The 115,343-nt window shown below is 39.1% G+C and carries 98 protein-coding genes, 2 tRNA genes and 3 rRNA genes (1 of these 103 running past the window's edge); 51 read left to right on the top strand and 52 right to left on the bottom strand.

All coding sequences use genetic code 11. From position 1 onward, the window contains the following. A protein-coding gene (locus QUE09_RS00510) for an ATP-binding hybrid sensor histidine kinase/response regulator (protein ID WP_286234270.1) crosses the window boundary here: on the bottom strand, positions 1–3,646 show its 5' portion. 3,023 nt of this gene lie to the left of the window's left edge; only the first 3,646 of its 6,669 coding nucleotides appear in the window; its start codon is at positions 3,644–3,646; its stop codon lies off the left edge, out of view. A gap of 349 nt (positions 3,647–3,995) precedes the next feature. Here QUE09_RS00510 and QUE09_RS00505 point away from each other — a divergent pair, with 349 nt between their 5' ends. The 4 genes from QUE09_RS00505 (at position 3,996) to QUE09_RS00490 (ending at position 9,500) form a co-directional block, all read left to right on the top strand. Beyond that, complete coding sequence (locus tag QUE09_RS00505) at positions 3,996–6,227, top strand: TonB-dependent receptor (RefSeq protein WP_286234269.1); 2,232 nt, start codon at positions 3,996–3,998, stop codon at positions 6,225–6,227. Positions 6,228–6,350: 123 nt separating this feature from the next. Further along, on the top strand, positions 6,351–7,517 hold the full coding sequence (locus tag QUE09_RS00500; RefSeq protein WP_286234268.1) for a hypothetical protein: 1,167 nt from the start codon (positions 6,351–6,353) through the stop codon (positions 7,515–7,517). 8 nt (positions 7,518–7,525) lie between these two features. Then, positions 7,526–8,452 carry an HAD family hydrolase gene (locus QUE09_RS00495; RefSeq protein WP_286234267.1) on the top strand — a complete coding sequence of 309 codons (927 nt, stop codon included), beginning with the start codon at positions 7,526–7,528 and terminating at the stop codon, positions 8,450–8,452. Between the two features lie 154 nt (positions 8,453–8,606). Next, positions 8,607–9,500 carry a choice-of-anchor A family protein gene (locus QUE09_RS00490; protein ID WP_286234266.1) on the top strand — a complete coding sequence of 298 codons (894 nt, stop codon included), beginning with the start codon at positions 8,607–8,609 and terminating at the stop codon, positions 9,498–9,500. 248 nt (positions 9,501–9,748) lie between these two features. On the opposite strand, the gene QUE09_RS00485 is transcribed toward QUE09_RS00490, so the two are convergent. Then, on the bottom strand, positions 9,749–10,936 hold the full coding sequence (locus tag QUE09_RS00485; protein WP_286234265.1) for an amino acid aminotransferase: 1,188 nt from the start codon (positions 10,934–10,936) through the stop codon (positions 9,749–9,751). 258 nt (positions 10,937–11,194) lie between these two features. Continuing rightward, complete coding sequence (locus tag QUE09_RS00480) at positions 11,195–11,905, bottom strand: DUF445 domain-containing protein (RefSeq protein ID WP_286234264.1); 711 nt, start codon at positions 11,903–11,905, stop codon at positions 11,195–11,197. Positions 11,906–12,023: 118 nt separating this feature from the next. Between QUE09_RS00480 and QUE09_RS00475 the strand changes: the two genes are divergently transcribed. Then, positions 12,024–12,869, top strand: coding sequence for a peptidylprolyl isomerase (locus tag QUE09_RS00475; protein WP_286234263.1), 846 nt, complete (start codon positions 12,024–12,026; stop codon positions 12,867–12,869). A gap of 38 nt (positions 12,870–12,907) precedes the next feature. Here QUE09_RS00475 and greB read toward each other — a convergent pair whose 3' ends face one another. Continuing rightward, positions 12,908–13,384, bottom strand: a complete 477-nt coding sequence (greB, locus tag QUE09_RS00470) for a transcription elongation factor GreB (protein WP_286234262.1) — start codon at positions 13,382–13,384, stop codon at positions 12,908–12,910. 170 nt (positions 13,385–13,554) lie between these two features. On the opposite strand from greB, the gene QUE09_RS00465 reads away from it, so the two are divergent. Together QUE09_RS00465 and QUE09_RS00460 are read left to right on the top strand one after the other, a co-directional pair. Then, positions 13,555–14,121, top strand: coding sequence for a hypothetical protein (locus QUE09_RS00465; RefSeq protein ID WP_286234261.1), 567 nt, complete (start codon positions 13,555–13,557; stop codon positions 14,119–14,121). Between the two features lie 165 nt (positions 14,122–14,286). Further along, positions 14,287–16,620, top strand: coding sequence for a Tex family protein (locus QUE09_RS00460; RefSeq protein ID WP_286234260.1), 2,334 nt, complete (start codon positions 14,287–14,289; stop codon positions 16,618–16,620). 63 nt (positions 16,621–16,683) lie between these two features. On the opposite strand, the gene QUE09_RS00455 is transcribed toward QUE09_RS00460, so the two are convergent. Continuing rightward, positions 16,684–18,216, bottom strand: coding sequence for a methyl-accepting chemotaxis protein (locus QUE09_RS00455; protein WP_286234259.1), 1,533 nt, complete (start codon positions 18,214–18,216; stop codon positions 16,684–16,686). Positions 18,217–18,516: 300 nt separating this feature from the next. Then, positions 18,517–19,575 carry a DcaP family trimeric outer membrane transporter gene (locus QUE09_RS00450; protein WP_286234258.1) on the bottom strand — a complete coding sequence of 353 codons (1,059 nt, stop codon included), beginning with the start codon at positions 19,573–19,575 and terminating at the stop codon, positions 18,517–18,519. A 353-nt stretch (positions 19,576–19,928) separates the two neighbouring features. Between QUE09_RS00450 and QUE09_RS00445 the strand changes: the two genes are divergently transcribed. The 3 genes from QUE09_RS00445 to QUE09_RS00435 all read left to right on the top strand — a co-directional run bounded on the left by QUE09_RS00445 (position 19,929) and on the right by QUE09_RS00435 (position 22,911). Continuing rightward, the gene (locus QUE09_RS00445; protein ID WP_286234257.1) at positions 19,929–22,208 is read left to right on the top strand and encodes a S9 family peptidase; all 2,280 of its coding nucleotides are present in this window, start codon (positions 19,929–19,931) and stop codon (positions 22,206–22,208) included. A gap of 128 nt (positions 22,209–22,336) precedes the next feature. Then, positions 22,337–22,648, top strand: a complete 312-nt coding sequence (locus tag QUE09_RS00440; protein ID WP_350226384.1) for a TraR/DksA family transcriptional regulator — start codon at positions 22,337–22,339, stop codon at positions 22,646–22,648. Between the two features lie 11 nt (positions 22,649–22,659). Then, the gene (locus QUE09_RS00435; RefSeq protein WP_286234256.1) at positions 22,660–22,911 is read left to right on the top strand and encodes an HP1242/YdcH family protein; all 252 of its coding nucleotides are present in this window, start codon (positions 22,660–22,662) and stop codon (positions 22,909–22,911) included. Positions 22,912–22,958: 47 nt separating this feature from the next. Here QUE09_RS00435 and QUE09_RS00430 read toward each other — a convergent pair whose 3' ends face one another. From QUE09_RS00430 to QUE09_RS00415, 4 genes are read right to left on the bottom strand one after another with little or no spacing between them, the layout of a single operon-like run. Continuing rightward, positions 22,959–23,369, bottom strand: a complete 411-nt coding sequence (locus tag QUE09_RS00430; RefSeq protein ID WP_286234255.1) for a GFA family protein — start codon at positions 23,367–23,369, stop codon at positions 22,959–22,961. A gap of 11 nt (positions 23,370–23,380) precedes the next feature. Next, positions 23,381–23,800, bottom strand: coding sequence for an SMU1112c/YaeR family gloxylase I-like metalloprotein (gloA2, locus tag QUE09_RS00425; RefSeq protein WP_286234254.1), 420 nt, complete (start codon positions 23,798–23,800; stop codon positions 23,381–23,383). Beyond that, the gene (locus tag QUE09_RS00420) at positions 23,790–24,092 is read right to left on the bottom strand and encodes an isochorismate lyase (RefSeq protein ID WP_286234253.1); all 303 of its coding nucleotides are present in this window, start codon (positions 24,090–24,092) and stop codon (positions 23,790–23,792) included. The genes gloA2 and QUE09_RS00420 overlap by 11 nt, the downstream gene beginning before the upstream one ends. Continuing rightward, on the bottom strand, positions 24,092–24,382 hold the full coding sequence (locus tag QUE09_RS00415; protein WP_286234252.1) for a putative quinol monooxygenase: 291 nt from the start codon (positions 24,380–24,382) through the stop codon (positions 24,092–24,094). Before QUE09_RS00415 ends, QUE09_RS00420 begins: the two co-directional genes overlap by 1 nt. 544 nt (positions 24,383–24,926) lie before the next feature. Here QUE09_RS00415 and QUE09_RS00410 point away from each other — a divergent pair. The 9 genes from QUE09_RS00410 (at position 24,927) to QUE09_RS00370 (ending at position 32,039) form a co-directional block, all read left to right on the top strand. After that, positions 24,927–25,400, top strand: a complete 474-nt coding sequence (locus tag QUE09_RS00410) for a peroxiredoxin (RefSeq protein WP_286234251.1) — start codon at positions 24,927–24,929, stop codon at positions 25,398–25,400. 114 nt (positions 25,401–25,514) lie between these two features. Then, positions 25,515–26,045, top strand: coding sequence for a non-heme ferritin (ftnA, locus tag QUE09_RS00405; RefSeq protein ID WP_286234250.1), 531 nt, complete (start codon positions 25,515–25,517; stop codon positions 26,043–26,045). Positions 26,046–26,203: 158 nt separating this feature from the next. Further along, the gene (locus QUE09_RS00400; RefSeq protein WP_286234249.1) at positions 26,204–27,388 is read left to right on the top strand and encodes a BaiN/RdsA family NAD(P)/FAD-dependent oxidoreductase; all 1,185 of its coding nucleotides are present in this window, start codon (positions 26,204–26,206) and stop codon (positions 27,386–27,388) included. A 227-nt stretch (positions 27,389–27,615) separates the two neighbouring features. Beyond that, complete coding sequence (locus QUE09_RS00395) at positions 27,616–28,386, top strand: ankyrin repeat domain-containing protein (RefSeq protein WP_286234248.1); 771 nt, start codon at positions 27,616–27,618, stop codon at positions 28,384–28,386. A gap of 24 nt (positions 28,387–28,410) precedes the next feature. Then, on the top strand, positions 28,411–29,580 hold the full coding sequence (locus QUE09_RS00390) for a serine hydrolase domain-containing protein (protein ID WP_286234247.1): 1,170 nt from the start codon (positions 28,411–28,413) through the stop codon (positions 29,578–29,580). A gap of 3 nt (positions 29,581–29,583) precedes the next feature. Then, the gene (locus QUE09_RS00385; RefSeq protein WP_286234246.1) at positions 29,584–30,084 is read left to right on the top strand and encodes an RNA polymerase sigma factor; all 501 of its coding nucleotides are present in this window, start codon (positions 29,584–29,586) and stop codon (positions 30,082–30,084) included. Between the two features lies 1 nt (position 30,085). Next, positions 30,086–30,526: a hypothetical protein gene (locus QUE09_RS00380; protein WP_286234245.1), complete on the top strand. Its 441-nt coding sequence runs from the start codon at positions 30,086–30,088 to the stop codon at positions 30,524–30,526. 72 nt (positions 30,527–30,598) lie between these two features. Next, positions 30,599–31,189 (top strand): hypothetical protein, encoded by a 591-nt coding sequence (locus QUE09_RS00375; protein WP_286234244.1) that lies wholly within the window; start codon positions 30,599–30,601, stop codon positions 31,187–31,189. Between the two features lie 40 nt (positions 31,190–31,229). Then, the gene (locus QUE09_RS00370; RefSeq protein ID WP_286234243.1) at positions 31,230–32,039 is read left to right on the top strand and encodes a substrate-binding periplasmic protein; all 810 of its coding nucleotides are present in this window, start codon (positions 31,230–31,232) and stop codon (positions 32,037–32,039) included. Between the two features lie 136 nt (positions 32,040–32,175). Here QUE09_RS00370 and QUE09_RS00365 read toward each other — a convergent pair whose 3' ends face one another. Beyond that, positions 32,176–32,316, bottom strand: a complete 141-nt coding sequence (locus QUE09_RS00365) for a DUF2986 domain-containing protein (protein WP_286234242.1) — start codon at positions 32,314–32,316, stop codon at positions 32,176–32,178. A gap of 150 nt (positions 32,317–32,466) precedes the next feature. Here QUE09_RS00365 and QUE09_RS00360 point away from each other — a divergent pair, with 150 nt between their 5' ends. From QUE09_RS00360 to QUE09_RS00340, 5 genes are all read left to right on the top strand, one after another. Then, complete coding sequence (locus tag QUE09_RS00360; RefSeq protein ID WP_286234241.1) at positions 32,467–32,697, top strand: glutaredoxin family protein; 231 nt, start codon at positions 32,467–32,469, stop codon at positions 32,695–32,697. Positions 32,698–32,968: 271 nt separating this feature from the next. Then, positions 32,969–33,895, top strand: a complete 927-nt coding sequence (locus QUE09_RS00355) for a LysR substrate-binding domain-containing protein (RefSeq protein WP_286234240.1) — start codon at positions 32,969–32,971, stop codon at positions 33,893–33,895. 50 nt (positions 33,896–33,945) lie between these two features. Further along, complete coding sequence (locus QUE09_RS00350) at positions 33,946–35,286, top strand: sigma-54-dependent transcriptional regulator (protein ID WP_286234239.1); 1,341 nt, start codon at positions 33,946–33,948, stop codon at positions 35,284–35,286. A 1-nt stretch (position 35,287) separates the two neighbouring features. Beyond that, complete coding sequence (locus tag QUE09_RS00345; protein ID WP_286234238.1) at positions 35,288–36,544, top strand: sensor histidine kinase; 1,257 nt, start codon at positions 35,288–35,290, stop codon at positions 36,542–36,544. 345 nt (positions 36,545–36,889) lie between these two features. Continuing rightward, complete coding sequence (locus QUE09_RS00340) at positions 36,890–37,360, top strand: c-type cytochrome (protein WP_286234237.1); 471 nt, start codon at positions 36,890–36,892, stop codon at positions 37,358–37,360. 49 nt (positions 37,361–37,409) lie between these two features. On the opposite strand, the gene QUE09_RS00335 is transcribed toward QUE09_RS00340, so the two are convergent. Continuing rightward, on the bottom strand, positions 37,410–38,084 hold the full coding sequence (locus tag QUE09_RS00335) for a cytochrome b/b6 domain-containing protein (protein WP_286234236.1): 675 nt from the start codon (positions 38,082–38,084) through the stop codon (positions 37,410–37,412). 215 nt (positions 38,085–38,299) lie between these two features. Between QUE09_RS00335 and QUE09_RS00330 the strand changes: the two genes are divergently transcribed. The 4 genes from QUE09_RS00330 to QUE09_RS00315 are packed head-to-tail and all read left to right on the top strand — an operon-like array spanning position 38,300 to position 45,129. Continuing rightward, positions 38,300–39,544 (top strand): efflux RND transporter periplasmic adaptor subunit, encoded by a 1,245-nt coding sequence (locus QUE09_RS00330; RefSeq protein ID WP_286234235.1) that lies wholly within the window; start codon positions 38,300–38,302, stop codon positions 39,542–39,544. Between the two features lie 10 nt (positions 39,545–39,554). Next, entirely contained in the window at positions 39,555–40,256 is a 702-nt protein-coding gene (locus QUE09_RS00325) for an ABC transporter ATP-binding protein (RefSeq protein ID WP_286234234.1), read from the top strand. Positions 40,257–40,285: 29 nt separating this feature from the next. After that, on the top strand, positions 40,286–42,691 hold the full coding sequence (locus QUE09_RS00320; protein WP_286234233.1) for an ABC transporter permease: 2,406 nt from the start codon (positions 40,286–40,288) through the stop codon (positions 42,689–42,691). Continuing rightward, the gene (locus QUE09_RS00315; protein ID WP_286234232.1) at positions 42,691–45,129 is read left to right on the top strand and encodes an ABC transporter permease; all 2,439 of its coding nucleotides are present in this window, start codon (positions 42,691–42,693) and stop codon (positions 45,127–45,129) included. Before QUE09_RS00320 ends, QUE09_RS00315 begins: the two co-directional genes overlap by 1 nt. Before the next feature lie 115 nt (positions 45,130–45,244). Here QUE09_RS00315 and QUE09_RS00310 read toward each other — a convergent pair whose 3' ends face one another. Beyond that, positions 45,245–45,721 (bottom strand): hypothetical protein, encoded by a 477-nt coding sequence (locus tag QUE09_RS00310; RefSeq protein WP_286234231.1) that lies wholly within the window; start codon positions 45,719–45,721, stop codon positions 45,245–45,247. 24 nt (positions 45,722–45,745) lie between these two features. Further along, the gene (locus QUE09_RS00305) at positions 45,746–47,593 is read right to left on the bottom strand and encodes a M61 family metallopeptidase (protein WP_286234230.1); all 1,848 of its coding nucleotides are present in this window, start codon (positions 47,591–47,593) and stop codon (positions 45,746–45,748) included. A 218-nt stretch (positions 47,594–47,811) separates the two neighbouring features. Between QUE09_RS00305 and QUE09_RS00300 the strand changes: the two genes are divergently transcribed. Together QUE09_RS00300 and QUE09_RS00295 are read left to right on the top strand one after the other, a co-directional pair. Then, complete coding sequence (locus QUE09_RS00300) at positions 47,812–48,576, top strand: AraC family transcriptional regulator (protein ID WP_286234229.1); 765 nt, start codon at positions 47,812–47,814, stop codon at positions 48,574–48,576. A 25-nt stretch (positions 48,577–48,601) separates the two neighbouring features. Then, on the top strand, positions 48,602–49,024 hold the full coding sequence (locus QUE09_RS00295; protein WP_286234228.1) for a nuclear transport factor 2 family protein: 423 nt from the start codon (positions 48,602–48,604) through the stop codon (positions 49,022–49,024). A gap of 6 nt (positions 49,025–49,030) precedes the next feature. Here QUE09_RS00295 and QUE09_RS17575 read toward each other — a convergent pair whose 3' ends face one another. Beyond that, positions 49,031–49,237: a cysteine-rich CWC family protein gene (locus QUE09_RS17575; protein ID WP_350226383.1), complete on the bottom strand. Its 207-nt coding sequence runs from the start codon at positions 49,235–49,237 to the stop codon at positions 49,031–49,033. Positions 49,238–49,335: 98 nt separating this feature from the next. Between QUE09_RS17575 and QUE09_RS00290 the strand changes: the two genes are divergently transcribed. Beyond that, a complete protein-coding gene (locus QUE09_RS00290; RefSeq protein WP_286234227.1) occupies positions 49,336–50,973 on the top strand; it encodes a methyl-accepting chemotaxis protein in 1,638 nt (545 codons plus the stop codon). Here the strand turns inward: QUE09_RS00290 and QUE09_RS00285 are convergent. The 5 genes from QUE09_RS00285 to QUE09_RS00265 all read right to left on the bottom strand — a co-directional run bounded on the left by QUE09_RS00285 (position 50,965) and on the right by QUE09_RS00265 (position 60,540). Beyond that, positions 50,965–51,966 carry a LacI family DNA-binding transcriptional regulator gene (locus tag QUE09_RS00285; protein ID WP_286234226.1) on the bottom strand — a complete coding sequence of 334 codons (1,002 nt, stop codon included), beginning with the start codon at positions 51,964–51,966 and terminating at the stop codon, positions 50,965–50,967. The genes QUE09_RS00290 and QUE09_RS00285 overlap by 9 nt on opposite strands. 102 nt (positions 51,967–52,068) lie before the next feature. Then, a complete protein-coding gene (locus QUE09_RS00280; RefSeq protein ID WP_286234225.1) occupies positions 52,069–53,598 on the bottom strand; it encodes an MFS transporter in 1,530 nt (509 codons plus the stop codon). A 13-nt stretch (positions 53,599–53,611) separates the two neighbouring features. Next, positions 53,612–54,946 carry a GH1 family beta-glucosidase gene (locus QUE09_RS00275; RefSeq protein ID WP_286234224.1) on the bottom strand — a complete coding sequence of 445 codons (1,335 nt, stop codon included), beginning with the start codon at positions 54,944–54,946 and terminating at the stop codon, positions 53,612–53,614. 198 nt (positions 54,947–55,144) lie between these two features. Beyond that, entirely contained in the window at positions 55,145–57,388 is a 2,244-nt protein-coding gene (locus QUE09_RS00270; RefSeq protein WP_286234223.1) for a putative bifunctional diguanylate cyclase/phosphodiesterase, read from the bottom strand. A 128-nt stretch (positions 57,389–57,516) separates the two neighbouring features. After that, a complete protein-coding gene (locus QUE09_RS00265) occupies positions 57,517–60,540 on the bottom strand; it encodes a TonB-dependent receptor (protein ID WP_286234222.1) in 3,024 nt (1,007 codons plus the stop codon). Between the two features lie 349 nt (positions 60,541–60,889). Between QUE09_RS00265 and QUE09_RS00260 the strand changes: the two genes are divergently transcribed. From QUE09_RS00260 to QUE09_RS00245, 4 genes are read left to right on the top strand one after another with little or no spacing between them, the layout of a single operon-like run. Further along, positions 60,890–62,224, top strand: coding sequence for an MFS transporter (locus QUE09_RS00260; RefSeq protein WP_286234221.1), 1,335 nt, complete (start codon positions 60,890–60,892; stop codon positions 62,222–62,224). A gap of 18 nt (positions 62,225–62,242) precedes the next feature. Then, positions 62,243–64,618 (top strand): GH36-type glycosyl hydrolase domain-containing protein, encoded by a 2,376-nt coding sequence (locus tag QUE09_RS00255; RefSeq protein WP_286234220.1) that lies wholly within the window; start codon positions 62,243–62,245, stop codon positions 64,616–64,618. Beyond that, positions 64,615–65,136 (top strand): gluconokinase, encoded by a 522-nt coding sequence (locus tag QUE09_RS00250; RefSeq protein ID WP_286234219.1) that lies wholly within the window; start codon positions 64,615–64,617, stop codon positions 65,134–65,136. The genes QUE09_RS00255 and QUE09_RS00250 overlap by 4 nt, the downstream gene beginning before the upstream one ends. Further along, the gene (locus QUE09_RS00245; protein WP_286234218.1) at positions 65,126–65,893 is read left to right on the top strand and encodes a sugar-binding protein; all 768 of its coding nucleotides are present in this window, start codon (positions 65,126–65,128) and stop codon (positions 65,891–65,893) included. Before QUE09_RS00250 ends, QUE09_RS00245 begins: the two co-directional genes overlap by 11 nt. Before the next feature lie 21 nt (positions 65,894–65,914). Here QUE09_RS00245 and QUE09_RS00240 read toward each other — a convergent pair whose 3' ends face one another. Next, a complete protein-coding gene (locus QUE09_RS00240; protein WP_286234217.1) occupies positions 65,915–66,664 on the bottom strand; it encodes a TIGR00266 family protein in 750 nt (249 codons plus the stop codon). Between the two features lie 184 nt (positions 66,665–66,848). Between QUE09_RS00240 and QUE09_RS00235 the strand changes: the two genes are divergently transcribed. Both QUE09_RS00235 and QUE09_RS00230 read left to right on the top strand, forming a co-directional pair. Further along, a complete protein-coding gene (locus QUE09_RS00235) occupies positions 66,849–67,481 on the top strand; it encodes a thiol:disulfide interchange protein DsbA/DsbL (RefSeq protein WP_286234216.1) in 633 nt (210 codons plus the stop codon). A gap of 119 nt (positions 67,482–67,600) precedes the next feature. After that, positions 67,601–68,407 (top strand): substrate-binding periplasmic protein, encoded by an 807-nt coding sequence (locus QUE09_RS00230; protein WP_286234215.1) that lies wholly within the window; start codon positions 67,601–67,603, stop codon positions 68,405–68,407. Positions 68,408–68,420: 13 nt separating this feature from the next. Here the strand turns inward: QUE09_RS00230 and QUE09_RS00225 are convergent, their stop codons facing one another. Next, the gene (locus QUE09_RS00225; RefSeq protein WP_286234214.1) at positions 68,421–68,897 is read right to left on the bottom strand and encodes an acyl-CoA thioesterase; all 477 of its coding nucleotides are present in this window, start codon (positions 68,895–68,897) and stop codon (positions 68,421–68,423) included. A gap of 96 nt (positions 68,898–68,993) precedes the next feature. Here QUE09_RS00225 and QUE09_RS00220 point away from each other — a divergent pair, with 96 nt between their 5' ends. Then, a complete protein-coding gene (locus QUE09_RS00220) occupies positions 68,994–69,443 on the top strand; it encodes a YaiI/YqxD family protein (protein WP_286234213.1) in 450 nt (149 codons plus the stop codon). Here QUE09_RS00220 and QUE09_RS00215 read toward each other — a convergent pair. Beyond that, the gene (locus QUE09_RS00215; RefSeq protein ID WP_286234212.1) at positions 69,440–70,795 is read right to left on the bottom strand and encodes a DEAD/DEAH box helicase; all 1,356 of its coding nucleotides are present in this window, start codon (positions 70,793–70,795) and stop codon (positions 69,440–69,442) included. The two genes, QUE09_RS00220 and QUE09_RS00215, sit on opposite strands and share 4 nt — an antisense overlap. A 77-nt stretch (positions 70,796–70,872) precedes the next feature. Then, positions 70,873–71,625 (bottom strand): response regulator transcription factor, encoded by a 753-nt coding sequence (locus QUE09_RS00210; RefSeq protein WP_286234211.1) that lies wholly within the window; start codon positions 71,623–71,625, stop codon positions 70,873–70,875. Between the two features lie 159 nt (positions 71,626–71,784). Here QUE09_RS00210 and QUE09_RS00205 point away from each other — a divergent pair, with 159 nt between their 5' ends. Continuing rightward, positions 71,785–73,419: a tetratricopeptide repeat-containing response regulator gene (locus tag QUE09_RS00205; RefSeq protein ID WP_286234210.1), complete on the top strand. Its 1,635-nt coding sequence runs from the start codon at positions 71,785–71,787 to the stop codon at positions 73,417–73,419. 215 nt (positions 73,420–73,634) lie between these two features. Here QUE09_RS00205 and QUE09_RS00200 read toward each other — a convergent pair. The 5 genes from QUE09_RS00200 to QUE09_RS00180 form a co-directional block, all read right to left on the bottom strand. Continuing rightward, positions 73,635–73,719: transfer RNA gene (locus QUE09_RS00200), tRNA-Tyr, on the bottom strand. Between the two features lie 43 nt (positions 73,720–73,762). Then, positions 73,763–73,877: ribosomal RNA gene (gene rrf / locus QUE09_RS00195) — 5S ribosomal RNA — on the bottom strand. 127 nt (positions 73,878–74,004) lie between these two features. Then, a 23S ribosomal RNA gene (locus QUE09_RS00190) occupies positions 74,005–76,885 on the bottom strand. A gap of 298 nt (positions 76,886–77,183) precedes the next feature. Continuing rightward, a tRNA-Ala gene (locus QUE09_RS00185) sits at positions 77,184–77,259 on the bottom strand. An 89-nt stretch (positions 77,260–77,348) separates the two neighbouring features. Further along, positions 77,349–78,891, bottom strand: a 16S ribosomal RNA gene (locus tag QUE09_RS00180). Together the 16S, 23S and 5S rRNA genes with 2 tRNA genes alongside form the textbook arrangement of a ribosomal RNA operon. A 671-nt stretch (positions 78,892–79,562) precedes the next feature. On the opposite strand from QUE09_RS00180, the gene QUE09_RS00175 reads away from it, so the two are divergent. Next, positions 79,563–80,111 carry a gamma carbonic anhydrase family protein gene (locus QUE09_RS00175; protein WP_286234209.1) on the top strand — a complete coding sequence of 183 codons (549 nt, stop codon included), beginning with the start codon at positions 79,563–79,565 and terminating at the stop codon, positions 80,109–80,111. Here the strand turns inward: QUE09_RS00175 and QUE09_RS00170 are convergent. Both QUE09_RS00170 and aroE read right to left on the bottom strand, forming a co-directional pair. Beyond that, complete coding sequence (locus QUE09_RS00170) at positions 80,108–80,341, bottom strand: hypothetical protein (RefSeq protein WP_286234208.1); 234 nt, start codon at positions 80,339–80,341, stop codon at positions 80,108–80,110. The genes QUE09_RS00175 and QUE09_RS00170 overlap by 4 nt on opposite strands. Beyond that, positions 80,341–81,162, bottom strand: a complete 822-nt coding sequence (gene aroE, locus QUE09_RS00165) for a shikimate dehydrogenase (RefSeq protein ID WP_286234207.1) — start codon at positions 81,160–81,162, stop codon at positions 80,341–80,343. The genes QUE09_RS00170 and aroE overlap by 1 nt, the downstream gene beginning before the upstream one ends. A 70-nt stretch (positions 81,163–81,232) precedes the next feature. Between aroE and QUE09_RS00160 the strand changes: the two genes are divergently transcribed. Continuing rightward, entirely contained in the window at positions 81,233–81,619 is a 387-nt protein-coding gene (locus QUE09_RS00160; RefSeq protein WP_286234206.1) for a group II truncated hemoglobin, read from the top strand. 51 nt (positions 81,620–81,670) lie between these two features. On the opposite strand, the gene QUE09_RS00155 is transcribed toward QUE09_RS00160, so the two are convergent. From QUE09_RS00155 to QUE09_RS00135, 5 genes are all read right to left on the bottom strand, one after another. After that, on the bottom strand, positions 81,671–82,372 hold the full coding sequence (locus tag QUE09_RS00155) for an OmpW/AlkL family protein (RefSeq protein ID WP_286234205.1): 702 nt from the start codon (positions 82,370–82,372) through the stop codon (positions 81,671–81,673). Between the two features lie 310 nt (positions 82,373–82,682). Then, on the bottom strand, positions 82,683–83,054 hold the full coding sequence (locus QUE09_RS00150) for a diacylglycerol kinase (protein ID WP_286234204.1): 372 nt from the start codon (positions 83,052–83,054) through the stop codon (positions 82,683–82,685). A 5-nt stretch (positions 83,055–83,059) separates the two neighbouring features. Further along, positions 83,060–83,971 carry an oxygen-dependent coproporphyrinogen oxidase gene (gene hemF / locus QUE09_RS00145; protein WP_286234203.1) on the bottom strand — a complete coding sequence of 304 codons (912 nt, stop codon included), beginning with the start codon at positions 83,969–83,971 and terminating at the stop codon, positions 83,060–83,062. Next, entirely contained in the window at positions 83,968–84,513 is a 546-nt protein-coding gene (gene tsaC / locus QUE09_RS00140) for an L-threonylcarbamoyladenylate synthase type 1 TsaC (RefSeq protein WP_286234202.1), read from the bottom strand. Before tsaC ends, hemF begins: the two co-directional genes overlap by 4 nt. A gap of 74 nt (positions 84,514–84,587) precedes the next feature. Continuing rightward, on the bottom strand, positions 84,588–86,222 hold the full coding sequence (locus QUE09_RS00135; protein WP_286234201.1) for an acyl-CoA synthetase: 1,635 nt from the start codon (positions 86,220–86,222) through the stop codon (positions 84,588–84,590). A gap of 276 nt (positions 86,223–86,498) precedes the next feature. On the opposite strand from QUE09_RS00135, the gene purE reads away from it, so the two are divergent. Both purE and QUE09_RS00125 read left to right on the top strand, forming a co-directional pair. Further along, positions 86,499–86,981: a 5-(carboxyamino)imidazole ribonucleotide mutase gene (purE, locus tag QUE09_RS00130; RefSeq protein ID WP_286234200.1), complete on the top strand. Its 483-nt coding sequence runs from the start codon at positions 86,499–86,501 to the stop codon at positions 86,979–86,981. Positions 86,982–86,989: 8 nt separating this feature from the next. After that, a complete protein-coding gene (locus tag QUE09_RS00125) occupies positions 86,990–88,150 on the top strand; it encodes a 5-(carboxyamino)imidazole ribonucleotide synthase (RefSeq protein ID WP_286234199.1) in 1,161 nt (386 codons plus the stop codon). 42 nt (positions 88,151–88,192) lie between these two features. Here QUE09_RS00125 and QUE09_RS00120 read toward each other — a convergent pair whose 3' ends face one another. Both QUE09_RS00120 and QUE09_RS00115 read right to left on the bottom strand, forming a co-directional pair. Beyond that, the gene (locus QUE09_RS00120; RefSeq protein ID WP_286234198.1) at positions 88,193–88,747 is read right to left on the bottom strand and encodes a DNA topoisomerase family protein; all 555 of its coding nucleotides are present in this window, start codon (positions 88,745–88,747) and stop codon (positions 88,193–88,195) included. A gap of 304 nt (positions 88,748–89,051) precedes the next feature. Continuing rightward, positions 89,052–89,315: a hypothetical protein gene (locus tag QUE09_RS00115; RefSeq protein WP_286234197.1), complete on the bottom strand. Its 264-nt coding sequence runs from the start codon at positions 89,313–89,315 to the stop codon at positions 89,052–89,054. A 138-nt stretch (positions 89,316–89,453) separates the two neighbouring features. On the opposite strand from QUE09_RS00115, the gene QUE09_RS00110 reads away from it, so the two are divergent. Continuing rightward, the gene (locus QUE09_RS00110; protein ID WP_286234196.1) at positions 89,454–90,536 is read left to right on the top strand and encodes a helix-turn-helix domain-containing protein; all 1,083 of its coding nucleotides are present in this window, start codon (positions 89,454–89,456) and stop codon (positions 90,534–90,536) included. A gap of 82 nt (positions 90,537–90,618) precedes the next feature. Further along, a complete protein-coding gene (locus QUE09_RS00105; protein ID WP_286234195.1) occupies positions 90,619–91,362 on the top strand; it encodes a DUF1330 domain-containing protein in 744 nt (247 codons plus the stop codon). Between the two features lie 38 nt (positions 91,363–91,400). Here QUE09_RS00105 and arfB read toward each other — a convergent pair whose 3' ends face one another. From arfB to QUE09_RS00085, 4 genes are all read right to left on the bottom strand, one after another. Beyond that, positions 91,401–91,814 carry an alternative ribosome rescue aminoacyl-tRNA hydrolase ArfB gene (arfB, locus tag QUE09_RS00100; RefSeq protein WP_286234194.1) on the bottom strand — a complete coding sequence of 138 codons (414 nt, stop codon included), beginning with the start codon at positions 91,812–91,814 and terminating at the stop codon, positions 91,401–91,403. A gap of 165 nt (positions 91,815–91,979) precedes the next feature. After that, on the bottom strand, positions 91,980–92,453 hold the full coding sequence (locus QUE09_RS00095; RefSeq protein ID WP_286234193.1) for a DUF494 family protein: 474 nt from the start codon (positions 92,451–92,453) through the stop codon (positions 91,980–91,982). Between the two features lie 9 nt (positions 92,454–92,462). Beyond that, positions 92,463–93,596 carry a DNA-processing protein DprA gene (gene dprA, locus QUE09_RS00090; protein WP_286234192.1) on the bottom strand — a complete coding sequence of 378 codons (1,134 nt, stop codon included), beginning with the start codon at positions 93,594–93,596 and terminating at the stop codon, positions 92,463–92,465. Positions 93,597–93,632: 36 nt separating this feature from the next. Then, positions 93,633–94,715, bottom strand: coding sequence for a LysM peptidoglycan-binding domain-containing protein (locus QUE09_RS00085; protein ID WP_286234191.1), 1,083 nt, complete (start codon positions 94,713–94,715; stop codon positions 93,633–93,635). A gap of 116 nt (positions 94,716–94,831) precedes the next feature. On the opposite strand from QUE09_RS00085, the gene def reads away from it, so the two are divergent. Genes def through trkA form a run of 4 tightly spaced genes read left to right on the top strand, consistent with a single transcriptional unit; the run spans position 94,832 to position 99,033 of the window. Continuing rightward, positions 94,832–95,344 (top strand): peptide deformylase, encoded by a 513-nt coding sequence (def, locus tag QUE09_RS00080; protein WP_286234190.1) that lies wholly within the window; start codon positions 94,832–94,834, stop codon positions 95,342–95,344. Positions 95,345–95,364: 20 nt separating this feature from the next. Beyond that, the gene (gene fmt / locus QUE09_RS00075) at positions 95,365–96,342 is read left to right on the top strand and encodes a methionyl-tRNA formyltransferase (protein ID WP_286234189.1); all 978 of its coding nucleotides are present in this window, start codon (positions 95,365–95,367) and stop codon (positions 96,340–96,342) included. Beyond that, the gene (gene rsmB, locus QUE09_RS00070; RefSeq protein ID WP_286234188.1) at positions 96,342–97,634 is read left to right on the top strand and encodes a 16S rRNA (cytosine(967)-C(5))-methyltransferase RsmB; all 1,293 of its coding nucleotides are present in this window, start codon (positions 96,342–96,344) and stop codon (positions 97,632–97,634) included. Before fmt ends, rsmB begins: the two co-directional genes overlap by 1 nt. A 19-nt stretch (positions 97,635–97,653) precedes the next feature. Beyond that, positions 97,654–99,033 (top strand): Trk system potassium transporter TrkA, encoded by a 1,380-nt coding sequence (trkA, locus tag QUE09_RS00065; protein ID WP_286234187.1) that lies wholly within the window; start codon positions 97,654–97,656, stop codon positions 99,031–99,033. A 38-nt stretch (positions 99,034–99,071) separates the two neighbouring features. Here trkA and QUE09_RS00060 read toward each other — a convergent pair whose 3' ends face one another. The 4 genes from QUE09_RS00060 to QUE09_RS00045 are packed head-to-tail and all read right to left on the bottom strand — an operon-like array spanning position 99,072 to position 104,437. Continuing rightward, positions 99,072–100,523 carry a TrkH family potassium uptake protein gene (locus QUE09_RS00060; RefSeq protein WP_286234186.1) on the bottom strand — a complete coding sequence of 484 codons (1,452 nt, stop codon included), beginning with the start codon at positions 100,521–100,523 and terminating at the stop codon, positions 99,072–99,074. 15 nt (positions 100,524–100,538) lie between these two features. Further along, positions 100,539–101,156: a YigZ family protein gene (locus tag QUE09_RS00055; RefSeq protein WP_286234185.1), complete on the bottom strand. Its 618-nt coding sequence runs from the start codon at positions 101,154–101,156 to the stop codon at positions 100,539–100,541. A 5-nt stretch (positions 101,157–101,161) separates the two neighbouring features. Next, on the bottom strand, positions 101,162–102,481 hold the full coding sequence (gene pepQ, locus QUE09_RS00050) for a Xaa-Pro dipeptidase (protein WP_286234184.1): 1,320 nt from the start codon (positions 102,479–102,481) through the stop codon (positions 101,162–101,164). A 45-nt stretch (positions 102,482–102,526) separates the two neighbouring features. Then, positions 102,527–104,437 carry a transglycosylase SLT domain-containing protein gene (locus QUE09_RS00045; RefSeq protein ID WP_286234183.1) on the bottom strand — a complete coding sequence of 637 codons (1,911 nt, stop codon included), beginning with the start codon at positions 104,435–104,437 and terminating at the stop codon, positions 102,527–102,529. A 157-nt stretch (positions 104,438–104,594) separates the two neighbouring features. On the opposite strand from QUE09_RS00045, the gene QUE09_RS00040 reads away from it, so the two are divergent. Both QUE09_RS00040 and tusA read left to right on the top strand, forming a co-directional pair. Then, positions 104,595–105,431, top strand: a complete 837-nt coding sequence (locus tag QUE09_RS00040) for an SPOR domain-containing protein (RefSeq protein ID WP_286234182.1) — start codon at positions 104,595–104,597, stop codon at positions 105,429–105,431. Between the two features lie 7 nt (positions 105,432–105,438). Beyond that, entirely contained in the window at positions 105,439–105,684 is a 246-nt protein-coding gene (gene tusA / locus QUE09_RS00035; RefSeq protein WP_286234181.1) for a sulfurtransferase TusA, read from the top strand. A 35-nt stretch (positions 105,685–105,719) separates the two neighbouring features. On the opposite strand, the gene glyS is transcribed toward tusA, so the two are convergent. The 6 genes from glyS to dnaA all read right to left on the bottom strand — a co-directional run bounded on the left by glyS (position 105,720) and on the right by dnaA (position 115,043). Beyond that, the gene (gene glyS / locus QUE09_RS00030; RefSeq protein WP_286235963.1) at positions 105,720–107,792 is read right to left on the bottom strand and encodes a glycine--tRNA ligase subunit beta; all 2,073 of its coding nucleotides are present in this window, start codon (positions 107,790–107,792) and stop codon (positions 105,720–105,722) included. Between the two features lies 1 nt (position 107,793). Next, positions 107,794–108,711, bottom strand: coding sequence for a glycine--tRNA ligase subunit alpha (glyQ, locus tag QUE09_RS00025; protein ID WP_286234180.1), 918 nt, complete (start codon positions 108,709–108,711; stop codon positions 107,794–107,796). 300 nt (positions 108,712–109,011) lie between these two features. Further along, entirely contained in the window at positions 109,012–111,447 is a 2,436-nt protein-coding gene (gene gyrB, locus QUE09_RS00020) for a DNA topoisomerase (ATP-hydrolyzing) subunit B (protein ID WP_286234179.1), read from the bottom strand. 10 nt (positions 111,448–111,457) lie between these two features. Then, on the bottom strand, positions 111,458–112,543 hold the full coding sequence (gene recF / locus QUE09_RS00015; protein WP_286234178.1) for a DNA replication/repair protein RecF: 1,086 nt from the start codon (positions 112,541–112,543) through the stop codon (positions 111,458–111,460). Beyond that, positions 112,543–113,646 (bottom strand): DNA polymerase III subunit beta, encoded by a 1,104-nt coding sequence (dnaN, locus tag QUE09_RS00010; RefSeq protein WP_286234177.1) that lies wholly within the window; start codon positions 113,644–113,646, stop codon positions 112,543–112,545. The genes recF and dnaN overlap by 1 nt, the downstream gene beginning before the upstream one ends. Before the next feature lie 29 nt (positions 113,647–113,675). Continuing rightward, a complete protein-coding gene (gene dnaA / locus QUE09_RS00005) occupies positions 113,676–115,043 on the bottom strand; it encodes a chromosomal replication initiator protein DnaA (RefSeq protein ID WP_286234176.1) in 1,368 nt (455 codons plus the stop codon). Between the last annotated feature and the right edge of the window lie 300 nt (positions 115,044–115,343).

Below are 115,343 nucleotides of genomic sequence, written 5' to 3'. Positions count from 1 at the left end.
TGTTCGTCGCAAAATCAATTGCCTGTTGATATAAATGCCAAGCATGACTTTCATTATTTAGCGCCGCAAGCTCAGCTGCCACTAATTTCACTTTATGGTGATGATTTTCAGGTGCGTGCTGTGCCCATAAGGTTAACTGTTTTTGGAGCTCATTTATTTTAATAAGCAAAGCGTCTTTTTCAGTGCTATTTATCCTTGCTTGTTCAACAAGCACCAAGGCAGCATAAAATGAAAATTCAGTAAAATTGTATAATGAAAGTGCAGCATTCATTAACGGTTCGGCTTGTTGAAAATGATTCAGGGCACCTTTGTGTTCAGAAAACATAAAAGCCAATTTCATTTTGACTAAATGAAAACTAAACTGGATTGTCACATTCTTTGTTTCGATTAATGTGGGTAATTCTGTATCTTCATTGAAAGCTTTACCCTTCAATTTTGTTGGCGCAACGGTGGGCTCCCGCAGATTTAACAAAAATTGATGCCATAGCTGAATAAAAGTGAAATGGTAAGATTGTTTATTTTCTTTTACCGTCGGCAAAATAGATTTATATGCCGACCTCACAGTTTGTAGCGACGTACCGCTAAACAACAAATGCTTACAGTAAAATAACGCTGAATGGAACGCATATTCTATATTGCCAACTTCTAATCCTCGGTAAAAATTGTCTTGTAGTGGCTTTAACGACGCTGATATTGGTGCACTCCAATGCTCAATAGAAACATGCTTTACAAATTCTACTTCTACATTCAGGTGGTCTGATGGAAATTTGTCGATACATTGTGACGCTAGATCAGCATATGCTTTTCCGCGTGAAAATTGAGAAAAAGCGCCGCAAAGTAAAAGTCCATGAGTCACGAATACTTTACTACTGCCAGTACTTAACCCTTCCGTCAAACATAACGACAAACTCGTATACGCTACGCGCATATAATCTAACGGACTTAGCAAATAAGCCGGTGTTTGAATAGCATTCAAAATTTCCAATGCCATTAAGTAGCGGGGCTCAATCATTGGCGGTAAATGAATAAGCTCAACAATTTTTTCGGGGGGGGATTGTTCATCTAACGCCAAATATTTTATCGCGATATTCTCGCTATCAGTTAATTTTACGTTTAACGTTTCTAATGTTGTTACACCGAGTTGATAGGCTTCAACCATATTGCTTTGTGCAATTAATGACAATACTTGTGTACGCGCAAGATAGCCTTGTTCTATATCACCTTTTATGTGTTGAATCGCAGTTTCAAAACGCTGATTACCTTGTTCAAAATCTAAGTTTAAATAACATGCTTTGGCCACCGCAAGTGCAATATCGACACTTTGTCGATAATACGTTTGCCAATGGTCCTTAGGTAAGTACGACTCTGCTTGCTCCAAGTAATACATAGCGTCAGCGCTCGCGTTACTTTCCAAAGCTTTTTTTGCCGCAGATAAATTACTCTCTACTAATAAAAGAAAGCTGCCTTGCTCAACATACAAACTAGATGAGGCATTTATATGTTCGATATATTTGAAAACTGCATTAGGATCATGCGTTAAAAAGTATTGGGATAATCTAAAGTGTATGTTTATTTTACTTAGTGGTCGATTTAATTGATAAGCCGCTTGTTGAACTTTGTCATGTATAAACCGTAAAGAGTCTATCTCTGCATTTTCTGTACGACTTTCAAAAGCAATTAAAAACCCTTCTTCAACAAGGACCGTTATTGCCTCTCTAAGTGTTTCTTTATCGCGATCTAGCGCATAGCAAAGTACCGCTAACTTGGCATTGGTTCCAATACACGCCGCGGTATGTAATACATCTTGTTGTAGGTTACTAAGGCGTCGAATACGACTCGCCATGAGCTCAACAACATTATCGGTAACACTTATTCGCTTTATATCATCAACACGACATTGCCAATGACCTAGCTCATTTTGATACAAAAAGTTTTTATCAATTAATGATTTAATAAATTCCTTAATGAAAAATGGGTTGCCTTGCGTTTTATCAATCAAGGTTTCAGCCAAACCATGTAACGTCTTTTTATCACTACCTAAAGATGCTTCTAAAAAAGCAATAACGGCGTCAAACGCTAACGGTTGTATATGTTGATGGCTATGAAACGCAGAGGTACTATCAACAGCATTGAGTAGATTAGTTAACGGGTGTGCTTGCGAGACTTCATTGTCGCGATAGGAAATGATGATATGAATATGACCAAGTTCTGTTTGCTCCAAAACATGTTCTAGTAACTTCAAGGTAGCAAGATCAGCCCACTGTACATCATCAATAAACAGGGCTATCGTTTTATTCGTTGAACCTAACGCTTTTAAAAAAGCAATAAATACTTGATTAAACCTTGTCTTTTCTTCACTAGGTGCCAATGAAGTAACAACAGGTTGTTGCCCAATGATCAAAGCTAACTCTGGAATTAAATCAATAATAATTTGACCATTATTTCCTAATGCCTTCAGCAATAAACCGCGCCATTTCAATAACGACGTATTGCTTTCACCTAGCAGTTGCTCAACCCAATCTTTTAACGCCATTATCAGCGCATAATAAGCCGTGCTGTTCTGATACTGTTCGAATTTACCTAGCACAAAATAATCTTCTTCAGCAACAACACTTTGCTGGAGTTCTTTTATTAGCCTTGATTTTCCTATGCCGGCATATCCACAAATAATACTTAATTGACAATGCCCATGCGTTTTTACCGTTTGATAACCATTCAGTAAAACCTTTAATTCCTGATCTCGGCCAAACAATTTATCTGAAAAGTAAAGTTGGTTGTCGTTATCTTTTTGTGCAAGCTTAAAAGAGCTTACTTTGCCTTGCTCCTGACACTGCAACAAACAACGCTGTAAATCACTCATCAATCCATTAGCAGAGCGATAGCGCGATTCAGGGTTTTTATGCAATAATTTTTCGATGATAGCCGCGACTACATCAGGTATGTCATTGTTTAATTCATTGACTTTAGGGGGCGCTTTAGCAATATGTGCATGAATCATTTCCATGTCATCATCGTAAGCGAACGGAAACACATCACTAAACAACCGAAAATAACAAACACCTAACGAATATAAATCTGCGAAGCGTTGTACTGGCCGGTCGATTCTACCGGTAACTTCTGGTGCGATTGTCTTCAATCGCTGACTATCAAAAGTAACTCGTTTGGATTTTTTGTGGATAGCAGCTATCGAACTAGCATAGCTTAAATCGATAATAAAACATTGAAATGTGTTTGTATCAACGAGGATACTGTACGGCGATAGGTTATTAACAATTATTTTTTTATCATGAATATTACTGACTAACCGAGCAAGGTTAGTAGCAACAGTTAACTTTTGTTCTAAAGAGAGCGATGCTTCTTCACATAACGTTAATAATGTAACCCAACTCTCTTGATAAGGATAAATACAATAACAAGCATTTTGATCTTGTTGTTGCTTTTGTACAGACACAACGTTTGAAAGCTTTAATTTCTCCGCCAATTTTTCACGTTCTAAGAATTGCGATGCAGAAAGAGCTCCTTCATCTTTAATAATTTGCTTTATTAGTACTGTTCTTTGTTTGGTATCTTTGGCGAGATACACTTGAATAACGTCTGAAATGCTAAACAAGTGGCTCATTATTTCATAGCCTTGAAGTGCAATCATTTGAGCTGTACATCCTTTTCCATTCACTTATAGTTATAAGCGTTAAGTCAAATAAATTCAATGCAATAACAAGATATTATCTAGGCCATCAATTAATTTCCTACGATATTTTTCGATAGAAAACCAAAATTTAGCGTTTAGAGAAATTTACCAACATAACGAGCAACAGCACTTTTCTCGATATATTTCGCCGTGGTATGCTCTGCGCGAATTTTTTAGTCACATGCAATAGCTACAATTTTTGTAACTTAATTGCACAAATGCCGAACAAAATGAGAAATTTTGTAAAACACGGGCTATAACTTACAAATTAGTATCAATCTTTATAATTTTTTTGAGAAGGTAGTACATGGTCAAAAAGTATCGACTTAGTCACGCTATACATTATTGTTTTATAGTAGGCATTTTCTCTGTTTTACCACAAGCTCACACTCAAGAAAGCGCTTCTCAATCGCATGAGCTCATCAAAGTTTACGCTCAAAAGCGAGCACAAGACGAACAAGATATCTCAGTTGCTGTTACCGTAATAACAGATGAAACCATTGAACGTCAGCAGATAAAAGATACTTCGCAATTAGCCCGCTTTGCGCCAAACGTAAAAATGACCAATAATGCAGGCGAAGGTACCCCTCCTGCATTCAACATCCGAGGCATCGGTATGATTGACTATAATACCTCTACTGTTTCTCCTATTGCGGTATATAGTGATGGCATTGTCAGTGGTAGCGCCAATAACCTTGCTGTCAACCTCTTTGATTTAGAGCAAGTAGAAGTATTACGTGGCCCACAAGGAACATTGTTCGGTAGAAATACTACCGGCGGTGCAATTCTATTACGTTCAAAAATGCCAGAGAACGATTTTAATGGCTATATTAATGCAGGTATTGCGCAATTTAATACAACATCACTTAACGGGGCAGTTAACATCCCCTTATCAAAAAGTACTGCGGCACGAATTGCCTTTGATCATAACGACTACAATTTTTCAACGAACAATGTCATGCCCAACCAACCCGATGGAGGTATGAAACAAACCAACGTTAGGCTAATTGTCCGTTCAGCGTCCGAGTCTTTAACAACAACGTTTAAATTGCACAAAGCAGACGCTAGAGGCAAACCCAAACCAATTGCGAGTAATGGCATATTCGACATAAATGGTAGTAATCAATGTTCGCCAAGTAATGCCGGTGGTAACACCTGTATGGATGCTTTCGGTAAACAAGTCGGCGGAAATGACTACTGGGATGTCAATGCTGATACAGCAGATAGAGCTCATGATACAGATGCCTGGGGCAGTTCTCTAACGCTAGAATGGCAGATTAATAAAAACAATACGTTTACCTCCATTACTGGCGGCAGGTCACTACAACGATTTCATTCTTTTGATTCCGACGGTGCTAGCAACCTAATTGAAGGAGCATTTGACACTAACAATAAGCTTTATTCTCAGGAATTTAACTACGCTTATACTCAGCAGCGACTATTTTGGCAAACGGGGCTTTTTTACTTAAAAGAAACAATAGATCAGAAAAACACTTTTGATTTATTTCGCGACTTTAGGAGCATTCCTTCATTGGCGGAGATACCCGCTACCTTTTATTATGATAATGCTTTAGAAAATAAGTCGATCGCCATCTACAGCCAATTTGATTATACATTATCTGAAAAAACAACATTAACCGCCGGTCTTCGCTATACGGACGAAACAACTGATTATAAAGCTCAATCGGATCTAAACACTGTCTACGGTACGATACCTGATTTTTGGAATATCTCCGGACATGTGGCTGATGATGAGCTTTCAGGGAAACTCGCGTTAAACTACAAAATGAGCAATAAGGCAAATATATACGCAAGCTATACACGTGGCTATAAAAGTGGAGGCTACAATGCCGGTTATTCTACAACGCCTGCACAAGCGTTGGACTCTGAATATGCGCCTGAAATACTCAATGCGTATGAAATAGGAGCAAAGTCACAGCTGCGTAATCGTAACGCACGTTGGCATATCGCCGCGTTTTACTATGATTACCAAGATCAACAAGTTTTTATTAATGTACCTGATAGCACTGTTCCATATCATGTATTAAAAAATGCTGGTTCATCAGTTATCTATGGTATAGATAGCGAATTTACCTACACACCAAGTAACCATATGGAGCTTGTGTTAAATATTGGCTATCTACCTAAAGCTAACATTGGAAAGTTCAAAAAGGGGACGCTATTTGTGGCCGATAATCGCCTGCCATTTTCATCAAAGTGGAATATTGCAGGCTATATATTGGCTGAATACCAAGTAATGTCTCGTCCTCTAACTATTCAATTAGGTTTCGATTATCAATCTGATTTTTACTTTGATCAAAACGAAAACCCCTACACACAACAAAAAGGTTACACAGTATTTAACGGTCATCTAAACTATGCTTTACGAGAAAACCTTTCATTGACCATTTGGGGCAAGAACCTAACGGATACAGAATTCGCAGAATTACGTTTTGACTCTATAGCAGCATTGGGGGCAGTGACAGAATTAAAGGGTGAACGCAGGCAATTAGGCGTATCGTTACATTATCAATTTTAGCGCATGTTGCTGTTCAAAAAATGGACAACCCGCGTTTGTAGCGGTAAAGTACCACCATCAGGCAAACTGATGACTATTACGGTAAATTAGCTAACCAATAAAAGCAAAAAAGGACGTTTCGCTATGCAAAAAATTTCACCATGGCAACTATTGTGGCCAGTAATATTAACGTTACTCGTACCACTTGCCGTTGCTTGGTTTGTTTATCCTAACCATTTACCACCAGGCTTTGGAGAATTTCCCCCGACATTTGCCGGCAAGGTACCAGGATTTAGCTTAATCTACTTTCTCATAATGGCTGGTTGTGCGCTTTTTATCTCTGGACTCATTTTGTTTCCGAAATTTTTTGGTTTCAAAGGTGCGCATGTGACACCTAGAATGCCATCTACGGTAGCTTTACCTTGGTGGTTTTGGTGTGGCGGCATTGTTATGGGATTCTTTTGGTGGTTAATGTGGACTCGCGTAACGCCTTTTGGTGATCTCGTATTCTGGGCATTTACACCCCTTTGGTGGGGCTTTATTTTCTTATTAGATGGCATCGTATATCAACGAAATAACGGCGCTTCTCTGTTTTCCGAAAAACCAAAAACGCTATTTATCAGTGCGTTAGTTTCCATCGTAGGTTGGGCTTATTTTGAATATTATGATTATTTTGTATTGGGTAATTGGTATTACCCTAATGCCAACCAAGTAGGTTGGTCTAGAACAACAATAGTGATTGAATTTTTAATCACATATTCAACCGTAACGCCAGTACTATTGATTTGGTATAACTTACTTAATACGTTTCCATCACTTGTTGCACGTTATCAAAATGGTCCCAAAATGCCACTAAATGGCAATCATTTAATTTTTGTAGGCGCGCTGCTAATAGCGGCGATGGTTTATTGGCCGTTTAAGTTATTTTGGGTAGTGTGGATAGGACCCTATGCTGTCATGACCGGCGTATTAATGCGCCTAAATATATGGAATCCATTTACAGATATAGCAAAAGGTAACTGGAGTGCTGGTGTGTTAATTGGTGTAGCATCTTTACTGAACGGCTTATTTTGGGAAATGTGGAATTATGGCTCTAGTCACCCAAGCGCTGAGCCAATTACAAACCCAAATTATTGGATTTATAACATTCCTTACGTCGATGTAATTCATATTTTTTCTGAAATGCCTTTGCTTGGGTACTTTGGCTATATTCCTTTTGGGGTGCTTGTATGGCAAGTTTTTATTTGGAGCGGTAAGTTGTTTCACTTTAATACTGACATATTAATTGCGCCAAAAGTTACCAAACAGTAATTCTAACCATGGGAAATATTATAGACCCGCTTCCGTCATGGCACGAAGGTGACATCAAACGCAGTATCATTTCATTTATAGAACGCGTTTGCGACCAGCATTCAGAGCACTTTGTGCCAATTGAAAACCGTATTGCGACCTTCGATAACGATGGTACGCTCATTGTTGAAAAGCCGGTTTTAGCACAAGTTGCTTATTTTAAAAGGAAGTTACTTGATGAAGACGTACTTGTAACGACAAGCAAATTGCGGAGAACAATGCATTGGGCTAAAGAAATACTCTTTGATTCCTTGAGTATACTTAAGCTCGGTTTTACCTTTTTCAGAAAAGGTATTACAACAGAAGAGTATCGCGCGTCTGTCGCTAAATGGATAAGCCATGCCAAACATCCTAGATTCAAAACCCATTATACGAACCTTGCTTATCAACCCATGCTCGAGGTATTAGCCTACTTTGAACAAAATGGTTTCAGCAATTACATCGTCTCAGGCAGCACAGCCAACTTCATTCGACCATGGTCTCAAGATACTTATCAAGTGTCCGTGAATAGAGTTATAGGTAGCAGCTTAAAAACAAGATTATCACTAAGAGGCGATAGTCTTGCCGTAAAATTAGAGCCGATTCCTTTTTCTATAGAAAGTCGTGCTCGCAAGGTGTTGAGCATAGAGAGAAGAATCGCCAAACGTCCAATTGCCGCATTCGGCAACAGCTTTGGCGATGTTGACATGTTACGTTGGACCACTGATAGCAACGCTCTTTGCGTGTTAATTCATCATACTGACGAAGTACGAGAATATAAATATAGCCCCAATAGTCGATTTCGATGGTTTGGCAAAAATACACTGTGTTATGCCAAGTCATTGAATTGGCATGTAGTTGATATGAAAAAAGATTGGAAAATAATTTTTAACTTAACAGCTAAACGTAAATGTTAATGCGGTAGTACACTCTCTCAGTAGCGCCATATTTGGTCAACTTTCACCCCCTTATTGTCTATTTTTTTAACAAAGAGCTATTACTCTAATTCCATATCGTGCTATGATAACGCTGTCATTTTAGAATATAGTTATAAATAAAGGATTTATCGTCGTGAACTGTTTTAAAACAATTACTGTAGCTCTTACGCTATTATCGATAGCAAGCTCCGCTAAAGCGAGTTTAATCGACTTAGGCGTAGATTTAGGTGTTGCTGATAAATATACCATTGGTGTAGGTCAGTGGGATTTTCATGGTACTGCAGTTGATGGCTCACTTGTATTAGGCAGTGAAGCGTATATTCATGGCAATGTTGCAGCTAGTAAAGATATTGGCTTTGCTGCTGGCTCAATTGTTTACGGTGATGCTTGCTCTAATAACTTTATCGTCGGTGCAGGTAGCCAAGTTACCGGAACCGCTTCTGCATGTGCTGATGTACAAAAAGTTGGCAACAATACCTTAGATCAATTGTCTATTGATATTGCCTCTGCAAGTCAAACAGCTAGGGATTTAGCGGCTATTGACAAAGGAACAATTAATAGTTCGACTACGTTTGATGCAAGTCAGTTAAATGTTATCAACGTTTCGTCAATTACCTTAGGCTCTTCAGATATTTTGCAGATTAATGGTAATAGCAATGATAACTTGATTATCAACATTCTAGGTAATGCACAAATAGCTTCAGGTGCACAAATATTGTTATCAAACGGTTTAACATCAGCCAATGTTTTATTTAATTTTGTGAATGATAATTTTTCATCATTAAACTTTGGTGGTGCAAATATTAGCGGTACATTTTTGGCCACTAAAGGTGCCTTTAATGCAGGAGATGGCGCTATACTCGATGACGTAAGGTTTTACACCAATCATGCCTTAATTGGTAATTTTCAAACCGTTAAAACAGCAACACCAACATCAAAAGTGAAAGTACCAGAGCCATCAACAATACTAATCATTTTGGCTGCGCTATTTATAATGATCATGCGTTCAAACATTAAGCACCAGTAAAATAAGTGAAGCAGCGATAAACCGCTGCTTCAACATCTACCTACACTTTCTAACGCTACCGCTAAAGCACAACGTGTTAAAAACAGCGAGACTTTGTCAAGCATCCTCTAGTCAATCACAACTTGCTTAAAGCAGCTTGTAAATATCTATCCTTTAAAAATATCACTTAAACGATCAACAAAATTTAAAGACAAATACAAAAAAACCGAACAACGTTGTCCGGTTTTTAACATGGTTGAGTACGGTATTTACAGTACTTTGGCAATCGATTTCGCTAGGTAATCAACATTACTCTTTGCAATACCTGCAATACTCATACGACTAGAACCAACCATATAGATACTATATTCATCCTGTAGGCGCTGTACTTGCTCAGGCGTTATACCTAAGAAAGAAAACATACCATTTTGACGTGTAATAAAACTAAAGTCTCTTGAAACGCCGTTTTCCTTTAGTTTATCGACAAGCAATTGGCGATTACCATTAATTCTATCACGCATTTCAGCGAGCTCTTGGTGCCATTGCTGACGTAACTCCTCAGAAGATAGAATAGTTTCGACTAACGCCGCACCATGAGCAGGAGGCATTGAATAGATAACACGGACAACTGACAACAATACAGAGTATGCTATATCAATACTTGAAGAAGATTTACCAATAATTGTAGTGGCGCCTATTCTTTCTCGATATAAACCAAAGTTTTTAGAACAAGAACTACAAACAATCATTTCTTCTACGTTATCAGCAAGCAAACGTAAACCGGCTGCATCTTCATCTAACCCAGTACCGAAACCTTGATATGCCATATCAACAACCGGTAAAAAACCGATATCTTTAGCCACTTCGGTAACTTGCTTCCATTGTTCTTGATTCAAGTCCATACCGCTTGGATTATGGCAACACGCGTGAAGTAATACTGCATCATCAGGGCTGACTTCTTTTAACGCTGCAAGCATACCGTCAAAATCTAAGCATTTGTTCTCATGATCATAATAGGGATATGTTTTAACCGTTAACCCTGCTGCTTCGAAAAGCCCTGTATGGTTTGCCCATGTAGGATTTGAGACCCAAATGGTTGCGCCAGCTTTACACGATTTAATAAACTCTGCTGCTACGCGTAATGCACCCGTACCACCTGGTGTAGAAACAGTTCTAGCACGGTTTTCACTAAGTACTTTATGATCACCAAAAATGAGTGTCGACATCTCATCATTGAATAAAGGAGAGCCCGTCGGGCCAATATAAACCTTGGTATCTTCGGTATCGTTTCGATATTTTTCAGCGGTTTTAACACACTTAAGTATAGCAGTGTGCCCTGCTTCATCTTTATAAACACCCACACCTAAATCAATTTTTTGTGGATTTGCATCTTCACGATATTTTGCCAATAAACCTAAAATAGGATCGGCCGGCAATGCCTTTAAGCTACCAAACATGTCTCCATTTACCTTATACATAGTGTGAGATTTTGCATCGGCAATGCGCCATCGCACTGAATGCTAATAAAATCCCGATATTAAAGCGCAAGCATAGCGATAATCAGGTGAAAATTAAAGCGCTTTAACAGAAAAAACCGTTACCTATTAGTACAAAAGGCACTAACGAAATTCTTTTGCAAAAATGTACTCATTTTAAGACTATACATGCAACGAACTCTAAACACTTCATCTCTGCAAAATTTTGCGGCTAATACGCTAAAAATTACCAGTAACAGCAGCAATAAAACCAATAAGCCCGCCGAAAATACCACCCCATACAACAAGCCAACCGAGATGTTGACGAATCATCTCTTGGACAATCTCTTTAACTAATTTCGGGGTTAATTCATTTAGCCTTTGTTCAATAATACTGCTTACTTTTTCTCGCATTTCAGCAATAACATTTGGTTGCTCAAGTTGTGAACGTAAGATCTCATTAAAATGCTCACTTTTTGAGATATCACTGACCGTTTCCTTCATTTTGACGATAAAGGGTTCTCGCATAGGCTCTAGTGCTTCTTTGCCACCAACCATTGCAAGCATATTGCCAAAAGATGACGTTTCTATAACGCTGACCAAATTGTCAAATGCAGGTGACAAATCTACTTGATCGATAACAGGTACTAAATCAAACGTACTCGCTTTACCGGCGCTATCAGATAAAAATCGGTCAATATTTTCCTCAGTAAAAAATTGCTCCATCATAAGCTGACGTATAGCCACCTTAAACTCTTCGAAGCGAGATGGAATAACACCAGAACCATACAGTAAAGGCACTTTTTCAAATAACATATGAACAGCAAGCCAATTGGTAATGGCACCAGACAAAGCAAAAAGACCTACCGCATACAGAATATCATAAGAAAGCAGATAGCCAGTTACCACGACAATAAATGCCAATACGTTGGTTAGTAGACTTTTATTCAATGTTTTCTCCAAAGAAAAATGTGTAATAAAGGGAAGCCGCTATATATTAACAAGCTCTCTTGATCACGCCAAGCAAGTTGGGTTAACGTAACTACTTATCATGCTTTAGGAAATAGTAATGTTAAAAACAATACTCACGTTAATCACCCTACTAACATTAACGCCCTGTATAGCCGCAGAATCCAGCGACAACTGGCGCAAAGTATCCTCAGAAAACATTGTTGTTATAGCTTTACCACAGGGCAATGTTTTTTTAGAGCTCGCTCCTACGTTTGCCCCCAAGCATGTGGCACGCTTTAAACAACTTGTGCGCGACGGTTTCTACGACAACGAACACTTTTATCGAGTTATTGACGGGTTTGTTGCACAAGCAGGGCCAAAAGATGGATCGGCAAAAGACAAAAAAGTTCCTCCTTTACTGATCGAAGAAGAGATTATTACGCCGGAAAATTGGTCATTTACCTTAGTACAAAACAAAGATATGTTTGCGCCTCAAACGGGTTTTAAACAAGGTTTTTCAGTTGGTTATTCTGCCAAAGAGAACAAAGCATGGTTGTTGCACTGCCCCGGTGTAATTGCCATGGCAAGAGAATCTGCACCAAATACCGGCACAAGTCACTTTTATATTACGATTGGGCAAGCGACGCGATATTTGGATCGTATTATGACAATATTTGGCCGTGTCATTCTTGGCATGGAGCATGTCCAGGCAATAAAACGTACTGCTGTTTCCGAAGGACAACCTGAAGTAGACTCTGCGCAATACACGCAAATAAAAAGCGTGAACATAATGGCTGATTTACCCAAGGAAGAACAATTCACAATTTTGGTAGAAAACACCGATAATGCGCTGTACGCCAAAAAGATTACTCAAAAACGCTTGCGAGATAATCCTTTCTTTTATAAAAAACAGCCGCCAATTCTAGACATCTGCCAAAGCACAATAAAAACTAAAGTAATGTAAGCTGGTACATTACCCAGTAAAGCGCAAAGTATTGCGCTTTACTGGTGATACCAAATTGCTAGCACATCTAAGATTCGCTCACCTTCTGGCGTATTTACTATCACTTCATCGTCAACACGCTTACCAATTAAGGCTCTAGCAACAGGAGAATCAATACTGATCTCACCTTTTTTAATGTCCCATTCATCTGCGCCGACAATACGGTAAGTAAAGGTATTCTCGTTTTCATCGATAACTTTAACCCAAGCACCGAAAAACACTCTACCCTCTTGTTGTTTCTCGGGGTAAACAATATTGAGTTCATCTAGCCGTTTTGATAAAAAGCGCACTCGCCTATCAATTTCACGAAGCCGCTTCTTACCATAAATATATTCGGCATTTTCACTTCTATCACCTAAAGCTGCAGCTTCTGATACCGCCTTTGTTACGCGTGGACGCTCTTCTTTCCACAGATATTTAAGTTCTCGATCTAACCTTTCCCAGCCCTCTCGAGTAATATAATGACTACGTTTCATTGCATATACTTCAATTCTCTTTACTCTCTATATAAGGCTTAAGTGGCATACAAACAAGCAAAATCAACGTTTAGTTAAAAAAGTTAAACAAATATATATTTCTCCTGTTTAAATGAGTACAATTTTCATACAATTAAGCGTTGAACCACAGATAGATAAGGACATTTACCATGAAGTATTCACTTTTACTGTTCGTTTGTACATTAAGCTTTTCAAGCTATGCAAATGAAGAAAATCCAAGCACTCTTTGTAATAAAGCAGCTAAATTATTTGAAAGTGGCGACCTTGAAGGGGCACTTGAAGAAGCCCGTTGGTGTGTTACCCAATTAGAACAAATTAAAAATAATCAAATCAGTAGCTTTTTTAAAGACGAAATAAACAATTTTACTGGTGATGAAATATCACAACAATCAGCTATGGGTATGAACATTGTTGAACGTGAGTACACGCATGAAGACACATATATTCGCGTCACACTTACAACAGGTAATAATGGTGCCGCAGCGTCAGCCTTTGCCGCACTCGCGCAGTTTGGCATGACATCAAGCAACAACAAGGTACGTATTCAACGAAGAAATGCAAGTATTGATCATGATAGCGGCGCAACAACATTAACCATTTCGCTTAAAAGTGGCGGCATGCTTGCATTTGAATCTGACACTGCAAGCAAAGAAACCGTTATCGCCTTTGCAAAGAGTTTCCCAGTTAAAGACCTTGACAGCGCTATGATGGAATAATTAGCTAAACTTACCGTAAAACACACAGCAATGGTTAAGTTTTATGGTAAGTCAGGTTGCTTTTACCCACATAATTTAACGCGAATCTTCTTTTACACCTAGAAATTAGCATTTAGACCCATATATAAGGGTAAAAATAATGATGACTTTATAGGATTATCACTAATGTCTGCAATTGCTGAAAAAATTGCCCAAGAGTTAAATGTAAATACTGATCAAGTTACTGCGGCAATTTCCTTACTCGATGATGGGGCGACAGTGCCCTTTATTGCAAGGTACCGTAAGGAAGCAACAAAGGGCTTAGATGACGGCCACCTCAGAACATTATCACAACGCTTAGAATATTTGCGAGATCTTGAAGAGCGACGCCAAGTTATTATGCTCAATATTGAGCAGCAAGATAAATTAACGCCGCAGTTGCGCCAACAAATTATTGCTGCAGACAATAAAACACGACTTGAAGATCTATACCTACCTTATCGTCCTAAACGCAGAACAAAAGGACAAATTGCCATTGAAGCGGGTTTAGAGCCTTTGGCGAATAATCTTTTTCAACAATGGCAACTTGCTCCAGAAGTTGAGGCAGAAAGTTTTATTAATAGTGCTGCTGGGTTTGAGAATACAGCCAAGGTTTTAGAAGGTGCAAGTTATATTCTAGTCGAACGCTTTGCTGAGGATGCTTCATTACTCGCCAAATTAAGAAAGCTAATTAATCAACAAGCGCACCTTAAAAGTAAAGTAGCGAAAGGAAAAGAAAAAGAGGGCACTAAATATCGTGACTATTTTGAGTACTCTGAAAAAGTCACTAAAATACCTTCACATAGGGCATTAGCATTATTAAGAGGACGTAACGAAGGTTTTTTAAGTCTCTCACTTGACGTAGATCCACAACAGGATAACAGTAGTTACTCTTCTGCAGAACAAGTCATAGTAGAACATTATCAGCTAAACCTATCGTCACAGCCGGCGGCGAAGTTCTTGACGAAAGTGGTACATTTAGCATGGAAAGTTAAATTCAGTCAGTCTTTAGAAACTGAGTTTTTAGGTTCATTAAGAGAGAAAGCAGAACACGAAGCCATTAAAGTATTTGCCAGCAACTTACGCGATCTATTAATGGCAGCGCCAGCTGGCCCAAAAGTAACCATGGGGATAGACCCTGGCTTTAGAACCGGCTGTAAAATTGCTGTCGTCGATGACACAGGCAAGCTTTTACAAACGGCAACGATATTTCCACACCAACCACAAAATAATTGGGCGAAATCAGTTAGAACCTTGGTTAATTTATGCAAGCAACACAAAGTAACACTTATCGCGATTGGTAATGGCACAGCATCTCGTGAAACTGACCGGTTACTTGCTGAAGTGTTGACCGATTGTGATACGGATATTACAAAGATTACAGTGAGTGAAGCAGGCGCGTCGGTTTATTCAGCATCAGAACTCGCCGCAGCAGAGTTTCCTGAGCTCGATGTTTCTATACGAGGGGCGGTTTCAATTGCTAGACGTTTACAAGATCCATTAGCTGAACTCGTTAAGATTGACCCAAAAGCCATTGGTGTTGGCCAATATCAGCATGATGTAAGTCAAAGCAAACTCAGTAAAACACTCGATGACGTTATTGAAGACTGTGTGAATGCCGTTGGCGTAGATGTAAACAGTGCCTCAGCGGCGTTGTTAACACGTGTAGCAGGATTAAATAAAACCATCGCGAATAATATAGTGTCATTCCGAGATCAACATGGCAGATTTAATAATAGGAAAGAAATTAAAACCGTTGAACGGCTTGGCCCAAAAGCATTCGAACAAGCGGCTGGCTTTTTAAGAATTTCAGAGGGGACCAATCCATTAGACGCTTCTGGCGTACACCCTGAAACATATCCAATTGTTGATAAACTTGTGGCACAGTTGAATAGCTCAACGTCACAATTACTCAATGAAGTTACATTATTAAAAAATGTCGATGTTGCGTCACTTACTGATGATAAATTCGGAGAAATTACGGTAAAAGATGTTATAAAGGAGCTCGAAAAGCCTGGTCGTGATCCTCGCCCTGAATTTAAAACCGCAAAGTTTACTGAAGGTGTAGAAAAGATCAGTGATTTAAAGGTCGGTATGATATTAGAAGGGGTTGTCTCTAACGTCGCCAACTTTGGTGCTTTTGTTGATTTAGGTGTTCATCAAGATGGATTAGTGCATATCTCAGCGATCACTAATAAATTTATTTCCGACCCGCGCGATGTGGTAAAAGCAGGCGATATCGTTAAAGTAAAAGTAACTGAAGTTGATGCAGAGCGTAAACGTATTAGTCTGACAATGCGGTTAACAGAAGATGCATCAGCGCCAGTTAAACAGAAATACCAGCCGAATACTGCACCAAAGGAAAAAGCAAAGGGTAAACATCATTCAAAGCATCAAAACCACACTAAAAAACCTAAATCAGTAGAAAATGCTGCCATGGGTAATGCGTTTGCCGATGCTTTCGCAAAACTCAAAAAGTAATAAATTTTGCACAATAAAAAAGGCAATTGGGCGTAAACTCAATTGCCTTTTATTTTTTACTCATTAACGAAACGTTGAGCTAAGCGACTCTAGTGTTTCTGCACTCTTATTTACACTAATGCCGTAATTATTTACTTGCTCAGCAATTTCAGTATTTTCTTTAGAAATACTATCAATCTTATGTACATTTTGCGTCATTTCTGCCGCTGTCGCACTTTGTTGCTCTGTAGCAGTAGCAATTTGGCCAGCAATATCTGTCACGTCATCCATCATCGCTTTAATGCGATCCATACCAGCTTTCGCTTCTGTCGCATCGGCTACACAAGATTCAGCTTCGCCTTTACTCGACATCATGGTTTCACTCCACTGTTGCAGCGTTTGCTGAAGTTCTACAACTGATCCTTGAATTTGTTCAGTCGCTGATTGTGTGCGGCCAGCCAATGTTCTTACTTCATCGGCAACGACTGCAAAACCTCGACCTTGTTCCCCAGCGCGCGCTGCCTCTATTGCTGCATTCAAAGCAAGTAAATTAGTTTGGTCTGCAATGCCTTGAATTTCAGTCATGATGTCAGATATTTTCGTAATGTCGCTTACCAAATTACTGGCAATACTGGCCGCCGACTCTACTTCTCCAGACAACACACCTATTTTTGTTTGGCTGTTATCAATTACGCCAATAGCTTCATTACATTCAGACTGCATCGCGACAACTTTATCATAAGCATCTGTTGTACTTTGGCTCACATCTTGAACAGTGGCTGTCATTTCAGTCATCGCAGTGGCAAGTTGATCCAATTGCGAATTTTCATTAAATAACCCTTCTAACGAACGACTAGAGGTATCTTTTAACTTAATACCTAATTCAACGAGTCCTTTCCCTGAGTCATGGCTTCTGCCAAGAATTGTTCTTACTTTTGCTTGTTGCATTAAGAAGGGGTAACGCATCAATGCAGCAATACCTGTGCCGCTATAAATAAGCCTTGATGGGCTATCGAATGACTGTTGATAATCTGTTACTTGATTAGGAACATCAATAATTTCGTCTTTAAAGAGAGCAATAAGAAGCATCACTGTCAATAACAATACGCCCGCTGCAGGCACAGAAATAAAATAAGCAGATAACGCTAAAGCAACAAATAACAAAGCCGCTCCAACAGAACGTTTCAACGACACATTTGTTGAAAACTCACTTAACGACTTTCCTTGATTTATTTGTTGGTACAGTGCTTCAGCTTTTTGTTTTTGTTCAGCCGTAGGGCAGCAACGAACAGATTGATAGCCGACAATTTTATCTTGTTCGTACAAGGGTGTAACATAAGCATCAACCCAATAATAATCACCATTCTTACAACGGTTTTTAACCATGCCCCGCCATGAGTCACCGCGTTTTAGTTTCTGCCAAAGATCAGCAAAGGCGGCTTTTGGCATATCTGGGTGGCGCACAATATTATGATGCTCCCCTTCTAACTCCTGTTGGCTGTAACCTGCTATCCGACAAAAGTCATCGTTAGCATATAAAATAACACCTTGCGTATCAGTAACAGAGACAAGCTGCTCGGACGGTGAAAAAGTCACTTCGTTGTTTGTTGTGTTCATGAAGTTCAAAAGTTCCGTTGATATCGTATTCGTTGTTTTTATTTCTTAATTAAAGAATATATCGACAAAAACAACAAATTATTAAGTAAAAGAGTACAGAAAGCGCTAAATGTGTATTAAATATACAAATTATGCATAATTACTGATATTTCAAATAAAACAAAGGGATAACTTAGTTACCCCTAGGTAATACTATATGATACAACTAAAATGGCAAAGAAAAAAAGGGAAGCAAAGCTTCCCTATAACGTCGACCTTTTAAAAGCCAACTAACGCAAAAGGCGTATCATCAATGCAATTTTATAAAACATACTTAACCGAAAGCTGAGCGTAATCAGAATCAGCATCAAGATCATCGGCATCAAAGTTACCGAATTCTATACCGTACGAAAGCTTAGGCGTAATGTTCTTAAACAAGTTAATCCCCCAATGTGTACGTTCGCGATCAGACTCTTCGGTTTCAGTGCGGCCATAGAATACGTTGGTACGAATGGTTTCCGTCCAAAAGTGACGATACGCAACCGATATAGACGTTGTTTCTTCCACTTCTTCGCCCACTAAATCAGTAGCGGCAGCCGCGCCTACATAACGTCCAGTATTCCCGCCATGAAGTTGGAATCTAAAGTCATCTTTACCAACAGTTTTAATTCGACCAGCAATACCATAGCCAAATCCTGATTCAGAATTTCCCCCCACTGTTTCAAGTTGTTTTGCGACACCAGCAACAGATACGTTACCCCAATCACCTGAGAAGGTATATTTAGCGATAACATCAGGTACTGAATCTTTAGAGGCATAACCGCCAGCACCTGAATAACCACCATATGATTCAGGGTTTTCTATCGCAATTTGGAAGTTTCCATTAGTGTAACGAATCATATCTTGACGAATAAAGGCTGCTGCAACCAATGGACCACCAAAATCTGCAGCTTCCGCTAACGCACTTGTATTAACAAATGTTGACCACGTTTGCCCTACCGTCCAGTTTTTATATTTAATAAAGGCATGACGTAAACGTGGATGACGAGAATTGGTTAGGCGCTCGTTACCTCCACCACCATAAAAGTCCATTTCGATGAAGCCTGTAATATCACCATGAACATACTTGGTATTAAAGCGTGTTGAACTAGCAGAAAAACGTGTATTAGAAATGTCGTCATTAACAACGTGACCAATCCAAAAATCATCATTGGTTAACGTAGAGGTTGCATTACCATCAATATAACGGATATCACCTTGAATATATCCACCAAAGGTAATTTTGTCTTCATCAGACAGCTTGATTTCGTATCCTGCATGCGCTGTTCCAGCGAATGTTAGTAGACCTGTTGCCAGTAAACCGGCTTTGCGAATGTGCATTTTTACTTTCCCCATTTCGTGTGTATAGCCTGAGAGAGAAAACTGAACAATCTTTCGGCTATTTATCGTTATTTTGTGTACTGTTATTATTTTTCTTTGTATAACGGTAGAGACTAATCGCTGATTTAGAAATTAGACCTAAGTCTATAAAGCAGACAATTAAGCATAGACTTTAGTCGTATCTGAAGTAGAAAAGTACACTGTTAAATTAATGTCAACGAACCAACTTATCGTAAATACATGCCTTTTGGTCGACTGCTAGCGCAAATGCAGCAATATTCTGTGTTAAGCTCTTACGTTAAAATGAATAAAACCACGTTAATCATAAAAATTAGGAAACGGGTGCCCTCACCATGAACAAGTATTTATCATTGGCAGCGGTGATATTATCAGTGTCTAACGTTGCTCATGCAGACGTTACAATCACTGATTATCAGCGAGCAGAACAACAACTTTCGAGCACAACCAGTAAATTAGTTACGGGTACAGTTGAGTATCCAAATTGGTCAAACAACAATGTGTTATTGTATAGAAGCCAAACTGCGGAAGGTTTGCGTTTCTTTAAGGTCGATACCAAGACACAATCAAAGTCACTCGCATTTGATCACCAAAAACTTGCCGAATCACTGGCGCGTATTTCAGAAAGTGACGTAGACCAAAATAAATTACCTTTTTATCGCGTCACACTTACAGCAGACGACAAATTGAAACTGCGTTACAAAGGAACGAACTACCAATGCTCATTGAATCACTACCTTTGTAAAGAAGATACAGCGTCAGTAAAGCGTACAGAATTTATCTCGCCAGATGGCAGTAAAGCGGTATTCATTCGTGACCATAATCTTTGGATGCGTACTTTGAAAGACAACACAGAAACGCAACTAACAACCGATGGCGTTAAAGATTTCGGCTACGCGACTAATAATGCAGGTTGGGTTCGTAGTAACAAACCTGTGGTTACCTGGTCTCCTGATTCAAAAAAGCTGACTACCTTTAAACATGACGGACGCAATGTGGGCGAAATGGGTATTGTTTCTACCGCAGTTGGTCATCCAAACATTGATGTCTGGAAGTACCCTTTACCTGGTGATGAGCATGTATTCAAAATTCATCGAGTGGTGATAGACGTTGACCAAGCTAAAGTTATTCCATTAGACATGGCACCAGATGAACATCGTTCAACGATTACTGACCATGTGGCTGCTCGTGACGGTAGCTTATTAGACATCAGTTGGGCATCAGATAGTTCTCATTTTGCTTTTGTTTCTTCTTCTCGTGATCATAAAAAAGCAACTGTTCGCCTCGCTGATGCAACATCTGGCAAAGTGAAAACACTTTTTACAGAAACAGAAGAAACATTTTTTGAATCAGGCGTTCAGGGTGTTAGCTGGCAATACCTCGATAAATCAGATGAAATTCTATGGTTTTCACAACGCTCGAATTGGGGACATTTTTATCTCATCGACGCAAAAACAGGCAAACTGAACAAGCAAATAACCCGTGGTGATTGGACCGTTATTTCTCTATTACATGTTGATCAAGACAATGGTACCATTTTATTCACTGGCGCAGGCCGAGAAGGTGGCGATCCTTACTTTCATTATTTATACCGTGTTAAGTTAGATGGTTCTGAATTAACGTTATTAACGCCAGAGAAACAGCATCATCGCATTACGTTAAGTGAAGATGGAAAGTACTTTTTAGATCGCGTATCAACCTATATTACACCTGAAAAAAGCTATGTCCGTAGTACTGTAGATGGCAAAGGCTTTGCTATTGAAACAATGAATATCGATAAATTGAAAGACAATAACTGGGTCGCACCAGAACCTTTCATCGTTAAAGATAGAAATGGTGAACATGACATTTACGGTTTAATGTATAAGCCAAGTAATTTTGACCCAACGAAAAAGTACCCTGTGGTTAACTATTTATATCCAGGCCCACAAGTTGGTTCAATTCGTGGCCGGCACTTCCGTGCATCTCGTGGTGATAACCAAGCAATTGCAGAGCTAGGTTTTATTGTTATCGAAATAGACGCATTAGGCACACCTGGTCGCTCTAAAGCATTTCATGAGTTCTATTATGGCAACATGGGTGATAGCGGTATTCCCGATCAAGTTTCAGCGATAAAACAGCTTGCAGAAAAGCATCAATGGATCGACGACAGTAATGTTGGTATTTGGGGACACTCAGGTGGTGGATTTGCTTCAACACGAGCTCTGCTAATGTACCCAGATTTTTATAGTGTTGCAGTGTCTCAAGCAGGTAACCACGATAATAGAAACTACGCGGACGAATGGGGCGAAAAGTGGCATGGCATGTTAGTAAAAAATGAAGATGGCACAACAAATTATGATAGCCAAGCAAATCAACTCATTGTAGATCGTTTAAAAGGTAAATTATTGATTGCTCATGGTACAACCGATACTAATGTACCGCCATACAACACCCTAGTCGTTGTAGAAGCCTTAATTAAAGCAAATAAAGACTTTGACATGATCATGTTACCTAACCGCGGTCATGGTTTTGCCCGTGAGCCGTTTATGCTACGTAAACGTTGGGATTATTTTGTCGAACATTTAAAAGGTGTGACACCACCTAAAGAGTATAGTTTTACTACACTAAATTAATAGTCACATTAAACCAATGAAATAAAAAAGGAGCATAAAGCTCCTTTTTTATTTCCTGCACTTTTTTGTGCTAGATCAAATATCTTTAGCGTTTATACGCTAGGATATAGATAACAAAGGAGTTAATTATGACGACCGAGCTATCTCACAAGTTAAAGCAAAAGCAAGCAGAGTTAAGTAAACGTATTTCCGCTATTGAGGCAGACTTTAAAAAAGGTCGCTCTGCAGATTTTGCCGAGCAAACTACTGAACGTGAAAATGACGAAGTACTTGACGAAATACACCATGAAGCCAAACAAGAGTTGTCGTTAGTCAATCAAGCATTGGAAAGAATAGATAGTGGTAATTATGGTATTTGCCAACAATGTGAAGAACCTATCAAACCAGAACGACTTGCAGCGCTACCCTACACAACAACTTGTATTGAGTGTGCACAATAAGAGAGAGTTACATGCAAATAGAAAAACACGACTTACATCACGAATTTCCAGAGTACAAAACAGAAATTCATCAGCTGAAAATGAACGATGGACATTTTTCACGGTTATTTAAAGAATATGACGAAGTTGAACATGCGGTACATCGCATTGAAACAGGCGCAGAACACACTAGTGACGACCATTTAGAAAAACTAAAAGTACAGCGTTTACAACTAAAAGACCAACTCTTTACGTTACTTAAAGAAGCAAAACAGAGCGCATAGCGCTCCTTTGTTTGTAACCATAGAAAGGTTGTTAAGCAACGACCTTTCTACTTTTTTCTTGACGGTTCAAACGTTTCATATCTTGGTAACCTTGCATCCATATCCTCCCAATTTGCTTTTGATGTAACGAAGTTATGTGAAATAGGTTTTTCTTTTATTGCCGAGTCTACAATACCTAGTCGTAATCTTAACCGATCTATATCATCTAGGTTTTCACTATAAACAGGTGAGCCACAATATTTACAGAAGTGGCGGATACGTTGGGGTTTAAATGAAAACTGACTTAGTGCATCTTCTCCTGCAACAATAGAAAAGTCTTTACGCGCAACAAACCCATTAGTGGCGTATGCTGTACCACTATTTTTTCGACATAGTGAACAATGACAATGAATGATATCTTCAATAGAGCCATTAATTGTGATCTGTACTTCACCACATAAGCAACTACCTTTATACATATATTCCTCGACTACGCTTGATAAATTTCAATGGGAAGTTCATCAGGATCCTTAAAAAAAGTAAATTTTTTCCCCGTGTATTCATCAACACGAATAGGTTCAACGTTAACGCCTTGCTTAATTAAGGCAGCAACAACCTTATCTATCTTATCAACACAAAAAGCTATATGCCGTAACCCTTGAGCTTCAGGGTAACTCAGCCTTGCTGGCGCTGTTGGAAAACAAAACAATTCTATTTGATTACCATCTGGTAACGCCAAATCTAATTTGTAAGATTGTCTTTCTGGTTGGTAATATTCTGCGATCACGGCCAATCCAAGTAAATCTACGTAAAAGGTTTTCGAACGTTGGTAATCTTGGCAAATAATTGCAACATGATGCAGCCCATTTAAACCAATACCATCTTCTGGGGTTTTAATGCTATGTTTCATTTTGCCATTGCTTGAGCTCTTGTGAAATAAAGTAACCGACAAGATCACGATAAAGTTTTTCTATCACGTCGGGATTCAACGCCTGCTCTTCAGCCCAGGCTCGCCTTTGCTTAATCACCTGTTCAAATCTATGAGGTGCTTTAACTGAATCTTCACTCGTTTTAAATTTTGCTGCCGCCTTAACGTAGTCAAATCGCTGACCTATCAATTGAATTATAGTATGATCTAAGTAATCAATTTCACGCCGAATATCTGTCATGCCTTTGCATTTTTCAGGAACTAAAGACACCATTACTCCTTAACTAAGGTATAAAAGTCACCAATTGGCGGTGTACCAAATAAAGGCATTACTTCTTGCATTTTATCAGCAGGGTAATTTTGTAAAGAAGCTTGATGCGCTTCCTTTGATTGCCATTGCTCCAGTACGACAAAATGAAGTTCGTTTTGATCATCTTGAAGTAACTGACAACTGATACAACCCTTACTCGAGATAATATACTCGACCAAGGATTCAAAAAATGCTTTTAACATTTCTCCTTTGCCTTCAGCCGCATAAAACTGATTCACTCGATAAATAGCCATGTTTCATCCTTAACGTATCGATAAATAGTGTCATTATTGTAACCAGAGAATTTAATTAAAACACCATATCATCTTCTGAGTAATCAACCATTATCTTAAAAACATGAAAGAGTTTATAAAAACAAAATACTACAAAAGTAAATTAAGTTTAACTAAATGAAACTGGATATAACTAAAAATAAGGCGACCAAGCAAGTGTTCATTTGCCAGAGCAAGCAAAAGGCATACTCGGTAAACAAACGCCGCAAATATCACAACAATTAAAAGCATTTCTAGCACAAAATTTATCGCGTTAGTAATCTTAGGCCGTGCGTTCAAGTGTGCCATAGACTAAACTAAGTACATTACAGTTTCCGGTATAGGTTTATGGCAAAATCGCTATGCAAATGGAAGAAAAAAGACATTGATAAACACTTACATGAATTAGCTAGTATTGTTGATAAGCCACGCTATGCCTGTAAGGACTGCGCTCGTTCAGCCCATTCAAAAGGTTTTTTATGTAAGCCAACAAAGCTCCCGCTCACTCATGTTGATAAGGAAATATATGATTAGTACAAATGAAATTATACCATCAGGCCAGTTACAGCAACGCGTAAATAATGAAACAATTACGCATACGCTACCCGATTACTTTATTAATAAAAAAGTAGTGATTTTCGCAGTTCCTGGTGCCTTTACGCCGACCTGTTCCAATAGTCATTTGCCTGGCTTTGTCGCATTAGCAGACAAAATAAAAGCTAAGGGTATTGATGAGATTATATGTTTATCTGTCAATGACGTTTTTGTTATGGATGCTTGGGGCAAAGCTCAAAATGCAGAGCATATTTCAATGATGGCAGATGGCGATGGCAGTTACGTTCGAGCACTTGGTCTGGGTAAAGAGACTGGCGCATTCGGCGGTTATCGTGCAACACGTTTTGCCATGATTGTCGATCACGGTAAAGTAGTCCACTTAGCCGTTGAAAAACCTGGCGAATTTGCCGTTAGTGATGCCGAATCAATATTACAAACATTATAACAAACACAAATAGAAACAATTTACATTTATATGCCATTGATTTTATTGGTATTTATTTGCAAACTTCGTTTTCTTACGCGATAATACACTGACAATTTTTTATCGAGGTACAATATGTTGAAACCAGACATGGTCGTGAAGCTTAACGAGCAGATTAACTTAGAGTTTTACTCTTCTAACTTATATTTACAAATGAGTGCGTGGTGTGAGGAGCAAGGCTTTGAGGGAGCTGCCGAATTTATGCGTAAACACGCGGCTGAAGAGATGGATCACATGACTCGATTATTTACCTATGTCAGTGAAACTGGTGCTATGCCGATTTTGGGGGCAATTGACGCTCCACCACATGAGTTTAAGTCTCTTGCCGATGTTTTTGAAAAAACCTATCAGCATGAATGTGAAATTACCGAGCGTATTAATTCATTAGCGCACCAAGCATTTACTAATCAAGATTATTCTACCTTTAACTTTTTACAATGGTATGTTGCAGAGCAACATGAAGAAGAGACATTGTTCAAAAGCGTACTCGATAAAATTAATTTGGTCGGTCACGATGGTCACGCTTTATTCTTTGTTGATAAAGATCTCGCTGAACTGGCTAAAACTGGATCCTCGAGCATTATGACTGACACACCTACCCCTTAGACTAAGGTTCAACTTCAACTAAGGGCTAATTTAGCCCTTTTTTAGTATGTTAGCGGTAAGCATAAAATCGTAAAAACATCTTTTGCAGTAGAACTTTTCTGGTGATAGGTAAAAATAATTTTTATAATGCGTTAAATTATCGTTCTTAGGCATTTATCTTGATTGACACTGACGTTGTAATAATTGGGGCTGGCGCTGCTGGCCTTATGTGTGCTGCTACGGCTGGCTATCGCGGTAAATCAGTCACCGTTTTAGATATGGGTAAAAAACCAGGTCGAAAAATTCTCATTTCAGGTGGAGGACGTTGCAATTTTACCAATGAAAATGCTACCCCAGAAAACTATCTTTGCCAAAACCCACACTTTATCAAATCAGCACTAAGTCGTTATAGCGCTCAAGACTTTATAGATCTAGTAGAGCGCCATGGTGTAGATTTTCACCATAAAACATTAGGACAGTTGTTTTGCGATAATTCCGCGCAAGATATTGTTGATGTACTAATGACCGAATGTGATTGGGCCGGCGTTAAAATAGCACTTAGAAATGAAGTACTCTCAGTGCAAAAAAACGACACAGGGTTTCTTGTTACGACAAATGAACAACAATATCAGTGTCAATCATTAGTTGTCGCTTCAGGAGGCTTAACAATGCCCAAGCTAGGTGCTACACCAATTGGCTATAAAATTGCCGAACAGTTTGATATTAACGTTCTACCAACACTGGCTGCATTGGTACCTTTTACACTACACCCTCACGATAAAGAACGCTTTGAAGGCCTATCGGGTATCAGTATACCAACAGAAGTTACCAGTGAAGACAATACACAGTTTAAAGAAAATATCCTGTTTACTCATCGAGGGCTATCTGGGCCTGCAATTTTACAAATTTCTTCGTTTTGGCGCGCTGGGCAGTCGATCTCAATTAATTTACTACCCGATACGCCAATCGAAAAGTTGATAGATCACTGGCGTGAACACCACCCTAAGAAGTCTTTAAAAAATTTACTCAGCACAGTGTTACCAAAAAGCTTTATTGAAGCCATGGTAAGCCAACAAGAAATTACTGATAAAGTGATCAACCAACTGTCTAACGCTGAAATAGCCCAACTGAGTGAATACCTACATCACTGGAAAATCAACCCCAATGGTACAGAAGGCTACCGAACAGCGGAGGTTACTTTAGGTGGCGTTGATACTAACGAACTTTCTTCAAAAACATTTGAAAGTAAAAAAATTGCGCATTTATACTTTATTGGCGAAGTAATTGACGTTACTGGGTGGCTAGGAGGCTATAATTTTCAAGCATGCTGGAGCCAAGGTGTTGCTTGCGGCCAAACCGTGTGATTGTGTAATGACAATAAGGTTTGCTCCTTATTTTTATTCTATCTACGCCAATTATAAAAGCAGCCAATGGTAGCCGCCTTTTTCCATAAAAATAACAACATTAAAATCAATCAGTTAGAAAGTAATTTGGTACTCGACAGTTAGCGTTAAGAAATTTTTTGTAACCTTTTTGCATTTCCTCACTATATATCCTTAAACGTAAACAAAACTTATCAAGGATTAATAAAATGTTTAAAGGTTTAATAAAGGCTTCAGGGGCTTGTGTATTATTTACGGGTTTCTCTGTCGCATTTGCTGCTACAAACTTGGATAATTTTACAGGAGAGTATCTTCCTAATTTATTTAGTAAACAAGTACTTAGCATCACCAATAATAACAATGGATTAGTGGCGAACTCAAAGGGACAGGGTACGTTCAATTTAATCAAGAAAAGTGCTACTGAATTTCAACTAGATGGTCAGCCAGTTACACTGAGCTTCAGTGAGCTCAAAAAACATAAGTTCAATGAAATCACACTTGCTACACCTAAAGGTGGTCTAGATTATTTTCGAAAGTCTTACCTAATTGATCAATATAAAAAGGTGGCTCACAACATTCGCCCTAATGGATTATCAGATGCCATTTTGATGGATGATTTTAATGCGGTGAAAGTATTAATTGATAACGGCATAGATGTTCATGAACTGGATAGCCGTCGTCGATTAGGCGGTGTTAATGGTCGCAAGCCGTTAAACTGGGCGGCGCAAAAGAATGATTTAGATGTCATTGCCCTATTGGTTATATCAGGCGCCGATATTAATGGTGTTAACCTGTCTGGCTATTCGCCACTGCACCATGCAGCTGAATACGATTCAGTAGAAGCCATTGAATTACTAATCAAACTTGGTGCTGATGTAAATTTAAAAACCAAAGCAGGCCATACTGCGTTGGAAGTTGCAGCCATGAATAACAGTGCACAAAGCATAAATATTTTGAGCGCAAATAAAACAGCTGATTAACTTCACAGGCTACATGATATTGCTATGAAAAAGTGCTTAACAATTATTGCATGTATTATCCCGTTGTTAATATCTATAAAAATAGTGGCCGCGGAATGCAATCGTGTTTGGCTAAATGATAATAAAGTAGGTGCTGCATCTTCAATTGAGCAGTTCGAGCAACTATTTGCTGAAGATAAGCTTAGCTATAATACAATTGCGCAGCGAATGAAGTTGTTTCGAGTGCCGGGAGCGAGTCTTGCTTATGTAAAAGGTGGCCACGTATTTTGGGCCAAGTCTTACGGAGTTACGCAAGTTGGCACTGGTCAATGTGTTGAAGTAGATACGATTTTTTCTGCTGCATCTATTAGTAAAGTTGCTACAAGCGTAATGACTTTACTGTTAACTCAGCAAAAAAAACTTAGCTTGGATACAGATGTAAATGCTTATCTCAAAAGCTGGCAGGTGCCTAGCAACGGAAATTCTCAAACGAATCCTGTCACATTAAGACGTATTATGTCTCATACTGCTGGCTTGAATGTACACGGTTTTCGTGACTTTCAGCCAAATGAAGCCTTGCCTAATACGGTTCAGATTTTAAAAGGACAGCCGCCTGCGAAAAATCCCCCCATTCGCCTTATATATCAACCTGGTAAGGTATATAGTTACTCGGGAGGAGGGACGACAGTGATGCAATTAGTTATAGAAGACGTCATGCACACATCTTTTGAACAAGCATCCCACAGACTATTATTTCAACCATTGGACATGACGAATAGCAGTTTCGCCACTCCAACTGAAAGCTTGCATACTAAAGTGGCAAAAGCGCACGATCGATTCGGACGAGCCACCGCACTGCCAAGAGGTTGGGAGAGTATGCCCGAAAAAGCGGCATCTGGCCTTTGGACGAGTGCCTATGACTTGGGGTTGATGCTGGCCGAACTGCTGGAATCTTATCATACGAAAGCAAACGTCTTATTAGCACCTAAAGTAATAAAAGACATGATGACAGCAGAAGAAAACAGTAAGCATGGTCTTGGCCCCATTATAGACGGTGAGGCTTTTTATCATAGTGGTGCTAACGATTCCTATCGCGCTTATTTTTATGGCAATTTAGCAACAAGCAATGGCTTTGTTATTCTCACTAATAGCGCCTCTGCTGATTCGTTTATTGATGAGGTTCAAGATGCTATGAATAAAATGGGTAAGTATTAAGTTATGCCCTATTTTAACACCCAGTCATTTAACGAATTATATGACGCCTATTATACCGATGTTTTCCGGTTCTGTTATTGGCTCTCTGGCAATAGAGACGATGCAAAAGATATTGCTTCCGAAACTTTCGCCAAGATATGGACAGTTGAAACTGAATTGAACGCAAAAACAGTAAAGGGATATCTGATAGCAATTGCTCGCAATCTATATTTACAAGAGCTAAAAAAACATAAAACTCAACTGCAAGAAGACATATGTGAAGAAGAAATAGAAAGTGATACGGATACCGAAACTAAAGTGGTGGCCCAAAAGTCCGTCGAAAAAGTTATAAAGGCGCTGCAACAAATCAGCGAACCTGATCGAAGCATCTTAATTATGAAGGCATATGAGGGCCTATCTTATCAAGAAATTGCTTCAATTTTTAATATGACAATAAACACATTAAAAACGCGAGTGCATAGAGCCCGCGTGAAATTAGCATTAAATGCTAATCTAGGAGAGTAAAATGAACATTAAACAAGATGTCATCATTGATTTGTTACCACTCTATTTTGATGGAAACGCGAGTGACGAAACACAAAAGTTGATAGAGATGTACTTTGAACAACATCCAACATTTGCCAAATCTATGAAGCAAATGCACGAACAAATTAAAAATAATATTGAAGAAAAAATTGCAGACAGTATTCAAGTTAACATATCACCAGAGCAAAAATTAAAAACTTTGCAGCGCACTAAAGTGTTATTAAGGGTAAGAGCAACATTATTTCTTACAGGTATTTTATCGCTCATTCTCCCCATTTTGTTTATGGTGTTTGTTAAGGAATCTAATGCTGCTGAATGGGCAAAATATGTCGTAACAGGTATATTAATCGTGATCATGCCAGCTACTTGGGTTGGTTATGCCTATATTCGATATCGCATGCGTCACTCAGGTGACTGGTAATAGACAACAACGATCCAATGATGATCTAGCGTGAAATGTTAGACTTTTGCAATTAAAATAGTTGGAAGTGTAATGCAAAAAGAATTAACGGTGAACAGCCCTATATTGCTCGCGAAAATATTAGGCGTGTTTATTTTATCGTTATGTATATTAAAGCTTTGCTTAATATGGGGAACTTACGATGTATTTTCTACGGGGCAGTTGTTAGCCTTTGGTATAAGTACTATAGCCGCTTGTTCTGCATTAACGTTTTCGCATAAATTAGTGTTTACGCCTTTTCAAGTAATAACCGAGACATCTTGTTTATCATTTAGAAAACAGAAACAATACACTGGCATTGAATCACTTCATTTAGATGTTGGCTTAACGGAAGGAAACGGACCAAGTAGAATATATCTAGAATTGCGCGTAAAACCTAAGTTTAACGTTAATCAAAAGAAGCGAGACTACTCGATCACTACGCTATTCGGCATTCAGAAGAATGAATTATTTAAACGTTGGGCAATAAACAAAAACAATAAAAAAATCGCTGAGTTCAACTACCTCACAAAAGAGCTACTAGCGCTATATCCTTCGGCAAAACTTATATTGCATGAACGAGCGCCTACGCTATATAAATCAATTACAGGAACCAAAATACCTTGGGAACATTCGATTGGGTAACAATATAGCGGTATTTACAGGTAAATATGGAGTTTTCAGTATGAATGTTGCTTTTAAAATTTTGCTAGGAAGCTTCATACTCTTATGGAGCAGCCGGCTTGTAATTAGTGCCCAAATCCCAATATTTAAAATAGCGGCAATTGATTGGTGTCCTCAAATTTGTCCGAGAGAGGAGCCCAATGGCTATGTCGTGGATATTGTACTTGATATATATAAAGACTTTCCTATAAAAGTACAAATCGACTACTTTCCATGGTCTAGGGCGATAAAATACGTAAACGATGGTACTTATGATGCTTTACTTTCTCCGGCAAAGCCTGAAGCGCCTAACTTAGTTTACCCAATGCTTGCCATCGGAAGTCAACAAATGTGTTTTTTTTCTCTTACTGATAATCTTTGGAAGTATACCGGAGAAAAGTCGCTTAATAACTTGCGAATAGGCATTGCTAAAGATACCTCGATCAAGGAATTAAATAACTTTTTGCAAACCAATGCTCATCAATTTCAATTTCAACCTTATTTAGACAGGTATGTTGACCAGAACTATCGCAAGCTATTAAAAGGTAGAATTGATACCTTTTTGTTTACCAAGAATACGACAAAGTGGGAATTAAGAAAGTTAAAGGTAGATCATGAACTTAGGGTGTCAGGTTGTCTTCGACGCGAGCCTATATACCTTGGGTTTACTCCTACAAAACAAAAAAAGGAGTTGATCGAGAAGTTAAGCAAAAAGTTCGATGTGGGCATGCATCAGCTATTGGCTAGTGGGCAACTTGAGACTATTCTTGAAGAGTACCAATTAAAGCAGTTTGATTTGTTTGACATGTCGACCACCACAGATAATGACTAAAGCTAATGAAAACTCATTAACCTAAAGCCCATCGAAAATGAATAATCACATAGCAGTTGAAGAAGCAATAATATAAATACGTAATAGGTTAATAATTATCTATTATATCGACAACACGCCAAATACAGACTTATGTTTAGCCAGTACTTTCCTCGGCAGCTATCTTGGCACGTTCAGCCTTAGAGATGTACTTAGGCTTGTTGTTCTTTTGCTTCTTTGCATTAGCTTTTTTTTGCTTTGCCAGCAACGTTGATTTTACTTTTTTCTTTCTGTTCATGTACTCATTCCTTGCGTTACTAATTAGTCGATTATAGCATTTCGCCTATACACATTTGCAGTCGCTTACTTATTACGACTGTCAGATCTTGTTGGCATGATGTTAAACTGAAGTAATAAACACACATATTATTTAAATGAAGCAATTGTGATGAAAAAGATTACGCTATATACCATGAAAAACTGTCCACATTGCAAAACGGCGCAACAATATCTCGATAAACGCCAATTACCCTACCGTTTATGCAATGTGAAAACACCTTCGGGGCAAAAAGAATTGGCTAGACTGGGCTATAGAGCTGTTCCAGTTTTAAAAATTGGTGATGCAATTCTCAATGGCTTTTCCGTTAAGAAATTTGAAAGCATGCTAAAACGTGAATGAGTCATTTATGTATAACCTAAAGTGCCAATGCAACTTAATAATAACAATAGCTTATTTTATATTTTGACATAACGACGGCGTTAACTGGCTAACCAAGGTAATATAACCACTAAACAAACTAATTATATAACCCTTTATAATAACAATTTTTTTTCTAAACATATTAATTCTTCCTTATAAAATTCAAACTAATCCTCTTACAAAACTGTTTACTAAACCAACGATAAGAACTAATATTAAATATAAGTAATACTTATATTATCTAGTAAGAATGGATGCGCGTTTAAAACATCTCAATGCACTAAATACCTTTGTAACATCTGCCCGCCTTAACAGTTATAGCATGGCTGCGGAGGAGTTATTTGTTTCTCAAGCGGCTGTAAGCCAACAGATTCGATTACTCGAACAAAGCTTAGGTATTAAGCTGTTCATGAGAAGTGGTAGAAACATGCTATTAACGCAACAGGGTAAAATACTCTATAGCGCCTGCAGCAAGGGTTTTAAGGAAATTATTGATGGCTTAAACAAAGTGAAGCAAGACAGCGTAGCAGGCGACCTTACGATTACCTCTACACAGGCATTCTGCTCCTTATGGCTTATGCCCCGTTTGTATAAATTTTCTTTGGCGCACCCAGATATTAACATTCGTATTCTTGCCTCAAATACGTTAGAAGATATGGCAAAAAAACATATCGATGTTGCAATCAGATTTAGCCTTGATGAAAGTCGGCTAAACGCCGGGGAGATGACCATTGAACAATGCGGCACTATTAAGGCATATCCGGTTTGTTCACCAAAATTAATTAAATCTGGCAACATCAAACACCCGCAAGATCTACTGAACTGTCAACTTATCTACCTTGCCAATGAAGGCAAAATTACCTGGCAGCGCTGGTTTGAAGAAGCTGGCGTTACTGGCTATGAAAAGCACAAAATGAAAACGCAAGTATCGTCTACAGACATGGCTTTAAGCGCCGTGATAGCTGGCTATGGTGTAACACTTGCGGCAACTGAATTATTTTCTACACATTTAGCCAGTAAACAAGTCGTCGTTCCTTTTAATATTCAACATCCTGTACAATGGTATCGTTTTCTTTTGTATGATAATAATTCTTCTAAGTCAGCTCGTATTAACGTGTTTACACAATGGTTAAAAGCCGAGATGTTACATAGTCCAACACATATGGATATAACATAAGTGGCGTAAGAATTGCTGTTCCAATGTAAACGGATTCAATTAGGTAGAACATGGTAGAAATTTTAGTCATAGATGATAGAGCAGATATTAGACTTAGTTTAGTCATCTTGCTTGAACAACATGGTTACAGCGTTAAAGAAGCTGATAGCCCGCAACAAGCACAAGGTATTTTAAAAAAGTTCGATATCGCACTCGTGTTGCTTGATATGAATTTCTCACTTGATACAACATCTGGTGAAGAAGGATTGCAGTTTTTAAACTGGATGCAACAAAGTAAAATAGTTGTGCCTGTGATTGCCATGACCGCGTGGAGTAATGTAGATCTTGTTGTGCAAGCAATGAAGTTAGGCGCAACAGATTTCATCGATAAGCCATGGAAAAATAGGCACTTATTAAATGCCGTTAAGCAACAGTTATCGATGCAAGAACTCGGTAAAGAAAATGCAGGCTTCAAACAGCAGTTAAATGTTCAACCCGAGAATGATTATCAGTGGCAATCATCATGTATGTTGCAACTTCTCGATGAACTAAGCATCGTAGCCCCTACCGACGCAAATATCCTGCTTACAGGGGAAAATGGCACGGGTAAGAGTCAACTTGCAAAATGGGTACATCAAAAATCTAAGCTTAATCGTTTACCTATGGTTTCAATGAATATGGGCGCGGTTTCGTCGACACTATTTGAAAGTGAAATGTTCGGTCATGTAAAGGGAGCATTTACAGATGCGAAAACTCAAAGGATCGGTCGATTTGAGCTCGCCCAAAATAGTACTCTCTTTTTGGACGAAGTTGCTGACATTCCTTTAGATCAGCAAGCTAAGCTATTACGAGTTTTAGAATCAGGCGAATATGAAGTGCTAGGAAGCAGTAAAACTAAAAAGACTAATTGCCGAATCATTAGTGCAACGAACGCTAATTTTTCAGATTTGATCTCACAAGACAAATTTCGCGAAGACCTCTATTATCGATTAAATACGATTGAACTTCGCGTCCCATCGCTCAAAGAAAGACAATCGGATATAGTGCCACTAACGCGTCATTTCATTGCTATATATAGCCAGAAGTATCAAAAATCTTACTGTGAACTATCAAACCAAGCAGAAAAAGCGTTAATGGCATATAACTGGCCAGGCAATGTACGAGAGCTAAGCCATTTAATAGAACGCGCGGTTTTACTGAATAAAACGGGTCTCATTGATGAGCCAGAATTACGGTTAACGGCAACCGCAGCGACGACTGATTTACCGTTAATGCATCTCAAAGAAGCAGAAATATTACTCATTAAGAAAGCGTTGTCACAGACTGACAACAATATTCCAAAGGCAGCTGTATTATTAGGACTAACAAAGTCTTCAATGTATCGCCGTGTTGAAAAATATGGATTAAACTAATATGAAATCTTTAGAGGGGTTTCTGAATCTTCGCCTTTTACTGCTCGCACTACCTGGTGCTATAGCAATTGGCCTTTATCTAAATACGTTTAATGTAAATTGGCATTGGTATGCCATCGCATTGTTCTGCTATGGCATTTTTGTATTTAGTTTTATCGTAACAATAAAGTTTCAAACCTTTAGAGCCTTTAATAGGGCAAGCCTACATTTAGACGCCATTAAACAAGAAGATTTTAATCAATTTGCTAAGTCTTCATTTCCTGAAGGCAAAGTAAAAGAGTTTCATCAGCAATTAAGCGAGTTAAGCAATTCACTACAGGCACGTAAATCACGTTATGATCAACACACTTTCTTAGTATATCGACTCATTTCTGAATTAGCCTCGCCTGTATTAGTTTTTAACGCTAAGCAGCAACTTTCCTTTGCAAACGATGCCTTTACACAATTATTTAATCAACCTTGGCAAGTCTATAGGCATGCCTTGCCAGAACGATTAGGTTTAACCTTTAAGAGCAACAATTGGCTATTAAACAACGCTAATGGGAAATGGCAAATAAAACATAGTCAGTTTGTTGATAATGGTGAAACACATTTATTATTAGTGTTCATTGATATTGAATCTACACTTCGTGAAAACCAATTAAAGGCATGGCAACAGATCATTCGTGTACTAAGTCATGAAATTAGAAATTCACTGACGCCTGTTTCTTCCATGGCGGAAACCTTAGCAGAAAAGTCGCTCGTTGAACGAGATAAGCAAATACTCAATGTCATTACAGACCGCTGCCAACACCTACAGAGCTTCGTTGACCGATACTCTACAATTTCAAAGAAAATAGAGTTAAAAAGAAGTGACGTAAGTATCGATTATCTATCAAACCTCTTACATAAGTTGTTTACCAACAAACAAGTAAACATCAATACACATCTAAAAACCATTTGGGTGGATATCAGCTTTTTTGAGCAAGTATTGTTAAATCTGACAAAAAATGCATTTGAAGCAAATGCCACAAAAGTGGATATTAATATTGAAGAAGTTGACCAGCACATTCTTGTAGATGTAATTGATGATGGCCATGGTTTTAAAAATTTGGATAATTTATTTGTGCCACTTTATACCACTAAACCGGATGGTCAAGGTATCGGTTTGAGCTTTTGCCGAAATATTATTGAGCAGCATGATGGTGTAATAGAGTTGCACAATAATCCAAAAAAAGGCGTAACAGCAATGATCACATTGCCAACTAAACCGCTTTAATGCACAACAGAAGAAAAGTTCGATATTGGGAAGATGTAGTCCGATTTCGGAATGCGCCTCTTCAAAACCAATATAAACTACTGAATAATATCAACTTACATAAAAACACATAGCTGTGTGTTTTTTAAACATCAGTTTACTGTAACGTAGCTTTTTGCAAATTAAAAGCATTAATCGTTAATTAAGAGAATGCTTAAAAAAGTCAAAAAATATAAAAATAAGACATTTTACATAGGCTAAGGCATCGATAGAACGACATCGCTCTGAGACAAAATAACTAGGCATAGCAAACTAAATCGTTAAGAATAGTGCAAAGTAAAGTAACTTCATGCATAAGGGCATATCATGAAACACATAGTAAAAGTAGCAATGTTAAGCGCATTAACTCTGACGGTATTTACAGCGAGTGCGCAAAGTGCAAAATCAGAAAAACAAGCACAAAGAGCAACAGAAACTCGTCAAGCAGTGTTTAAACTGCTTGGTGCTAACATGTCTCCATTAGGTGGCATGGCTCGTGGGAAAATTGCATTTAACGCAGAAACAGTCGCAAAGCATGCAGCAAGAATAAACCAGCTTTCCTTAATGATTGATGATCATACAAGATTAGATACTTCTGGCTTCAACGTTAAAACAGAAGCACTAGATAAAGTTTGGTCGCAGCGTGCAGATTTTGAAAAAGCAATTGCTGAACTAAGTAACGCGTCAAAGCATTTAGTGACAGTTGCAGCAACAGGTGAAGAAGGCGACATTAAAAAAGCTATCGGCGGCGTGGGTAAATCATGTGGCGGCTGCCACGATAACTTTAAAATGGATTAATTTCTCTGACATCAGTCATTTGATAAAAAGCGGCAACTAGCCGCTTTTTTTAATAATAAAACTCTTCCACTACTGGTGCATTAATGACTACAAGCCAATAGACAAATAATGCAACTAATAAAACAACCGCAACAAATGTCCACAACTTAGAATGAGAAATACTATCTGATGCGTTAACCTCGCCTTCTTGCTTTTTACCAGTAAACATCGGCTTAACAAGATTTTTCCCTTTAGCGACTCGATAATAAATCACAGCACCTACGTGAATTACAGACGCGATTAAAATCAAATCAAACCCCCAATGATGTATAGTGTTCATCAGCTTTTCTAATTCCCCGCTTAAGACACCATAGTAAGGTCCAGAAGAAAAGATATCATCATTAATGAACAACCCACTTGTCGCCTGAGAGCCAATGAGTAGCAAAAAAGCAACCACCATAAAAGCGCCCATTGGGTTATGTCCTGGCGTTTGTTGTTTGCCCTTTAAGTAATGTTTTAATCGCGTTGGTGTTGGCAAAAAGTTTACAAATATAGCGTGCTTTGTACCAACAATCCCCCAACAGATTCGAAAGATAATTAATCCAAGCGCAAAAAAGCCAAGTTTAATATGTGTTTCGATCATGTTGTTATCAGGCTCAGAGGTATACCAAAGAGCGCTAATTGTTATTACAAGTAACCAGTGAAATATTCTAATGGGTAAATCCCAAATTAAATATTGCTTCATATTTACCTCATAAAATTTCGTTAAAACATGGTGCCGTTAAAGATGTAAAAGGGCAACATTATAAAAGAGTCTGATTCCGAAATTAAGTCGTCCGTAATTGAACTTTTTTCGTTGAGCGCTAAAAGAAAAAAACACATACCATTGATTGTTAAGCATATTTTGTTTGGCATGGTTTTCGCAAATACATCGTAATTCAATTAATTAATAATACTATTATGGATGTTGTAAAACAAAAGCCTTCTGACAACAAGTCAATCAAACGTATGGTTATCAGTGTAATCGTGCTACTCGCCTTACTATCAATATATTTGGTAAAGCAAAGTGTTAGCCAGGTAACTTTAAATAAAAAAGACTTAGTGATTGCTCAAGTAACTCAAGGTGACCTAAAAGTGACCGTAGATGGCTATGGTAAATTGGTTTCTCATAAGCAGGAGCTTATCACCGCATTAACGCGTGCCACGGTTAAAGAGATCTTGTTAAAACCAGGCGCTGTTGTCGAACAAGGCAGCATAATTGTAAAGCTTGAAAACCCTGAACTTGATTATCAGCTTTCTAGTGCCCAACAACAACTCGTAAGCCTGCAAGCAAATTCACGCCAATTAGCACTTAATCAGCAAAGAGAAATTATTGCCGAGAAGTCTAAAATTGCTGAATACTCTGCAATGCTAGAAGCAGCTAGCTTAAAAAGAGAAGCGGAAGAAAAGCTCTTTAAACAGGGTATCGTATCAGGGCTTACATTTCGTGAATCGCAGTTAAATGAAAAACAGTTAAAAACTAAAATTAGCTTAGCAAATCAAAGTTTAATACATTTGCAAAAAGTCCATCAAGAAGCTTTACTCATTCAGCAAGAAAGTATTAACCAACAACTAAACACAGTAAAAAATGCTCGAGATCGTCTGAACGCTTTAAATGTAACCGCAAAATTTGACGGAATTTTGCAAAGGTTACCCATCAATTTAGGCCAAAGCATTAATCCTGGACAGGAAATAGCTCTGATTGGCAGCACTAGCGACTTGATCGCAGAGATACAAGTACCACAATCACAAGCGAGCACTATACGTATCGGACAAGCAGTGGAAGTTGATACTCGCCAAGCCATTATACTCGGTAAGGTTTCTCGCATTGACCCTATAGTAAAAGATAACGCCGTTTTAATTGACGTTATCTTTACAGAATCATTAAAAAGTGACATGCGTCCAGAGCAAAACGTCAATGCTGAGATTGTAACTGACGTGCTAAAAAATGTTGCTTATATCGAACGACCAGCCAATATACAGGCTAAGCACCAACAACCGATGTACCGCCTAGAACAAGGACACAATAAGGCGACTCGTGTTGAGATTATATTTGGCCAAAAAACATCTCGCTATGTTGCTATTGAGCAAGGTGCCTCACCGGGTGATAGTTTTATATTGACTGATCTAACCAACTACCAAACACAAGAAATTGCATTAAATTAAGGACCTTCTTATGAAAGAAATACTAAAACTCGAGCAAATAACGAAAGTATTTGAAACGGAAGAATTAGAGACACACGCGCTATCAGGCATAAGCTTAACGATACATGAGGGAGAATACGTATCTATCTCGGGTCCTTCAGGTTGCGGTAAATCAACCTTGTTATCGATAATGGGCCTATTAGATTTTGCTACTGAAGGTAAATACTTTATTGAAGGTAATGACGTTACCTCTTTAACATTAAACCAAGCAGCCACCGTAAGAAACGAAAAGATAGGTTTTATCTTTCAATCGTTTAACTTGATAGACGAGTTAACAGTATATGACAACGTAGCTTTACCTCTGCGCTACCATAGCCAGAAATTTAGTACGCTAGAAATAGAAAAGCGTGTATTAGGCCGCTTAGAACAAGTAGGGCTTTCGCATCGAACCAGTCACAAACCAAATCAGTTATCTGGTGGCCAGCAACAACGTGTCGCTATTGCTAGAGCATTAGTTGCCAATCCCAGCATCTTATTAGTGGATGAGCCAACCGGTAACCTAGATTCAAAAGCAGGTGATCAAGTCATGGACTTGCTGGATGAGTTAAACAAACAAGGTACAACAATTTGCATGGTGACGCATGATCCTAGATACGCGGATATGGCAAAAATTAAAGTGCAACTACTCGATGGTAAGGTGTTACACGCACCTTTAGCAAAAGCCTCGGCTTAATAGATACGAACATAACTAAGGGATCTGTGATGCGATTATTCCTCTATCACCTAACGATGGCTTTTAAAAACCTCACGCATAATAAAAGTTATGGTTTCGCAGTTGTTTCCACTTTAGCCTTTACGTTAGGCGCGTTGATTTGTGCGTTAACGTTAGCTTTTGTCATGCTATACAAACCTTTACCTTATCCAGATCAACAACAATTAACCACTGTTGAACATCAACTAATCAATGGTGAAAAAAATATCGACGGGCATGCTTTTACTTACCCTAATTTGATGCACTTGTATAAAAATCACAACACTTTTTCGCAAGTCGCAATGCAATATTTCGATGCTGATATTTTAACGTCAGAGCCTAACAAACCATTCGTTGAAATTTCTTTCATTACACCTGAATGGTTCGATATTTTTGCCGCACCAATGCAGTTAGGTCGTCAATTTGAAGCAAGCGAAAAGGTCGATAGCTTTAACCCCGTCGCTATAATCAGTGATCAAGCTTGGCAAGATACATTTGCTGGTAGAGAGGACATTATCGGCTACAACATTAGTTTTGGCGGTAAGTCATTTGAAATTATCGGCGTTTTAGCGCCAGAATTTAATGAGCTTAACCTAGCCGCTCCTGGGCTAAAGTCAAAGCTATTTATCCCTTGGGACTTTAATTCTGTACCAGATTCCGAACGCGTTCGTTGGGGCAATGATGATGGCTCACTAGCCTTCGTTGGCAAGCTTCCGACCACAATAAGCCACGCACAAGCGTCGCAGCGGTTAACTCAGTTAATCAGTGATAATTGGAAAAACAAAGTTGCTGAACATAGCTTTTTTGATAATTGGTCTATTAATATTGTTACATCTCCTTTAAGCGAACTATTAATTCAAGACAACGAGCAACTACTATTATTACTAGTGCTAGGTACCTTAGGTTTAGCCATTATCGCCATTGCTAATATCGCCAACCTTTATTTGGCAAGAACGGTACAACAACAACACACCCTTGCCATTAATGCTGCTGTAGGTGCGCCAACATCAGGTATTGTGTCCATGGTCGTTGCGGAGGCAATTATTTTACTGACAATCGCCTTAGCCATAAGTCTGTTCATCGCTGAACTAGGCTTTCATTTTATTCGAACCTACCTTGATAGTTACTTACCTCGTGTCGCAGAATTAACCTTAAACTTGTTTTCTATAGGTGCAGCACTAACCATTTTAGCTGTTCTTATTCTATTTTTTATCGCCCTCAGCCTACGGTTCACCAATTATCGTCAACTGATCACTAGCCTCAGAAGCAGTGGTAAAGGCACTAAAGTACAAATTTCAACAAAAACACGAAAAGTTTTGATTACCAGTCAAATAGCGATTTCGATATTTCTAGTCTTTGCTAATAGCATTTTGTTTACCGATGCCTATAAAGTTATGCATAAGCCCTTAGGGTATGAAACTAACAATATTCATGCATTAGTCATGGCTTTACCTAGTGCTAATCAAGGAATGAGCGAAAATGCAATGCAAAGCTTGATTCGTGAATTGTCAGCGCTTCCAAGTGTGGCCGGCGTTAGCCAATCTCAACGCCCTTCTGCGTTCTTTACATTGGCCTTTACAGAACAGCAATCCGGACGAAAATATTCTGAACGTGCTAAAGATATAGATGAGAATTATTTTGCATTAATTAACCAGCCATTAATCGCCGGGGAAAATGTAAAAAATAGTCAACGTAAAGAAGAATTGCGTGGAATTGTCGTCAATGATCTTTTAGCAAATAAAATGGCTCCTAACGGGGATGTAATTGGCCTAAAGATTAATAATTCAACGTTCGTTTCAGGTGTCGTGAAAAGTATTATAGTGCCGGGACAAAAAGCACCAGAACCTCGGTTCTACTTTTTATCTAATGCATCACGTAATGCCTTATTAATTAAGACTAAACCAAATCAAACATTGACGCGAGATGCTATTCTTTCTATCGCGACAGACATTAGTCCACAACTTAATATATTTAGCTACAACCCTATCGAACACTATAAAGACAATCACTTATTTGCCAGTAAAACGACGACCGTATCGACCTTACTACTGATAATAATTACTTTGCTTTTGTGTGCAATCGGTTTGTATGGCATTTTAAAATATAATAGTGAGATACGACGTTTCGAAATAGGTACACGTATTGCGATAGGCGCAAAAGCAAAAGATATCGTTACTTTGGTATGTGGTGAAAATATCAAACCACTGGCTTTAGGACTCATGATCAACTTGGTCATCATATGCTCAGGGTTCTATATCTTTAACGACCTTCTCAATGAGTATTTGTCGACGCAACTTATCTGGATATTCCTAACTAGCCTTATCATTGTAAGTACAATTGTGCTTATTGCTAGCTATTTGCCTGTAAAGAAATATCTTAATCAACCTACCATCCTGTGTCTAAGGGGAGATGAGTAATGAGCACCTTATTTAGCGCTTACTCAATAAAACAATCATGGGAATCGATAAAAAGACACCCTATGTTTGGTATTAATGTTGTCGCGACTATTGCAATTACCTTGGGTGCATTGTTATGCGCAACCACCTTGATTTACCTCATGTTAATAAAGCCTTTGCCTTATCCTGAGATAGATAAACTGTATGTTGCAAAGCAGTCTATGGTAAACCAAGAGGGTGATTTTATCGGTGAAGGATTTTCTTATCCTGCGGCAAAGCATATATATAAAAACCAAAGCGAAAATGTAGATATTGCACTTAGTTATCTAGTCACTGATGTGATCACCTCTTTAGCAGAGCCTGTCACTGTTGAAAGTGCTTATGTGACCAACGAATGGTTTGATTTATTAGGCGCGACATTCATTGTAGGCACTAACTTTACCCACCAACATAAAATCGACAACTATACTCCTGGCGCCATTCTAAGTTATAAACTTTGGCAAGAACTGTTTGATAGTGATCAGAATATTCAAGAAAAAAGTATTGAAATTAGAGGTATTTCGCACCCGATTATCGGTGTGCTATCTCCAGATTTTGTTGACCCCGAAATTAAAGGTATTGGTCGTAAAAGCCAACTTTGGTTAACCTGGGATTATAACTGGGCCGAACAAATGGGCTGGGGTAAACTTTCGGCAATTGATGGTGCCGTAAGCGTGCTAATGAAAATTGAAAAAGGCCAAAATACTAATCGCTTTCAACACCAATTAAATAGTCAACAACGTGATTTATGGCAACAAACCTATGTCGATCAACCAAGTTTTCAAAAATGGACAGTTTCCATTGCACTCATTGATCTAACCAATGCTATCTATCAAGGACAATCAGAGCTGATTTATTATGTGTTTTTTGCCTGTTTAGGTATTTTTTTCATCGCCATGACAAATATCACTAACTTGTTTATGTCGAGAGCGATTGAACAACAGCGCAATTTAGCGATTCATGCCGCGATAGGCGCTAAGAAGTTTAATTTATTTAAACTCATCTTTATAGAATATGGGGTGTTGCTATTGATCGCACTGCCTTTTGTGCTGGCAATTGCCTATTTGGGTTTTTATCTCCTACAGCTGCATTTAGATGCCGTACTACCTAGAGCTAAAGAGCTTTCATTATCATGGTTCTCATTAGGGTTTAGTGTATTTGTATTAATATTTCTCAATTTATTTTTTACACTCGTATGTCGAAAACTAGTACCATATCATCGACTTAGCTTAGCTCTAAGCCAAAGTGGTAAGGGTAGCGGTTTGCAAATTAAGGCCTCGATAAGAACAGCATTAATTGCGACTCAAATTACCATTGCTGCGACATTAATTTTTATTAACCTCGCGATGTTTAATCAAGCATATAAGACAATTAATCAACCAATGGGGATTTCCGTAGATAATATATGGCAATTAAGATTAATGGAGAAAAACCCCACAGAGACGCCAACTGAAATACTGCGCAGTGACTTAATGCAAATCAATAATGCCTTAAATCAACATCCAGAAATAGCTCAATCAACAATTTCATTATCACCATTAATTTGGTTTGGTAATTACCCTATATTAGATGCAGAACAAAATAAATTGTACACGCCAGAAGTAAAGCTCGTAGACCACGGTTATTTTCCAATGCTAAGTCAGCCATTTGTTACGGGTGAAAACTTTAGCGAGCAACACATTCTTGATGGTGAGTTTGTCATGGTGATCAATGAGACAATGGCCAAGTTGATAGCACCGAGTGGCGCAATTCTAAATAAAAAAATCAAATTCTGGGGACGCGACTATAAAATCATTGGTGTGGTAGCCGGTTTGCGCTTACCAAATGACCTTGACATTCCGCCTAGGGCTTACGTGCCTGATAAAAGAAGACGTGCCAATATCATGTTAAAATCGAAAGTCACTACACCGCTGAATAAAGTAGATTTTATCAACATTATAGAATCAATATCGAGTCACTATACTTTCCGCGAATTAACACCACTTGTTGCAGATAAGCATCGTTTATTATTCATGCAGTATACGACGATTGCAGTTACAGGTGGCTTAACAATATTAACGCTATTTTTATCGATAATTGGTCTATATGGAATTTTAAGTTATTCGAGCCAGCTTCGCCGATATGAAATAGGCACACGTATGGCAATAGGCGCTAAAAGCATCGATATATTATCAAAGATGTTTAAAGAAAACGCCAATGCATTATTTATTGGTCTGTTGAGTAGTATATTAGCGACTTGCGGGTTGTTTTTCGTGTTTGATAATCAACTCAATCAACTGATTAATGCTAGTGCCATTATTTGGTTAACCGCCACTATTGTAGCGGTAACGAGTGTTACACTTTTAGGCAGCTACTTACCTATACGACGATATCTGTCCAATCCTGTGATCAAGTGCCTTCGAGTAGTAGAGGAGAAATAGCCTACCTTCTCTAGTTTTTCAATCTACGCTAAGAAGGGTTGATAAAGTACAGGCGATGCGGTGATAGTATGTGTTAAAACGCTTTTATAGCATTTAACCGCACCGCATTGACTTTTCATCGACGAATCCAAGAGATAAGTCGAGCTAAAAACCCTCTTTTTGGTTCATGCATATCGTCCACTGTAATCGCATTTTCTAGTACTTTTAACCGTAATGAATAAGTACCACCGTGTCCCCAAGGCCACCAAAAGGCTGCAATTGCAGGTGTATTATCATGCTGTGGAATAAACAATAATTTTTGATTTTTTCCTACACGAGCTAAATCTTTGAGTTCACCTTTTAGTGCTTTCGGCAGTTTTTTCGCAGCTTTATCATCCCACTGAAATTGAAACATAGGAACTAGCTTGTCATAAACATCAGCAGATTTATTTTGTGCAAACTCGCTCAACATCACCCCGTAACGAGCTTCATATGTCCATTGAATATTGTCACCTAACGCGCAACGTATATTTGCCGTATTCTTCTTAAGTAATTCTTCAGTAATCAACGTTAAATCCCTGTTACGTAAAATTAAAAAAGGCCCGGTTGCCACGAGCCTTCTTACTAGCGTTCTATATTACCTCTCGTTTTCAATATTGTCATCTTGAGAGGTTTTATCTTCACCAAGCCAAGCAGTTTTAAAGTTAATTTGCTGATCTGTTAATTCATCATCAATAACAGAAACTTCAACAGCAGGGTCTGCAATAAAAGTGATTGGCTGTTTTACGGTTTCTCCACGCTGAATATATTCAATAGTGGTGGTTTCACCGGGTTTAAATTGGTCAAGCGCCTTTTGCCAAAGCTCCTGAGAGCGAATAGTTCTACGCCCTAGTTTTACTATTTGGTCACCATATTCTACGCCGGCTTTATAAAGCGGAGAATTGACTAAAATAGTATTATTTACCATGGCATCTTTACCAATAAAGTTAAAGGTAACTTTACCTAAAAAGGCACTTTCTTCATCCTTTTGTTTGACCTGTAAGCCGGCTGAAGCGAGTAGCGCATCGAAGTCAACCTTTACTTGACCATAAACATGATCTGCAAAAAACTTGTCAGCAAATGCTTGATCTCCCGTAACTTTACCCAATGTAAGTCTAGCGTCATCGCGTGTATAAGGCGTTTCTGATTTACCAAAATCTAACCAGAGTTGACGCATATAGTTATCAAGTGACTTCCCTGGAAATAACGTTCTAATCTTCAGATCAAGTGCTAATCCCATTGCGCGGCCATAGGTGTAATAACTGAAGTAATTATTACGATAATTTGTTCTGTCTACCGATACGCCAGCATCTACAAATGTCGCCATTTGGCTAGCACCTTCAGGCGATAAATATAATCGTCCACGTTGATAATATGCCTGATTCACAATGCTACTTAGATGTTCTAAAAATTTCGTTTCATCCCATTCGTTAGCTCGCTTAATCATTAACTTGTCGTAATAAGTCGTGAAACCTTCTGCGAGCCACAAGTTTGACGTCATATTTGCGCCAATAAAGTTGAACGGCTCTAATTCTGCGGGACGAATACGTTCAACATTCCACGCATGAAAAAACTCATGAGATAACGTACCTAACTGACCGAACTCTGCTTCATCAAGCGATGTTGAATTGGTTAAAATTGTTGAATTTCGATGCTCCATACCGTCGCCTTTCACATGCGGTAAATAGCATGCAATAAAGGTATACTCACCGTAATCAAAGGTAGGTAATTCGCCAAATACTTTTATTTGTTCGCTAACAACTGCTTTTGCCATATCAGTATATTTGTCAAGATCTTCGTCGGTACCATTATGGTGCACAGCCAGGTTTATGGTCTGCGTTTGACCGTTTGATGTGACCTGCCACGAACGCACCTGATGATCACTAAGTTCAACCGGGCTGTCCAAAAAGTAAGCGAGATTAGGAGCAGTAAAGACATAGTTTTCGCCATCTTCTTTTACCAGTTGTGTCGCAACCTTCCAACGAGGATTAAACGGCGTAAATTCAACACGGATTGCACGGTCTTCATGCCCTGTTGCCCATGCAAACGTGGCGGGCATATTTAAGTGTGCATGAGTTCTGTCAATTTGCGAATAAGTGCCATCAGCGCGATCACCGAATAACGTATACGATAAGGTAACTTCGCCATCATGGTCTTCAATATGCCATTGGTAAGGGTTAACGCGTTTTACTGTCAGCGGCTGCCCTACACTATTAACTGCCGACACTTTATATACATTTTTTATAAATTCGTGCATCGCGTAGCGACCGGGAGAAGCTCGGCTCATTTGTACTTCAAGTACTTGGTTTTCTACCCCTGTAAAAGTAGCAGATATTCTCGCTTCATGATGAACCGCGTTGTCGAATGAAACTTGATACAAGGTTTCGCCCTTTGCTAAACAGGCATTGCTCAACATTGCGAAACTAAGTATTAAAAACTTTTTCATGTTAATTTCCATTGATAATTATGACCCATAATGCAGCTTATCATTTTTATTGGCTACATTAACGTGCGACAAGATTGTATACAATTATACGGCTAATGTCTGAATTTTTCGCTTTTTCTACTTACTGTATTCAATAACGATATTAATCTTGCTTTCCCGATAAATTTCTACAACACTTTATGTAATATAAAGATACTAAATAACTTAGTGTAGATTTCATGACAAACAGTGATAATCAAATGAATGTAATGTGTAGTGTGACGCATCTGAATATACCAGCGCTAGCTGGTGTAGAGTATTATCAGCACCCCCAAACACAGTTTTTGTATGTTAAATCAGGTGTTCTTGCCGTTATCACCAAGTCAGGTCGGTATATTATTCCAGCTTGCCATGGTGTTATTATTCCCATGAATATCAGACATGAATTACTTGCTAAAACTGATGTAACCTTAACTGCCGTTTATTTCACAGATGCCGCATTTGAAACAAATTTTAATCATGCTGCCGTACTTAATGCATCACCTTTTTTTAAAGCCCTGATGGAAGAGTTACTCACATTACCGACACCAGAAGCACAAGATGAAAAACATCACCACTTGATTACGGTTTTTCAAGATTATCTACCAACCCTTATCGAACGTGATACGTTTCTTCCGTATCCGCAAGATACACGACTTGCTGTAATCGCAGAAAAACTACAAAAACATCCAGCATTAAAAAGTGATCTCACGTCTTGGGGAAAATTTGTCAAGGTATCGGCAAGAACCCTCACTCGAAATTTCAAAAAAGAAACTGGCCTTACTTACAGCCAATGGCGGCAAAGGCTAAATGTTCAAGTTGCGGTTAAACACTTAGCGCAAGGTGATGATATCGCCAGCATTGCATCACTTCTCGGTTACGAATCGAGTTCAGCGTTTATCTATATGTTTAGACAGCAAATGGGGATATCACCAAAACAATTTTTAAAATCGATTACGGTTTAACCATTCACACATAGCAAGGATATTTATGCGTTCACTTATTTTAGGCTCAATATTTTTTACCGCGCAAGTTTTTAGTCAAACACATTACCAAGGTGATAAAACACAAGTAAAAGCGGTTGAAACAACAGTAAATTATTATTTAGAAGGCAGCATTGCAGGTGATCCCAGCATGATTAAAAAAGCCTTTCATCCTAACGCTAAAGTGCAAGGTATCAAAAACGATCAGCATAAAGTTTATGATATGAACACATTTTTAAGTTTCTTTAGTAAAGATAAACCAGGCAAACATAAAACCAGTATTATTTCCGTAGATATCGAAAACAACGCCGCCTCAGTAAGAGCTGAATGGGATATGGGGACATGGAAATATGTTGACTATTTGTCTTTGTTAAAACAAAACAATGAATGGAAAATTGTGAATAAAATTTATACTGTTGTACAAAAATAATATTGCTTATTTTGCTTCATATGCCAAGTTAGTATTAAAGGCTGCTATACACTTGGCACAAATACATGCTTTTCCTTGCTTTGATGTGGGTAATTGCCGTATCAAAGCTTTAGGGACCTTAGCAGTTAAACACCAACATGCTGTTTCGTTATTAATACCGCATCTATTTTCCCGTTGACACAACGGGCAAATAAATTCTGCATTTTCCTTCATAGTCTTGCTCTACATCAAAATTTATATAGATAATTTTGTCATTATCCCCTGCGTAGCCTAATCTTATAAAGTCGCAGTTTTTGCCTTAGGTACTAATTATGCAGTATTTACGTAATATTTCTATTCGCTTACGGTTAATTATCATTCTTGCTATCGCATTATTTGGTTTATTGATAATCAGTGCCAACTTACTTTCTTCGCAATACAATACACTCTACGAACAGAAACAGGAGAATGTAAAACAAATTGTTGAATCTGCAACCAGTATCGTTAAGCATTATTACACGCTTAGTCAACAAGGTAATATGAGTGTAGAGCAGGCACAAAGTGAGGCGCAACTTGCTTTACAGAACTTTCGCTATGCTGGTGACAATTACGTTTGGATAAATGATAAATCACCAACTATGATAATGCACCCATTTAAACCCGCATTAAATGGTCAGTCACTGGCAACTAACACCGATCCAGATGGCAAGTTATTGTTTGTTGACATGGTCAAAGAAGTCAATACCCGCGGACATGGTTTTGTTCCTTATAAATGGCCGAAACCTGGTGAAAACGAACCAGTAGACAAAATTTCGTATGTTGAAGAATTTGTACCATGGCAATGGATTATTGGTTCCGGTATCTACATTGACCATATTAATACAATTTTTATTCAAAACCTCTCTGTTGCGGCCGTTATTTTTCTCATTATCGCATCGATTACCATCACAATGACGATATTGATTGGTAAAAGCATCTCTCAACCAGCTAGTGCCGCAAGCGCTTTAATGAAAAATATCTCTCAGGGAGACGGCGATCTTACACAAGAACTCGACGCTAAAGGCAATGATGAAATTTCTGGCTTTTCACATTTTTTTAATAGCTTTATTGGTAAAATCAGACTGTCTTTACAAGATGTAGCCAGCAGCTCAAATAGCGTGCGTTCAAGCGCGGATATGGTCGCAGAATTTAGTGAGCAAAATGCTAACTTCACGCAACTTCAAAATGACAACACCACTCAAGTTGCCACAGCAATGGAACAGATGACAACTAACATCAAAGAAGTAAGCAATAATGCGCTTTCTGCAGAGCAAGCAGCGAATCAAGCAAGAACAACCACGCAACAAGGAAAAACTGTTGTCTCGAGCACAATAGATAATATCCAATCCTTATCTGCCAAAATTGATTTGGTAAATGATACGGTTGGTCAACTTGCTACAGATTCTCAGAGTATAGGTAGTGTTTTAGACGTCATTAGGGGAATTGCTGAGCAAACTAATTTACTTGCACTAAATGCAGCTATCGAAGCTGCTCGCGCCGGAGAACAAGGAAGAGGTTTTGCTGTTGTTGCCGATGAAGTGAGAACATTAGCGAGTAGAACGGGACAAAGTACAGATGAAATTCAAGCCATGATCGAACAACTTCAATCGGGTGCTAATCATGCGGTTAGTGCTGTACAAGAGAGTCAAGCTACCTCAGAAATGACAGTCGAACAAGCAAGACAAGCAGATACATCATTGTCAGAAATTAATGAATTAATGGAAGTCATTTCTGACATGAATACGCAAATAGCAAGAGCAACAGAGCAACAATCAGACGCAGCAGACGAAGTAAATTTAAGGATAAGCGAACTTGCTCAAATGGCAGATGAATCAGTAAAAATGACCGAACAACTTAACCAATCAAGCATTGGTTTAAAAACAAATAGCGATCAACTTACGGAAATCGTCAGTAGATTTAAACTAAGTTAGATCGGCGATTGAATCCCTATTGATCAAAGTAGGCGAATAAAAATGTTGTATTTCATCTTGTTGCTGCTTATAAACATCACGTAAAACCATTTTAGCCGCTGTTTTCCCCATCTGGTTGACTGGGTTTTCTATCGTCGTTAATTTAGGGTACAAATGTGATGCAAAGACAACATTGTCAAAGCCAATCACAGACAAATCATCAGGTAAGTGCAATCCATGTTCGCGTGCATATGTCATAGCGCCTGATGCAATCTCATCATTACCACAGGCTATTGCCGTAAAGTTATCATTAGATTTGATGAATTTTTCTAACCCTAACTTGCCGCCAATTTCCTTGAACTCGCCTTCATAAATTAATGAGTCTTTTATAGTTAAACCGTGCTCATTCATCGCCCGCTTATGTCCAGCTAAACGAGCAACCGCATCTGATTTTGTTTGTGGCCCAGCAATACAAGCAATTTCTTTATGTCCATGCGCTATTAAGGTAGACGTTGCTATATAACCACCCAGTTCATTATCAAGACTAATGCATCTATCAGCGAGGCTTTCTACATAACGACTGATAAAAATAATCGGTGTTTTTTCAGCTTCTAAACCTTTAATATAGTCATCATCTACAGCTTCGACATGCGCAATAATAGCATCACAATTTCGACTAATTAAAAATTCGATTCCATCCTTTTCTTTTTCCTCATCACTATGACCGGCAGTAATAATAACATGCTTACCTGCCGCTCGAAGCTCAGTTTCAACGGCGCTCATCATTTGTCCAAAAAAAGGACCATGTATCTCTGGTACTAATATCCCTACACAGTTACTTCGATTAGAAGCCAGAGATTGTGCCGTTAAGTTAGGGCGATAACCAAGCTCTTTCATTGCCGCTAATACTTTTTCACGCGTTTTATCACTAACACGTGAATTTCCATTCATCACACGAGAAACGGTTGCAAGAGAAACTTTAGCAAGTTCAGATACCTGATAAATCGTAGTCATAAATTTTTATAAACCAATTGCTTACCCGTAATATTATGGCTTTCAGACTAACATATTACTGATTTAATTGGTATTACGCACATTGCATGTAAGGTCAGTTTATTACAGCGCAGTCGCTCTTCGTGTTGATAAATCAGCAGTAACCGTTTTCACTAATTGTGTATTTAAAGGGTAGAACAGCATTAAAGCCGCACCAGCAAAGGCAAACGCGGCAGGTACCCAACTCATTAAAATTTGCATGCCCGGTAAAGCGTCAGAAACCGTTGTTGGATCCAAACCGTTATAACCATAATTCGCTAAAATAACTAGTACCAATGCGCCAGCAAAACCCCCTCCAGTTTTTTGTACAAACGTACCTGCAGAATATATTAACCCTGTAGCTCTTCGATGGTTTTTCCACTCAGAATAGTCGGCACTGTCTCCTAACATTGTAAAGAAAAGCGTTGGTAACATAGCAGCAAAAAACTCTGATAACCCGCCTAAAACAAATACACCAGCAACTTCTCCTTGCGGAACCCAATATAACGCCACAGTAAAGCACCCACTAATTATTAGCGCAATAATAAATAATCGCTGCTTACCAAGTAACCGTGCTAGAGGACTAGTAGCTAATGCACCCAGGATAGAAACTACCAACAAAGCAATAAAATACTTGCCCGTAAGTAATTCGTCACCCATATAATATTTAAAATAATACGCAATAACGCCATATTTAATGCCATTGTACATCATAGTAATAAAACCTATGCCTAAGACAATTAGCCAAGGTTTGTTGGTCAGCAAGTCAACCATGTCACGTTGTGTACCGGTTAGCTTTTCAACTGGAATTGCGAGAAGTTTTTTGACTACGAGCCACATTGCGATCACAACGGCAAAGAAAAACAAGCCACTGTACCAGTCTCTAAAATAGAAAAACAAAGTAGCAGCAAGTAACGGTAAAATAATAAAAGGCAAGTTTTTCGTGAGATCGAGGAGCTCTTGAGTCAAAGAAATTTGTTTATCTGAAGGTAAGCTCACGCGCTCTTTTGTTGTCGAAAAAGTAATGATCATTAGCGCGATAAGTAAAACCGCGAACAAATACATAGTGTATTGATAGCCTTGTGCATCATTACCGCCACCAAAATAAGCGACTAGTTCAGGTAAGAAGCCCATTACAAGTAACCCACCAGCAAAAGCACCTGCTAATCGAAAACTCGATAAGCTTGTTCTTTCAGCGTCGCAAGGTGTTATAACGCCCATTAAAGCAGAATAAGGTACATTATTAACGGTATAAGCAAGTGTAAGGCCTATGTATGTTAGATAGGCATATATAAGCTTTCCATTATCTGAAAAGTTTGGTGTTGTAAAACAAAGCACCATAAATAGACCGAGAAAAGGAGCGGACCAAAGTATCCAAGGACGAAATTTGCCCCATGGCGTATTGGTTCTATCGGCGATCATTCCCATGATAATGTCAGTGACGCCATCAGATAAGCGTACGACAAGAAATAACATCGCGGCGGCGGCGGCACTAATACCGAAAGTATCTGTATAGAAAACCGCAAGATATGCCAATGCCCCACGCCATACAAGGTTTGCAGCAGCATCGCCTACTGCATATCCAAGTTTTTCCCCGAGCGCTAATTTATGCATGTTTATTCCTTGGTTACTTGTGACGACCCATAACGAGTTGACGATACGCCAACCCACTTTGTTTAATAGTACGCTGCTGTGTTTTGTAGTCTACATAAACGATACCGAAGCGCTTCAAGTAGCCTTCTGCCCATTCGAAATTATCCATAAGGCTCCAAGCAAAATAACCTTGAACAGGAACGCCTTGCTCAATCGCATCATTGACGGCATTTAAATGACGTTGATAGTAACTTACCCTGCGTTCGTCATTTATGTTGCCATCTTCAATTTCGTCGTCAATACTTGCGCCATTTTCAGTAATAAAAATAGCTGGTGGCTGGTATCGCTCATTCAAATCGACAAGTAAGTCAGTGAATGCTTGAGGGTAGACTTCCCAGCCAATATCAGTGCGCTCAACATTAGGCAACTGAACTTCTTTAAAGCCCTCTTGTTCATCAGCTTCATATACCGCACGGGTATAAAAATTTACGCCAAGAAAATCGACTGGGTGAGAAATGATCGCCATGTCACCATCAAATATGTCAGGTTGATGTGCTTTTGGTAACGTTTCTATCAGTGCCGGATACTCACCATCAAAAATTGGCTTAGCGTACCAATAATTATGGTATTCGTTTGCCATTGCTGTTGCTTTAATATTTTCGTCACTATCTGTTAACGGATAGCCTGGCGTAAAGTTAAGTACAATGCCATTGAGAGTATTTGGGCTCTCTTTGGCAAGCACCTTCATCGCCAGACCATGTGCTAACAATAAGTGATGTGCCGCTTTTCTACCGTTTTCTTTACCGACCAATCCAGGTGCATGCACGCCAATTTCATAACCCAAATATGCACTACAAAAAGGTTCATTTAGCGTTGCGTATGCATAAACACGATCACCAAGCGCTTTTACAACATGAGCAGCATATTCTTGAAACTTGAAAGCTGTATCACGATTTAACCACCCGCCTTTATTTTCTAAATGTTGAGGCAGATCCCAATGGTATAGCGTTACAAATACCTTAATGCTTTTTTCTTTAAGCTTATCCAACAGACGTACATAAAAATTCATGCCTTCTTGGTTAACCGTTCCGTCGTCTTTTATAACTCTTGGCCATGAAATAGACAAGCGATACGCATCGACACCCAGCGACGATATTAACTCCACGTCTTCTTGCCAACGGTTAAAATGATCGCATGCGATAGCGCCGTTAGAGCCGTCAATAATATTGCCTTCTTTGGCACAAAAAGTATCCCAAATACAGGGGGCACGATGTTCAATACCACCTTCAATCTGAAAAGATGCCGTTGCAACACCATAAGTAAATGCAGGAGAAAGCATTTTTGAATGCTTTGGAAAAGTGAAAGCCATAAATCTATTGCCTTAATTGGTTATCATTACATGTAGACGTTAAACTGATGAAATAATAGCAACCCATGTAAGCGCTTACATCATTGTAAGTCATAGTAGATAAAATCGGATAATAAAGCAACAATATTCTTTCGGGTAACAAAAGAAATAGTACATTAATTACACGATAACGACTTTATCTTAAAAATCGACAGTACCTTAAGACATGATAAGGCTTTTCGTAGGCTTGGCTTCATAATTAAAGTTATCAATAAATGCCGGAATGTTGTCAAAAGTTAATGGCTTAGAAAAATAAAAACCTTGGATATAGTCGCACCCCATTTCTTCTAACCATCTAACTTGTTCTATCGTTTCAACACCTTCAGCGACGACCTCTTTTCCGAGTGACTTACTCATCGCGATAATTGTGGAAACAAGCACTTTGTCGTCTGGATTTTCACTTATATCACTGATAAATGACTTATCAATTTTAATGTAATCAAGTGGAATTCGGCGAATATAGCTTAAAGAAGAATAGCCCGTACCGAAGTCATCTAACGCAATTTTACAACCCGCTTCACGCAATTGCGTAAAAAGAGTTTCGTTATTACGTTTATCAGGCGCCAATGCACTTTCCGTTAATTCAAAACAAATATCGCTAGGTTTTAGACCATACATATTTATCATAATTAACCAATGTTGGTTTTCACTTTGGTTTAGTGGTATTTCGTATACTGAGCGATTGACGTTAAAAACAATATTGTTGTAGCCTAGGCCTTTTAATTTTTTTAAATGTAAGCAGGCTTCTGCTAATACATATTCCCCCAAAGGCTTAATTAATGAGCACTCCTCTGCTAATGGTATAAATTCAGCAGGCGAAATCCATTTACCTTCATGATTCCAGCGCAATAATGCTTCGAATTTAGTTATCTCTTTTGATTTTGTTGAGACAATAGGTTGAAACATTAATGATAGTTTTCGCTCTTTTAATGCTCGTTCTAAATCTGCTTTCATCTTTATTTGGTGGCGCGCAACGTTCTCCATTTCTTGGGTAAAATAACTGGAAGAATTCCTGCCATTTTCTTTCGCATGTGAAAGCGCTCGTTCAGCTTTTTTCATTAAGCTACTGGCTTCCAACTGACAATCATCAAAATCAACGATACCAACACTTAATGTACAATTAATAATGTGTTCTTCAACATAAAACGGTTTACTAAATTCAATTAATAACCGCGCAATAAAATCATCAACGTCATTTTCATCCGCTACATTCGTCAGCAATAACGCAAATCCATCACCTGTAATCCGAGCTAATCTATGGTCTACATTAATCAATGACTTTAAACGCTCAGCAACTTTAACTAATAAAGCATCGCCACAATGATGGCCATAAACATCATTTACTTCCTGGAAAAGGTCAAGATCCATTACCAGCAATGCTGATTTGAAAGTACCTATTGCTTTTGCATTTATGTTTTTGGTTAATTCTTCTAAGAACTTGTATCGGTTTGGAATACCAGTAAGCAAATCATAATTTGCTTGGTGATAAATTTTTTCTTCGGCAGCTTTTCGCTGAGAAATATCGAAAAAGAAGGCAACATAATTGACGATCTCATTATTTTCGTCATGGATGGTATTAATTGATAACCATTCAGGAAACTCTTCACCATTTTTTTTACGGTTAATTAACTCCCCAGACCATGATCCCTTTGTATGTATATCAGCCCACATTTCTTGATAATAACAGTCTGACTGTTTGTCAGCGCTGAGTATTTTAGGGTTTTTCCCCGCTACTTCTCTAAACGAATACCCCGTCATATCTGTAAACGCTTTATTAGCGCTAATAATTTTATTATCCTTGTCGCAGACAATGATCGCTTCTTTGCTTTTCTCAATAATCTCATTGCGTGTTCGCAACTCATTCATCACTTTCTGCTTTTCAAGTTCTTTATTAATCAAGCCACTAAAAAGTAAAAATAACGATGTAATTTCTCGCTCATTATTAAACTTACTACAAAATAATGCGACCAAGATGCTATGCGTGGTTTCTTGGTCATCATGTAAAGGTATCCCCACATACCCCTCAATTCCCATATCTTCTAACAATTGGTCATTAGGGTAGGCAGCCTGAATATCGGAAGGATAGGAGCACACTCCGCCACTACTTACTTTTTCACAAGGCGTACATTTTAGTTCATAACTGAAGTTATCAAGAATATCGTGTTGTGACGCTAATGAAATGGTTGACGCTTCAGTTTGTTCATCATTAATACTCGCAACAAAAACATAATCAGCTTTGATTGCACTTGCCAATGACAAACAAATAACATCGATATAATTAGTCGACTTTGAATTAGACAAGCTATCGATTATTGACTTAACTTTTTCTTCAACCACAAATAATCTTCCTTGGGGAAACAAACGTGTTGGCTTTTTACCTGTTCCTACACGTAACTGCAACATTATTTATTCAAGATTAGATTAAGATCATATTTTTTATAGTTAATTGTTTAAAAATGCGCATTTAATCACTGAGGACAAAAAAACCGCCGCATAAGCGACGGTTTTTGATCTAGTCCAGCGTTGTTCAATTAGAACTTAACGCGTGTACCTACTGTCCAACGTGCTTCATAAACGTTTTGGAAAGCTTTTTGCTTTTCAAACTCGATGAATGCTTGTTGGTACTCTTCAGTAATGTTTGAACCATTCACATAAAAGCTAATGTCTTCACTGAAGTTGTACGTCGCATTAAAATCAAGCTGTGAGTAATCATCTTGATACAACGATTGACCACCTGTACCTGCATTACCTGATGTTATCAAGCGTGGGCTACGTGAATTCCACGCTAAACGCGCTGAGAATGTCTCATTTTCATACCAAACAACTGCGTTGTACGTATCTTCTGACATTCCTTGGAACGGTAAGTCATCACCGTGTACGTCTTTCGTTTCTTGTTTTGAATCGGTATACGTGTAGTTTAAGTCAAAACCAACATTGTTAAAGATGCTGTCATCGCCTAAGAAGTCACTTAACGCCACTTTCGCGCCCAATTCAAAACCAGCAACTTCACCACCTTCAGATTGCGCAGTAAACGTTGTTGGGTGTGGACCACGAATTACACCATCGCCATCAGGCTCTTCACTACGTAGCTCTGTTTTACTTTCAGTAAATTCAGCAATATCAATACCAAATGCTGAAGCAAAGAACATTGACGCTTCACCTGCATACCACTCAGCTGATAATGACCAGTTCTCTGAGCGCCATGGGTTTAACTCCGGGTTACCGTTTAGCGTAACTTCTTGTACACGCATACAGTTACAGTCATTGTTAAACGTCATACCGACGTTTTTACCTGCACCCCATTGGGCTAAGTCTAACGCTTGCATGTTTTCAGAGAAAGCCGCACGTAAAACAACGTCATCGCTTGCTTGATACGCTAAGTTAATTGACGGTAATTCGTCTTTATACGTACGCTCTGTAACTGCATCACCAATATCTGGACCTAAACCTGAATGCGGTAAGTTAGCACCAATAAGGTTTTGCTTCACAAATAACGTGGTTTCAATCACTTTAAGGCCAACGTTACCTGATAAGTTACCGTACTCAAAGTTGGCTTGTAAGAAGTAAGATAATTCATCTAACCCTACATCATACGTCGCACCACCATTTTCAGTACGTTGTACGTTACCAAACGTATCTTGATGCCATTGACGCGGATTACGGAAGTTACTTGGGTCAATCACCCAAATACCTGGAATACCTTTAACATTACCAAAATCTGTTTGCCATGAAACCGTTGTATGCTGGTCTAAACGTGTTGGTGGTAATAACGTATAAGGAGTCCATTCACCGTCTACGTATTCACCCGTACCTTCCACTTCATAACAAGGGTTTTCAGGGCTATTCGCTGAGCCGTAATCTAAGTTTTGGTCAACCGCTTTCCATTGCGCAATATCACAGCCGTTACCGAACTCTGAAGTATACGTAAATTGGTCATGGTCAACGTCACGTTGTGAATAACGAATACCAAAATCAACACTGGTAATAACATCATTATTATCTAATGCGTAGTTCCATTTTGTGCTAAAGGTACGCATGTCTGCTTTATCATCAGTGTTACCTTCTGATGAAAATGCACCAATATGATATGAATCAAGGCTTGCCATGTAATCAGCAACGCTCATCGCACCTTGACCACCAGTGACCACTTGGTCGAAACCACCAAACGTTGGATGCTCACCACTAGCATCATGCGTCAAGAAGAAATCACCTGTTTCAATACCTTGAGAGAACTTACCGTAACAGCCGCCTTCTGAGCCAACAATTTCTTCACCGTTGTTACAGTATTCCGCTGATGTAAAACCACCTGGGCCTAATACCAACGCACCTTCATCGATACTCATGATATCGCCTTCACCGTAGGCATGACGCATTTTCGCTGTCGCTGTCGCATCAGTGAAACGTACTTGACCAGTTAACGCACCACCATTGTCGTAATCTAACTGTAAGTTGAAGTTACGTGATTTTTCTTCATTAATGTTAACTTGCGTAAATGATTGTAAACGGTATGGACGCATCTTAAAGGCATCAACACCACGCCATTCGTTGCCATCAGCGTCTGTGTATGAATCACCGGTATAGTTGGTCGCAAACGCATACTGGGCGAAAGTTTGCCAGCGGTTATTGTGATTAAAACCTGAACGCGCATTAAAACGATCTTGGTTTGTGTAGAAATAATCTGCTGTTAACGTGTAGCCTTCACCTAAATCAACTTGTAAAGACGCTTGAACAGCATCACGCTCACGCTCTTCCGTTTTATTAAACGCGGTAAAACCATGTGGCACGATGTTGCGGTAGCCTGCAGATTCAGCCGGCGTACTCCACGAGTAGTTATTGTTTGTCCAACCTAAACCACCGTTTTCAGAAGTATCGTTATGGCCGTTATAATCGGTTGCTAATGTGACATCTTGTGTCACCGCTGAAATTAGAAAACCAATTTTACCATCATTATATGCCGCTAAGCCATGCAATGTTGGATCAGTTTCTTCGGTAATTGAACCGCGCGTTGCTTCCGCACCACCTACGAATGTCCAACCATCATCCATGTCAAATGGACGACGCGTTTTTAAGTCAATCGCACCGGCAATACCTTGCGCAGTATTATCAGCTGTTGCCGATTTATACACATCAACACCACCAAAAAGCTGTGCAGGTAAGTCACCTAAATCAGCGCCTGAGGTATCAATAGTTGTTGCAGATAAAAATGTTTCACCGTTCATGGTGGTATCAATTTGAGGTAGACCACGAATTTGAACACCGCCGCCTTCACCAGCAACACGTTCAATTTGTACGCCTGTGATACGTTGCAGTGAATCAGTAATCGTTACATCAGGTAACTTACCAATATCTTCTGCTGCAATACCGTCTACTTGCGAATCAGCAAAACGTTTACCGTTTATACTTGCTTTAGTTGAGCCACGGATACCCGTCACTTCAATTACTTCAACTTCTTTATCAGCGCCTTCAGCAGCCATTGCTAATGGTGTAGCACCACCCGCAAGAACCATAGCGATTGAACTCGCTAAAACGCCTTTTTTAAAGGTAACTTTATTCATATGAACTCCCCATTTCTTTTTATATTTTTAGTTTTTAGCGCGCTTACAACCAAACAATAAGAATCAACGTGTGTAAGGGATTTATATCATCATAAATTGTAAGCGCTTACATTAAGTTAGGCTATGAGTAATAATTGGTCAATATATATTTAGTATAAGTTCGCTGAACTTTACATAAATAATTGTATTATAAGCAGATATATTATCTCTTTTATTCTTAACCAATGAGATATCCAATTAAAATCAATTTAATTTGTAAGCGCTTACAAATTGACATATGGTAATTAGATGTAATCTTTTTGAACAATACTAAGTCCAACATTGATAACTTTATAATAAGGGTATAGTCATGACATCACTAACATTAAAGGAAAAAATAGGCTACGCCTGCGGAGACGTAGCCTCTAATTTTTATTGGCGTATTTTTGATGTATTCCTTTTTATTTTTTACACCGACGTTTTTGGTTTGCACCCCGCTGCCGTCGGTACCATGATGTTGGTCACTAGAGTCATTGACGCATTTTCAGATCCACTCATGGGGGCATTGGCAGATCGAACAAAAACAAAATACGGTAAATTTAGACCTTATCTGCTGTGGGGAATTTTACCACTCATTGCAGCAGGCGTATTAACCTTTACTGTGCCTGATTTACACGAAAGTGATAAACTCATATGGGCTTACCTTACCTATATATTCATGATGCTCGCCTACACCTTTATTAATGTACCTTATGGGGCGTTATTAGGCGTAATAACAGCCAATAGTCAAGAAAGAACCACATTAACAAGCTTTCGTTTTATCGGTGCATTTTCAGGTGGCAGCATAGTTGCCTATTTTACCCCTACCCTAGTCGCATATTGTGGTGCAGGCAATGACGTACTTGGTTGGCAAATCACCATGATAATATACGGTATTATTGCTGCTGCGCTATTTAGCATTAGCTTCTTTACGACCCGTGAAAGAATTTCACCGCCAGCAGATCAACAATCAACAGTATTGCAAGATATTCAAGATTTAATGCACAACAAACCATGGCTCATATTATTCACATTAGCATTAATTATTATGATGACCATTACACTACGAGGCAGTACTGGCACCTTTTATCTAAAGTATTATGTTAATCGAGAAGATCTCATTGGCAGCTTTTCGCTTTGCTATATGCTGTCATTAGCAGCAGGAGCCGCCGCCACCCCTGTAATGACCAAGTTTTTGGATAAAAAGACACTGTTAATGCTATTAATGAGCATGATCACGGTATTGTCGGTTGCATTTTATTTTGTTCCAAGCGATCAAATTACGTTGATTTTCTTACTACAAATCGCCATTGGCTTCTGTTTAGGACCAAAATCTCCCTTGGTCTTTTCAATGTATGCAGACTCAGCTGATTTTGGCGAATGGAAGCACGGCCGACGTGCAACGGCAATGGTATTTTCAGCCGCTGCATTTTCACAAAAACTAGGCAGCGCTATTGCAGGCGCAATGATTGGTTGGCTGTTAGCGTCAATGGGTTATGTAGCCAACCAAATTCAAACATCAGATTCACAGACAGGGATCATATTATTAATGACATTAATACCTGCGATATTCGCCGCTATCAGTGTTGGTATTATTACGCGATACCCACTATCAGAACATCGAGTTGAAGAAATCCAGCAATCATTACTAACACGAAAAACATAAGTGCAGGAGAACATTGCCGTGTTTGAATTTAATTATCAGCATCATCAGTTGTCAGTAAGCGACCCTGTAATGATGGCTAAAGCAAGTAGTTTTCTATGGAATAAAAACATGATGCTGCATATGAACTGCAGAGGCTTTGCCAATGCACAATTCATGCAACCTGAACCATCAAAATATGCCCATGCTCCCAATATGGAAGCTAAGACGTTTATGCAGCCAGAGCAAGAATACTTTAGCCACCATGCAGGGCGATTTTTTTACCTTAAATGTTTAGAAACCAATGAAATAATTTCTCTGCCTTACGAACCGGTAAAATCACCGTTAGATAAATTTACTTTCAACGCCGGCCAACAAAACATATCGTGGTACATTGAGCATTGGCAATTACAGATCGACATACAGGTTTCGTTGCCGACAGAAGATAGCGTTGAGTTATGGAAAATCAGCATTAGAAATCAAGATTCCGTTGAAAAAAACATTGCTCTCTACCCTTATTTTACCATTGGTTATATGTCATGGATGAACCAATCTGCCGATTACAATCCGAGCTTAAATGGCATCATTGCTCGTTCAATTACGCCATATCAACAAGTGGCTGATTATTACCGCAATCAGCACCTAAAAGATTGGACATTTTTCATCAGCAAACACCCTTGCCAAAGTTGGAATGCAAATCAAAAAAGTGTTGAAGGTGAAGGCGGACTGCACGCACCAGATGACTTAAAAACACCACACCTTAGCCAAGCACAAGCGCTTTATGAAACACCCGTAGCGTGCATGCAATTTTGCCATCAACTAGCTCCACAAGAGAGTACAAACCATGCGTTTATTTTCGGGCCCGCCAATAATGAGCAAGAGGTCATCACATTAAGAAATAAATATTTACACGAAGATAATGGTTTTGAACAAACAGCATCTGCCTATCAGGAATATTTTTCCATGATGAAAAACAGACTGCAAATAAACAGCCCTGAGCCAGACTTCGATGAGTTTGTGAATCATTGGCTGCCTAGACAAGTCTTTTATCATGGTGATGTCAATCGGCTAACAACCGATCCGCAAACTCGAAATTATTTACAAGACGCTATGGGAGTTTCCTATTTAGCACCAAATCTTTGCCGACACGCAATTGTCACTGCTGTTACACAACAATTGCACTCTGGGGCTATGCCTGACGGCATACTACTCTCAGATGAAGCAACATTAAAATATATCAATTTAGTACCACACAGTGATCACTGCATTTGGCTCACCATTTGCCTTGAAAGTTATTTAAATACAACTAACGACAAAGCAATTCTCAATCAACTTCTGCGCTTTAAAGACTCACAGAGTAAGGCTTCATTAATTGAGCATATTAACTTGGCGTTTGATTTTCTGCTCTCAGCACGCAATGAACAAGGGCTAAGTTTAATTGAACAAGGAGACTGGTGCGATCCAATGAATATGGTTGGCCATCAAGGAAAAGGTGTATCTGCATGGCTTACTATGGCAACAAGTTATTCATTAGCGGTTTGGTGTAAAATATGCCGTTTATACCAAGTGAATTCAGCGTATATCGCTTCATATGAAAAACAAATAACGACGCTTAATCGCGCGATAAATCATTATTTTTGGCATGATAACTGGTACGCACGTGGGATCACAGATAACAAGCGAACATTTGGTATTTCATCTGATGCTGAAGGAGAAATTTTCTTAAACCCGCAAACGTGGGCATTACTATGTAATGCCGCAGATGAAGATCAAAAACAACGTATGCTATTAAAAATCAAAGAAAAGTTGCTCACCCCGTACGGAGTAATGATGCTTTCACCAGCATACACAACTATGCATGAAGATATTGGTCGAGTTACTCAGAAATTTCCTGGTACTGCTGAAAATGGCTCTATATACAATCATGCATCTGCTTTTTTCGCTTACAGTTTATACCAACAAAACGAAGGCACTTTAGCGTTTAAGGTGATAAAAGCAATGCTGCCTTCTAAAGATGATGCCACTAAGCGCGAACAAATGCCTAATTTTATCCCTAATTATTACCGAGGTGCATATTTTCAAATACCTCAAATGGCAGGAAAATCGAGCCAGTTATTTAATACAGGGACTGTCGCTTGGGTGTATCGTTGCATTATCGAAGAACTTTGTGGCATTAAAATACAAGCAGGAAACTTACACTTAACACCAAAACTACCTAGTTCATGGTCTAATTTAACGATTTCATATTCTGCCTTAGGCGCCAATTTTAATATTCAATATCAACAAACTAATAAGGTCAATAAGATAACCAGCTATCTTAATAAACAACGCATAGAAGACAATACTATACCAGGTATTACCCAAGGGAAAACCTATAACATTCGTGTCTCAGTGCCAATACCTAGGGGAAAGGCATGATTGCAAAACTGATATTAATTATGGGTGTCAGCGGCACGGGAAAATCAACATTAGCAGATGCTTTGGCTAAACACCTCAGCTTTGATTATTTCGATGCAGATGATTTTCATTCACAAGAAGCAATTTCATTGATGACAAGGGGAATACCCATTAACCCAGTAATGCGCCAAGCATGGATTGAACGCATGAAACATTATTTCTCTTCAACAGAATTTAACAACAAGAACATTGTATTAGCTTACTCTGGTTTAAAGCACGCTCATCGTAAAACACTGAGTGAATTGGCACAGCAAGTAACTTACGTGCTTATTGAACCAGAATCTTCATTGCTAAGGACGCGCCTGAAAAATAGAAAAACACATTTTTTTTCACCTAGTTTGCTTATCGATCAACTGAATCAATTTGAACCGTTATCTGAAGTAGAAGCAGTAAAGACAATAATGCTGTCCATGAAACAAACCAACCAACAACAAATAACCCGAATTGCACAACAGCAGGAAAGCTATTATGAAACATAATTTATTAATTTACTTAACATTATTCATCGTTATTTTACTCCTAAATAGCAATACTTACGCACAAACAATAAACGTAAAAAAAACATCAATAGCACCCAAAATAGATGGGAAAATAGAACCAAGTGTTTGGTCACGCGCACAATGGCAACCAATGAGTCATCTTATCTTGGGTGAAAAACTAACCACAAATGATTTTCAAGGGCGTTTTAAACTACTGTGGGATAACAATACACTCTTTCTTCTCGCTGAAATTACTGATGACGTACTATTCGATCAACATGCTGACCCACTTTATTTTTATTGGGATGATGATTGCCTTGAAGTTTTTATCGATGAAGATGCCTCTGGCGGCAACCACCAATATTCATTTAATGCTTTTGCTTACCACGTAGCATTAGACAACCAAGTGGTCGACATCGCAAGCAAACTCCCCAACGGTCAACCATCTTTTGTCACGTTAAACGATCATATAAAAAGCCGTTGGCAACGCAGTAAGACAGCACCTCATAATGTAATCTGGGAGTTAGCCATATCGGTCTATGACGATAAGTTTACGATGGATAAACAGCACAATTACCCTAGCGTTGAATTAACTGAAGGCAAGATAATGGGTTTTATGCTTGCTTACTGTGATAACGACGGCAGTAAACAACGAGAACACTTTATCGGTTCCACCTATATTGAGCCCGTTAATGGCAGTAAAAATTTAGGTTACATAACCGCAGATGTTTTCGACAAGCTTTTACTTATAGAGTAAAGCTTGTCGCTTTTTCCACGTTTATTGTTCGCCTCGGTTTGAACCACCAAGGTTAGGCGCATGTGAAATTATACGATCCGCAAGTCGAGAAAACGGCAAACTTTGAATCCATACTTTGCCATGGCCTGATAATGTTGCCATGAAAAAGCCTTCACCGCCAAAAAACATGCTTCTTAAGCCTGATGTCATTTCAATGCTATAGTCAATCCCATCGGTAAAGGCAACTAAACAACCTGTATCGAGTCGTAACGTTTCACCGGTTAGCTGTTTTTCGATAACCGTACCACCAGCATGTACGAATGCCATGCCATCACCCGATAGATGCTGTAAAATAAAACCTTCACCACCAAAAAAACCACTGCCTAGTCTGCGGTTAAATGCAATATCAACTTTCGTACCCTTTGCTGCGCATAAAAAAGCATCTTTTTGACACGTAATACTGCCACCTAATTGCGCGAGATCTAACGGTATGATGGCACCGGGATAAGGTGCTGCAAACGCCACTCGACGTTTACCGACTATTTCACTAGTAAAGTGGGTCATAAAAACAGACTCTCCGGTAAGCGCCCTTTTACCCGCAGAAAAAAGTTTCCCCATAAAGCCTTGATCAACTTCAGAACCATCACCCATTTTGGTTTCAAACACCACACCATCTTCCATGTAGTTCATCGCACCTGCTTCGGCTATAACGGTTTCTCCATGATCTAATTCAATTTCAACCATCTGCATTGAATTGCCAATAATTTGGTAATCTATCTCATGACTGCGCATAACTTGCTCCTTGCTAACTAAGCCTTTTATTAGGCAAATAATTTTTTACATTTTATGATGAAACTTGTGGGCATTAATCCGGTCTATTCAGCATAGGTTAATCCACACACAACGATATTACCAATTACCTAGAATAATGATAACATCGCACACGTTATTCTATTTTTAAAAAGAGAATTGATTTATGAAAAAAATTTTTGTCACATTGCTCGCCTTATTATTGGTTCCACTTACAGTAACAGCTGCTAAATATGAAGAAGGCACGCATTACAAAGTAATCCCTGGACAAGCAACTAAAAAACCCGAAGTACGAGAGTACTTTTCTTACCATTGCCCTGCTTGTCGAGGTTTTGAAGCATTTTTGCCAGAAATAGAAAAAACGCTACCCAAAGGAACAAAATTAAAGAAAACACACGTAGATTTTATGCCGGCAGCCAACAGCGAATCACAATATATGTTAAGCCAAGGTTTAATGATTGCAAACAAAACAGGCTTAGCAAAACAATACAATGCTGAAGCGTTTAGTTATTTGCAAACGCAGCGAAAATCTATCAACTCTATTGATGATGTAAAGAAAATATATGTCGTCGCAGGTGGAAAAGCTGAAGATTTTGAAAAAGGCTTGAAAAGCTTTGCCTTAATGAGTCGCGTTAAGCGAGACAAAAAGATTCAAGATAAACTGTCTAAAGGTCGTTTTGTTAACAGCGTACCGACTTTTGTTGTTAACGGAAAATACGCCATTAATGCACGAGCATTAGACAATAAAAACTTTATTGAAGAGTACAAAAATATTATCGCATACCTACTCACGCTTTAATATTTTAACAAACAGTTCATCCAATAAAACGCTAGCAATTCGCTAGCGTTTTTTTTAATCCCCTTAAGTACTTTTAATACTCTATACTTAAGCTTATTACCTCGCTTGGTTTATTGAATATGCGAATAGGCGTAGTTTGTACATTGCTTTATCTTACTTGTTTCCCTGCTTTTTCTAACTTATTTGGCACGGTATCTCCAACCGAATGCAAAGTGCCTTTAAAGCTTTCATTAACATCAGACTGGTACCCCTACGTTACAACGACACTTAACAATGAGTCGACCGGCATTGATGTTGAGTTATTAAAAAGAACTCTCTCGCTTATGGGCTGTCAATTGCGCATTGAGCACTTTCCAGAACGTCGCGCGCTGTTTCAATTAAGCTGGGGACATTTTGATATTGCACTTGGTGCCAGTAAAACTAAAGAACGAGAAAAAGATTTCCACTATTCGAATCCGTATCGGTTTGAACACAACCGTTTCGCCTACCGCGCATCAGATCATAGTGTTGAAAATATCACTAACCTAAATGCGCTAATAGCCCATAATAAAATCATAGGTATCAACTTAGCGGGATGGTATGGAGAAGCTATAGAGCACGCAAAAAGAGACTACAACGGATTTGTGTTTTCAGAAACAGCGGTAAAGCGACTAAAAATGCTAACACTTAACCGCATAGATGTAGTCGTTGATGATGATGTGGTGCTATGTAGTGAAATTGAGAAGGCACACTTTCAAACCTTGGCAGTACACCCATTATTGCTCCATGAAGCTAGCATTCACTTTATCTTTAATAAAAAAACAGTCTCAACAAGGTTTGTAAAACAGTTTAATAGTGCACTAAAAGAGATTATTGACGCTGGCGAGCTAGAAAGTTTGTTCTCTCTTTATGTTGCCCCAGGGTGCTTACCTAATTCACAGCGATAAAAAGTTAGTAAAGTTATTTAACAACATGCTCCATTTCTTCGCTAATTTCTTTTCGCATTTCCATTAATCGTTTCGCTGATTCCAATTGTTTTTTATCTGCTTCGGTTTCTGGCACCCACTGTGGAATAGCAACCTTATGACCTGTTTCATCAACAGCAACCATAACGACAATACAATGTGTCGTCTTGCGTTTATTTAACGACTTAGGGTCACACGCATGCACTTGCAAAGCAATGTGCATGGAGGAACGCCCGGTATAAATCACCTCTGCACTCACTTCAACTAAGCTTCCAACATGTATCGGCGATACAAATCTTATCCCTCCGGCGTATGCCGTAACGCAATAACGACCACTCCAACCAGCCGCACAGGCATAAGCAGCTAAATCTATCCATTTCATCACTGCGCCACCATGCACTTTACCACCAAAATTCACATCTTGAGGCTCCGCTAAAAATCTTAACGTTATGTCGCGTTGTGGTTCATTCATACTTTCTCGCCTTATTTACTTGGCAGTGACTACAGTAAGCTCTACTATACCCACAAGATATTAATTTTATGTAGCTTTTTACATTATGGATGAAACATGGCCATTTGGGTAGATGCAGATGCATGTCCTGTCGCAATCAAAGAAATCATATTTAGAGCAGCAGAGCGTAAAGCAATGCTCACCACGTTGATTGCCAATCACACGATGAAGATCCCTCCTTCTCGTTTTATCAAGTTTGTTCAAGTACCAAGTGGCTTTGATATTGCTGATAACGAAATTGTTAAACGCTGCCAAGAAAACGACCTCGTTATTACCAGTGATATACCACTTGCTGCAGAAGTTATAGACAAAAATGCGATTGCACTAAATCCTCGAGGCGAGCTGTATACCAAAAATAATATTAAACAAAGGCTTAATATACGTGACTTTATGGATACTTTGCGTTCTAGCGGCATAGAAACCGGCGGCAGTGCACCACTTAGTCAAGCTGACCGACAAGCCTTTGCTAATCAACTCGACAAATGGTTACAACAAGCTAATAGCTAACGATTAGCAGCATAAGGGTCTGCTTTCTTTGTATTTGGCTCTCGCTTATCCACAGCTTTTTTACGTGGTTTATGTGCAGTTGGCTTTGTTCTTGGGCTTAATTTAGGCTTCTTTTCACTATTAACATTGTTACCTTGAGAGCCAACTGAATTATTTTTCTTCGGTTTTTTCGGCTTCTTAGCTTTCAATGGACGAATTGCACGAGATGATGGTAATGCATTAACTGGCTCAAAACCTGGTTCTACTTTTCTTTCAACATGCTGCTGAATGACATATTCAATGTCTTCTAACAGTTTAAGTTCATCTGCACACACAAGCGAAATGGCAAAACCTTCAGCTCCAGCTCGACCCGTTCTGCCAATACGATGAACATAATCTTCAGAAACATGCGGCAATTCAAAATTAACAACCTGAGGTAATTGATCAATATCTAAGCCACGAGCGGCAATATCAGTTGCAACAAGTACTCTTGTTTCTCCTGCTTTAAACTGTGCTAAAGCTTTGGTCCTCGCACCTTGGCTTTTATTACCGTGAATTGCCAGTGCGGCGATACCTTGACTATCCAATTCACGTGTTAACCGATTGGCACCGTGTTTGGTTTTAGTAAAAACCAACACCTGCTGCCAATCGTTTTCTCGTATTAAAAAGCTGAGTAATTTTGATTTCTTTTTCTTATCACAAGGAACAACAATTTGTTGAACAGTTTTAGCCGTACTATTACTAGGGCTTACAGATACTTCTACGGGGTTATTAACAAATCCCTTAGCTAATGCCTTGATATCTGGAGAAAATGTCGCAGAGAAAAGTAGATTTTGTCGCTTATCAGGTAAAAAAGATAATATTTTTTTTATATCTCGAATAAATCCCATATCCAACATACGATCTGCTTCATCTAACACAAGTACTTCTAGCTGGGAAAATTTAACCGCATTTTGCTGGTAAAGATCGAGTAATCTTCCGGGCGTAGCTACTAAAACATCGCTTCCAGCTCTTAGCTTCATCATTTGTGGGTTTATTTTCACACCACCAAATACAACATTCGCGCGCAGCTTAGTGTATTGACCATAAATGCTTACATTGTCAGCTACCTGTGCTGCTAGTTCACGCGTAGGGGTTAAAATTAATGCTCTTACTTGATTAGCTCCAGCGGGTTTGCCTTTTATTAAATTTTCAATAATAGGTAGCGTAAAACCTGCCGTTTTACCAGTCCCTGTTTGTGCTGCAGCCATAACATCTTTGCCTGCCAACACGGCTGGAATTGCTTGTTGTTGCACAGGGGATGGCGTTTCGTACCCTTGCTCTTGAACCGCTTTTAACAGTTCAGGTGATAAGTTTAATGATGAAAATGACATTCAATGTACTCAATTATTAAGGGGAGCTTGGGAAGCGGCGTAGCTTACAGTATAGACTTTAGCCATGCAATTAGCTTTTAACGACTCTCGACTTCTGTATTGGTATTAAATTGGTATCCTTTTGCGCGGATCGATTGAATAATGTTGTTTGGCGCACCTTTATCTTTAAGTTTTGCTCGGATACGTGCAACTTTTATATCTATAGAGCGGTCCACACCATTATAGTCTGAGCCTTTTAACACCTTTAATATAAGCTGACGAGAAACCACTTCATCATTATTGGTTGCGATAAAGTAAAACAGTTCGTACTCTTCTTGAGTCAAATTAAGTGCTTGGTCACGATAATAACAATCTGCTTTAGCAGGCTTAAAAATTAAATCATCAAACTTGAGCTCTTGATTAACATTGACTTGTTTAGGCCTAACTCCTAAACGCTTTATGCGTTGATATAAAACCTCAAAAGGCGCCGTTTTAACCACAAAATCATCAGCACCTAATCCAAAAGACGTCACTTCTGCTTCAACTGAGTTTTGAGCGGTTAAAAAAATAATACCACCATCGTAAAACTGTCTTAATTCAACACAAATATCATAGCCATTTTTATCGGGTAAGCCGATATCAAGTAAAATAACATCTGGGTGAATACTGATCACTTTACGTATAGCAGCAGATCCATTATACACTTGAGAAACTTCAAACCCTTTTTGTTCTAATTGAGTTTTTAAAGCAAAAGAAGTTACGCTGTCGTCTTCAATAATGAGTATTTTTTGCATACGGCAATTACGAGCTAGTACTGATAGAGTTTGTTCTGTTAATAATTCTATACTCATAATAGATCTAATTATACATATTTAAGATCTCGCTGAATAACAATGGAGGTTAACATTGCTGATGTGAAGCTATAGAATCTAACGGTACGTTCTGTAATACTGAACGGAATTAAGCATTTTAGTTTAACGCTGCATTATATTAGTTAATAAAGGGAATTCATGGTTAACATTGATTATGGAAGCAAGCGCTTTCTGATTATAGATAATATTAAGCAATCGCGAGATACACTTAAGATATTCGCCTACAGTCTTGGCGTACTAAGTGTCGAAACGAGCTATCACGCGCCAGATATATTAGCGTTATGTGAATCAAACCATTACGATGTTATTTTACTTGGCTATGATCTAGGCGAAAACAAAAAAAATGGCCAGCAAATACTAGAAGAGCTAAGAGCAAAGAATTTTATTTCACGTAAGTGCGTTGTCATCATGATCACCGCTGAAGTATCTCAAGCAATGGTATTAGCAGCATTAGAACATAAGCCTGATGAATACTTAATAAAACCCTACACGTTAAAAGACCTAACAACTCGCCTTAACCGTACCTTTGAAAAGAAAAAAAACATGGCAAAAATTTATCATGCCATGGATAACAATAACCGTAGAAAAGTGATTGAGCTTTGTAAGCAAGAGTCATACAAAAACAGCCCCTATAAACATGAGTGTTTAGGCATACGTTCTCGACAGCATTTCGAGTTAGAAGAGTACGATCAAGCAAAGAAAATCTATGCGGCATATATCGGTACACCAAACTGTCAATGGGCTGCAATCGGCATGGGAAAAGTGGCATTAGTTGAAAAAAATTATTTAGAAGCAGAAAAATGTTTTCAAGCAGTTGTTGACGATAACCCTTTTTATTTATCTGCATACGATTGGCTTGCAAAAGCGCAAATTTATAATAATGCCCATGAAAAGGCTGAAGAAACACTTGAGCAAGCCCTATTAGTTTCTCCGCGCTCAGTTCCACGTTTACAACAATACGCCGAACTATGCCTTAATAATAATAAACTCGATAAGGCAACAAGCGCATTAGCGAAAACTAATGAATTAGCTTATCACTCGATTCACCGGAAACCTGATAATGCAATGCAATTTGTTGAAGCGCTGATAGAGCTCTCCGATAATTTAACAGAAAGCCAAATAAGAAAGCTCAGTCAGAAAGCGTTCTTAGTATTGGCCAATATGACTAGAGACTTTCAAGCTAATGAGCTAAAAGTGATTGCACAATTTCTTACAGCCCAGTTACATAACAAAGCAAGAGATACAGGACTCGCCAAAAGCGCTCGTAAAGATGCAGAACGGCTACTAGAGCACTATAAAAACGAAATAACGGTCAAAGGGACGTTTAGAATAGCTAAGTCGCTGATTGCCCTGCATAGAAGACGTAAAGCGGAATTAATATTAGAAGAACTTGCACAAGCCCATCCTGACAATATGGAAATACTGTCAGAAGTAGTAGCATTGTCAGACAGACCAATTAGTGAAAAAGATAAAATAGCAGCCCAAAACGCGCTAGAGGTCGGTATTAGCCTTTACCGTGCGAAACATTATACCCTTGCCATCGATAAGCTAAACCAGGCTCTATATCACTTTCCAAATCACATCGGTGTTAAACTCAATTTACTACAAGTACTGTTAATCTCTTATGAAACCAATAATGATAGAAAAGAAGATTTTAATCAGGCAAAAGTACTAATTAAACAGTTTAGAGACCTGTCACCGGAAAGCGAATCTTATAAACGTTATTTAAAACTAAGAAGCAAATTTGAAGCACTGACGGCATTTAGTTCATAAAATTTTTTAACCACCAACTCTCTGGTATCACAACATTCCTAATGTTTTGAATATTTTCGTCACTTTACAAAAAATGGTTCACAATTAAACGGAGCTAAATCAATAGTGCTACTACGTCTGTTTAAAATTTTTCCCGAATATTTTGTCGAACCGATGTTCTTATTCACATTTTCTAGGCATAAAAAAAGCCCGACGTAAGTCGAGCTTTATTTATATGGTGGAGGGAGGTGGATTCGAACCACCGAAGGCGGAGCCGTCAGATTTACAGTCTGATCCCTTTGGCCACTCGGGAACCCCTCCAAACGGATTAAACCCAGCAATGCTGGGTTTTCCATTGTTAGAAGCTTGATGATGTCCTACTCTCACATGGGAACTCCCACACTACCATCGGCGCTATTGCATTTCACTACTGAGTTCGGCATGGGATCAGGTGGTTCTACAATGCTATTGTCATCAAGCATAAACTTTTATCGTCTACTTTCGTAAACACAATCTCGGAAATCTAATATCTATATTTTCTAATTCAATGCACAGTACGTGAATATACTTGTCAAACATCATACAACAAAACCACTTGGGTGTTGTATGGTTAAGCCTCACGGGCAATTAGTATCAGTTAGCTCAATGCCTCGCAGCACTTACACACCTGACCTATCAACGTTGTAGTCTCCAACGACCCTTTAGGGAGATTAAATCTCCAGTGAGAACTCATCTTAAAGCCTGTTTCCCGCTTAGATGCTTTCAGCGGTTATCAGTTCCGAACGTAGCTACCGGGCAATGCTATTGGCATAACAACCCGAACACCAGCGGTTCGTCCACTCCGGTCCTCTCGTACTAGGAGCAGCCCTCTTCAATTCTCAAACGCCCACGGCAGATAGGGACCGAACTGTCTCACGACGTTCTAAACCCAGCTCGCGTACCACTTTAAATGGCGAACAGCCATACCCTTGGGACCGACTTCAGCCCCAGGATGTGATGAGCCGACATCGAGGTGCCAAACACCGCCGTCGATATGAACTCTTGGGCGGTATCAGCCTGTTATCCCCGGAGTACCTTTTATCCGTTGAGCGATGGCCCTTCCATACAGAACCACCGGATCACTATGACCTGCTTTCGCACCTGCTCGACGTGTCTGTCTCGCAGTTAAGCTGGCTTATGCCATTGCACTAACCGTACGATGTCCGACCGTACTTAGCCAACCTTCGTGCTCCTCCGTTACTCTTTGGGAGGAGACCGCCCCAGTCAAACTACCCACCAGACAGTGTCCCCAAGCCCGATAAGGGCCCTAGGTTAGAACATCACGCATACAAGGGTGGTATTTCAAGGTTGGCTCCACACACACTGGCGTGCATGCTTCAAAGCCTCCCACCTATCCTACACATGTAGGAGCAATGTTCACTGTCAAGCTATAGTAAAGGTTCACGGGGTCTTTCCGTCTAGCCGCGGGTATACGGCATCTTAACCGCAATTTCAATTTCACTGAGTCTCGGGTGGAGACAGTGTGGCCATGATTACGCCATTCGTGCAGGTCGGAACTTACCCGACAAGGAATTTCGCTACCTTAGGACCGTTATAGTTACGGCCGCCGTTTACCGGGGCTTCGATCATGAGCTTCGCAGAGCTAACCCAATCAATTAACCTTCCGGCACCGGGCAGGCGTCACACCGTATACGTCATCTTTCGATTTTGCACAGTGCTGTGTTTTTAATAAACAGTTCCAGCCACCTGGTTACTTCGACTGACCTCAGCTTAGGGAGCAAGTCCCATCACCAAAGCCAGCGTACCTTCTCCCGAAGTTACGGTACTATTTTGCCTAGTTCCTTCACCCGAGTTCTCTCAAGCGCCTTAGTATTCTCTACCTAACCACCTGTGTCGGTTTGGGGTACGGTTCCTATATATCTGATGCTTAGAAGCTTTTCCTGGAAGCAGGGCATCAACAGCTTCTACTCCGTAGAGTATCGTCTCGACTCTCAGCCTAGTGGTGACCCGGATTTGCCTAAGTCTCCAGCCTACAATCTTTCACATGGACTACCAACGCCATGCCTGTTTAGCCTTCTCCGTCCCTCCTTCGCAATATATAGAAGTACAGAAATATTAATCTGTTTCCCATCGACTACGCTTTTCAGCCTCGCCTTAGGGGCCGACTTACCCTGCCCTGATTAACATGGGACAGGAAACCTTGGTCTTTCGGCGTGGGGGTTTTTCACCCCCATTATCGTTACTCATGTCAGCATTCGCACTTCTGATACCTCCAGCATGCCTTACAACACACCTTCAACGGCTTACAGAACGCTCCCCTACCACTCAAAATAAATTTTGAATCCGCAGCTTCGGTGCATAGTTTAGCCCCGTTACATCTTCCGCGCAGACCGACTCGACTAGTGAGCTATTACGCTTTCTTTAAAGGATGGCTGCTTCTAAGCCAACCTCCTAGCTGTCTATGCCTTTCCACATCGTTTCCCACTTAACTATGACTTTGGGACCTTAGCTGGCGGTCTGGGTTGTTTCCCTCTTCACTACGGACGTTAGCACCCATAGTGTGTCTCCCGGATAGTACTCATTGGTATTCGGAGTTTGCAAAGGGTTGGTAAGTCGGGATGACCCCCTAGCCTTAACAGTGCTCTACCCCCAATGGTATTCGTCCGAGGCTCTACCTAAATAGATTTCGGGGAGAACCAGCTATCTCCCGGCTTGATTAGCCTTTCACTCCGACCCACAGGTCATCACCGCATTTTTCAACATACGTGTGTTCGGTCCTCCAGTTGATGTTACTCAACCTTCAACCTGCCCATGGGTAGATCGCCGGGTTTCGGGTCTATACCTAGCAACTAAACGCGCAGTTAACACTCGCTTTCGCTACGGCTCCCCTAATCGGTTAACCTTGCTACTAAATATAAGTCGCTGACCCATTATACAAAAGGTACGCAGTCACCCGAAGGCTTCCACTGCTTGTACGTATACGGTTTCAGGTTCTATTTCACTCCCCTCACAGGGGTTCTTTTCGCCTTTCCCTCACGGTACTGGTTCACTATCGGTCAGTTAGGAGTATTTAGCCTTGGAGGATGGTCCCCCCATATTCAGTCAACATTTCACGTGTGCCGACCTACTCGATTTCACAAACATTTTGTCTTCATGTACGGGACTATCACCCTGTATCGTGTACCTTTCCAGATACTTCCATTGACGCCATGCCGCTTAAGGGCTAATTCGCGTTCGCTCGCCGCTACTAACGAAATCTCGGTTGATTTCTTTTCCTCGGGGTACTTAGATGTTTCAGTTCTCCCGGTTCGCCTCTTTATGCTATGTATTCACATAAAGATACTTGCTTATGCAAGTGGGTTTCCCCATTCGGAAATCTGTGTCTATAACGTCTTTTATCGACTTAACACAGCTTATCGCAGATTAACACGTCCTTCATCGCCTCTAACTGCCAAGGCATCCACCATATACGCTTAGTCACTTAACCATACAACCCTAAGTAGTCTTAAGTGTTTGAGTGACAAAACCCAAACTAAATGTATGTCTGACATTTTCACGTACTATAAATAGCACTTGAATTAGAATTCACTTAACAACGCGCGACACGTTATTAAGGGTTTTAAACATAAAACTTTATGTTTAAGGGATATAAATATCAGCTTTCCAGATTGTTAAAGAAGTAGTAATCAACACGCATTCGGTTAAAAACTTGGTTAAAAAAACCAAATTGAAAATCACTAAAAAGTAACCTTTAATTTGGTCTTTCGTTCTTTATGAAGAAGTATTGGTGGAGCTAAGCAGGATCGAACTGCTGACCTCCTGCGTGCAAGGCAGGCGCTCTCCCAGCTGAGCTATAGCCCCTTTTTAGACTTAGTCAGGGTGACTTCTTCTATATTCGTTATCTATGCAATTTGTGTGAACACTCAACAATAATCTGTCTTACTTCAAGATAAGGAGGTGATCCAACCCCAGGTTCCCCTAGGGTTACCTTGTTACGACTTCACCCCAGTCATGAATCACAAAGTGGTGACCGTCCCCCCGAGGGTTAAACTAGCCACTTCTTTTGCAACCCACTCCCATGGTGTGACGGGCGGTGTGTACAAGGCCCGGGAACGTATTCACCGTAGCATTCTGATCTACGATTACTAGCGATTCCGACTTCACGGAGTCGAGTTGCAGACTCCGATCCGGACTACGATACACTTTATGGGATTCGCTCCACCTCGCGGTCTTGCTGCCCTCTGTATGTACCATTGTAGCACGTGTGTAGCCCATCCCGTAAGGGCCATGATGACTTGACGTCGTCCCCACCTTCCTCCGGTTTATCACCGGCAGTCTCCTTAGAGTTCCCGACACTACTCGCTGGCAAATAAGGATAGGGGTTGCGCTCGTTGCGGGACTTAACCCAACATTTCACAACACGAGCTGACGACAGCCATGCAGCACCTGTCTCAGAGTTCCCGAAGGCACAATTCTATCTCTAGAAAATTCTCTGGATGTCAAGGGATGGTAAGGTTCTTCGCGTTGCATCGAATTAAACCACATGCTCCACCGCTTGTGCGGGCCCCCGTCAATTCATTTGAGTTTTAACCTTGCGGCCGTACTCCCCAGGCGGTCAACTTAGCGCGTTAGCTACGCTACTCACGTTTCAAGAACACAAACAGCTAGTTGACATCGTTTACGGCGTGGACTACCAGGGTATCTAATCCTGTTCGCTCCCCACGCTTTCGTGCCTCAGCGTCAGTATTTGTCCAGGTGGCCGCCTTCGCCACTGATGTTCCTTCCAATCTCTACGCATTTCACCGCTACACTGGAAATTCCACCACCCTCTACAATACTCTAGTTAGCCAGTTTCAAATGCAGTTCCGGAGTTGAGCTCCGGGATTTCACATCTGACTTAACTAACCGCCTACGCACGCTTTACGCCCAGTAATTCCGATTAACGCTCGCACCCTCCGTATTACCGCGGCTGCTGGCACGGAGTTAGCCGGTGCTTCTTCTGTCGCTAACGTCACAGATGCAAGGTATTAACTTACACCCTTTCCTCACGACTGAAAGTGCTTTACAACCCGAAGGCCTTCTTCACACACGCGGCATGGCTGCATCAGGGTTTCCCCCATTGTGCAATATTCCCCACTGCTGCCTCCCGTAGGAGTCTGGGCCGTGTCTCAGTCCCAGTGTGGCTGATCATCCTCTCAAACCAGCTAGAGATCGTCGCCTAGGTAAGCCATTACCTTACCTACTAGCTAATCTCACTTGGGCTAATCTAAAGGCGAAAGGTCCGAAGAGCCCCCCCTTTGGTCCGTAGACATTATGCGGTATTAGCAGTCGTTTCCAACTGTTGTCCCCCACCTCTAGGCATATTCCCAAGCATTACTCACCCGTCCGCCGCTCGACGCCAGAGTAGCAAGCTACTCTTCGTTTCCGCTCGACTTGCATGTGTTAAGCCTGCCGCCAGCGTTCAATCTGAGCCATGATCAAACTCTTCAATTAAAAAATCGTTTGTGCATCCGAAGATGCTGCTCAATGAATTCTGTACATCTTTTTGACTTACTTTAAAAAGTTAGACAAAAAGTAAAAACTTAAATAAGTTTTTGTATGAACATTCACTAAGACATTTTTGTAACCTAAGTTACTGGTAAAACATCATCACTGTGAGTGCCCACACAAATTGCATGATAACTAATTGTTAAAGAACTATTCTTTCGAATAAATTGATAAGTCACATTCGCTTGTCAATCTTGCTTGTGGCCGTTGCCTCAAGCGAGGATGCGCATTCTACGCAACCCAGTTTTGATGTCAACCTTTTTATTAAAAAATTTTAATTTATTTTTTAATGTTTGGTGATGTGTTTTATGTCGCTTTCGCTTCACTAAACTTATCAAAACAGCTTCTTGGCTTGTCCCCGAGAAGTGGATGCGCATTTTAGGGATTTTTGCACCTACGTCAACAACTATTTTCAAATAATTGTTTGTTTGCTTTGTTTTTGTACAAACCTTATTTTTATTGATATAAAGTAACCATAAATAGATAAAACATTAATCAATTGTTAAATTTTAGCTAAGCTATTAGAAAATAGCTTTTTATTATCCTTATTAGCGTTTTATCTAATTTCAACGTACCCTTTTAATAAATATATATAAATAAACAGTTGAGAGATCTATATGTCTACAAATCCTCTTAGAAGTTACAAAGGTATAGTACCCGTTGTTGGTACTAATAGTTATATTGATGAAAGTGCCGTATTAATTGGTGATATAACGATGGGAAACGAAGTAAGTGTTTGGCCATTGGTAGCAGCCAGAGGCGATGTAAATAAAATAACCATTGGCGATAGAACCAATGTTCAAGATGGAACAGTGTTACATGTAACACGTGCATCTCATGGCAATCCCGAGGGTTTTCCTTTAATTATTGGTGCTGATGTAACTATTGGTCATAAGTGTATGTTACATGGTTGTACTATCGGAGATCGAGTTTTAGTCGGTATGGGTAGTATTATCTTAGATGGCGCGACAGTTGAAGACGATGTCTTTATCGGCGCAGGAACCGTTGTTCCGCCAAATAAAACTTTACGCAGCGGTTATCTATACGTAGGCAACCCTATGAAAGAAGCTCGCCCTTTGAAAGAAGCTGAACTTAATTTCTTAAAAGAATCAGCCCTGAATTACATTGTAACCAAGAACGAGTACATAGAAGAGCTTAATAGTTAAAGGTCATAAATATGAATTTCACTGAGCTCTGGCTCGTTTTGTTCTAGCCACAACTCAGTGATTTCTTCTAAATCATACTTAGTACAACGATCAATACTGGCTAAATGCTTTAAATTTGCAGAATGAAAATAGATCGTTAATAGTTCTCCTGATAATAACCCTGTCACTTTCCACGCTTCATTTTCTTGATCAAAGACTAAATCATCATTAAATAAAATTGCTTGATTCATTACTTAGACATCTCCGATCTGAGCATTTGCATAACGACTTGTGTATTTGGCATAACATTGCGCCAAATTGAAAACGCTACGGCTGCTTGACCTAACAACATTCCAAGCCCATCGATTGCAATTTTACAACCCTGTTCTTTTGCCCAGCGACAGAAAACTGTAGGTTTATCACCATAGACCATGTCATAAGCAACAGAATTTTGGTTAAATACATGACTTGATATTGGTGGTAAATCACCCGATAAGCTAGCAGACGTTGAATTAATAACGAGATCAAAAGTTCCAGCTTCTTTTAAATCTTCAGTCGTCATAGCAACAACATTCCCGAATGACTCAAAACGCTTTGCTAAACTCTCAGCTTTATAAAATGTACGATTTACTATAACGAGTTCTAGTGGAGAAAATGCTAATAATGGGTGGATAACGCCTCTTGCAGCACCACCAGCACCTATTAGTAAAATACGTCCCGATAATGGAGCACCATGTGCTTTTAAATCTTCGACAAGCCCTGCGCCATCTGTATTATCTGCAAAGATACTTCCGTCTTCTTTAAAAGACAATGTATTTACTGCACCGGCTAATTCTGCACGTTCACTTACTTGATCGGCCAATTGAAACGCCTGCTCTTTAAATGGCACGGTTACATTGCATCCTTTCCCACCATGCGCCATAAAATCACGAATAGCACCAGAAAAATTATCTAGCTCCGCTTTTATTGCGGTATACTCTATCGCTTGAGCAGTTTGCTTAGCGAACGCTTGGTGTATAAGTGGTGACTTAGATTGGCTTATTGGGTTGCCAAATACCGCGTATTTATCCATTCTCATTCTTTAAAAGGTTATCATTTTGTTAGGCATTAAAAAGCTTTTACAGAAAACAAACAAGTCCGAAATGTTATCTCCTAGTAATACTCCTTATATGCTCATTGGGCAAGAAGCTGGAACAAGAGCTTTAGCAAATGCCTTTTATGATGAAATGGAGAGTAATATTCACTTACAAGCATTACTGGCTATTCATAAACAGCCATTAGACGATATTAGAGAAAAATTCTTTCAGTATCTATCTGGCTGGCTGGGTGGACCGCCATTATATGAAGAAAAATATGGCCACCCTCGTCTGCGTCAACGGCACATGCATGTCGCGGTAACAAAAAAGCAAGCCGACTTGTGGCTGTTATGTATGAATAACGCCATGAATAAAACAATTGATAATGTTTCGTTAAAAAAACACTTACGCCAATCTTTTACGCAATTAGCATTTCACATGGTTAACCAATAAAAAGCCACTTAATGAGTAAGTGGCTTTTCAACAGTCTATAATTGATATGGTTTAAAACTTATAACCAACTAATAATGAGAACACGACAGGATCAACATCTACATCTGCAGAACCTTTAATTTCATCGCCAATTTTAAAGGTAGCTTCAGTATCAATATCAATATAACGTACTGAAGCATTTAAATGCCAGTTGTCATCTAACTGATAATCTGCGCCAACTTGTAATGCGTAGCCAAAAGAGCTATCTAGCGCTAAATCATTAAAGCCAAGTGACTTAGGCGCTTTTTTAAAGTCTTCATCAAAGAAGATAGTGTAGTTTAAACCTGCACCCACGTATGGTTTAAAAGCAGTGTCAGTATCAAAATAATAGACGGCACTAATTGTTGGTGGTAAATGTGTTGTTTCACCTAAAGTCGCACCATCAACGTTAACATCAAAGATACCAGGCGAAATACCTTGTGCATCGTGAATGATAATGTCATGTGTAAACGGCGTTGCAGCTAGTACTTCTATCGCCCAATTACTGTCATAAAAGTAAACAAAATTTAAACCTAACTGTGAATTATCATCTACAGATACAGCCAGCGGCGTATTACCACCTAATGCACCAACATAAACACCTGCTTTGTCGCTATTTGGGTTAACATTCGTTACACCACCACGTACAACTAGGTCACCGGCTTGATAACCTTGCGCAATAGCACCAACTGATAAACTAGATAAAACCGCTAATGTAATAAGACCTTTTTTCATGAGAGTATCCCCTTAATAATTTGACTGCATAATACGTTCAAGACTTAAGAGAAAAGTTGATTTATCTCAACTTTTAGAGTTTTTACACTGGAGTGACCTAACTAGGACAGGAAAAGCTGATCTATATCAATAAATCCATCTCTATTTTGTAGATTTCATCACGAAAATTACGTAGCCACTAGCGTTTATAAAATGATGGCATTGAAAAGACATTAAATTTAATGAGGTAATAAAAAGGCGTTCATACACAGTAGCACACACAATGTGTCAATTTAGTTTAAATGTTAGTGGCGCTATACAGTATAATGTTTTAGAACATGCTATATATTTTATAGCCCCAAATTAATATAAAATAACAAATGGCTACAAACACGGCTGCAGAGCCCAAGTCTTTGGCGCGACCACTTAGTTCATGATGTTCGGGGCCAATACGATCTATTGCAGCTTCTACCGCCGAGTTTAATAACTCGGTGATCATGATCCCCATAATACCTGACATTAATAAGGCAAATTCAACAAAGCTATCTGAAATATAAAGTGCAGCGGGCAGTAGTATTAAACATAAAAATACTTCTTGGCGGAACGCGAGTTCATATTTACAAGCCGCTTTTAACCCAACAAGACTATTTCGTGTTGCAGGGCCAAAACGTTGTAAGTGTCCGTATTTATTTTTCTTTGTCATTATTTCTACTCAGCAAGCCAATCTCTAGGTGTTAAATATTCACTTAGCGCCGATTCTTCGCTATTTTCCTCAGGTTGATAATTATATTCCCAACGAGCTAACGGCGGCATAGACATTAAAATAGATTCGGTTCGGCCACCTGATTGCAACCCAAATAACGTACCGCGATCAAAAACCAAATTAAACTCTACGTAGCGTCCACGTCGATACAATTGAAACTGCCGATGTGAATCTTGATAAGGTGTATTTTTACGCTTTTCGATAATTGGTACATAGGCGTCTATAAAGCCTTGACCCACAGCTTTAACATAAGCAAAACATTGTTCAAACGACCAACCGTTTAAATCGTCAAAAAATAACCCGCCAACCCCCCGGGTTTCTTTCCGGTGTTTAAGATAAAAATAATCATCACACCACGCTTTATGTTCTTGATAGACATTTTCACCGAAAGGTAAACATAAATCATGCGCGGTTTGATGCCAATGTTTAACATCTTCAATAAACGGGTAAAAAGGTGTGAGATCAAAACCACCACCAAACCACCATACAGGCTCTTCACCCGCTTTTTCAGCAATAAAAAACCTAACATTCGCATGTGATGTAGGAATAAAAGGGTTTTTAGGGTGAATTACTAACGACACACCACATGCTTGCCATGTACGACCCGCAAGTTCAGGCCGATGAGCTGTTGCTGATGGCGGCAATTTATCGCCTGATACTAATGAAAAGTTGACGCCTCCTTGTTCTATTATTGCGCCGTCAGTTAGTACTCTTGTACGTCCACCACCACCTTCTTCGCGTGTCCAGGCGTCTTCAACAAATTTACCCTGTCCATCAGCTTGTTCTAACGCGAGACAAATAGTGTCTTGAAGCTGTTTAAAGAAGGAAATAACGTAATCAATATTTACTGAATTCATGTGCGAAATGTTTCTCCAGTTAGCGCATCAATGATCGTAGATGGTTTATCAAACCCTAGCGTTTGTCCTTTAATCAAATAATCTACACTATCAGCCAAAGAGTGCTCAACCTCCTGCCAGGTTGTGGCTGGAGGATGGCCTGAATAATTGGCACTCGTGGAAACGATAGGTTTACCGGTTTGCAAACAAAGTGCAACAACGTCTGGTTGACTAGTAATGCGAACGGCAATGGTATTAAATTTGCCCGTAAGATATGCAGGTGTGTTTTCATTTGCGGGCACGACTTGTGTAATACCGTCAGGCCAACGCGATAAAACGCTATACCGCTTGTCTTGTGGTATCGCGCTATCGTCTATATAAGGCAACAACTGAGAGTAATTCCCCGCTAATAAAATCAGTCCTTTTTCCACAGGGCGGTTCTTAATACGTAAGATTTTTTCAACCGCTGATTGATTATCAGGATCACAGCCTAATCCAAATACAGCTTCTGTGGGGTAAGCAATTACACCCCCTTGCTGAAAAGTTTCTACCGCCGTAGTCATACGTTAAACCAACCTCAAATTTAAACTGCGGCGATTATAGGCTTTTTAAAAAGATTTTTCAGTAAATCCTGAGATTAAGCTGTTTCAAATAGTGCTTTCACTTTCTGCCGCAAGATAAATTTTTGTATCTTACCCGTCGACGTTTTAGGTAGTTCACTAAAGATAACCGTTTTGGGCACCTTGAATCTAGCCATATTGTTACGACAAAAATCAATAAGTTCCTGCTCAGTTACTTGCTTGCCAGTTTTTAACGTAACAAATGCACAAGGAGCTTCTCCCCATTTATCATCTTTACGGGCAATGACGGCAGCTTCCATAACAGCAGGATGTTTATATAACGTACTTTCTACTTCCACTGATGATATATTTTCACCACCAGAAATAATAATATCTTTTGAACGATCACGAATTTCAATAAAGCCATCAGGGTGTTTCACAGCTAAGTCCCCTGAATGAAACCAACCATGCTTAAAAGCCTGCTCAGTTGCTGTTTCATTTTTTAGGTATCCCTTCATGGTCGTATTACCACGAAACATAATTTCACCAATGGTATCCGCGTCGGCAGGCACTGGCGCCATAGTTTCAGGATTAAGTACGTCGACCTCCTCCTGTGTTGGATACCTTACCCCTTGTCTTGCTTTCAACGCAGCACGGGTATCATCATCAAGATCATCCCACTCACTTTTCCATTCACTCACAACACATGGGCCATAAACTTCAGTCAAACCATAGCCTTGCGTAATATCGAATCCCATAGCTTCCATTCCTTTAATAACGGCCGCAGGAGGCGGTGCGCCTGCAGTCATGATATTAACGCCTCGAGGTACCTGGCTCAATGTTGATGGTTCACCATTTAAGATCATGTTTAACACAATTGGCGCGCCACAAAAATGACTTACATTATGTTGCACCAATGCATCGACAATAGCGTTTACTTCAACGTTACGTAAACATACTTGCGTGCCCGCCATCGCAACAACAGTCCAGGGAAAGCACCAACCATTACAGTGAAATAATGGCAATGTCCAAAGGTACACTGCACTGGTTGGCATTGGCCAAATCATATTATTTCCCATTGCGTTTAAATAAGCACCGCGGTGTGAATAAACCACACCTTTAGGGTTACCCGTGGTACCAGAGGTGTAATTTAGTGCTAATGCTTGCCATTCATCATGTATCAAGTTTGTTGAAAAATTTTCATCACCTTGCGCTAAGAATGCTTGGTACTCAATAGATCCTATGCGATCAGCTTCGCCAAGTTGTAAATCATCAATATCAATAATCAAAGGTGCACGTGAGCACAGTGCTAATGCTTGTCGTGTAACATCTGCAAAAGCAGTATCTACCAGTAACACATCACATTCACCATGATCTAAAATAAACGCGATAGCTTGCGCATCTAAACGTATATTAATGGAGTTAAGCACTGCGCCTGTTAATGGAACACCAAAGTGAGCATCAATAAACGCCGGTATATTCGCCGCGATAATACTCACTGTATCACCTGGTTTAACACCATTATTAACTAATGCCGAAGCAAGCTTTCTAACATTGCGTCTAAAGTCACGGTATGTGATCTGCTGTTCACCATGAACTATCGCCACTTTATCGGGATAAACATCAGCTGTTCTATTAAGAAAGTTTACTGGTGATAAAGGTAAACTATTTGCTGCCACTTTTTCTAAGCCTTGGTTATATATATTGCTCATCTTTAACCTCTCTATACAAGGTGTTCGTTAAAGCGCTAGATAAGCGCCTTATCACTTTTGTTTATATCTTATTAGTTCAGTGTACAGTTTTTATCCACACTAAAAATGCGCCTTTAGTCTAAGGTCGACTAAAGTATAAAGTAGGCTAACGCGTGATAACTTATCGGTAATATTTCCGTATTTTTGTAAAGGCAGGTATAATGCGCGGCTTAATTTTTAGTCACGGAATGTACCGTGAATACAGCAACCATCAACTCAAGGTGAAGGTGATATATCATGAAAGTCGGTATTATCATGGGGTCTAAATCGGATTGGCCAACAATGCAACATGCAGCGGAAATGTTAGATAATTTAAACGTTCCATATGAAACTAAAGTCGTTTCTGCGCATAGAACACCTCACTTATTGGCAGAATATGCTGAAAAAGCAAAAGATCGCGGTATCAAAGTCATTATTGCTGGCGCTGGTGGCGCAGCACATTTGCCAGGTATGACAGCGGCTTACACACCGCTACCAGTATTAGGTGTACCGGTACAGTCAAAAGCACTTAGTGGTCAAGATTCATTGTTATCTATTGTACAAATGCCAAAAGGTATTGCCGTAGGTACACTTGCTATTGGCACAGCTGGAGCAGCAAATGCTGGTTTATTAGCAGCACAAATCATAGCTACACATGACAGTGACATCATGGCGAATATCGAAAAGTTCAGAACAGAACAAACCGATACAATACTAAGCAACCCGAACCCAGCGGAATAAAAAAGCACATGAAAAATGTTTTGGTATTAGGCGCCGGCCAACTTGCTCGCATGATGGATCTAGCTGGCTCACCGTTAAACATGGATGTAAAAGCTTTTGATGTACGTACTAATAACGTGGTGCATCCAATTGCCCCTGAACTTATTTATGGTGACTTAACCCAAGGTATTGCAGAAGCGGATGTAATCACCGCTGAATTTGAACATGTCGCCCACGACACACTGGAGCAATGTGAAAACTCTGGAAAGTTATTTCCAAGTAGCCAGGCCATTAAAATAGGCGGTGATCGTCGCCTTGAAAAAGCATTATTGGAAAGTTGCAGTGTTGCTAATGCAAAACACGCCATTATTGCAACTCGGGAAGATTTCAATACGGCCATTGAACAGCTCAGCTTACCGATCATTTTTAAAAGTGCCTTAGAAGGTTACGATGGTAAAGGTCAATGGCGAATGAAGTCTGTTGAGCAGGCTGACGTTATTTGGCAAGAGATGGCTGACTTTATTGTTCAAAGCCAATCTGCAGTTCCTCAAGGTATAGTCGCTGAACAAATGATACCTTTTGAGCGTGAAGTATCTCTTGTGGGTGCGCGCAGTACAACGGGTGAAATTTCTGTTTACCCTCTCACTGAGAATCATCACACCAACGGTATTTTAAGTGTATCGTTAGCGTCAGCAGCAGATGAAACATTACAAGCTCAAGCACTTGATGTGTTTACAAAACTTACAGAAGCGCTCGATTACGTTGGTATATTGGCTATTGAATTTTTTCAAATCGGTGAAAAATTGTTGGTCAATGAAATTGCTCCTCGCGTTCATAATTCAGGTCATTGGACACAGCAAGGTGCTGATACATGTCAATTTGAAAACCATTTACGCGCTATTTGCGGCTTACCTTTAGGTAATACGACGTTAAACCGCCCTACTGCCATGATAAACATTATCGGCGAAGACCGAGTACCTAATGAAGTGTTAGCAATTCCTAGTGTTACCATGCACTGGTACGAAAAAGAAAAACGTGCAGGTCGTAAAATGGGTCATATCAATGTTAGTGGCACTACTGAAGCAGAGTTAGCAACGCGCTTATCAGCACTCGCACAGATACTTGATACAAATGCATTCCCCGATTTGCTTGAGTTCGCGAAAAAATATCAAGAAAAAATTAACCGATAAAATTGAACATAAAAAAAAGCGAGCCAACAAGCTCGCTTTTTTTTATGACTGGAATTTACTGCATTTCTTTTGCGCGCATTGTAACTTCTCACCTGCCGCCATTTGACGTTTCAGCAATAATGGAAAGCCACATACATTACAGTGCCCTTCAACAGGTTCATGATTAACCGCAAACTTACACTTCGGGTATCCATCACATGCGTAAAAGATTTTACCAAAGCGACTTTGCCGTTCAACAAGATGACCGTCCTTGCAAGACGGACATTTAATCTTGGAAGAAGCCTTTTGTTCTTCATGTTCAATATGATGGCAAGCTGGAAAATTACTACACCCAATAAACATACCGTAACGCCCTTGTTTAACGGCAAGTTCATGACCACACTCTGGACACTCACTGCCTGGCAGCACTTGCGCTTCCATTTTTTCCTGTTCATGTACAGGTCTTGTATATTTACACGTAGGGTAAGAAGAACAGCCAAAAAAAGCGCCCGCTTTACTATTTTTGATCACAAGTTCACTGCCACACTCCGGACAGACTTCATATTCCTTTTCCAAGGCATGCTCGTGATGTGTAAATAGCGAGTCGTTGTTTGCCATGTTTCTCCAACAATAATTAAACTTGAGAAACTCCATTATCTCCCGATATGAGTGCATAGTAAATGTTTTAACACCTTGGATAAAATATGGCGTTAGTTATTCATCGCATCAGCTTATTGAATAAAAGAAATGTACGTCGATATCAACAGATGACTTATATAGAATAAACTTTCCTAACTAATAACAACCTTGGGGCTATAACAATAATGTAAAATACATTGTCAATAATCAGTATTGAAGCCTTATCAACATAGAGAAAAAACATGAACTATTGTTATCGTTTAATAGTCGCATTGAACTATTCTTATTGTTGACGACGATTTTCTTTTTCAAATTCAGTTTGCGTTTCATAAACTGACGGTTGGCATAACGTTCTGACCTCTGGTGACTTAACCTGCTCTGCATCAGAAGCAATCACCACAGTATGGGATATTTCCAATTCACCATTGCAAGCTTGTTGGTCAAAGTAAGCTTGCTCTACATCTCCATGATTTTTTAAGCTGGTACATCCACTTAATATTATTACTGACACCCATATGACTATTTTACTTACATAAAACTTCTTCATTTAATGATTCCTTATAATCATACTCGTGCTTATTTTAAATTTAACTAGCCTATTAACAAACCATCTATTAGCAATATAGATAAACACGTTACACTAAAATTGTATACCTCATATTAAAAACGGATTTTTGTCACGTATATGAACAATACTGTACTTATATGGATGCCTTTATCACTGATATTTATCATTGTTATTGCACTGTGGCTTAGCCTTTCATTATTGTTAAATCGCACTGGAAATCATTACTCAAATAGATTACTTGGCGCATTTTTATTTACGCAAACTATTCCACTTGCCAATGTTTACAGTAGCGTTCAATATGGCACCAATGAATGGAGTTGGATTATCACGTCTAATTTAACGTGGTTGTATGGTCCGTTTTTACTCGCTTTTTGTCGCGCCATCACAGACCATAGGTTTTCTTTTCCTCAAATTACCAAGCATTTTATTCCTTTTTTTATCACGCTAGTTTTCCGCTATCTACCATGGTCACCAGATGCCCTGCCATTATTTATTATTGCACCACTTTTTATACAACTATCACTCTATATTTACTGGTCCGCAAAATGCCTGCTGCTCAATAAAGAAAAAATTAACAGTATCGTGCATTCAACATCCAAAACGCATTTTTATTGGTTACTTTACTTAATAGTCGGCATTTTCATCATGATAATGCTAGATATCTTTTTTATTACAAAATCATACCTTTTCTCACCAATGAATAATGATGACTGGTTTATTTACATTGTCGCACTGTCGCTATTTTTGCAAGGCATTATCATCTGTTCATTGGTAAAACCTAATATCTTCTTTGAGCACTATCAGCAGGTACTAACTAACGCTTCTATAAACAATAACAGGGAGTTAAAAACGTTGGATAGACAACTTGCCGAATCATTGTCTTTGCAATTACAGAAAAAAATGAATGAACAAGAGTTATATTTGAATAACGAATTAACACTGAAAGATCTCGCGGAACATTTGGGTATTAATAGTCATCAAATATCAGAGTTACTTAACGTGCATCTAAAACAAACCTTCTACGAATATATTAACCGCTATCGCTTAGATAAAGCGAAAACGATGTTAAAGGACGGTAATGTTAAAGCGTCTATTTTAGACATTGCATTTGAGTCTGGATTCAACAACAAAAATAGTTTTTATCGCGCCTTTAAACAAGACACTGGTCTTACACCAAAAGCATTTCAACGCACAAACTAGTCATTTTCTATCCAAAGTGACGCCACAAAAGTAATCCTGCACTTAAATAACTCCGAATTTTTAAACACGGAGTATCCAACACATGAAACTATTTAGCACATTCATTTTTTCAACGGCATTATTGAGTTATTCAGCGACTACCAGCGCTTTTAATCAAGACTCCATCAAACTTTCGTTCGAAAAAAATGAAATGTTATCGTTACTTTTACTCGACAGAAAACACGGCGGCGAGGCGGCACAACAAGCTTACTTTAAAAAGATTGCTCAGTTAACCAAGCCAAATGATGTAAGAGAAGTAATTTTAATGCCAGTCACACAAACTTTGGCAGGCGATCATCCCGCAGAGTTTTTCGCGCTTTATGCGTGGAAATCAGATAACGTTGCTCAGCAATTACGTGAAAACCCTCTTTATAAACAAGATGCTCTGCCATTACAAAACCAAGGCTGGAACGAACTATCTTTTGGTGACGTTGATATTAGTGTTGATGAAGAGTATCAGTTATCACCAGATAAGTTTTATACGGTAAGTGAATTATGGATCACTGACCAAGAAAAATATCAGCAATATTTTGAAGCAACCAAGGCATTACGAGCTGAGCTTGGCGCAAAATTTATTTTTAAACAACACCCAAAAAATTACGGCAGTATCCATAAAGGGTCCAAGGTACCTTCACTTATTGCTTTAATCGAGTGGAATAGCCAAGAGGCAATTCGTCAGTATCCTCAAGCAGAAGCATTTAAACAAGCCTACCCTCATTTACTAGCATCAACAGATAAATTTACTTGGTATCAAGTCTCCTTACCAACGACTGATGATAGTTACTAACCAACAACTTTTCTCTCTTTTAATAAACAAAAAGTATATTAATAACTTACTTTTCCTCGGAGCGCTTTTGTCGCTCCCTTCTTAGTTTTATTGTTCATTCTTTTTTGCTGCGAACTCCTCGTTGGTTTTGTCGGTCGACGCTTCTTCTGAACAACCATTGCAGAAAGTATCAACTCCTTCAATCGCTCTAATGCTTCCTGCTTATTCATGTCTTGAGTTCGATGAGATTGGGATTTAATGACAATAACGCCGTCCGAGGTTATGCGGCTATCAGAGAGCTTCAACAGTCGCTCTTTATAAACGCTAGGCAATGAAGAGTTCTTTATGTCGAAGCGTAGATGAATCGCTGTCGCGACCTTATTTACTCGCTGCCCTCCACTACCTTGAGAACGAATAGCATTTAGCTCAATTTCCCACTCAGCAAGGGTTACGTTATTAGAGATTGCCAACATATAAAACTCTCGTCTATACCATTACAAATATTATCTCGATCATGTGTAACGTCAGCAAGTCTATTTGTTGAATAAAAAGAGAAATAAAAGAGAAAACTAGTCTTTAAGCGCCCTATTTTATTAGAGCACTTAGATAAACGAACCTTTCAAGCTAATACTGCAAGTTTAGTGCAGCGGTCCTTCTTGTTCGTCAAAAATAAGATCTTCCATTTGCGAGTAAGCACTTTCCTTTCCTGGCACATTAAATAGCACCATAAGAATAACCCACTTTAAGTCATCTAAGGTAAAGTACTTTGTATCTAATTCCATTACACGGTCAACGACCATTTCTCGCGTAGTAAAGTCTAAAACATTTACCTGCTCAAGAAACAATAAAAAACCTCGACAATCTTTATCAAGTAATTGTTTTTCTTCTTCAGTGTAAATACGAAATGACGGTTTTGCATCGCGTTTAAAATAAGGATACGCGTCAGTATCTTGTAAGGCAGCTAATTTTTCCAACCATGTTAACGCTTTATAAATTTCATCTTGGTGGAAACCAGCACGGGTTAATTCATCAGTGAGGATATCGTGGTCAACCATAACCTCTGCATCACTATGAATATAATTCTCAAAAAGGTACATCAAGATATCAAACATAACCAGCCCCTATTTAAGTTTAAGGTAGCCACCTGGCACCGCAGTTACCAGACCTCTAAGCTCGAGCATCATCAATCGGGTTAGCACTACATCTGTGGGTAGTTTACTCCGAGAAACCACTTTATCTACGGGTGTGATTTCATATCCCACACTAGCTAACAATGGATCGTTAGACAAGCCCTGTTGACAACTTTTTTTTGCCTGCTTCTCCTTGTCATTGTTTTTTATTAAGTTTAGTTCATTTTTTTCAAGAAATGGAAACTCTTCTATAATATCGGCCGCATTCTCTATTAACTTAGCTCCCTGTTTTATTAACTGATGGCAGCCCTTACTTTGCGGATTAATCACACTGCCAGGCAAAGCAAACATTTCCCTATTTTGCTCCATAGCACAACGTGCTGTGACTAATGAACCACTTTTCTCTGTTGCTTCAACAACAAGCACCCCTAAAGACAACCCACTAATAATACGATTGCGCTTAGGAAACAGCCCAGGCTTGGGCTTAACGCCAGGTAATAATTCACTAACAACAGCACCACCGGCCTCTAATAGATTATTCATTAACGATTTATGACGTGCTGGATAAATAATATCTATACCAGTTGCTATTACCGCAATAGTGGGTTTTTGTATGGCTATAGCACCGATATGTGCTTTCGCATCAACTCCTAGCGCCAATCCACTCGTGATAACTAAATGTGTACTTGCCAATTGCTTTGAAATCTCAAAGGCATGTTCAGCGCCATAAACACTGGTATTGCGACTGCCAATAATGGCAATTTGAGGTCGAGCTAATAAGGCACTATCCCCTTTAACAAATAACACTACGGGCGGATCATAAATTTCTTTTAATAATGGTGGATAATCATGATCTTGATAGTGCACAATGCGTGCTCCTGCCGCTTGACATGCATGAATAATTTGATCAATAAATTGCCAGTCAGGATTTACTATTGCACGATATTGCTTTTCAGATACACCAAGCACCTTTTGTTCTGGCGGGTCATTAAATAATGCTTCAATTGAGAATCGCTCAACCAAGGCAAGCTTTTTTCTAACCGCGAGTCTCGGTATTAGTTTTAATGCTAACCAACAAGCTATCTCACGGTTAGTAAACACCGTCACATTTTTGCGCTCTTCCATGATGCACAATCAATTCCTTGTGATAAACGTAACTAACTAGGGAGCGGCAACATTGTCGCTTAATCGTATCGGTTTTTCAGATCCCAATACCAACGCCATACTGACATTTTCAAAAACTTTGAACACCATCAACTTACCAATGGCTTCTTCTGGCATGTTGTAATCTGAATCTGCAGTCATTCGATGCAACTTGGATGCATCACTGATATATACAGGTCCATCCCCTGTCTCTACGACTTCAGGGCTTTTACGCGTAATAGATAAAATATCGCCAAGCATAACATTGTTATTGCTACCCTGGTCAATGTATACCACGTCAAATTTGCCGAATTCACGCACTTTATTTGGTGCTTTAACAATCGTCCCTTTCACTGAGCTATTAACAGGTTGCATAGTAAAAAACGCAGGGAAAAGCTGTTGTTCATCAATCATTTTAACAAAGTTACCCGAGCGAATATCACTTAATGCATTATCAACATAAACTGTTGCCGGTACTTTATTAGCCATATCACCGGCGCGAACAACTTTACCTGTTGCAACAATTTTAGCGTAATAACCTAAAACCTCCTCAGTTTCTGGTGATAAAATTTCATCTTCTTTATCATAAATTGCTACAGCATGACCAACAGGAAGATCTTGATTTACATATAACTTAAATCCATCAACTGAAATTTTATATCCTTCTTCGCTTCCTAGAACATATGGGCCTTGCTCAACGTCAGCAACAGATAACACGGTATTATAATTGATATAAGGTGCGATGGTATTTAGTGAAATCGTTTCGATGGGGTTCTGTTCTTTCAACGACTTTCTAACTTTTGGCGACCATTTTAAACGCGGCTTTCCTTTTACAAGCATTGGCCTACCCTGAGCGTCATAAACTAAGTTTAATTCTTCTCCTGGATAAATTAAGTGAGGGTTTTGTATTTCAGGGTTAACTCGCCAAAGTTTTGGCCAAAGCCATGGATCTTTAAGGAATTTTGCAGAAATATCCCATAACGTATCACCTTTGACTACCACATAAGATTTAGGAGCATCCTTTAGCAACCTAAGTTCATCGGCAGACAAACTCCACGGCAAGAAACAACAAATTAGTGTTATTAATGACCTTTTAATCATACTAATGCACCTATTCTTATTGTAATTAACTCAAAGCACTCGAATTAATTTAATTTAATGGCTAAAATTGAAACATAACACTCTATAACAAATTTCGCGAATTCTTTTATAAAATTATGGCTGTATTAAATGTATTAACTTTCCCTGATGAAAGACTCAGGACAAAAGCTGAACCCGTTACTGAAGTAAACGACGAGATCAGAAAAATAATTGATGACATGTTTGAAACTATGTATGCCGAAAATGGTGTAGGCTTAGCTGCTACACAAGTAGACATCCACAAACGCATCGTTGTTATTGATGTGTCTGAAGACAAAGAGCAATCTTACGTACTCATTAATCCTGAAATTATCAAAAAAAATGATGAAACAATGGTTAACGAAGAAGGTTGTTTGTCTGTACCTACGTGTTACGCAAAAGTAGATCGCAATACTCAGGTTACCGTTCGCGCACTTGATCGAGACGGTAAAGAATTTGAATTAGACGGTGAAGAATTATTAGCAATTTGCATTCAACATGAGCTCGACCATTTAAATGGCGTTTTATTCGTTGATTATTTATCACCACTTAAACGCAAACGTATTCAAACGAAGCTAGAAAAAGAAGCTCGTTTAGCCGCTCGTCAATAACGGAAGAACTATTTCACTGTATGTCATCACCCTTAAAAATAATCTTTGCTGGAACACCAGACTTTGCCGCCAAGCATTTACAGGCGCTACTAGAAACGGAACATGAGATTGTCGCTGTTTACTGCCCTCCTGATAAACCAGCCGGTAGGGGAAAAAAGCTAACGGCATGTGCGACAAAGGCACTAGCCCTAGAACATGGTCTAACGCTTGAACAACCTGAAAATTTTAAACAGCAAGCTGACCAAGAAACCTTAGCGCATTATCAAGCCGATATCATGGTAGTTGTTGCGTATGGCTTGCTATTACCTAAAGTTATTCTAGAAACACCTAAGTTAGGTTGTATTAATGTACATGGTTCAATACTCCCTAAATGGCGTGGAGCAGCTCCTATTCAACGAGCTGTTGAAAGTGGTGATCCACAAACAGGTGTTACCATCATGCAAATGAATGAAGGCTTAGATACGGGAGATATACTAAATATCGCAACTTGCGATATTAGCCAACAAGATACTAGTGCCAGCATTTATGGAAAACTTGCTGAATTAGGTCCAGATGCGTTAATCGATACATTAGCAACCATGGCGACAGGCAAATATAAAGCAACACCACAAAATGACGCATTGGCCACGTATGCCGCAAAGTTAGATAAAAGTGAAGCTGAATTAAACTGGCAGTTAACCGCACAGGAGTTAGCGCGTAAAGTTCGGGCATATAATTCTTGGCCAGTGGCGCAATTTACATACCATGAAAGTGCAGATAAACAGCACCGTGTCAGAGTTTGGAAAGCAGAAGCTGTGCCATGTAAAAAACAGAATCCAGGCACCATCATTTCGGCAGATAAATCTGGAATTCTAGTTGCAACAAGTGACCAAGGATTAATGTTACAGCACATTCAATTACCCGGTAAAAAAGCCATGCCTGTTGCAGATATCTTAAATGCTCGCGCGGCTTGGTTTACTGCCGGCAACTTAATTAACGGTACGAGCGTAGATAACTGATGAAAAAAAATGTGCGCGCACTTGCAGCTAAGTGCTGTTTTGCTGTTGTTGATAAAGGGAGAAGTCTTGCCGATGAACTGCCAAACATACAAGAGCATGTTGACGGCAAAGATAAAGCATTGCTGCAAGAAATTTGTTATGGGGTGCTTAGGTATCTACCTGAACTCGAATCATATACTCGTCAATTAATTGAGAAGCCCCTTACAGGAAAGCAACGCGTTGCACACTTTCTCATACTCGTCGGTATTTACCAGCTCAAGTACATGCGAATACCTGATCATGCCGCTGTTGCAGAAACAGTAAACGGTGCTAAGCCTCTAAAACAGTTTCATCTAAAAAACTTAATCAATGGTGTTTTGCGCAATTTCCAAAGACAGCAGTTAAGCATACCTGCGACACAACCAGATGCGATTAAATATAATCACCCTAGCTGGTTTATCAAAAAGCTACAAATGGGTTACCCAAATACATGGCAAGAAATTCTCTCTGCTAATATGGAAAAACCTCCCATGTGGTTGCGCGTCAATCAAAAGCGCACAACAGTCGATGAATATCAATCACGATTACTCGACAATAACATTAAGATTAAGCACCTTGATCACTTTTCCAAAGCCATTTGTTTAACAGCCCCTATCGATGTTAACAAATTACCTGGTTTTTTTGATGGAGATGTTTCGATACAAGATGGTGCAGCACAGCAAGCCGCCGCACTATTAGCCGTAAAGCCAGATGAGCATGTATTAGATTGTTGTGCAGCTCCTGGCGGAAAAACCTGTCATATACTAGAAATATCGCCAAATAACATTGATGTTACCGCAATTGATATTGATCAAACACGGCTCGATCGCGTTGAAGAGAATCTTCAACGACTATCCTTACGTGCTACAACCGTTGCAGGTGACGCCAGCAAAAGCGATTGGTGGAATGGCAAACTGTTTGACCGTATTCTCTTAGATGCCCCCTGCTCTGGCACTGGCGTTATCCGCAGACATCCTGATATTAAGTGGTTACGTAAAGCACCAGATATTGAAAACCTTGTTAAACTTCAGAAACAAATTTTGAAAAATGTATGGTCTTTACTAAAGCCTGGTGGTACTTTGCTTTATGCGACATGCAGTATTCTGCCAGAAGAAAATAAAGAACAAATACAAAACTTTATTGCAACTAACGAAGATGCAAAGTTGATACCCTTAGCTCAAACGAAGCAAGATATCGGCTGGCAAATATTACCAAATGAACAAGCGATGGATGGTTTTTACTACGCCAAGCTTGAAAAAAATAACAACACTTAATGGTTTTGGTTGATAGCATATGAAAATTGTCATTATAGGGGCTGGTCAAGTGGGCGGTACACTCGCCGAAAACTTAGTCGGTGAGAGAAACGACATTACCTTAATTGACACAAATTCGGATATTCTAAGAGACCTGCAAGATCGCATGGACTTGCAAGTGGTTGTTGGTCAAGGCTCACATCCAGAGGTATTAAAGCAAGCAGGTGCAGAAGATGCCGAATTGGTAATCGCTGTAACAAGTGATGATGCCACTAACATGATCGCTTGTCAGATCTGTTACTCGCTATTTAATACCGCAACAAAAATTGCCAGAATTCGCTCTGCAAAAATATTGCGGTATCAAGATCAACTATTCCAACAAGAAAACATTCCTGTTGACCATGTCATCGCGCCAGAACAATTAGTTACTCGAGACATTGCCAGGCTTATCGATTATCCCGGAGCACTTCAAGTTTTAGAGTTTGCCGGCGGTAAAGTCAGTTTAGTGGCAGTAAAAGCCTATTATGGCGGCTTACTCGTGGGTCACGCACTGTCAACACTAAGAGAACACATTCCAAATATAGATACCCGCGTTGCGGCAATCTACCGAAATGGACGCCCCATTCGTCCGCTAGGCACAACAGTAATTGAAGCGGATGACGAAGTTTTCTTTATCGCGGCAACAAAACATATTCGAGCCGTGATGAATGAATTGCAAAAACTTGAGCCCGCTTATAAGAAAATAATGATTGCTGGCGGTGGCAATATAGGCGCAGGTCTAGCACGGTTATTAGAAAAGAACCATCAAGTTAAATTGATTGAACATTCTCCAAAGCGAGCGGCTTACCTTGCTTCAGAACTTGATGGCACACTAGTATTCGCAGGAGACTCTTCAGATCAAGAGTTGTTAGTAGAAGAGCATATTGATCAATTTGACGTTTTTATTGCCGTTACTAATGATGACGAAGCTAACATTATGTCTTCATTATTAGCAAAACGACTCGGCGTACGCAAAGCTATGGTGCTCATTCAGCGTAGCGCATATATAGATCTCGTTCACGGTAGTAATATAGATATTGCCGTATCGCCTCAACACGCCACTATTTCAGCATTATTAACGCATGTTCGTAAAGGCAGTATCGACAATGTATACAGCCTTAGGGGCGGTGCTGCTGAAGCCATAGAAATCGTAGCTAAAGGAAATGAGCGCTCATCAAAAGTAGTCGGTCGCACAATTTCACAATTAAAACTGCCGCCAGGTACAACAATTGGCGCTATAGTTCGAGATGATGATGTTGTTATTGCCCATTCAGATACACTGATTGAGGCCGAAGATCACGTTATTTTGTTTTTGGTAAATAAAAAGTATATTTCTGATGTTGAAAAGCTATTTTACGTCGATCCGCTACAATTTTTTTAGCGTTGTATTTATCAACAACCGCTTACCATACAGATAACCTAAGTACGCCAAAAACTTGGGGTGAATAGTACAAGCAAAGTAAAAATCTCAAGACGGCCAAAGAGCATCGCGATAATTAGTACCCACTTACTAAAGTCTCCTAATGAAGAAAAATTAGCGGCTACAGCACCAAGACCAGGGCCTAGGTTATTCAAACAAGCTGCAACCGCTGTAAATGCGGTAATATCATCTACGCCAGCAGCAAGCAGCAACAACATACAAATTACAAATACCGCGGCATATGCAGCAAAGAAACCCCAAATAGCTTCAACAACGCGATTTGGCAGCGCCTTTGTGCCAAGCTTTATTGTAAATATTGCTTTGGGGTGCACAAGCTTATTTAATTCACGAATGCCTTGAAGATATAACAAAACAACTCTAACAACCTTCATACCACCACCGGTACTACCTGCACACCCACCGATAAAACTTGAAAAAATTAGCAGGATTGGTAATAACGTTGGCCAATCAGCAAATGAAGTCGTCGCGAACCCTGCAGTTGTACTAATGGATACAGCTTGAAACAAAGCTTGATCAAAGGCTTCAAAGCCAGACTGATAAACTCCATAACTTAACAATACCGATACACAAATGAGTGTTAAAACCAATTGGATGGCAATAAATACTTTGAACTCTGGATCGTAAAAATAAGCACGAAGTGATTTACTATGCAACACGGCAAAATGTAATGCGAAGTTCACGCCTGCAATCAGTAAAAATAAAACACAAACAGCGTTTATCAAAGGACTATCAAAGTATCCAATACTTAAATCATGCGTAGAAAACCCACCAATTGCGATAGTTGAAAACGCGTGGCATATGGCATCGAAAGGAGTCATACCCGCAGCCCAATAACTAATTGAGCAAGCAATGGTTAAGGTTAAATAGATATACCACAGGTGCTTCGCTGTATCTGCTATCCGTGGGGTCATTTTTGAATCTTTTACTGGACCTGGCGTTTCTGCACGATAAAGCTGCATCCCCCCAATACCTAGCATTGGTAATACAGCAACCGCTAAGACAATTATCCCCATACCCCCTAACCACTGAAGTTGTTGTCGATACCACAACACAGCATGCGGTAAGCCATCTATTTGCGATAATATTGTGGCGCCCGTAGTCGTCAAGCCAGAAAACGCTTCAAAAAAAGCGTCGGTTATCGACAAGCTGGGCATTTCCAGTAACATCAAGGGTATAGCAGAAAAGCTCGCAAGTACGGTCCAGAATAAAACAACAATAAGAAAACCTTCTCTTGCACGTAACTCACCCTTTTCACTCCTTAGCGGATACCAAGTCATTAAGCCACTGAATAAACAAAACAGAAAAGAAAGTAAAAAAGAAACACCACCACCATCTCTATAGAGTAATGAAATTAAGGCAGGAGGAAGCATAGTCACGCTAAGTAACGTAACCAGTAACCCTAAAATTCTGAGTATATTTTTATACTGCACTGCGTTTCTTATTATTTATTTGTTAATGTTATTAAGTGTGAGCTGCCCAGAAGATAGGGTTTTCAATTGCTCAACCAGTAATTCTACACCTTGTTCAGGAATAGCCAAGGTCAAATCTACGTTTTCAGCAAAATCTTGCGAGATAACCTCGGCGCCCACTTGCTTTACTAAATGCAGTATGTCATTGACCTGTGTATATTGACAAGCGATGGTTTTATAGACTTTTGGAACTTTAGTCTCAATAACGAGCGACGCCAATGCACTTCTAACACTTGCGCTGTACGCGCGCTGTAAGCCTCCAGTGCCGAGTTTAGTGCCACCAAAGTATCTAACAACGATTGCAGCTACTTCGCCGACCCCACTCCCCTGTAAAACTGCAAGCATAGGTTTTCCAGCTGTACCTGATGGCTCACCATCATCAGAAAAACCATAACGTTGACTATCAAGAGGATGGCCTGCAACAAACGCATAGCAATGATGATTAGCTTGTGGGTGCTGTAGCTGAATTTCTTTCAAAAACTGCTTAAACGCTTGTTGAGAATCACAAGGCGAGATATAACAAATAAAGCGGCTGCGAGTCACCTCAATTTCATCAATGACCTCACTCGCAGCAATTTGATATGGCTGTGACACAATAATTAATCTAAACCGCTATCGCGGGTCATATTTTCATTATGAGACTTATGAACAATAATGTTATCTTCAATACGAATGCCACCAAATGGACGCATTGCATCAACCTGCTGCCAATTAACCATACCGCCATGTTTTGACTGTTTTAGGGTTTCAAGTAATGAATCGATAAAATACAAACCTGGTTCAATTGTAAAAACTTGATTAGCCTCTATTTTTCTTGAAGTACGTAAGAATGGGTGAGCTTCAGGTGTATTAACATGTGTACCACGTTCATCAGCCATAAAACCGCCAACATCATGCACTTGTAACCCTAAATGATGACCTAATCCATGCGGGAAAAAGGTCGATACAATACCCGCTTCTAAAGCCGACTCTGGTGTAGCATTTATAAAGTTGAACTCGCTCAATACTTTGGCGATTTGCAAATGCGTTTCAATGTGTAAATCAACATAACTTGCACCCGGCTTTAATCCATCTACAGCCGATAGCATGAGCTGATCCATTCTGACTATTAATTCAGCGAAACTATTTTGCTCAAAAGCGTAAGTACGCGTAATATCTGAAGCATAACCATGATAGTTCGCCCCTGCATCAATCAAAAATGAACGGTGCTCAGCAGGCTTATTCTTATCAAGCATCGTGTAGTGCAAGATAGATGCATTCTCATTAACACAAACAATACTACCGTAAGGCGTTTCATTTTCACTGTATTGCATAGCAAATAAGTACGCTTGCATTATTTCGTATTCACTGGCACCAGCTAAGAACGCTTGTTCTGCAGCACGATGACCAACAACAGCAAGTTTGTTAGAACGTCTTAAACATTCTTGCTCATAAGCTGTTTTGTATGCACGATGATAATGTATATAGTTCAACACACCTTCTGGATTAATGTTTTCAAAGCCTAATGCCTGTGCAACTTCAATATGAGCACCAATATAAGCGTAACCCTTTTTATCATAAGGTAAGAGCTTATCAACATCTTTCGCCTTGCTAAGCATTTGAATATTAAAATGTTCATTCCAATAATCATCAGGTAAAGCAATGACTTTATGCCAAAAATCAACCGGTTGGTAATACACTAATGTTGGCTTATCTTCACCATTAAGGATTAACCAACTATTAGGTACGTCAATAATAGGAAGCCAGTGTTTAAAGTGAGGGTTTACCTTGAATGGGTAACCGGTGTCATCGAGAAATGCCTTTAACTCTTGACCAGAGTGAATAACAATACCTTGCAGATTTTCTCTAGCGAGTACACTTTTAGTACGCTGTTGTAATTCTTCAATATGTGAGGGATATAAGCTTGCTAATGTCATCATTAAATTTTCCGAATGTGTCATAACACGATCTTAACACATGGAGTGTCACCGCGTTATATTCATCTGATGTAATTGTTCAAAAAGCTGTGTTGGTTGACCTACTTTCTGTTGATATATTTGTTGATACGCCAATACACTTTTCACATATTCCCGTGTTTCTTTGTAGGGAATCGTTTCTATCCATATGTCAGCGGGTAAACTATCATTAGCAGCAAGCCACTTCTTAACACGGTATGGACCAGCATTGTAAGCAGCTGTTGCTAATATTTGATTGCCATCATGTCGATCAAGTAAGTTTCTAAGGTATTTAGTACCTAAACGAATGTTATTTTCGCTATTAAAAAGGTATTTATTCGATAACTTTTTCTTACGGGTTAATTGTTTTGCTGTACCAGGCATGATTTGCATTAATCCTTTTGCCCCAACAGAAGAATATGCGTCAGACATAAAAGAACTTTCACGCCGTGTTATTGCAAAAGCCCAAGCAGGCTGTATTTTATGTTGATCAGCGTAGGCAGTAATTTGCTGGTTAAACGCCAAAGGAAATCGCAAATCGACATCATCTAAATATCCAACTTTTGATAACGCAAATATTGCACGATCATACCAACCTAACTCATTTGCTAGTTTTGCAGCGACTAACTTCTGTCGATCATTTAACGTTGTTAACCAAAAATTCCATTCTTTTCGCGCGTGATAAAAACGGCCTAGATGAAAAAACTCAAATGCTCTTTTACCCGCAGAATTTTGAAATAATGCCTGTTTCTCTTCGTCCGTTATAATTAATGGATTGTTTTGAAGATTCATCGGCAATTGCAAATAGCTTGCGGCTAGAAATCCATAATAATGGCGTTGTTCAGCCAAAGATTTTAAGATCTTTTGACCCGCGGCTTCCTCGCCAGTTTCAAATAAACTTCTACCATACCAATATTGCCACTGATATTTACTTTGTTGGTCTTTTGGAAAGACCGACAACTCTTGTTTGATAAGTTTCCAATCTTGTTCTCGTAGTAAATCTGCAATTTTCCATTGCACAATATTACTTGTTAAATTGCTGTCATTAACGCGCGCTAACCAAGTTTTTGCTTCGTCATGTTTTTTACTCGCAAGAGCTAATGAGAACTTTAATGCTATTTGTTGTTCTTGGGCCTCTGTAATAGTAAATACAGATTGTGCTTTCTTCAGTGTTGCTAACGCACGATCAGGATCTCGCCAGATAAGTCGTTTGATACCATAAACGAAAATTTCTGTTTCCTTGGCTGATTTCGTGGGAAAACGACTCAGTTTCGTAATGTATGCAGGGTCTCGCCTAACCTTATGCCAAAGTCTACCTAAATATTGCTGATTTTTAGGCATCAAAGACGTGATATAGGGAATAAGTGTATGCTTTCCGCCATCAGCAGCTTTTACTAGCCGTTGCCAAACATGCTTTTGCGTTCGCAAACCTGCTTTCTGCCACCTTGCAAATAATGGATCACATGATTTCGGTTGAGATTTACCAACAACCCAAAGATTAGCAATATGAGTTAACACCTTACTTTCATCAACACCACTATTGAGCTGGTACTGATAAAAATGACAGGTTAAATCAACATCAGACGTTGGCTTAAAAAATTCAAGGAACAACGTTTGTCGATTTCTTTTAACTAAGTATTCTAACCACTTCTTTCTTAACGGCAAATCTAAAGGGCTTCCTTCATATTTCGTTAAGAATTGATCTATGTCTTTTGCCGAGGATAAACGCATACGTGTCATTAAACGACGCTGGTCTAAGTATGGTTGTAATGGATAATAATGGAGCTGGTTATAAAGGTTAATATACGAAGAAGAGTTCGTTTTCCATAATTGACGTTCAGCTTTGATAAAAATATCACGCATTTGTGCATTATCAAATGCATGTACGCCACTCGATAAAAGGAGAAAAGTTAAGCAAAAGAAAGTAGCAAACCTAAACATATATTACCCTGAAAAAAACCTACTGTTTAAGAGTATTCAGGCTGGGATGACAAAGCAAGCGGTTCTGAAAAATTTAACCTAATAGCTAATGCTCGATAGTGTTACACGCAAACGACTGATACTATAATAAAAACAATAATCTTTGCTTGTATTTAAAATGCGTGTTTTATTATTTAGTTTATTAATTGTCACCTTTAAGTGCCAAGCACAAGAACAAAGTGTTGGCATTGGTATTAATTATCATCATCAACAGAACTCTTCATCAGGTTTTCATGTATCTTACCATTGGCGATTTTCAGATGACTTCTCCTTTGAAGGTCGTTATGTTAATCATAGAAACCTCGCAATAGAAACCAACGCCAACACTCACCTGCTAAAACTCAGCCGCGCAACAGTCGGCATGAACTTTATAAAAGACGTCAATCAATCATTAGTGCTTAAAGCAGGAACCGGAATTAACAGTGTGTTATCTTCAACTAACACTGCAGTTGCCAAGAAGTCTGGTATTACACCTTATTTACGTCTAGCAGTTCAGTATAATGTCACCAATAACGTAGCGCTGGAATTTGGACAAACAAGTTATTTTGATAGCGGTATTATAGATACCAATCATAGTATATATGGTCAAATTTCTTGGTCTTTTTCGCCTAGAGATCAAGCTCGAGTCACGAGTATTAGTAGTAAAAATACTGCCAAGATAAGTCGAAAAATAAATGCTAATCGTGAAAAAAGCAGTCCTGTATTATACGAAACGTCAGTAAAGCAATGGCATGTGCAGCTTGGTGCATTCGCTAACGAAGATAATGCTCAACAGGCGATAAACGCATTTAAAGCACAGCTTAAAACAGACACTTTAACGGTAGTTTTTAGCCATGGTTTATATCGAGTAATAAGTCAGCACTTTAACAAAAAAGCCGATGCAGATGACTTACGCACCATGTTAGAATTACATTATTCTATTGCTGGCTTCGTTCGCCAATCACAGAAAGATTAAGCGCTTTATGTCGACGATATTTGAAAACACTAACCACACCTTAGACGCGATCGGGCTAAAATGCCCGGAGCCGGTAATGATGGTTCGCTTAAACATACGAAAAATCAATGATGGGGAAACCTTATTGGTACTAGCAGATGACCCTTCTACGGCTAGAGATATCCCTAGTTTTTGCCGCTTTATGGAGCATGAATTAGTCGCGGCACAAACGGAGTCATTACCTTTTCAGTATGTAATAAAAAAGGGCAGTTAAAACAACTGCCCTCACATCATAATCGAATAAAAACACTAAGCATTTTGAAGAACTGAAATATCTGCGATATCTAAAAAGCTATTTCTAATTTCATTCAACAACGTCAAACGATTGATCTTCACTTGCTCATCATCTGCCATCACCATCACATTATCAAAGAACTCATCAATTGGTTGCTTAATTTGTGCTAATTCAGTAAATGCCTGTTGGTAATCTTGAGCTTCAACCAAAAGTTTCACGGTTGCCTTTACATTGGCAAAAGTATTAGCAAGATTTTTCTCATGCTCATCAATAGCTAATGTAGTATCAAAAGTCTCAGATAGTTTGCCTTCAAACTTTGCGAGAATATTACCAACACGCTTATTAGCAGCCGCTAGTGTTTGCGACGCTTCCATCGACTTAAAATGATTTACAGCAGACACACGTTTATCAAAATCTAAAGGTGCTGTTGGCGCGTTAGCCAATACTGCTTGAATAACATCAACAGTCACTTTTTGTTCTTGATAATGAGCTTTGAATCGACCAAGAACAAAATCAATTACCTGTTCGTTGATATTTTCATTTGTTAGTTTATCACCATATAAACTAACGCTATGTGCAACTAGATCTTTAATGTCTAAATTTAGTTGCTTTTCAATTATAATACGAATTAAGCCTATCGCCGCCCTACGCAGAGCAAATGGGTCTTTATCTCCCTTAGGAGGCTGGTTAATACCAAAAATACCAACAAGTGTATCTACTTTATCAGCAATAGCGACAGCGCAACCAATTGTACCTTCAGGTAAACGATCACCGGAAAAACGAGGTCGATATTGGTCTTCAAGCGCTTGCGCCACTTGCGAATCTTCGCCATCATGTTGGGCATAGTACTTACCCATTGTGCCTTGTACTTGGGGAAACTCTAAGACCATTTCAGTCATTAAGTCTGTTTTACTCAATAAACCAGCACGATGAGCCAACTCTGGCACATCACCGATAATATTTGCAATATGTTGACTTAAAGAGGCTATCCGTTCGGATTTTGCTTTGAGGGTACCTAGCTGCTTCTGAAACAAAACAGATTCTAGGCTTTCTAAACGAGAAGCCAGCGTTTTCTTTTTATCTGTCGTAAAGAAAAACTCAGCATCCGACAGTCTTGGTCTAATAACTTTTTCGTTACCAAATACGACTTGCTCAGGATCTTTACTGTCAATATTAGCAACAAAGATAAACTTATTTAATAACTTGCCATTTTTATCTTCAACAGGAAAGTACTTTTGATGATCCTTCATTGAATAAATCAACGGCTCTGGTGGCACGTCTAGAAATGCTTTATCAAAAGTACCAACTAATGTTTTCGGCCACTCTACTAATGAAACAACTTCCTCCAACAGTTCCTCATCAATAAGTGCAACTGCGTCTAATGACGTCTCAGCCTGCTTAATTTGCTCAAGAATAAGCTCTTTACGTCGTTGATAATCAGCAACAACATAAGCTTGATATAAAGTTTCCTCATAATCTTTAGCATGTTTTAAAGCAACTAAACCATGATGATGGAAACGATGGCCTTGTAATAAATTATTGGACTCAACCCCTAGTGCTTCACCATTAATAATTTCCTCACCATACATTAACGTTAATGTATGTACTGGGCGAATAAATTGGATTCTAGAACTCCCCCAACGCATTGGTTTTGGAATTGGTAGTTTACCAAGTGCTGTTGTTACCATTTCAGGTATTAACGCTTGCACTGACTTTCCAGCTTGCAAGGCTTTATGCAACAACCACTCACCTTTATCGGTTTTTAGGCGTTGTGCTTGCTCTATGGTAATACCATTTGATTTTGCCCAACCCATTGCTGCTTTACTTGGATTACCTTGCTCATCAAAAGCTACATTAACCGCTGGGCCTCGTTTTTCAATTTCCTTATCTGCTTGTTTTTCTACTAAGTCTATAACTTGTACTGCAAGCCTTCTTGGAGATGCAAACCAATTTGCAGAGCTATATGAAAGTTCCGCTTTATCCAACTGGTCTATAATTTGCTGAAAAAACGTCTTTGCTAACTTTTGAAGTGATTTTGGAGGTAACTCTTCAGTACCCAATTCAATTAATAATGTTTCTTTTTTCATTTTATTCATCCCCCACCTTTTCTGAACCACATAGTGGGAAACCTAACTTTTCTCTTGTTGCATAGAATGCTTCAGCACAAGCTTTAGATAACGCTCGTACCCGCAAAATATAGCGTTGTCTTTCAGTAACTGAAATTGCATGACGAGCATCTAGTAAATTAAATGCATGAGATGCTTTCATTACCTGTTCATAAGCAGGTAAGGCTAACCCTTCTTCAATTAATTTTTGGCTGTCTTTTTCACATTGATCAAATTGAGCAAACAATGCATCAACATCAGCATGTTCAAAATTGTAGGCAGATTGCTCTACTTCATTTTGGTGGAAAACATCTCCATATAGCACCTTACCCATTGGCCCATCTGTCCATACCAAGTCATAGATACTATCTACATTTTGAATGTACATCGCGAGGCGCTCTAAGCCATAGGTAATTTCACCCGTTACAGGAGCACACTCTAATCCACCTACTTGTTGGAAATAAGTGAATTGAGTTATTTCCATACCATTAAGCCATACTTCCCAACCTAAACCCCAAGCACCTAATGTTGGCGATTCCCAGTTATCTTCTACAAAGCGTATATCGTGAATAAGTGGATCTACACCTAATTCTCTTAACGAGTTTAAATAAAGCTCTTGTATGTTCTTCGGTGAAGGTTTTAGCATAACTTGGAATTGATAGTAATGCTGCAAACGATTAGGGTTTTCACCATAGCGACCATCTGTTGGCCTGCGACATGGTTGAACATATGCACTACTAATTGGTTCTGGACCAACAGCGCGTAAGAACGTCATGGGATGGAAAGTACCCGCTCCTACTTCTAAATCTAATGGTTGGACAATGACACAACCCTGACGAGACCAGTAATCTTGTAATTGAAGAATTAGTCCTTGGAATGTTTTGATATTAAACGTACTCATACGCGCCTGTATTTATATTTTAAGATTTCAATTTACTGGCGCTAGTATAACGTTTGTCTGTTTATTCGCCTAGTTTACAAAGGATATATATTGAGCAAAAACTCGAATTTTTTAGCTTTTTTGAACATTATAAAAGCAACAGCGTTATTTATAGCGTTTAATTGAATGACCGGACATAAATTTCATTACCTTTTTCTATAGTAAGTACATAAAAAGCGATTACGCATCACCACTGTATAAATACACACCTATAAAAAAGGCCACTAAACAAAGTGGCCTTAAAATTATTATGACGAAAAATTACACGTCTAGATTTTCTACTTTCAATGCGTTTTCTTCGATAAAATGTCTACGGGGTTCAACATGATCGCCCATTAAGGTATTGAAAAGTTGATCTGCAGCTATAGCATCTTCAATAGTAACTTGTAGCATACGTCTAGTCTCTGGATCCATTGTAGTTTCCCAAAGTTGGTCCGGATTCATTTCACCCAAACCTTTATAACGCTGAATGTATTGGCCACGTTTTGACTCTGCCATTAGCCAAGTAAGTGCTTCATCAAATGTAGTAACAGGTTTAATTTTCTCGTTACGCTTAACATAGCCACCTTCTTCAATTAAGCCATTAATCGCTTCATTTAAACCAATAATTTCTTTAAATTCTTTAGAATGGATGAATTCGTAACCACAGTTGTATACTTTTGATATACCGTGCTTAATCACGGTGAATTGAGGATAGTAAATGTTTCGTTCTTTATCATGCTCTACTGTTGCACTATATATAGAACCATTACCATCTTGATCTTCAAGCTGTTTAGCTAAGTTATCTTTCCAAGCTGTTACTTTCGACTCATCTCCAAAATCTTCAATGTTTATTGTTGATGAATATACCATTTTTGTCAGTATGTCTTCTGGTATTTGGCGAGACACTCGTTTAATGGTATTAAATACTCTTCTAAATTGACTTACTAACCCTTCAAGTGCCAAACCCGAAATAGCTGGTGCAGACTCATTTACATGTAAAGAAGCGTTCTCTAAAGCTAATGTTGTTAAATATTCTGTTAAACCATCATCATCTTTAATGTATCGTTCTTGCTTACCTTTTTTAACTTTATATAGCGGAGGTTGCGCAATAAAAACATGACCTCGTTCCATAATTTCTGGCATTTGACGATAGAAGAAAGTTAACAATAGTGTACGAATATGTGAACCATCGACATCCGCATCGGTCATGATAATAATAGAATGGTAACGTAGTTTTTCAGGGTCATATTCATCTCGGCCAATTCCTGTACCAAGAGCAGTAATGAGTGTACCTACTTCTGCAGAGCCAATCATTTTATCAAAACGCGCTTTCTCAACGTTTAGAATTTTACCTTTTAAAGGCAATATTGCTTGGTTTTTACGATTTCTACCCTGTTTAGCAGAACCACCCGCAGAGTCACCCTCCACAATATATAGTTCAGATAATGCTGGGTCTTTCTCTTGGCAGTCCGCTAGTTTTCCAGGTAAGCCTGCAATATCCAATACACCTTTACGGCGTGTCATCTCACGAGCTTTACGTGCTGCTTCACGAGCGCGTGCTGCATCCACTATTTTCATAATCACGGTTTTCGCCGTACCTGGGTTTTCTAATAAGTAGTCACCTAGCTTTTCACCCATTGCTTGTTCGACGGCTGTTTTAACTTCTGAAGAAACAAGTTTATCTTTGGTTTGAGAAGAAAACTTAGGATCTGGCACTTTCACTGAAATTACTGCCGTTAGGCCTTCACGTGCATCATCACCTGAAGGGTTTGTTTCCCCCTTCTTAGATTTGTTTAAGCCTTCTTTTACCATGTAACTATTAATAGTACGAGTAAGTGCGGCTCTAAAGCCACTCAGGTGAGTACCACCATCACGTTGAGGAATATTGTTAGTAAAACAATGAATATTCTCTTGGAAACCATCATTCCACTGCATAGCTACTTCTACTGCAATGCCATCGTCTCTATGTAAATCAAAATAGAAAATTTCTTCATTAACAGGGGTTTTGTTTGTATTAAGATAATCAACAAATGCTTGAATACCACCTTCGTAAAAAAAGTGCTCTTCTTTACCTTCTTCACGCTCATCAATTAATTTTATTGATACACCAGAGTTAAGAAAAGATAGTTCACGAATACGTTTGACGAGTAAGTCGTAATGGAATTCAACATCAGAAAATGTTTCTTCACTAGGCCAGAACCTAACTTCTGTACCCGTTTGATCTGTATCACCTACGACAGCCAGTGGCGCTTGTGGCTCACCTAAATGATATTCTTGTTCATGTAACTTACCATTTCGGCGTACTGTTAATTTAAGTTTTGTACTTAACGCATTAACTACAGAAATACCTACTCCATGAAGACCACCAGATACTTTGTAGCCAGAATCTTCACCACCAAATTTACCACCGGCATGAAGTACTGTCATAATAACTTCTGCTGCAGAGACTCCTTCTTCTGGGTGGATATCAGTAGGAATTCCTCGTCCATCATCTTTTACAGATACTGAACCATCTAAGTGTATTGTCACGACAATATCACTACAGTGACCTGCCAGTGCTTCGTCAATTGAATTATCTAACACCTCAAAAACCATATGATGCAAACCAGTGCCATCATCCGTGTCACCGATATACATTCCAGGTCTTTTACGTACAGCATCAAGCCCTTTTAGAACTTTAATACTGTCTGAGCCATATTCATTTTCTACACTCATAGCCTTTAGCCTACTCACTCATTAAAGAAATATTGCCATGTTTCACGTGAAACATTTTATAATTTTTGTTTTCTGGAACCAATGGCTCCACTGCGTTTTTATCAATTGCTGTAATAATCGACTGACAATTCAATAACTGATTTGCCTTAGACATTGCAGTTCTAGAGCTGAGATCTAACTCTGCACCTATGTCATCAATTAACAAAATTGGTTTTACTCGATTTACTCTCTCGATAAGTTTTGTTTGTGCGAAAGTTAACGCGAGTAAAAACAACTTTTGTTGTCCCCTAGATAGTCGTTGCTCTAAAGATAATGTGTTAAATTGAAATCTAACATCAAACTTATGTGCACCGAAAAGTGAATGCCCTCGTTCCAGTTCTTTTTCTCTATTTTGCTCCAACACCTCTGATAACTGTTTTTTACTGTGCCACCCTTGCAGGTATTGAAGTTTAATATTTTCATTAACCTCAGGTAAAAGTACGGCTAACCAATTCATTACTTCAGTAGAAAGCTCTTCAATATACTCAGACCGAAGCTTTGCGATATCTTGGGAAAGCGTACAAAATTGTTCGGTCCAGTATGATAACTGTTCATTCCCTACATTTTGTTTTAAACATGCATTACGCTGTCTAAGCGTTTTACTAAAGTTCTTCCACAGTTCTGGAAAAGAATGTTTCACGTGAAACAATCCTAAATCAACAAACTTTCTTCGTTCCCTAGGTCCACCAATAAACAACTTAAAACTTTCTGGCGTAACAATCTGAACAGCTAAATTTTTGGCTAACTCTGACAATTTAGATTGTCGTTCACCGTTTATTTTTATTCGTTTTTCTCCATCTAAGGAATATTCAATACCTAGCATATGACCTTCAAGTGTCTTAACACTGAGAACAAAACGATGTTCACCATTACGGACTAAGTTACTCGTATTGGTAGTGCGAAAAGACTTTCCATGACTAAGATAAAATATGCTCTCTAAGACACTACTCTTTCCGCTGCCATTATCGCCAAGTATAAAATTAAACTGTGAGTGAAGTGTTAACTTGTTATCGACTAAATTACGAAAACTAAACGTATTTAACTCTTTAATACTCATTACAAGCGCATTGGCATCACAACATACAATGCTTCACCTGAGTCTTGACCCTCGATTACAACACTGCTATTTGCATCAGCCAATGTAAATTTAACACCTTGCTCTTTAATCGCATTAAGTACATCTAACACGTAATTTACGTTAAAACCAATTTCAACATCTTCGTATGGAAAACTAACTTCTAAAATTTCTTCGGCTTGCTCTTGTTCTGGGTTATTAGCAGTAATCTTAAGTTCGCTATCTGCAAAGTTTAGCCTTACCCCTTTAAACTTTTCATTCGAAAGAATTGAAGCTCTTGATAAAACTTGTTTAAGCTGATCTTTATCAGCGTTCAATATTTTATCGCCATTTCGTGGTAGTACGCGTCGGTAATCTGGAAAGCGTCCGTCAACGAGCTTACTTGTAAAAGAAAACTCGTTATCAATAATACGAATGTGGTTAGAACCAAGAAATACCTTAACTTCCTCTTCAACAGGATCTAAAAGACGGATAATTTCCAAAATTCCTTTTCTCGGAACGATAACTTGTCTATTCGGAAGTTGTAGTTCGTCATTGGCAATTTTACATATCGCTAATCGATGGCCATCTGTTGCAACAGAACGTATTTCATTTCCTTCCGTTTCGATAGACATGCCATTCAAATAATATCGGACATCTTGGTTAGCCATTGAAAAGTGTGTACTTTCAATCAACCTTAATAACTGTGCCTTACTCAGCTTAAACTCAACATCCCCCTTCCACTCTTCAATATTAGGGAAATCGCTTGCTGGTAACGTAGATAATGAATATTTACTACGCCCTGAAGATATTGTTACGGCATCCTCCGTTGATTCAAAGGAAATCATTGCACCGTCAGGTAAGCTTTTACAAATATCGAGAAGTTTTCTCGCCGGAATAGTTAACTTTCCACTTGAACCTGTATTTTCAATTTCTGCATAAGCAACCATTTCAAGTTCTAAATCAGTAGCCGTCAAAGTAAGTGACTGCTCACTTACATCTAGCAACACATTACCAAGAATGGGTAAGGTACTTTTACGTTCTACCGCTCCGGATACCAACAGCAATGGCTTTAGTAACAATTCTCTATTTAATGAAAACTTCATTTTTTACCTGCTCTTTCACTCTTATTTTTTTATGAAGATAATGTTCTTGTTAAGTTTGAATAATCTTCTTTAATATCGTGAGATTCTTCACGTAACTCTTTAACCTTACGACATGCGTGCAGTACGGTAGTATGATCCTTACCACCAAAAGCTTCACCTATTTCAGGAAGACTATGGTTAGTTAACTCTTTAGACAACGCCATGGCAATTTGTCTAGGTCTTGCAACTGATCTATTGCGACGTTTAGACAATAAATCAGACACCTTTATTTTATAATATTCGGCAACTGTTTTCTGTATATTATCGATAGTAACTAACTTATCCTGTAAGGCAAGTAAATCTCGAAGTGCTTCCTTAACAAAATCAATATTGATCGCTCTACCTGTAAAATTAGCATTGGCAATTACACGGTTTAGTGCGCCTTCAAGCTCTCTCACATTTGACCTAAGACGTTTTGCTATAAAAAACGCAACTTCATCAGCTAGATTAACATGACTTTCTTGTGCCTTCTTCTTTAAAATTGCTACACGTGTTTCTAATTCGGGAGGTTCTATTGCGATAGTTAGTCCCCATCCAAAACGAGACTTCAATCTATCTTCTACACCATCGATTTCTTTTGGGTATCGATCACTGGTTAGAATTATCTGTTGATTTCCTTCAAGCAACGCATTGAAGGTATGAAAAAACTCTTCTTGTGTTCTTTCTTTATTAGCGAAAAACTGAATATCATCAATAAGTAGAGCGTCCACTGAACGATAGTACTGTTTGAATTTTTCAATGGCATTGTTTTGAAGCGCTCTAACCATGTCCTGTACAAATCTTTCGGAATGCATGTAAGCAATCTTAGCGTCAGGTTTATTAAGCAATATTCCATTCCCGACAGCATGCAATAAATGCGTCTTACCCAAACCTGTGCGCCCATAGATAAATAATGGGTTATAAGCTGAGCCTGGGTTATCGGCAACTTGCGACGCAGCAGCTCGAGCTAATTGGTTAGACTTACCTTCAACAAAGTTTTCAAATGTATAATTTACCCGAACATTAGTTTTTTTTGGTAAATTAGATTCTGGTACACGTTGGCTAATCTTACCGGGTTCGTTGGTAGGCGTTGTAGGTGATGTATCTGCACTGGTACTCGCCGCTTTTAATTTAGGAATACTGCCGACATCGAAACGCAATAAAGGTGGGTTATTGCTTTCTTCCAGACTAACAAGTTCATTGATGCGGTTAACGTATTTATCCCTAACCCAATCGAGTACAAAGCGATTAGGGGCATATAACGTCATAACATTATCTTCAACGATACATTGAAGCGGTCTAATCCACATACTAAATTGCTGGGCAGGCAACTCTTCTTGTAATACTGACAGGCAGCGTTGCCACAAAGAATGATCCAACGAAAGGCTCCTAGCTGATCTATCTTTAATTATTGAAAATAAAAATAAGACAGACCTGTTTATCTTTTTTATAATATCCCAGCATTATCCCTCTACTTATCCACAACTTCAATATTGACTTTCGACTATTTATCAATTTTTAGTAAAAAATTAACAGGTTCTTTATTTTTATTTGGCTGTATTAACGTTTTAATCAATAAAACTTGTTGAAAAAGCATGCATTTTATAACGCTAGTTGGTTAAAAACATTCACAATAATAAGTCAGGGTGTTATAAAACTGTGGATATGTACAGGATCCA

The sequence above is a fragment of the Thalassotalea sediminis genome (assembly GCF_030295915.1).
Lineage (GTDB): Bacteria > Pseudomonadota > Gammaproteobacteria > Enterobacterales > Alteromonadaceae > Thalassotalea_C > Thalassotalea_C sediminis.
Note: the sequence above shows the minus strand (reverse complement) of the source record. Positions and strands in the feature narration are given on the sequence as shown.

What these genes read in the sequence shown, in the direction of transcription:
- QUE09_RS00095 (WP_286234193.1), bottom strand. Translation starts at nt 92,453, where the DNA reads ATGTTTGATATCTTGATGTACCTTTTTGAGAATTATATTCATAGTGAT.
- rsmB (WP_286234188.1), top strand. Translation starts at nt 96,342, where the DNA reads ATGAAAAAAAATGTGCGCGCACTTGCAGCTAAGTGCTGTTTTGCTGTT.
- QUE09_RS00110 (WP_286234196.1), top strand. Translation starts at nt 89,454, where the DNA reads ATGAACAATACTGTACTTATATGGATGCCTTTATCACTGATATTTATC.
- hemF (WP_286234203.1), bottom strand. Translation starts at nt 83,971, where the DNA reads ATGAATTCAGTAAATATTGATTACGTTATTTCCTTCTTTAAACAGCTT.
- ftnA (WP_286234250.1), top strand. Translation starts at nt 25,515, where the DNA reads ATGTTGAAACCAGACATGGTCGTGAAGCTTAACGAGCAGATTAACTTA.
- QUE09_RS00245 (WP_286234218.1), top strand. Translation starts at nt 65,126, where the DNA reads ATGAAACATAATTTATTAATTTACTTAACATTATTCATCGTTATTTTA.
- pepQ (WP_286234184.1), bottom strand. Translation starts at nt 102,481, where the DNA reads ATGATGACATTAGCAAGCTTATATCCCTCACATATTGAAGAATTACAA.
- QUE09_RS00435 (WP_286234256.1), top strand. Translation starts at nt 22,660, where the DNA reads ATGCAAATAGAAAAACACGACTTACATCACGAATTTCCAGAGTACAAA.
- QUE09_RS00355 (WP_286234240.1), top strand. Translation starts at nt 32,969, where the DNA reads ATGGATGCGCGTTTAAAACATCTCAATGCACTAAATACCTTTGTAACA.
- QUE09_RS00345 (WP_286234238.1), top strand. Translation starts at nt 35,288, where the DNA reads ATGAAATCTTTAGAGGGGTTTCTGAATCTTCGCCTTTTACTGCTCGCA.
- QUE09_RS00290 (WP_286234227.1), top strand. Translation starts at nt 49,336, where the DNA reads ATGCAGTATTTACGTAATATTTCTATTCGCTTACGGTTAATTATCATT.
- QUE09_RS00160 (WP_286234206.1), top strand. Translation starts at nt 81,233, where the DNA reads ATGTTATCTCCTAGTAATACTCCTTATATGCTCATTGGGCAAGAAGCT.
- QUE09_RS00495 (WP_286234267.1), top strand. Translation starts at nt 7,526, where the DNA reads ATGGGAAATATTATAGACCCGCTTCCGTCATGGCACGAAGGTGACATC.
- fmt (WP_286234189.1), top strand. Translation starts at nt 95,365, where the DNA reads ATGTCATCACCCTTAAAAATAATCTTTGCTGGAACACCAGACTTTGCC.
- QUE09_RS00275 (WP_286234224.1), bottom strand. Translation starts at nt 54,946, where the DNA reads ATGGCTTTCACTTTTCCAAAGCATTCAAAAATGCTTTCTCCTGCATTT.
- QUE09_RS00415 (WP_286234252.1), bottom strand. Translation starts at nt 24,382, where the DNA reads ATGGCTATTTATCGAGTGAATCAGTTTTATGCGGCTGAAGGCAAAGGA.
- QUE09_RS00135 (WP_286234201.1), bottom strand. Translation starts at nt 86,222, where the DNA reads ATGAGCAATATATATAACCAAGGCTTAGAAAAAGTGGCAGCAAATAGT.
- QUE09_RS00210 (WP_286234211.1), bottom strand. Translation starts at nt 71,625, where the DNA reads ATGAGTATAGAATTATTAACAGAACAAACTCTATCAGTACTAGCTCGT.
- greB (WP_286234262.1), bottom strand. Translation starts at nt 13,384, where the DNA reads ATGAAACGTAGTCATTATATTACTCGAGAGGGCTGGGAAAGGTTAGAT.
- tsaC (WP_286234202.1), bottom strand. Translation starts at nt 84,513, where the DNA reads ATGACTACGGCGGTAGAAACTTTTCAGCAAGGGGGTGTAATTGCTTAC.
- gloA2 (WP_286234254.1), bottom strand. Translation starts at nt 23,800, where the DNA reads ATGAAACATAGCATTAAAACCCCAGAAGATGGTATTGGTTTAAATGGG.
- QUE09_RS00340 (WP_286234237.1), top strand. Translation starts at nt 36,890, where the DNA reads ATGAAACACATAGTAAAAGTAGCAATGTTAAGCGCATTAACTCTGACG.
- recF (WP_286234178.1), bottom strand. Translation starts at nt 112,543, where the DNA reads ATGAGTATTAAAGAGTTAAATACGTTTAGTTTTCGTAATTTAGTCGAT.
- QUE09_RS00295 (WP_286234228.1), top strand. Translation starts at nt 48,602, where the DNA reads ATGCGTTCACTTATTTTAGGCTCAATATTTTTTACCGCGCAAGTTTTT.
- dprA (WP_286234192.1), bottom strand. Translation starts at nt 93,596, where the DNA reads ATGGAAGAGCGCAAAAATGTGACGGTGTTTACTAACCGTGAGATAGCT.
- QUE09_RS00390 (WP_286234247.1), top strand. Translation starts at nt 28,411, where the DNA reads ATGAAAAAGTGCTTAACAATTATTGCATGTATTATCCCGTTGTTAATA.
- QUE09_RS00115 (WP_286234197.1), bottom strand. Translation starts at nt 89,315, where the DNA reads ATGAAGAAGTTTTATGTAAGTAAAATAGTCATATGGGTGTCAGTAATA.
- QUE09_RS00445 (WP_286234257.1), top strand. Translation starts at nt 19,929, where the DNA reads ATGAACAAGTATTTATCATTGGCAGCGGTGATATTATCAGTGTCTAAC.
- QUE09_RS00385 (WP_286234246.1), top strand. Translation starts at nt 29,584, where the DNA reads ATGCCCTATTTTAACACCCAGTCATTTAACGAATTATATGACGCCTAT.
- QUE09_RS00410 (WP_286234251.1), top strand. Translation starts at nt 24,927, where the DNA reads ATGATTAGTACAAATGAAATTATACCATCAGGCCAGTTACAGCAACGC.
- QUE09_RS00475 (WP_286234263.1), top strand. Translation starts at nt 12,024, where the DNA reads ATGTTAAAAACAATACTCACGTTAATCACCCTACTAACATTAACGCCC.
- QUE09_RS00240 (WP_286234217.1), bottom strand. Translation starts at nt 66,664, where the DNA reads ATGCGCAGTCATGAGATAGATTACCAAATTATTGGCAATTCAATGCAG.
- purE (WP_286234200.1), top strand. Translation starts at nt 86,499, where the DNA reads ATGAAAGTCGGTATTATCATGGGGTCTAAATCGGATTGGCCAACAATG.
- QUE09_RS00170 (WP_286234208.1), bottom strand. Translation starts at nt 80,341, where the DNA reads ATGAATCAAGCAATTTTATTTAATGATGATTTAGTCTTTGATCAAGAA.
- QUE09_RS00220 (WP_286234213.1), top strand. Translation starts at nt 68,994, where the DNA reads ATGGCCATTTGGGTAGATGCAGATGCATGTCCTGTCGCAATCAAAGAA.
- QUE09_RS00430 (WP_286234255.1), bottom strand. Translation starts at nt 23,369, where the DNA reads ATGTATAAAGGTAGTTGCTTATGTGGTGAAGTACAGATCACAATTAAT.
- QUE09_RS00125 (WP_286234199.1), top strand. Translation starts at nt 86,990, where the DNA reads ATGAAAAATGTTTTGGTATTAGGCGCCGGCCAACTTGCTCGCATGATG.
- QUE09_RS00045 (WP_286234183.1), bottom strand. Translation starts at nt 104,437, where the DNA reads ATGTTTAGGTTTGCTACTTTCTTTTGCTTAACTTTTCTCCTTTTATCG.
- QUE09_RS00315 (WP_286234232.1), top strand. Translation starts at nt 42,691, where the DNA reads ATGAGCACCTTATTTAGCGCTTACTCAATAAAACAATCATGGGAATCG.
- QUE09_RS00485 (WP_286234265.1), bottom strand. Translation starts at nt 10,936, where the DNA reads ATGTTTGGTAGCTTAAAGGCATTGCCGGCCGATCCTATTTTAGGTTTA.
- QUE09_RS00280 (WP_286234225.1), bottom strand. Translation starts at nt 53,598, where the DNA reads ATGCATAAATTAGCGCTCGGGGAAAAACTTGGATATGCAGTAGGCGAT.
- QUE09_RS00330 (WP_286234235.1), top strand. Translation starts at nt 38,300, where the DNA reads ATGGATGTTGTAAAACAAAAGCCTTCTGACAACAAGTCAATCAAACGT.
- aroE (WP_286234207.1), bottom strand. Translation starts at nt 81,162, where the DNA reads ATGGATAAATACGCGGTATTTGGCAACCCAATAAGCCAATCTAAGTCA.
- QUE09_RS00205 (WP_286234210.1), top strand. Translation starts at nt 71,785, where the DNA reads ATGGTTAACATTGATTATGGAAGCAAGCGCTTTCTGATTATAGATAAT.
- QUE09_RS00085 (WP_286234191.1), bottom strand. Translation starts at nt 94,715, where the DNA reads ATGATTAAAAGGTCATTAATAACACTAATTTGTTGTTTCTTGCCGTGG.
- QUE09_RS00150 (WP_286234204.1), bottom strand. Translation starts at nt 83,054, where the DNA reads ATGACAAAGAAAAATAAATACGGACACTTACAACGTTTTGGCCCTGCA.
- QUE09_RS00335 (WP_286234236.1), bottom strand. Translation starts at nt 38,084, where the DNA reads ATGAAGCAATATTTAATTTGGGATTTACCCATTAGAATATTTCACTGG.
- QUE09_RS00395 (WP_286234248.1), top strand. Translation starts at nt 27,616, where the DNA reads ATGTTTAAAGGTTTAATAAAGGCTTCAGGGGCTTGTGTATTATTTACG.
- QUE09_RS00120 (WP_286234198.1), bottom strand. Translation starts at nt 88,747, where the DNA reads ATGGCAAACAACGACTCGCTATTTACACATCACGAGCATGCCTTGGAA.
- QUE09_RS00105 (WP_286234195.1), top strand. Translation starts at nt 90,619, where the DNA reads ATGAAACTATTTAGCACATTCATTTTTTCAACGGCATTATTGAGTTAT.
- QUE09_RS00260 (WP_286234221.1), top strand. Translation starts at nt 60,890, where the DNA reads ATGACATCACTAACATTAAAGGAAAAAATAGGCTACGCCTGCGGAGAC.
- QUE09_RS00215 (WP_286234212.1), bottom strand. Translation starts at nt 70,795, where the DNA reads ATGTCATTTTCATCATTAAACTTATCACCTGAACTGTTAAAAGCGGTT.
- glyS (WP_286235963.1), bottom strand. Translation starts at nt 107,792, where the DNA reads ATGAAAAAAGAAACATTATTAATTGAATTGGGTACTGAAGAGTTACCT.
- gyrB (WP_286234179.1), bottom strand. Translation starts at nt 111,447, where the DNA reads ATGAGTGTAGAAAATGAATATGGCTCAGACAGTATTAAAGTTCTAAAA.
- QUE09_RS00320 (WP_286234233.1), top strand. Translation starts at nt 40,286, where the DNA reads ATGCGATTATTCCTCTATCACCTAACGATGGCTTTTAAAAACCTCACG.
- QUE09_RS00465 (WP_286234261.1), top strand. Translation starts at nt 13,555, where the DNA reads ATGAAGTATTCACTTTTACTGTTCGTTTGTACATTAAGCTTTTCAAGC.
- QUE09_RS17575 (WP_350226383.1), bottom strand. Translation starts at nt 49,237, where the DNA reads ATGAAGGAAAATGCAGAATTTATTTGCCCGTTGTGTCAACGGGAAAAT.
- QUE09_RS00040 (WP_286234182.1), top strand. Translation starts at nt 104,595, where the DNA reads ATGCGTGTTTTATTATTTAGTTTATTAATTGTCACCTTTAAGTGCCAA.
- QUE09_RS00175 (WP_286234209.1), top strand. Translation starts at nt 79,563, where the DNA reads ATGTCTACAAATCCTCTTAGAAGTTACAAAGGTATAGTACCCGTTGTT.
- QUE09_RS00440 (WP_350226384.1), top strand. Translation starts at nt 22,337, where the DNA reads ATGACGACCGAGCTATCTCACAAGTTAAAGCAAAAGCAAGCAGAGTTA.
- QUE09_RS00450 (WP_286234258.1), bottom strand. Translation starts at nt 19,575, where the DNA reads ATGCACATTCGCAAAGCCGGTTTACTGGCAACAGGTCTACTAACATTC.
- QUE09_RS00325 (WP_286234234.1), top strand. Translation starts at nt 39,555, where the DNA reads ATGAAAGAAATACTAAAACTCGAGCAAATAACGAAAGTATTTGAAACG.
- QUE09_RS00455 (WP_286234259.1), bottom strand. Translation starts at nt 18,216, where the DNA reads ATGAACACAACAAACAACGAAGTGACTTTTTCACCGTCCGAGCAGCTT.
- QUE09_RS00265 (WP_286234222.1), bottom strand. Translation starts at nt 60,540, where the DNA reads ATGAATAAAGTTACCTTTAAAAAAGGCGTTTTAGCGAGTTCAATCGCT.
- QUE09_RS00365 (WP_286234242.1), bottom strand. Translation starts at nt 32,316, where the DNA reads ATGAACAGAAAGAAAAAAGTAAAATCAACGTTGCTGGCAAAGCAAAAA.
- trkA (WP_286234187.1), top strand. Translation starts at nt 97,654, where the DNA reads ATGAAAATTGTCATTATAGGGGCTGGTCAAGTGGGCGGTACACTCGCC.
- QUE09_RS00360 (WP_286234241.1), top strand. Translation starts at nt 32,467, where the DNA reads ATGAAAAAGATTACGCTATATACCATGAAAAACTGTCCACATTGCAAA.
- QUE09_RS00270 (WP_286234223.1), bottom strand. Translation starts at nt 57,388, where the DNA reads ATGTTGCAGTTACGTGTAGGAACAGGTAAAAAGCCAACACGTTTGTTT.
- QUE09_RS00250 (WP_286234219.1), top strand. Translation starts at nt 64,615, where the DNA reads ATGATTGCAAAACTGATATTAATTATGGGTGTCAGCGGCACGGGAAAA.
- QUE09_RS00230 (WP_286234215.1), top strand. Translation starts at nt 67,601, where the DNA reads ATGCGAATAGGCGTAGTTTGTACATTGCTTTATCTTACTTGTTTCCCT.
- QUE09_RS00285 (WP_286234226.1), bottom strand. Translation starts at nt 51,966, where the DNA reads ATGACTACGATTTATCAGGTATCTGAACTTGCTAAAGTTTCTCTTGCA.
- QUE09_RS00375 (WP_286234244.1), top strand. Translation starts at nt 30,599, where the DNA reads ATGCAAAAAGAATTAACGGTGAACAGCCCTATATTGCTCGCGAAAATA.
- QUE09_RS00505 (WP_286234269.1), top strand. Translation starts at nt 3,996, where the DNA reads ATGGTCAAAAAGTATCGACTTAGTCACGCTATACATTATTGTTTTATA.
- QUE09_RS00300 (WP_286234229.1), top strand. Translation starts at nt 47,812, where the DNA reads ATGACAAACAGTGATAATCAAATGAATGTAATGTGTAGTGTGACGCAT.
- glyQ (WP_286234180.1), bottom strand. Translation starts at nt 108,711, where the DNA reads ATGAGTACGTTTAATATCAAAACATTCCAAGGACTAATTCTTCAATTA.
- QUE09_RS00380 (WP_286234245.1), top strand. Translation starts at nt 30,086, where the DNA reads ATGAACATTAAACAAGATGTCATCATTGATTTGTTACCACTCTATTTT.
- QUE09_RS00155 (WP_286234205.1), bottom strand. Translation starts at nt 82,372, where the DNA reads ATGAAAAAAGGTCTTATTACATTAGCGGTTTTATCTAGTTTATCAGTT.
- QUE09_RS00350 (WP_286234239.1), top strand. Translation starts at nt 33,946, where the DNA reads ATGGTAGAAATTTTAGTCATAGATGATAGAGCAGATATTAGACTTAGT.
- QUE09_RS00235 (WP_286234216.1), top strand. Translation starts at nt 66,849, where the DNA reads ATGAAAAAAATTTTTGTCACATTGCTCGCCTTATTATTGGTTCCACTT.
- tusA (WP_286234181.1), top strand. Translation starts at nt 105,439, where the DNA reads ATGTCGACGATATTTGAAAACACTAACCACACCTTAGACGCGATCGGG.
- arfB (WP_286234194.1), bottom strand. Translation starts at nt 91,814, where the DNA reads ATGTTGGCAATCTCTAATAACGTAACCCTTGCTGAGTGGGAAATTGAG.
- QUE09_RS00305 (WP_286234230.1), bottom strand. Translation starts at nt 47,593, where the DNA reads ATGAAAAAGTTTTTAATACTTAGTTTCGCAATGTTGAGCAATGCCTGT.
- def (WP_286234190.1), top strand. Translation starts at nt 94,832, where the DNA reads ATGGCTGTATTAAATGTATTAACTTTCCCTGATGAAAGACTCAGGACA.
- QUE09_RS00500 (WP_286234268.1), top strand. Translation starts at nt 6,351, where the DNA reads ATGCAAAAAATTTCACCATGGCAACTATTGTGGCCAGTAATATTAACG.
- QUE09_RS00460 (WP_286234260.1), top strand. Translation starts at nt 14,287, where the DNA reads ATGTCTGCAATTGCTGAAAAAATTGCCCAAGAGTTAAATGTAAATACT.
- QUE09_RS00225 (WP_286234214.1), bottom strand. Translation starts at nt 68,897, where the DNA reads ATGAATGAACCACAACGCGACATAACGTTAAGATTTTTAGCGGAGCCT.
- QUE09_RS00420 (WP_286234253.1), bottom strand. Translation starts at nt 24,092, where the DNA reads ATGGTGTCTTTAGTTCCTGAAAAATGCAAAGGCATGACAGATATTCGG.
- QUE09_RS00370 (WP_286234243.1), top strand. Translation starts at nt 31,230, where the DNA reads ATGAATGTTGCTTTTAAAATTTTGCTAGGAAGCTTCATACTCTTATGG.
- dnaN (WP_286234177.1), bottom strand. Translation starts at nt 113,646, where the DNA reads ATGAAGTTTTCATTAAATAGAGAATTGTTACTAAAGCCATTGCTGTTG.